Raw genomic sequence first — 115,343 nt, forward strand, 5'->3', positions numbered from 1 at the left:
AGGCCCGGCGTTGACGCCGGTCGCTGCGGCGCCAGTACCGACGGCTCAAATTCCGTCTGCCGCGCGCACTCCTAGGACGACATACGACGGAATCGGATGTGCGCGCGGTTTCGATCGAGATTTTTGGGCCTATAAAGAACTACGGGTAGCGCGCTCGCTAAGATTTCACGCTGGATGCGCGATGAGGCAAAACTGTTCGTGCACAGATGCGAATGGGTGAGGCGTGGGACACTATCGGTTGGCGTCCTGTTTTACCCACCACAATCTGAATCCTGATCCGCGCCATGGTATGACCGTAAGGAAACCCATCTTACTGAACACGTTATTGCGTGACATTCGCGCCTGCACGGTGTGTGCGGCGGTGCTGCCGCATGCGCCGCGCCCGGTCGTTGTGGCATCCACTGATTCGCGCGTTCTGATCATCGGCCAGGCGCCCGGTGCGCGTGTGCATGCTTCGGGTATTCCATGGAGCGATGCGAGTGGTGCACGTTTGCGCAACTGGCTAGCGGTCTCCGACGAGACCTTCTACGACGCCTCGAAATTTGCGCTCGTGCCGATGGGATTTTGCTTTCCGGGCAGAGGGGCGAGTGGCGACTTGCCACCGAGGCCCGAATGCGCCGCGCATTGGCATCAGGCCTTGCTGGCCCAGTTGCGCGAAGTGCGGCTTACCTTACTGATCGGTCAATACGCACAGCGTTTTGGCCTCGGCGACGCGTTCGGGCCGACGCTAACCGATACACTGCTGCGCTGGCGGGAATTTGGCCCCAACGTGGTGCCGCTTCCGCATCCTTCGCCGCGCAATATTGCCTGGTTCAAGCGCAACCCCTGGTTCGAAGCGGAGGTGTTGCCGACGCTGCGGACTCGGGTCGCCGCGGCGCTTCAGGCATGACTCGCCGCGCGCGGTCGAAATAATCTGAAACACATCGCTAAGCGCCTGGTGGAATAAAACGTCACACTTATGCGTTTGCCTAATGCCGACGGCGGCAGACGGCGCGACCAGACCTCCCCCGGTATGGCCGAATTTTCAAACAGCTTTCGCAAGAACACCATTTGCAGACGGAACGACCTATGAACACCCACGCCGATCCCCTGACCGATTCGACCCGCACGCCGCTGCCGTCGCGCTACACCCGCACGGCGATGACGCTGCACTGGCTGATCGCGCTGCTGATGATCGGCAATGTCGTGCTCGGCCTGACCGCCGAATCGTGGCCCGACGACTGGGTGCGTCCGGTCGTCGATACTCATAAGTCGATCGGTATCACAGTGCTCGGTCTCGCGCTGCTGCGTATCTTGTGGCGCGTGTCGCACAGACCGCCGCCGTTGCCGCGCGAGTTTCCGTCGTGGGAGAAGATCGCCGCGCATGTCGCCCATTTCCTGCTGTATTTCCTGATGATTGCGCTGCCGCTGTCCGGCTGGCTGCACGATTCCGCGTGGAAAGATGCGGCCACCCATCCGCTGCGCCTGTTCAACCTGTTCCCCTGGCCGCGCATCGGCTATGTGATGCATCTCGACCCGGCGCTCAAGGAGACCTTGCACGACCGCTTCGGCGCCTTGCATACGTGGCTCGGCTACGCGCTGTATGCGCTGCTGGCGATGCATATCGGCGGCGCGCTGAAGCATCAATGGATCGATCGCAAGTCGGTTCTGAAACGCATGGTGCCGTAAGCACTGTCACGCTACTTGCTATCTAACAACCGCACCAACGACGGACTCAGTAGTCATTTTGAAGAAAACTCTGGAACAGGCGCTCGCCCTTGCCTCCCCGCGCATTCTGCCGCGTCCCACTACGCTGCTGAGCACGCTGATTCATTTCAGCGTCGTCGTGTTGTGGCTGCTGTTGTTCGCGCGCGCGTTCTTTCTGCAAGGCGTGGTGGCGTGGTCGACGGGGATTGCGTACGTCGTGTACGACACGCTGCTGCTCGCGTTCGTCACATGGAAAACGCTGCCGCTCATGCGACCCATGCCGCCGCTCGAGCCTGATTTCGACGCGCGCAACTTGCCGAGCATGGGGGTGATCGTCGCGTCGCATAACGAGGCGACGGTGTTGCCGGTCACGCTCGCTGCGCTGCTGCGCCAGACGCATGGCCCGGCGCAGATCGTGATCGCCGACGACGGTTCCACCGATGCCACCCAGGCGCTGCTCACCGAACGCTTCGGCCTGGCTGCGGTAGCCGACGGTGTACTGAGCGCACCGAGTTCGCTTTACCCGAATCTTTACTGGCTGCGCGTGCCGCACGGCGGCAAGGCCCGTGCGCTGAACGCCGCTATCACGCTCATGACTACCGACACCGTCATGACCGTCGACGCTGACACGCTGCTCGACGACGACGCCACCTACGCGATGCGCGTCGCTTTTGCGAGCGAGCCGAAGCTGGTCGCGGCGGCCGGCATTCTGGTGCCGGTCTGCGGCAAATCGGTTTCGGGCCGGGTGTTCCAGTGGTTCCAGACCTATGAGTACATGCGCAACTTCATCGCCCGCTTTGCGTGGATGCGCGCCGACAGTCTGCTGCTGATTTCAGGCGCCTTCGCGTCGTTCAAGCGCGACGCGCTGGTCGACGTGGGTGGCTTCGATCCGCAGTGCCTGGTCGAAGACTACGAACTGATTCATCGGCTGCGCCGCTACTCCGTGGATCATGGTCTTGGCTGGGACGTGCGCGTGGTCGGCGACGCCCATGCGCATACCGATGCCCCGGACAACCTCGGCAGTTTCCTGCGGCAGCGCCGGCGCTGGTTTGCGGGTTTCCTCCAAACGCAATACTGGAACCGCGATATGACCGGCAACCCGCGCTACGGCACGATGGGCATGCTGATGCTGCCGGTCAAGGCCATCGATACGATGCAGCCGATCTACGGGCTGACCGCCTTCGCGCTGCTGCTCGGCTTTCTGTTCGGCGGGCATGGCGCGATCGTCGTGTCGATTTTCAGCGTGATCGGCCTCAAAACGGCAATCGATCTCGCGTTCTATCTGTGGTGTATCCATCTGTACCGCGGCTGGACCGGCAAGCGCAGCAGCTCCAGTCTGTGGATGGCGGTACTCGCGGCGATCGCCGAGCCGTTCACGTTCCAGTTGGTGCGGCATGTCGGCGCACTGCTGGGCTGGCTGCATTTCCTGCGTGGCGGCCGCTCGTGGGGCGTGCAGCGCCGCTCCGGCCTCGTGACGCACGACGAAAGTTAGCAGCCGATCGCCTGATTTGACGCATGTAGGGTGGCGGACCAGCGCGGTTAGGCCGATGCGCAGCGCGGCGGGGCATGGCGTGCCAACGGCGGAACCATGTGGGTCCGGGTTCGAGTAGACTGTACGACGATGTCGGCCCGCGAATTGCAGGGCGACCACCTTCTATCCGCTCGTGCACGGAGGCTCCACCTATGCATGCTGTTCCCCCGCTCGAACAAGACACCGTCGATGCGCCGGTCGATGCGTCGCCTGCTCAGGCAGCCGCGCAGACCCATGTCCCAACCGCCGCGAATGCACACACGCCAGATCAGGCCGCCAACGGCGCGCCGGTGCGCGATCTGCGCCGCGTCGGCATTCATCCCGACTACTGGTATCCGCTCGCGTGGTCGCATGAAGTGAAGCGGGGCAAGACGCATGGTGTGACGTTCGCGGGTGAGCCAATCGTGCTGGCGCGTACGGAGTCAGGCAAGGTGTTCGCGCTCGAAGATCGTTGCGCGCATCGTCAGGTGCCGTTGCATCAGGGCGTGGTGGACGGCGAATCGATCCGCTGCGGCTATCACGGCTGGACCTACGACTGTTCGGGCAAGTGTATCGATGTGCCGTATCTGGGCCGGGATCGTCTGCCGAATGGCGTGCGGTCTTATCCGTGCCGCGAAGTCGAAGGCCTGATTTTCGTGTTTCCCGGCAATGCCGCTTTGGCCGAAGAACGGCCGCTACCCGCGTTCGGCTCCGTCTCCGACAAGAAGTACAAGACGCGCCGTTTTGGCCGTCCGGTGAATTGCCACTATTCGTTCATGCACGAGAACCTGATGGACATGAACCATCAGTTCCTGCATCGCCGTCAGATGGGTCAGATGCGCGCGCGTTCGCTGGGCCGGCGGCGCGGCGAAGGCTGGGTCGAAGTCGATTACACGTTTGCGCGCATGGCCGGCCAGCAGCCGATCGGCGAAGCGATCGTGTTCGGCCAGAGCCGCAAGGCAGGCGGCGACAACGACAAGGACGTGATGACGATCCGCACCGAGTATCCGTATCAGACGCTGCAGATCCGCACGTCCGAACAGACGCTGGTGATGGATTTGTGGATCGTCTACGTGCCGCTCGATCGCGAGCAACGCACGAACCGCACGTTCGGGCTGCTGTCGATTCGCAAACCGGGTATTCCCGGCGTGCTCAATCTCGCGTGGCCGCTCCTCGTGTGGTTCACCGAGCGCATCTTCAAGGAAGACCGCGAAATCGTGGAAGCCGAACAACGCGCGCACGACTCGCAGGGCGCGGACTGGAATCACGAGGTGTTTCCGGTTATCAATGAACTACGTGCGTTGCTGCGTGAGAGTGGTGCGCCGGATCAGGTGGTGGGCGCGGGTACCGGCGACGGCCAGGTGATCCGTTTCTGGGATTCACGTCACGGCAACCCGTTGTCGAATACCTGATATTCGAGTTTTTTGGCGCCGCGCAGGACCGTAAAATCGTCGGCGACGATGAGCGGCGAGCCGGCGGCGCCGGCTATAACAAGACGCATAAAACGCATAAGCGGCACCAGGCGCAGGCTCATCGATCGGGAAGTCCAAAACCACAACGAATCGCGTGAGGGGTCCAGTCGATGAGTACCGAACTGCATGCAGTGATGCCGGTTGTCGTGTTCCTTGTGGGCCTCGCCATCATGGCGGTGGCGCTTGTGAAGGGCGGCCCCAAACAGCCGCCGCCGCTCGCGTCGATCAACGAGCCTTTCAAGTCGGTCGATACTTCCGATTTACCTCCCATTGAACGCTACACCGCACGCGACAAGGCGGCGCTCGCGTATCGGCGCTATGCGAGCCGACTACCGGGGGGGCGCGGCAGCGCAGTGCTGATTCACGGTTCGTCGGCGAGTGGCGTGAGCCTGCATACCCTCGCGAAGGCGCTTGCCGCGGCCGGATACGACGTCTACGTGCCCGACATGCGCGGGCATGGCGACTCAGGCAAGAAAGGCACGATCGCGTATATCGGCCAGCTCGAAGACGATCTGAGCGACTTTCTCGACGCGGTACAACCGGCCGGACCGCGCACGCTGGTCGGCTTCTCGGCGGGTGGCGGCTTCGCGCTGCGGTTCGCGGGGGATGCGCGTCAACTGGCATTCGATCGCTATGTGCTGCTCGCGCCGTTCATTCATCAGAGCGCGCCGACTACGCGGGCTTCCGTCGGCGGGTGGGTGAGTATCGGGCTGCCACGCATGTTCGTGCTGGTGTTCCTCAACAAGCTGCGCATCACGCTGTTCAATCACCTGCCGACCGTGGCCTACGCCCTGTCGCCTGAGGCGGCGGCCATGCTTACGCCGCAGTACTCGTACAACCTGATGCTGAACTTTCGTCCGCACGAGGATTACCGCGCGGATATCCGCGCGATGCGGCAGCCGGTTGAAGCGCTGGTTGGCGCGGATGACGAGGCGTTTCACGCCGGGAAATATGCCGGGGTCTTTGCGGAAGCGGGGCGCGTGGTGCCGGTCACGATTGTGCCTGGCGTGGGGCATATCGCGTTGACGCTCGATGCTGCTGCCGTCGCCGCGATTGTGGCGGCGGTGTCTGAGCATGCCGGCGAGGTGGCTTTGTCGTAGGCTGGTTTTCCGCCCGGTGGGGAATGAGTCCATCTCCACCCGGTAGGGAATCCAGGCCGGTCGAGCAGCGATAATGGCATCTAACACACACAGGTTTGCGCCATTCGAGATGCGCCGGCCTCCGACCCGTGTACCATTTCGCTTTTTCCGATATTTAAGAACGCCCCGTGACTACGCAACAAATCCCCACCGCATCCCGTAAATCCCTCACCCTGCTGCAACTGCTGGGCCTCATCGGCGCCGCTGGACTGATCGCAGCCATCGTGCTGAATCAGTTCGTCTAACCCCCCGCCACGAAGCCCTCGCTTCAAGCATCCGACCCTATTCCGGCGCTCGCCGCCGGCTTCATCGACATTCCGATTTGCCATGTACAAGAAGGGCGTAGCCGTAGAAATCCAGTTTTCCCCCGAACGGCTCAACGACGGCGCCGGCGATCCGTACTGGATCGATTTGACGCAGGTTGAAGCGCAACGGCTGCTGGAAAGTCTGCAGGCACGGCTGGCTGAAAGCAGCGCAGGCACCGCCGCGCCCTTGGTGGTGAGCCTCGACGAGACGCCGGTGTCGCAAGCGGTTGCTGCGCCGCGGGCGGCCGTAGAAAGCGCAGCGTCTGCGGACGACTTCAAACAATGGGTCTGCGTGATCTGCGGCTGGATCTACGATGAAGCCGCCGGCTTGCCGGAAGAGGGTATTGCGCCGGGCACCTGCTGGGCAGATGTCCCGGCCGACTGGCGTTGCCCACTGTGCGATGTGGGCAAGGAAGATTTTGCGCTGGTCGAGTTTTAAGCCCGGCTGAACGCCGGATTACTTGCCGGTCTTAGCCCGCCCCTTCCGGGAAATCCGCGCCGACCGTGGTGGCCTCCCAGGCATCGAAGTCGCCGCGCATGAAGTCCAGCTTCTTGCGCGCCAGCTCGAGCGCCACTTTGCCGAGCAGCAAACGCAGCGGCGGTTTGTCCGATAGAGCGGCGTCGATGATGGCTTGAGCGGCGCGCACCGGATCGCCCGCCTGTTTGCCACTACGCGCTTCGGTCTGTTTGCGGCGCTCGCCGGCCGTGGCCGCGTAGTCGTCGATCACCGTCGCCGATTGCTTGATCGACGGACCTGCCCAGTTCGTGCGGAACGGACCGGGCTCGACGATCAATACGTCGATGCCGAGCGGTTTGACCTCTGCCGCGAGCGATTCGGACAGACCTTCCACCGCATATTTGGTGGCGTGGTAATAGCCGGTCGCGGCAAAACTCGCGATGCCGCCAATCGACGAGACATTCACGATCAGGCCGCTGTGCTGCTCACGCATGATCGGCAGCACCGCTTTCGTCATATCGACCAGACCGAACACGTTGGTCTCGAACATCGCGCGGACTTCGTCGTCTTCGCCTTCTTCGATCGCGGCCAGATAGCCGTAACCCGCGTTATTGACGAGCGCGTCAATGCGCCCGAAACGCTGCCTGGCTTGCGTGACCACGTCGTCGATCTGTTGACGGTTCGTCACGTCGAGCGGCAGAACCAGCGCGCGATCGCCATGTGCTTCGGCAATATCTTTCACTTTCGACGCGTCGCGTGCCGTGACCACCGCGCGCCAGCCGCGCTCCAGCACCAGCTTCGCCAACTCCCGGCCGAAGCCGGTGGAACAGCCTGTAATTAGCCAGACGGGATCGTCTCGATTCATCATTTGGGAAACTCCGGTTGATGGGCCAACGTGGCGCGCTTGATCGTCGAACAGCGCCCGTATTGCTGCTTACCTCTTGTGTGGGTTTTTAATTGTAGTCGTAGCGCGGCGGCCTCGCTTTGCAGCGCTTCGACGAACACGCCGGCCAGCGGATGGCTCGGGCGATGCTCCGGATGAACCACGCTCACGCGAAACGGCAACGACACGGCGAGCGGCCGGATATGCATACTGTGGCCCGCGAAATCCAATGCGGTAAGCGGATTGACGATGGCCACGCCGAGCCCTTGTCGCACGAAGCTGCAAACGGAGACGGCGGTTGGCGTCTCGATCATCTGGCGGCGCGCGATACCCGCTTGCGCGAAGGCTTCGTCGATCTGAATCCGATACGGATCGTTTGACGACAGGCTGATGAACGGCTGATTCGCGAAGTCCTTCCACTCGATCACACGCTTTGCGAGCAATGGATGCCCATCCGGCAGCACGCAGACTTCGTCCACTTCGAGCAACGGCGTCAGGCGTGTTCCAGCGGGCGGCGCGCCGTGTTCGGTCAAGCCGAGGTCGTAGCGCTGCGCGGTCAACCATTCTTCGAGGAACGGCGATTCCTGCGTCGCGATCGAGAGGCTTACACCGGGCTGGGCATCGTGGAAACGTTTTGATGCACCGGGCAGGATCGAGTGCGAAAACGCGGGCAACGCAATGATGGCAAGCTGGCCGCCCTGAAATTCGCGCAGGCTTGCTGCTGTGGACGCTACCCGTTCGAGTCCGACATATGCGCGCTTGATTTCATCGAACAGCGTCAACGCGGACATCGTTGGACGCAATCGGCCGTGCACGCGTTCGAACAAGGTAAAGCCGATGCTCTTTTCCATACGTGCGAGTTCGCGGCTGACCGTGGGCTGCGAGGTGAAGAGCATCTCGGCCGCTTTGGTGACGCTGCCTGCCGTCATCAACGCACGGAAGACTTCGATATGTCGATGAGTGAGTGCCATGGTGGCTATATCAGGAATGAATGGGATGGAGATATATAGGTATTTTACTGAATGATCGATTCTCAGCATTATGTGGCTCACACCCATGCTTCGACATCGAGAGCCGAAACCCGTGACCACTTTCAATCCACCGCAACTCGTTGAACTCGCGCGTCAGTACGGCACGCCTCTGTGGGTCTACGACGCCGACGTGATCCGCCAACGCATCGCCGAATTGCGCAGCTTCGACGTGATCCGTTATGCGCAGAAGGCGTGTTCCAACGTACATATCCTGAAGCTGATGCGAGACGAAGGGACGATGGTCGATGCGGTGTCTCTGGGCGAAATCACGCGCAGTCTCGCGGCGGGCTTTACACCGGATGGCGATCCTGAGGGCGTAGTTTTTACCGCCGATCTCGTCGACCACGCGACGCTGGCCACCGTGATCGAGCACCGCATCACGGTCAACGCCGGGTCGCTCGATATGCTTGAACGTGTTGGACAGCAGGCGCCTGAAGACCACCGTGTGTGGCTGCGGATCAATCCCGGTTTCGGGCACGGACACAGCAACAAGACCAACACGGGCGGCGAGCATAGCAAGCACGGTATCTGGCTCGACGACGTGCCGCTCGCGATTGCCATGGTGCGCCGTTACGGTCTGAAGCTGGTCGGATTGCACATGCATATTGGCTCCGGCGTCGACTACACGCATTTATCGCGCGTGTGCGATGCGATGGTCGAAGCGGTGCAAAGCTTGGGGCACGATATCGAAGCGATTTCGGCGGGGGGCGGTTTGTCGGTGCCGTATAGCGAAGGCGAACCGCGGATCGACGTCGAACATTATTACCGTCTCTGGGACGCGGCGCGGGGGCAGATCGAAGCGCATCTCGGGCATCGTGTGAGACTGGAAATCGAGCCAGGGCGCTTTCTGGTCGCCGAAGCGGGTGTGCTGGTCGCCGAGGTGCACGCGCTGAACCGGCGGCCGAACCGGCAATTCGCCTTGGTCGATGCGGGCTTCAACGATCTGGTGAGGCCGTCGTTTTACGGCAGCCATCATGAGATGACGGTGGTGAAAGGCAATGGCTTGCCGAGCGAGGCGTCGGTTGGCGCTTTCGCGGTGGCGGGGCCGTTGTGCGAAGCGGGCGATGTATTCACGCAGGAGGCGGGTGGTGTCGTCACGAGCCGCTCCATGCAGACGCCGGACGTGGGGGACTTCATCGTGTTTCATGACGCCGGGGCATATGGTGCGTCGATGTCATCGAACTACAACAGCCGACCGCTGGCTGCTGAAGTGTTGATCGACAATGGCGTGCCGCGTTTGATCCGGCGTCGACAAACCATCGAGGAGTTGATCGCGCTCGAAACGCTGGGTTGAGCACGCCGATAGCCATGTAGCTGGAATGACGGGATCAAGCTGACAGTTGCATCAACTCGATCGTCACGCCATCCGGCCCTTCCGCGCACATGACCAGGGCGCTTACGCGCGGGCGCGCGCTCATGGTCTGCGGGGAGCTTTGCGCATGTCAGCGCGTACCGCGCCACATGGGGTAGTGCGGCGTGTGGTTCGCAGCCGTGCAGTCCGATATGCATCGAACTGGAGACCTACGTTCGCCACGCGGCGTGAACCCGGTTTCATCGTGCCCGCACCGTACGCGTGTACGACGCAATCATCGTCGCGAGCTCCTGCGCGGCGGGCGTGACGGGAATCGCCGCGCGCTGCAACAGGCACACGTTCTGTTCGACCGCTCGCTCGCCCACATTGACCGTCGTCAGTGTGCTCGCAAAGGGCCCGCGTTTGACGACGACCGACGACTCCAGCGACAGGCAGTCCGTTGCGCCGACCAGATGCAGCGTCTCGTATAGACCTTCCACCGTTGCAATGATTTTCGGCGGCGGCAAACCGTGGCGCTCGAACAGATCGCTCAGGCGGTTGATTTGCGGATCGTCGGTGAGATTCGGCGAAGGCGTCGCCACCCATTTGCAATCGACGAGCTCGGCGAGCGAGGTCGCGCCTGCTTTCGGATGGCCGCGTCGGCAGACGACCACGGGATCGGACGGATAGAGCGGCGTCACGGACAGATCGGCCGTATCGGTATGCTTCGACACCAGCGCGACGGCGAAATCGAGCCTGCCTTCACGAATCCACGAAATCATCATCCGTGACGTGCCGGTGCGCAAATGCACCGCGACCCGCTCGAAGCGCGCACGGAATTCCATCAGCACTGGCGCGAAGGCGTCGACGAGCGGCTCGGTCGTCATGCCGAACGTGACCTCGCCCGCGTAGTCGCCGCGCAATTGCTGCACTTCCTGCTCGGCCCGCTCGCATTCCCCGAGAATCGCGCCGGCGCGCTGCAACAGCCGCTGGCCAAGTGCGGTCAGCGCAATCCCGCGGTTCGTGCGGGTGAACAAGGTCGCGCCCAGCATCGACTCGAGGTTCTGCAACTGCTGCGTGATGCCGCTCTGGGCCATGCCCAGCGCCCGCGACGCCGCGCGGATGCTGCCGTGCTCGGCCACGGCGGTGAACGCGCGCAACTGGGAGATCGTCAACGCCATGAAGAATCTCAGTGATCGGTAAAAGTGATCATGATATTACTTTCGGGACTTCTTTGAGGCGCGCCAGCGGCATAGGATGGGCCTGTACCCTGTAGCAATCCGCCCACCTCACACCCGCCTCCCATGAAAATCTCGCTGATGATCTTGAGCGCCGCGCTGGCTTTCAGCAGCGGTGCGTTTGCCGCCGACTCCACCACGCTGCGCCTCGGTATCGATCCGACCTATCCGCCGATGGACGCCAAGGCGCCCGACGGCAGTTTTAAGGGTTTCGACGTCGATCTTGGCAACGAAATCTGCAAGCGCATTCATGCGCGTTGCCAATGGGTCGAACTCGAGTTTTCGGGGATGATTCCCGCGCTGCAGGCGCGCAAGATCGACGCGATCATGTCGTCAATGGCGATCACGGAGAAACGCGAGCAACAGATTCTGTTTTCGTCGAAGCTGTTCCAGTTCAAGTCGCGGCTGATCGCGCGGCAAGGTTCGCCGCTCGCGGGTGGCACGAACGCGTTGGCTGGTAAGCAGATCGGCGTGCAGTCGGGGACGCAGTTCGAAGGCTATGCGTTGAAGAATTGGGCGCCGCTTGGCGTGCATGTGGTTGCGTACAAGAGTCAGGATGAAGTGTTCGCCGACCTCGAGAACGGTCGTCTCGATGGAGCGCTGCTCGGTACGGTCGAAGCCGACTACGGCTTTTTGCGCACGCCGGCGGGCAAGGGCTTTGCGTTTGTCGGCGAGCCGCTTTCGATGGGTGATCGTGGTGTAGGCATCGGCCTGCGCAAGGACGAGACGGCGGTGCAGGCGTCCATCAATGCGGCGATTGCCTCGATGCTCAAGGACGGTACGTACGCGCAGATCGCGAAGAAGTACTTCGACTTCGATCCGTACGGCAACTGATTCTTTTATTTCCCATTTTTCGTATCCAAACCTTCCGCTCATGAACAAGCAATCGATTCCGCTTCTATCGCCGGCTATCGGCACGCACCGCGAACTGGTGTCGTTTCACTTTGGTCCCGCGGATAGCGGACAGAAGATTTACATCCAGTCGTCCCTGCATGCCGATGAAACCCCGGCGATGCTGACGACGGCTTTACTGAAGCGTCGTTTGCTCGAACTGGAGAAGCAGGGCGCGTTGAGTGCGGAAATCGTGCTGGTGCCGGTGGCGAATCCGGTTGGGCTCGGGCAGTACGTGCTGGGGCAGTTTATTGGGCGCTTCGATCTGGGCAATGGTAAGAACTTCAATCGACACTTCCTGCAGTTTTCGAAGCTGGTGGCGCGGGCGAAGGAGGCGTTGGGTTCGGATGCTTCGGAGAATCGGCGGATTGTTCGCGAACTGATCGCTGCGGAGTTGGCTGAACAGAAACCGTTGACTGAATTCGAGTCGCTGCAATTGGCGCTGCTGAAGCTTTCCTTCGATGCGGATGTGGTGATCGATTTGCACTGCTCGTTGGAAGCGGCGATGCATCTCTACACCAGTGAGGCGGCGTGGCCTGAGTTTGAGCCTCTGTCACGGTATCTGGGGGCGCAGGCTTCGTTGCTGGCGACTAACTCGGGCGGTGAGTCGTTTGATGAGACGCATAGCTTGTTGTGGTGGAAGTTGCAGCAGGAAATGCCTGCTGATAAGCCGGTGCCCAATGGGGCGATTGCTGTGACGGTGGAGTGCCGGGGGCAGCGGGATGTGTCTTATGAGGTCGCGCAGGAGGATGCTGACGCGTTGATCGATTATCTGGTCTGGCGCAAGGCTATCAAGCTTGATGTGAAGCCTTTGCCTGAGTTGCTGTCGCCCGCGACGCCGCTTGCTGGCAGCGAGCAGTTCTACGCACCTGTGAGCGGGATTCTGATTCATCGCGCGGAGATCGGGGACACGATTCGTGTCGGGCAGCCGTTGTTCGATATCGTCGATCCGTTGACTGATGAGACGACTACGCTGTCTAGTAACACCGAGGGTGTGTTTTATATGCGGCGCGCGATTCGGTTTGTGACGGCTGGGGCGCCGCTGGGGCGGGTCACTGGCACGCGGGCCTTTAGGACTGGGGTTTTGTTGGGGGCTTGACGGTTTTTGATTGCCGGCGTAGTGCCGAAGCATGCCAAGCCTCCGGCTGCATAGACTCGTTGGTCCAAGGTGCCCGCTCTGCAGTTAGCACCGCGGCGCGCCTCGACGACCGACAACTTGAACCTGCTTGGCCCTGACGTTCGAGCCAATATTCTGCGTCGCGTCGAGGACAACGAACCGTCGCCCGTGACGTATGCCAAAGCCCGCGTGCGACCGACGATCGCGCGGCATTAACGGTCATTAGCGGCTGCCACGCCGTGGCAATGAGAAAGGCACGAGAGGTTTCGTGCCTTTCTCATTTCAGGTTTGAGACGATTCCGGATCTCTCGCAATCATCGCCAGTTCAATTAGCTTTTGATCCCGTCGAGCGTCTCCCCTTCGGGTATCAGGTCCGGGTGTTGTCTGCAAATAGGAACGATCGCTTTCTCAAAGAGCTCATAGATGACGTCCGCCATTCCGCGCCGGAAAGTGGCGAAAACCTCTGGCGAGCAGTTCGCTTGCACGATCTTGATTGCATCATTGACGGACTTGTTTGCATCGTACAGTCGCGCAATTACTTCAGTAGCTGTTTCCTTATTTTCGATCATTTTGTTCGACTCCTTATGGTCTGTATCTGGCATTAAATCCGGGGGCATCCGTGCAATTCTGCGCAATTGTTCACACAATTCCAGTATTTGAATCTGACGTCTACACCTGTCGGTAATACAGCATCACACTTTTGACGACACATGGTTCGCACCTGCACGCAATCTCCAGTGTCCTTGCATTTGACAAATCCTGATGAATTATTTGTATCGCTTGCGAATATCTTCGCATAGAGCATTGTCCGCTTTGACAGGTCCGGAGTAAGCACGGGAAATGGCAACTGGTTCTGCGCCGCAACCTGAATTTCAACAGGATTGTCTTCGATCGGTTTGCCTGTCTGCGCATCGAAATAGATGTCGTGAAGGAACAACGGCCAAGCAAGACGTGCTTGAATGAACCCGCAGTCCACGCACACTGCGCTGATGACTGGTGATGTGTCGGACGTGAGCGACCGCAACCAGCCAAGACGGGTGGCAGGGGGGGCCTACGGGATCAAGACCAGCCTGGTAGTTATCTAACCATTTGTCGGTATCGTCGCTACTGATTGCTACAGCAGCCCCGCCGCTGGTTGCGATCGTACCGTTTCGGGACACCACGCGACCATCGGGTGAGTAACCATAATCTACGGTCAGTAGACGACGAACCCGGCCGATTTGAGCTATCGGTTGCTCATCGTATGTGAACCGGGTAACCCGCCCTCTGAGGTCGTATGCGATACGGGCCCCGCGATAGTTGCCAGTTTGCCAGGTAACGCGGTGGGCCGCATCGCGATCCTGATTGCCAAAGAGCCACTTTGAGACGATGTTTTGCGCGGTGTTGAGATTGCCGGTTTCGTCGTAGAAGTAGAACCAGTCGGCAACCTTGACATTGTTTACGTAAGTGATCGCCTCGATCAACCGGTTGAACTGGTCGTGATGCGCTCGCTATATCCTGTGACATTGCCATTGGCGTCATAGGCGAATGACGTCAACTTTCCCGGCATGGCGACGGACGACGGACGAAGACTCGTTGCGTCGGCATACTGCACCGAAGTAACCGAGACGCCAGAGGATGTCCTCACTGTTGCTTTCACGGGGCGACCGGAGCCGTCGCATGTGTAGACAGCATTGCGTGCTGGTGTAGAAGTTGCCAGAAGAGACTGCCCGCCGCCTCCCACGTCAATCCGCTCGACATTGAACCGGTGCTACCGGTTGGGCGAACCGTGCCAGCTACGGTCGAAAAAGAAAGTGTCCTTGCGCCATTGCTATCCGTGACAGTGGTTGCCCCCGATCCATAGGCAAACTGCACGTTCCTGGTTGTGTCGGGATGGCTAACAGCAGTCGCTCTGCCCTGTGCGTCGTATGTCCACGTTGCGGTGCGCGAGCCGGTTTCGTCAATGATTCCAGTCAGCGCGCGTTCCGAGTAGGGATCAGCATAGACATACTGGCGCGCGTTCCCATCAGGCCAGGTGACGGAAATTAGATTGCCCCACAGACCGTACTTATATTGTGTGATACCACCCGCAGGATCTGTCAGTCGTGCGAGGTGGCCACTCTGGTCATATTCGAGTCGCAGGACCAGGTCGTAGGCAGCTTGGGTTCCGGGGCCGTGTTGGGTGATCGTAGAAAGCCGCCCCAATCCATCGTAAGTCAACGTCCTGACGAACCCGGTCTTGGTTTTTTCTGATAGAAAAACGCCTTGTGCGGAATAGGTTTCCACCATCTCGGTGACAAGATCAGTAAGCGACCAGCCCGCGCCATTTCGGGCAAGTGTCAAGCCGCTAAAGGTCGCGGTTCGCCATGTGCCGTTCGCCAGGGTAAATGTTATTGGTTCGCCGTTTTCGCGGTACGCATTGACCTTTTCGGCGCTGTCTCCAATACCAACGATTCCCAGTTTTCGCTGCCAGTTGTGAACCCAGTTTGCTCCGACAGCATTCGTGTTTAATGGATACGGTACAGAGCGGTAAGTGCGTGTGAACGCGACGGGAATCTCATCGCCGCTCACAAAGTCATTCTCCGCTGTCGTGACAATACCGCTAGTGGCGAATACAGGATCGTTTACCGGACAGGTATCGTCTGTCGGAGAACCTCCTGTCGCACCAGCACAGTAGTCCGATATATAGTGTCCGCAGTTGTAGTAATTTATTGGGTTGTAGATATCGTCTGGTCCGTCGGATGGCGGCATAGTGCCCGCGACCTGCGCCGCGCAGTCCGGGGTGCCTGGAACCCCAGAGGACTTTAAAAATAGGCGCATGCATTGATCTTCTGTCGCCGCATTGGTATAGGCAACGGACATCAGCAAGCCAGACGCAACAATCAGGCGGGCAAGTGTGCCTGCTAACCCGCTACGGAGTTTCCACGCTTTCATGTTTCTCCTTTAAGTTTCTGCCAGCCAAGGGCGGCGTAACAACTCTTAAGGAGATGGAAATATTTTGAAATGCGACAATTCCGAAAAATCCGATTGCGTTGAGGCAGGTCATGCTATCCATGTGCTGACATAGGTAATGCGATCAATGAGCAGATTCCGAAGCCTTGCGGGCGCAACGGTCGAACTCGATGCGCTAGGGGCATCATCGATCCGCGCGAACTGGAGGCGGGCGCGGGCGAAGGCACGTAGTGCGGTCGCAAAAAAACACCCGCTCGACGGCGGGTTTCCTTTGATGCACGAAACGGTGAGCCTTACTTGTATTTGTCAGAACCGGACCTGACAGGTAGTCGGAGAGGAGAGGTAAGAAAGGCGATCTGGTGGTGAATCAGCCTCTCGCTGGCGGACTCGAGTGAATCGCGGGTGGTATGCATAGGCGTTTTGTCATAGCACTATCGCCCTCGATGTTCACGCTCATTGTTGTACTGGCCAATCTATGCTTCCAGATCGGTCTGCAGGGTTGCGATCGGGTCGTAGATCTTCCTGCGGCAATCCGCACGGGGCGCCCACGCGCCTACTTCCGCCCTACCAGATACGTCACACCATTCGAACCATAACGCTCTGAATGCGGTTTGTTCGCAGGCAAGTGGAAGACGTCGCCGGCTTTATACGTCTGCTCCGTCTCGCCCACTCGGATGTGCAACTCGCCGTCCAGAATCAGGGCCTTCGCTTCGAACGGATGCTCGTGAACGTCCATCGAGGTGTTCGCCTCGCGCGTTACGACGACAGTCTCAGCGAAACCTTCTTTCGTCAGGTTTTCAGTAAATGTTTCGCGGTCCATGGCGTCTCCATCGTCAAGCAGTGGGGGACATTTAATGTAACCCCAGCCGCCGGTTCGTGCAGAGCGCAGTCGTGTTTTGCGCCGATGCAGTGACGCCTGAGTCGACCTTCCTGCGGGCTCGCGCGCGCGGCGCTGCCGATTCGCCCAGCCCTTTCCTGCGGCGCGCAGCGTTCGATTCCGTTTCCTCCGCGTCGTCCATCACAACCAACATCTTTCCCCGCTCGATGTTCGCCTCGGTTTCGTACTGATGAGCCGTGCGTTCCAAAAGCTCCGCTAGCATCATCTGATCGCGGCGGTCGCAATGGTTCATTGCAATACCTTTGCGCAACGTCCTGGCGAGCATGGCCAGCGACGAGAGCCGCTCGACGTAAATGCGGGTTGCCTCCACTGCCTCAGCCGCAAGACGCTTGTACTCAGCGGGCTTTACGGATAGGCGAGGGTACATGTAAGTAGCTTCAGCGGGTTTGCTCATGGCGCGATTTCCGGTTGATTCTCGAAATCGCCCGACACTCGCTGAAAACGGGTGGGCGGGCACGTAGCGAGGTTGACAGGCCGGTGCCAGCCCAAACCGGCGAGCCTTGCGGCTCCCTCGCCGCGGCCCGCCCGTTGAACGGACGCGCAGAGGCAAACGACCTGCGTGGCAGGTTGATTAGGCAATGGCATTCGAGCTCTCACACCCGGTCATCATTGTTTTGACGACCGCCAAATTATAAGTGCGCCCTTCTCTTAAAATTCACTTTGCTAAGCTAACTATCTAACTTTGGCCAATCGGCCTAAGACAGTCTCAAACCTTCCCTCAGCGCAACGACATCGCACTGCTGAGCGTCGGTCAAGCGCCCCCAACCAAGCGGCCGCTCAACCGAAGCCCATCCACCTTCACCCGCCCTTAGCTCACCACCAACACCGGCGCCACCGCCGCCGGATCGCTAATACTCGGTCGCCCATTCTCAACGTGCCCAGCCACGCGACGCGCGAAGCTCGCGTCATCGTTGCTCGTCACCGTCAAGTCATACCAGTGATGGCTCGACGCCAGCACCCACGCCTCTTCGATATGCGCCCCTGCCGGCACCAGCACCGGACGCGTCCGCGCACCATATGCATTGTCGGTCACCGTCAAGCGCGCAATCCCGCCGCCCTTGTTGCTGAACTTGATAAACACATTCCCGTTCGCCACATCGTATTGCACCTTGATCTCTGGCTCTGCCGGCTTGCCGTTGCCCCGCAGTCCCGATGCCACCGCCGCCGTCTGCGCCGCCTGCTGCGTATTACCCGCAAACTTACGCACGAAGCCATTCGGCCCAAACACCTCGAACGTGTACACACCGTTCGTCGTCATCAGATCGAAGGTCTCGCTGAGCGACTTGCCGGCCTCGACCGTATAACGCCACGGACCATCCGTGCGATTCGTCGAGTACACGTAGAAATGCGCACCTTGATGGCCGGTGTTAGCCAGCACGATTTCGAACGTGTTCTTCTTCACATCCGCATGCCCATTCACATGCAACTCATACGGCAACGCGCGGGCAAAACGGATGCCCGATTCCTGCGGATCGAAGGCGACTGGCGTGGCCGGCACCGTGGGTTTCGGCTGTGACGTGCACTCGTTGGCGATCTGCTGGTAGTTGCTCGTATCCGGGAGCGGGGGCACCGTGGCGTCCGGCGTGCGGAAGTCAAACGCTGTCGTCAGATCGCCGCACACCGCACGGCGCCAGGCCGTGATATTCGGCTCAACCACGCCAAAGCGCGTTTCGATGAAACGAATCACCGAGGTGTGATCGAACACCTGCGAGCACACAAACCCACCCTTGCTCCACGGCGACACGATCGTCATCGGCACGCGCGGGCCGAGGCCGTACGGCAAGCCGTCTGCGGTGTACTTGCCGCCGCGCAGCGGGTTCACGACGTTGTGGATTTCGCCATCCACGCTGACCGTCGACTGCCCTTGTGCCGGCGTCGTCGCCGGTTGCGGCGGCACCAGGTGATCGAAGAAGCCGTCGTTCTCGTCGTACATGATGAACAGCACGGTCTTGCTCCACACTTCGGGATTCGACGTCAGCGCATCGAGAATCTGCGACGTGTATTCCGCGCCGTAGGCGGGCGTATAGCTCGGGTGCTCGGAGTACGCAGCCGGCGGGCACAGCCACGACACCTGCGGCAGATTACCCGCGAGCACGTCGTTCTTCAGGTCCGCGATCGTGCGCACCGTCTGCGCGCGCTCGTACAACGGTGAACCCGGCTGCGCGTTGATGTAGTTCGCGAAGTTCTGCAGCACATTGGTGCCGTAGTTGCCGTTCAACGGGTCCGCGCCGGTGAGACCTTGCTGGTAGACCTGCCACGTGATGCCCGCGGCTTGCAGACGTTCCGGGTACGTGGTCCACGAGAGCAATTGATAACTCGGCGGTCCGTCGCCGTCGACGTAATCGTTGTTGTCGAGCAGCGGGCCCCCCATCGTGCCGGTCGGATCGACCATGCCCGTCATCAGATACGAACGGTTCGGGTGCGTCGGTCCCGCCAGCGAACAGAAGTAAGCGTCGCAAACCGTGAAGGCGTCGGCCAGTGCGTAGTGGAACGGGATGTCGCTACGCAAGTAGTAGCCCATCGTCATGTCGGTCTTGTACTGGGGCCACTGGTTGTACGCGCCGTTGTTGATCGCGTAGTGCGTCGGGTACCACGAGTGGTCGAGATCGCCGATGCATTGCGCGCTGGTCGTCTGCGTGTTCAGATGGAACGGCAGTACCGGTTGCGCCGCGTTTTCCTTCGACGGCTGGTACCACACGGGTTGCTGGCCGCCCGGCAGCGGAATCGGGAAGCGGTCGTTGTAGCCCCGTACGCCGCGCAGATGGCCGAAGTAGTGGTCGAACGAACGGTTCTCCTGCATGAACACGACGATGTGCTCGACATCGCGGATCGTGCCGGTGCGCGAAAACGCGGGCACGGCGAGCGCATTGCGAATGGACTCGGGCAGCGCGGTCAGCGCGGCAGCAGCGCCGGCGGATGAAGCCACGGTCTGCAGGAAACGGCGACGGCTATTTGATGTCATCGAATATCACCTTCTGCGGGTGGGGAAGAATAGCGCGCCTCGCGCGCCGGTGGAATCAGGTCAGTTGCTGTTGGTGTTATCGCCCGGTGCGTAATGCATCACGGGCGCGACTTGCTGGCTGTCAGCGGCGAGACTGGCTTGCATGTTCTGTGTGATCGCGTCGGACGCAGCGGCACGGTCGGCTGCAAGGGGTGCCGATGCGTTGGGCATGCCGGTTGCTGAATTGAAGGCTGGGCTTTGCGCGGCATCGTTGCTGGCAACGCTCGGCGATGACGGCGCTGGCGCGGAGTCGTCCGCGCCACAGCCGCTCAACGCGAAAGTTGCGAGCGCAACAAAGACGGTGGTAGCAAGGCGTGTGTTTCTTTTCATGTCTGCATCCAGCTTCGTGATGGCGGATGCAGTCTCCAATCCTTTCGAGAAATAATTGTGAAACGTTTGCGAGTGGATGAAACTCTTGTCGATCGTCAGTTATTCGAAAGGTGGTGGAAAGCCGTAGGCAGGAGAATAGTCACGTTAGCGCCACACGGCTGAAGCCCTGGCACACCGAACGATTTGCGCTTTGCATACTTTGGTCAGTCCATGACACGTATCGAAAGACCTTTCGACATCACGCGTCTCGAAGACGAATGGCTCGAAGCAGATGGCTTCGGCGGCTTCGCGTCCGGAACCGTCGGCACGCTGCGCACGCGCCGCTATCAGGCGCTGCTGCTCACCGCCACACGCCCGCCTGGTGGGCGCGTCGTACTCGTCAACGGTGTGGAAGCCTGGATCGAAGCGAACGGGCAGCGTTATCCATTGAGCATGCAACGGTATATGCCGGACGTGATCTACCCCGATCTGACTGCGAGTCTCTTCGAATTCGACACCGAGCCGTGGCCGAGATGGCGTTTGCAACTCGATGCACACATCGCGCTGATCGCGGAAGTGTTCGTGAGCAAGGCGACGCGCGAAACGGTTTTGCGTTGGCGGCTGGATGGTCCATCAGAAGCAGCCTCCGGCATGGGTGCGTTCAAGTTGAAAGTCAGGCCCTTGCTTTCCGGCCGCGATTACCATGCACTGCACCACGAAAACCCCGCGTTCAATTTCAACGCGCAGACAAGCAGCGATCAGGCATGCGTGAGTTGGCAACCCTACGGCGACTTGCCGGTCATCAATGCGGTGACCAATGGCGTCTACACGCACGCACCTGATTGGTACCGGAACTTCTGCTATTTACGCGAGCGCGAGCGCGGCCTCGATTTCAGCGAAGACCTCGCCACGCCCGGCGTGTTCAGCTTCAATCTCGGAGATGGCGAAGCGGTGATGATCCTCAGTGCGTCGATCGCATCCTCGGGGTCCTCAGTGTCGGCAGCGTCCTCCGCGTTGGCGGCAGGGCTGGCAGGCACGAAATCGATCCTCGCCTATGCAGCGGAGACGGCCGGCAACGCCGCCGTTGCAACGGACCCGGCAGGCGCAAAGACAGCCGCCGCTAACCCAACGGCATCGGCAGACGCAAAGACAGCCGCCGCTAACCCAACGGCATCGGCAGACGCGAAGACGGGCGCCGCCTACCCAACGGCACCGGCAGACGCGAAGACAGGCGTTGCCTACCCAACGGCATCGGCAAGCACCAAACCGGCCGCCGCCCACGCAGCCCAACTAGCGCGCATCGAACAGCAGCGGCGCAGTGCACTCGGCTCGCGTCTGCAGCGTTCCGCCGATGCCTACGTCGTAGCGCGTAACGAAGGCCGCACGATCCTCGCCGGCTTTCCATGGTTCACCGATTGGGGCCGCGACACGTTCATCGCCATGCGCGGCTTGTTGATCTCAGCGGGCCGCCTCGCCGAGGCCGAAGCGATCCTGCTCGAATGGTCGGGTACGTTGTCCGAAGGCATGCTGCCGAATCGTTTCCCCGACTATGGCGACACGCCGGAATACAACTCCGTCGACGCCTCGCTATGGTTCGTCATCGCCGTCCATGACTATCTGGCGACGAACCACGCCAACGCCGACGCCCGAACGCGCCTGCAGCAGGCCGTCGAAACCATCCTCACGGGCTACACGAACGGCACGCGCTTCAACATCAAGGCATCCCCCGACGACGGCCTCCTGAGCGCCGGCGTCCCCGGCGTACAACTCACGTGGATGGATGCAAAGGTCGGCGACTGGGTCGTCACGCCACGCATCGGCAAACCTGTGGAAGTGCAGGCGCTCTGGATCAACGCATTGCGCATTGCAGCAACGTGGAATCCGCAGTGGCAGCAGCCCGCGGCGCGAGCGTTGCAAGCGTTTCACGAACGCTTTACCGATCCGTCGACACAAGCGCTTGTCGACAACGTCGACGTGGATTTTGTGAACGGCGCGGTCGATCGCTCAATCCGCCCGAACCAGATCTTTGCGGTAGGCGGCCTGCCGTTTCCGTTACTCGAAGGCGCAGCGGCGCGCGCGGTCGTCGACCAGGTCGAAGCCCAGTTGCTTACGCCGCTTGGCCTCAGAACGCTCGCGCCGTCCGATCCTGCCTACCGCGGGCACTACGGCGGTCCTCCGCTAGCGCGCGATGGCGCCTATCATCAAGGGACGGTCTGGCCATGGCTGTTAGGCCCGTTCGTCGAAGCATGGCTGCGGGTTCACGGCGCCGAGCCGGACGCCCGAGCACAAGTGAAAGCACGCTTTCTCGACCCGCTGTACGCGCATCTCGATCACGCCGGCCTCGACCATCTGTGCGAAATCGCCGACGGCGACGCACCGCACACGCCCGCCGGCACGCCGTTTCAGGCGTGGTCGCTGGGAGAGTTGCTGCGCATCGAAAACCTGCTTGCCCGGTTGGAGCCCATCGCCTCGTAAACCGCGCTACGATGTGAGTCCCACCGCCAGGCCCGACGCAAGGACGTAGTCATGCCACCGCTGCGCGCTGCCAATCTGCTCGACACAATCGAAGGTTCCCGCCTGCACTCCGCGGATTGTGCCCATTGGCAGCGCTGGGGGCCGTATCTCAGTGAGCGTCAGTGGGGCACGGTACGCGAGGACTACAGCCCGGACGGCACCGCCTGGGACCACTTTCCGCACGACCACGCGCGCAGCCGCGCCTACCGCTGGGGCGAAGACGGCATTGCCGGGTTTGGCGACGACAAACTCAGCTGGTGCGTGTCGCTGGCGCTGTGGAACCGTAAAGATCCGATCCTGAAGGAACGCCTGTTCGGCCTCACCAACGAGCAGGGCAATCACGGCGAGGACGTGAAGGAGTTGTACTTCTACGTCGATGGCACGCCGACGCATTCGTATATGCGGATGCTCTACAAGTACCCGCAGGCCGCCTTTCCGTACGACGACCTGGTGCAGGAAAACGCGCGACGTGGCGGCGACATGCCGGAATACGAGATCCTCGACACCGGCGTGTTCGACGATTTGCGTTACTTCGACGTGCAGGTCGAATACGCGAAACATGGGCCCGACGATATCCTGATGCGCGTGACAATCGAGAATCGCGCGGACGAGGCGGCGTCGCTCGATGTGCTGCCGCAGATCTGGGCGCGCAATTCGTGGTCGTGGAAGGAGAACAAGGACAAGCCGTCGCTCGTTGCAGGCAAGGACCACGACGGTGAAGCCCGGGTGGTCGGCAAGCAGCATGGTCATGAGCCGATCGTCGTGACAGCGTGGTCGAAAGACGCGCCGGAAATGACGTGGCTGTTCTGCGAGAACGACACCAACGTCAAGCGCCTGTTCAACATGGAGGCGACCGGCCCGTTCAAGGACGGCTTCAATGATTACCTGGTCCACGGCGACGAACAGGCGGTACGCCGTGACGCCGGCACCAAGGCAGGCGCGCACGCGTCGATTGAACTCGGCCCGCATGGCCGCGCCGTGGTGTACATGCGCTGGCGTCCGCAGTCGGCGCCCGATGACGCGCAACTCGATGCCGATGCAGTGTTCGCGCACCGCATCGCGGAGGCCGATGAGTTCTATGGCGCGCTGCAACACGAGATCGACGATCCCGACGCACGCCTCGTGCAGCGTCAGGCGCTCGCCGGGATGTTGTGGTCCAAGCAGTACTACCAGTACGACGTGCAGCGCTGGCTCGAAGGCGATCCACTGCAACCCAAGCCGCCCGAGTCGCGCAAACGTGGCCGCAATGCGGAATGGCGGCATCTGTGCAACGCGGACATCGTGTCGATGCCCGACAAGTGGGAATACCCGTGGTACGCGTCGTGGGACCTGGCGTTTCATGCGGCCGCGTTCGCGCTGATCGATCCCGAGTTTGCCAAGCGTCAATTGCTGCTGCTGGTGAAGGACCGCTATCAGCATCCGAACGGCCAACTGCCCGCCTACGAGTGGGCGCTAGGCGATGCGAATCCGCCGGTGCATGCCTGGGCCGCGTGGCGCGTCTATGAAATCGACCGCGCGCTGACGGGCAAGGCGGATCGCGATTTTCTGGAACTGGTATTTCACAAGCTTCTGCTGAATTTCACTTGGTGGGTGAACCGCAAGGATGCGGACGGCCGCAACGTTTTTCAGGGCGGCTTTCTCGGGCTGGACAACGTCGGTATCTTCGATCGCTCCTCGCCGCTGCCGACCGGCGGTCACATCGATCAGGCTGACGGCACCGCGTGGATGGCGGCGTACGCGCTCGACCTGATGCGTATCGCGCTCGAACTGGCGTATGCGAACCACGTGTTCGTCGATATCGGCGTGAAGTTTTTCGAGCACTTTCTGTATATCGCCGAGGCGGTGAGTTGCGACGACGGTTGCGATACCGGTCTGTGGGACAGCGAAGACGAGTTCTTCTACGACAAACTGCGCCTGCCCGACGGCAGCAATATTCCGATGCGCCTGCGCTCGATCGTCGGCCTGATTCCGCTTTTCGCGGTGCACGTGCTCGAAGAACGTTTGCATGGACATTTGCCGGGTCTGCGCGAGCGGCTCGTCTGGTTCCTCGAACATCGTCCCGATCTGGCGAAGCTGGTCTCACGCTGGAACGAGCCCGGCAAGGGCAATGCGTTGCTGCTCTCGCTGTTGCGCGGGCATCGGATGAAAGCGCTGCTGCGCCGTGCGCTCGACGAAAGCGAATTTCTTTCCGATCACGGCGTGCGGGCGCTGTCGCGATTCCACCGCGACCATCCGTTCGAGTTCAACCACAACGGCACCAGCGTCACCGTGAAGTATCTGCCGGCCGAATCCGACACACGGGTGTTCGGCGGCAATTCGAACTGGCGTGGGCCGGTGTGGATGCCGATGAACTATCTGCTGATTGAATCGCTATACGAATTTCATCGCTATTACGGCGACGATTTCCGCGTCGAGTATCCGACCGGTTCCGGGCAGAAGTTCTCGCTTGGCGAAATTGGCGACGAACTGGCGCGCCGGGCGACCACGCTGTTTCTCAAAGACAAGAACGGCGAGCGTCCGGTAATGGGCACGTATCCACTCTTGCAGGCTGACCCGCGGTCGCGCGATCTCGTTCTGTTCCATGAGTATTTCCATGGCGACAACGGGCGTGGCGTGGGCGCGTCGCATCAAACCGGCTGGACCGGTTTGGTGGCGTTGCTCCTGCAACCGAGGGCGATGGCCGCATCCGGTAATGTGCCGCTAGCGGGCGAGCCGGACCGGGCGCCGATGCCAACGTCGACTTCGGCGCCTGCCCCGGCATGCCCACCCGAGTCTGCGCCTGCGCTGGCAACGGCCGTGACCAAGTAACGAGTGGCGAGCGACAACCCGGCCGCGCGCGAGGTTACATAAGCCATACAGCGCGCGGGGTGGGCAGGTTGAGTCGTTGTTTTTGAACTGTGTGGGTTCAAGCGTGGTCTTTCATATACCGCCACGTCCGTTCCATTGGCTTCCTTAAGTGAATCCCATGTCGACTACTCCGAACACCCCAACTTCCGCCAGTCCCGAACGCAGTTGCAAAGTCAGCGCGGGTCCGCATGAGGCGCCGTCGTCGCCGGCCGGCAAGCGGCCCGCACCGCCTTGCACGCTGGTGATCTTCGGCGCGGGCGGCGACCTGACCAAGCGGCTCTTGATGCCCGCGCTGTACAACCTAGCGGTGGACGGCCTGCTCGACGATGGCATGAAGATCATCGGCGTGAATCACGGCGAGCGCGAGACGAGCGAATGGCGCGAAGACTTGCACAAGTCGCTGCAGCAGTTCGCGGCCGACAAAGCCAGCACTTTCCATGCCGGCAAGCTCGACGACAAAGCATGGGACTGGGTCGCGCAACGGCTCGAATTCATGGCCGGCGAGTTCGAAACCGACGACACGTTCACGAAGCTCAAGCAAAAGCTCGATCAATCGCCGGGCGGCAACGTGATTTTTTACCTGGCGGTCAGTGCGCGCTTTTTCAAACCGATCGTCGAGCATCTGGGCAAAGCGGGGTTGCTGAAAGAAGGCGAGGGCGACGCGGGCGGATTCCGTCGCATCGTGATCGAGAAACCGTTCGGTACCGATCTCGCTTCGGCGCGCGATCTGAACGCGCACATCCTGTCGTACGCGAACGAATCGCAGGTGTATCGCATCGATCACTTTCTCGGTAAGGACACCGTGCAGAGCATTCTCGCGGTGCGCTTTGCGAACGCCTTGTTCGAACCGATCTGGCGGCGCGAATATATCGATAGCGTGCAGATTACCGCCGCCGAAACGATCGGCGTGGAGGGGCGCGGCAAGTTTTACGAGCAGACCGGCGCGTTCCGCGACATGCTGCCGAACCATCTGTTCCAGTTGCTCGGCATGGTCGCAATGGAGCCGCCCAATTCGTTCGATGCCGAAGCCGTGCGCGACAAGAAGGCTGAAATTTCCGACGCGATCCAGCCGCTGACTGCTGATGATGTCGTCTTCGGTCAATACGAAAAGGGTCCGGCGGGCGTGGGCTACCGTGAGGAACCGGACGTCGCGCCGGGCAGCACGACGGAAACCTACGCCGCCGCACGCGTGTACGTCGAGAACTGGCGTTGGGCGGGCGTGCCGTTCTATCTACGCACCGGAAAGCGGCTTGCCGCGCGCCGCACGGAGATTTCCGTGCAACTGAAGCCGGTACCGTTCCGTCTGTTCCGCGACACGCCGGTCGACGCGCTAACGCCGAACGTGCTCACCCTGCGTATCGATCCCGCGCACGGCACGAGTTTCGACTTCAATGTGAAGACGCCGGGGCCGGTGATGCAGGTGGGCGCGGTGCAATCCTCTTTCGACTATTCAGACTTCTTTGCGGAACATGCCAACGTCGGCTACGAGACCTTGCTGTACGACTGCATGCTTGGCGACGAGACGCTGTTCCAGCGTGCCGACAGCATTGAGACATGCTGGGCCGCGGTAGACGACGTGCTGCATCCGAAGACCGGCGGCGCGATGCCGGTGCACGGCTACGCCGCAGGCAGCGAAGGCCCCGCGGAGGCGGATGCGCTGCTCGCACGCGATGGCCGTGCATGGCGGCCTTTGAAGCAGGATGCGGTTGAAAAGAAGTAACTCCATGAGACGCACCAACACCATCGGGGGACACCGTGGCCACACGTAAAACGAAAGTAAAAAGCAGTACCGAGCGGATTCTGGCGATCGACGTCGGCGGCACGGGCTTGAAAGCCGCGATCATCGATGCGGACGGACAGATGAAAACCGAGCGTTTGCGCGTGGCGACGCCGCATCCGTGCACGCCGGATCAACTCGTGGATGCGTTGGCGAAGCTGGTCGAGCCGCTCGTCAAAGAAGAGCCACCCACGCTGATGTCGATCGGCTTCCCTGGCGTGGTGCGCAACAACCGCATTCTGACGGCGCCGCACTTTGGCGTTGAAGGCTGGCACGATATTCCGCTGGCGGACTCGTTGGCGCAGCGCCTCGGTGGTCTACCGGTGCGCATGATCAACGACGCCGAGATGCAGGGTTTTGCCGCGATCGAAGGCCATGGTCTCGAGTTTGTGCTGACGCTCGGCACGGGCGCGGGCACGGCGCTGTTCCGCGATGGCGAGTTGATGCCTCACCTCGAGCTCGCGCATCATCCGGTGAGTAAGAAGGGTGTGGCGTACGACGAGTACATCGGCGACGCGGCACGTGAGAAGGCGGGAAATAAGCGCTGGAATCGCCGGGTGCAGAAAGTAATCGGGATTCTCGATTCGCTGGTGAACTACGACAAGCTGTGGATTGGCGGTGGCAACGCGGCACGGCTGACGTTCAAGCTGCCCGCGAACGTCGCGACAGTATCGAACGATGCAGGGATTGAAGGCGGCGCGCGCTTGTGGCATCCGAGGTCGCTGCGTGAGACGCGGCAGTTGCCGGAGGCTAATGAGCGGACCGGCCGGTTCAAGTGATACCCAATGTGCTGATGGACTTGTCGCTTGTCAGGGTCGTCATCGCCGAAACATCGTTCGTCCCGGGACGCTCACCGTAGCAGACTGGCTTAATACGCCATGTATGGAACGGGCCTCACCCGGAAAGGCACGCCCATGGCCCCTCAAAAATAGATCGCGACAGTATCCTTAAATGGGTCCAAGATGCGCGACACGGCGGTCGCTTTCGCGGCCGGCGAATCGAGGGGAACATGATTCACCCTGCCAGGCACGCTGTCTGGCACTGCGCCACGCGAAAGCGGCGCGACAGTAGTGCGAAAGCGCCCCGCCCCCCATTCATCATTCACGACCGGACCGGTCGCGCAAGCGCCGCGCAGACCGGATAACCCGCACCGGTCCAGGCGACGTTCGTCCGACATAGTTTGCGTCCGCCGATAGTCGACCCTCAGCGGTCGGCGCCTATTGCGGCGCTTTGGTGCGGCTCCGCCCACACTCATTCCTCACCGCGCCCGGCACATGCCGCGCACGTCTTTTTTCGTCCTGACGGGACTGCGCGCGTTCGCCCGCACCCGAGGATCCCGTCACAGCCCGGGGGGCCGCACACGCGTGACACGCGTGGTCTGGCCTCCTTGAAGGAAGAACCGATCATGTCCCAGCTCGATGAACTGTACGGCGACGCAACGATTGCGCTGGCACTACGCGGCGCGAACATCGCCTGCCACGGCAACCCGCCGACGTCACCGATGTCGCAGGACGTGCACCTGTGAACGCGATCCTTCGATTTGTCGTGAAGCATCGCTCGCTGTCGCCGCCGTGGAGTGACATCGCGCCGGTGCGCGAAGAGCTGTTCGGCGTCGAACGGCTCGAGCAACACGCGCAGAGCCTCGCCGCCGCGCAATCGGTGACGAAGACGCCGCCCGCCGTTCTATCTCTGCATACGCGGCTCAACGACAACGCCGCCGTCCTGCTCGCGGCCTATCGTGCGAGCGCCGCGGAACTGGAGAGCGGCCGGGGCGTGGTGCCCGCGGCCGAATGGCTGCTCGACAATTATCACCTCGTCGAAGAACAGATCCGCGAGATCCGCGACGATCTGCCGCCTGGCTACTACCGTCAGTTGCCCAAGCTTGCCGCCGGCCCGTTCGCCGGCTATCCGCGCGTGTTTGGTCTCGCGTGGGCGTTCGTGGCGCATACCGACAGTCACTTCGACCCGCAGATCCTGCGGCGTTTCATCGACGCGTATCAGCGGGTTCAGCCGCTGACGATCGGCGAATTGTGGGCGGTGGCGATCACGCTGCGCATCGTGCTGATCGAGAACCTGCGACGTCTTACCGACCAGATCACCGCGGGCCGTAGTGCACGCGCGGACGCCGATGCACTCACCGACCGTCTGCTCGTATCGGGTAGCGCTCGCTCGGCGCTTGAAGCGGATATTTCGACGCGCTCGTCAGGCCTGTTGTCGGAGCTGTTCGCGGCACAACTCGCTAAACGGTTGCGCGACCAGGATCCACGCACCACGCCTGCACTTGGCTGGTTGGAAGAGCGGCTCAAGCTGCAGGGCGCGTCGGTCGATGCGGTCGTGCAGCATGCGCAGCAGCGGCAGGGTGCGTCGAACGTCACCGTGCGCAATGTGATCACCAGCATGCGGCTGATTTCCGACATCGACTGGGCAGACCTGTTCGAGAGCGTGAGTCTCGTCGACGCCCAGTTGCGTGCGGGCAGCGGCTTCGCCGAGATGGATTTTTCGACGCGCAATCTGTATCGCAGCGCGATCGAGCAATTGGCGCGCGGCTCGTCCTTCAGCGAACTCGAAGTCGCCGGTCTGGCGCTGCAATCGGCGCAGGCGGCGGTGCTGGAAGCCGGCGATGCCGCGCACGCAGAGCGCGCGGGCGACCCCGGCTATCACCTGATCGCCGAAGGCCGGCTCGCGCTGGAGCAGGCGATCGAATTCCGTCCGCCGCCGCGTTTGAGGATCACGCGGTTCAACGTCCGCCTCGGCATCGGCGGCTACGTCGGCACGATCCTGACGCTCGCCGCGACGTTACTGGCGCTGGGGCTGTGGGCGCTGTCGACACTGGCGCCGCGCGGTCTCGACGCCGGGGTATTCGTGCTGTTTGTCGTATGCGCATTCCTGCCCATCACTGAGATCGCGACCGCGCTCATCAACCGTGCGGTGACATGGAGTTTCGGCGCGGTCACGTTGCCGGGGCTCGAACTGACTGCTGGCGTGCCGTCGTCGCTGCGCACGCTGGTTGCCGTGCCGACGCTCCTGACGAGCGAAGCCGATCTGCGTGAGCAGGTCGAACGTCTTGAGGTACACCACCTCGCGGGCGCCGGCGGCGACCTGTCTTTCGCGCTGCTGGCGGACGGGCCCGATGCGGATCAGGAGGTGCTGGCCGGCGATGCGCATCTGCTCGCCGTGGCCGCTGACGCCATCGAAGCACTGAACCGACGTTACGAGCCGGGCCCCGGCGGCAACCGTTTCCTGCTGCTCCACCGCCGCCGCGTGTTTAACGCGAGCGAGAACACATGGATGGGCTGGGAACGCAAACGCGGCAAGCTGCATGAGCTCAACCGCCTGCTGCGCGGCGCGACGGATACGACTTTCGTGCCGATCGCGGGATGCGCGCCGCAGGTGCCGCCCGACGTGCGTTACGTCATCACGCTCGATGCCGATACGCGTTTGCCACGAGACGCTGCGTTGCGGCTGATCGGCAAGATGGCGCATCCCCTGAACCGGCCGACCTTCAGCGATGCCGAACAACGCGTCGTCAACGGTTACGCGATTCTGCAGCCGCGCGTCACGCCTTCGCTGCCCGTCGGCCAGGAAGGATCGCTGCATCAGCGCGTCTTCTCCGGCCCTGGCGGGATGGACCCGTATGCGGCGGCCGTGTCCGACGTCTATCAGGACCTGTTCGGCGAAGGGTCGTATACCGGCAAGGGCATCTACGACGTCGATGCGTTTGAAGCGGCTTTACAGGGACGCGTACCGGAAAACGCGCTGCTCAGTCACGATCTGTTCGAAGGGATTTTTGCGCGCGCCGGGCTGGCGTCGGATGTCGAAGTGGTCGAGGAAGTGCCGTCGCGTTACGACGTGATCGGCAAGCGGCAGCATCGCTGGACGCGTGGCGACTGGCAGTTGCTACCGTGGATCGTCGGCCATCGTGGCCGGGACCGCCACGCGATGCCGTCGATTGGCCGCTTCAAGATGCTCGACAATTTGCGCCGTTCGCTGCTCGCCCCCTTCATGATCGCCGCGCTCGGCCTATGCTGGCTGATGCCGATCCGCGCCGGTATGGCGGGCGTGTTGCTGATGCTAGGCGCGCTCGCGATTCCCGCATTCCTGCCGACGCTGTTCGCGATCCTGCCGCGCCGCAGTGGCATCCATCTGCGCAATCATCTGGACGTGCTGGCCGCTGACGTGCGGCTCGCCGCCTTGCAAATTTTTCTGTCGACCGCGTTTCTCGCTGACCAGGCGTGGCGCATGGGCGATGCGATCGTCCGGACGCTGATACGGCTGTTCGTGACGCATCGCCGGCTGCTCGAATGGACGACGGCGGCGCAGTCGAAGGGCAGCCCTCGCCTCGATCTGCGCGGCTTTTATCGGCAGATGAGAGGCGGTGTCGCTCTCGGCCTCGTGCTGCCGGCTGGTGCGCTTGCGTACGCACCGTCGCACTGGCCGCTCGTGCTGCCGTTTGCGTTGCTATGGCTGGCCGCGCCGGCGCTCGCGTTGTGGTCGAGCCGTTCGCCGAGCGTTGCCGGGCGTTTCGCGATGGCGGACACGGACGCAGGCAGCCTTCGTCTCATCGCGCGACGCACGTGGCGTTTCTTCGAGACCTTCGTTACACCGGCAGAAAACATGCTGCCGCCCGACAACTTCCAGGAAGATCCGAAGCCGGTCGTCGCGCACCGCACCTCGCCGACCAACCTCGGGCTCTATCTGCTGTCGGCGATTGCCTCGCGCGATTTTGGCTGGGCGGGGACGACGGAAACCGTTGAACGGCTCGAAGCGGTGTTCGCTTCGATGCACAAGCTCACACGTTTCAAGGGGCATTTCTATAACTGGTACGGGACGCTCGATCTCCAGGTGCTGGCGCCGGCATATGTTTCGTCGGTCGATAGCGGCAATCTCGCCGGTCATCTGATCGTCCTCGCCAACGCGTGCGAAGAGTGGCCGTATGCGTTGCTCGCGCCCGCAGCGCGGTCCGGCATGATGGACAACCTGCAACTCGCGCGCGAAGCCGTCGACGCGTTGTCCGCCGCAGGGGGTGAACGTGGCAAGCAACTGGTCGGGATCCTTGAAGAAATCAGCACGCAGTTGCAGGGCCCACAGACGCTCGAAGCGCTATCACCGTCGCTTACGCGGCTGACGGAAAAGGCGGCGAAGGTGACGCGTGAAATCGTGCCCGCCGGCGGCGACGACAGTTCTGCCGATCTGATGTTCTGGATCGAGGCCTTGAGCAAAAGCGTCGTTGAACATGCCCGCGACCGGCAACACCTGGCCCAAGCGCCGCATCTTCTGCAAGCGCGCCTGAAGTCGCTCGCCGATACGTCGCGCGCGATGGCGCTCGACATGGACTTCGCGTTTCTGCTCGATCCGGAACGCAAGCTGCTGTCGATCGGCTATTCGCAATCCGACAATAGCCTCGACGTGAACTGCTACGACTTGCTGGCGTCTGAAGCGCGCCTTGCGAGCCTGTTCGCGATCGCGAAGGGTGACGTGACGACGCGCCACTGGTTCCGCCTTGGCCGTGCCGCGACGCCGGTTGGTAACGGCTCGGCGCTGATCTCGTGGTCGGGGTCGATGTTCGAATACCTGATGCCGTCGCTGGTGATGCGCGCGCCGGTCGGCAGCCTGCTCGAACAGACGAGCCGTCTGGTGGTGGAGCGGCAGGCCGCGTATGGACGCTCGCTTGGCATTCCGTGGGGCATTTCGGAATCGGCGTACAACGCTCGTGACATCGAATTCACCTACCAGTATTCGAATTTCGGCGTGCCCGGTCTCGGTCTCAAGCGCGGGCTTTCAGAGAACCGCGTGATCGCACCGTATGCGACGGGGCTAGCCGCGATGGTCGACCCGCAAGCCGCGCGAGAGAACTACGCACAACTCGCCGCGCTGGGCGCACTGGGCCGCTACGGTTTCTACGAAGCACTCGATTTCACCCGTTCGCGGCTGCCTGATAACGAGGACGTTGCGATTGTCCGCAATTTCATGGCGCATCACCAGGGCATGACGATTGTTTCGATTGCGAATACGTTACTCGACGCGCAGATGCGCGCGCGCTTCCATCGCGAACCCATGATCCAGGCGAGCGAACTGCTGTTGCAGGAACGCATGCCGCGTAACGTCGCCGTTGCGCATCCGCGTGCAGAAGAAGTGAGTACGTCCGCCGTTGAAGCTGGGGCCGTGCCGCCGACTGTACGGCGCATCGCGGCGCCGGCAGACGTTGGCGGCGCGCCGGTCACGCACCTGTTGTCGAATGGGCGTTACGCGGTGATGCTCACGGCGACTGGCGCCGGCTACAGCCGCTGGCGCGATACGGCCGTGACGCGTTGGCGCGAAGACGCGACCCGCGACAACTGGGGCTCGTTCATCTTCCTGCGCGATACGCAGAGCGGCCACGTGTGGTCGGCAGGCGCGCAGCCGGTAGGCAGCGAAGCCGAGTACGAAGAGGTCGTGTTCGGCGAGGATCACGCGGAGTTTATCCGGCGCGACGGCTCGCTGACGACCACCATGGACGTGCTGGTTTCAGGCGAGGCGGACGGCGAAGTGCGCCGCGTGTCGCTGGCGAATAGCGGACGCCGGGCGCGCGAGATCGAGCTGACGTCGTACGCCGAAATCGTCCTCACGACGGGCGCCGCCGACGACGCGCATCCGGCCTTCTCGCGCATGTTTGTCCAGACCGAACACCTCGCCGAATTCGGCGCGCTGGTGGCCACGCGCCGCCCGCGTTCGAACGACGAGAAGCAGGTGTGGGCCGCGCATTTCGCGGTGGTCGAAGGCGAGATCGTGGCCGATCCGCAATACGAATCAGATCGCCTGCGCTTTCTGGGACGAGGGCGCAATGTGGGAACGGCGGCGGCGATTGTCGACGATCAGCCGCTGACCAACACCACCGGCACCGTGCTCGATCCGGTCTTCGCGCTCCGGTATCGCGTGCTGGTGCCGCCGGGCAAGGTCGCGCGCGTCACGTTCTGGACGGTGGTAGCTGCGTCGCGCGCACTGTTGCTCGATCTGATCGACCAGCACCATGACCGCAACGCGTTCGACCGCGCCAAAACGCTCGCGTGGACGCAGGCTCAGGTGCAGTTGCGCCATCTCGACGTCGCGGCCGAAGAGGCGGCGGATTTTCAACGCCTCGCCGCGCCGATCATCTATGCCGATCAGCGTTTCAGGGCGCCGTCGGACGCGATCATTCGCGGGGCCGGCGTGCAGTCCGGGCTGTGGCCGCATGCGATCTCCGGCGACCTGCCGATCGTACTGCTGCATATCGACGACGTCGAAGATATCGCGCAGGTGCGGCAACTGTTGAGGGCCCACGAGTACTGGCGGATGAAACGGCTGGGCGTCGATCTCGTGATCGTCAACGAACGGGCTTCGTCGTACATCCAGGAATTGCAGGGGGCGATCGAAACGGCCGTGCGCAGCAGCCAGTCGCGGCCACGGTTCGGTGAAGAACTCGCGCAAGGGACGGTCTATACGCTGCGCGCCGATCTGATGAGCGTGGAGGCGCGGGCGTTGCTGAAATCGGTTGCGCGCGTCGCGCTGATCGCGCGCCGCGGCTCAATCGCCGACCAACTCGCGCGCTTGCCGCAGTCGCCGCGTCAGCCGTCGGCGCTGCGCCGGCCGAAGCTGCCGATGTCGTCGCCGTGGCCCGCTGTGCCTCATCCGCCGCGCGTACTTTCCTCCGTTCCGTCGAGGCTCGAGTTTTTCAACGGTCTCGGCGGCTTCGACAAGAACGGCCGGGAATACGTGACGGTTCTCACGGCGGGCGCCACCACGCCCGCACCGTGGATCAACGTGATCGCCAATCCTCGTTTCGGCTTTCAGGTTGCGGCGCAAGGCAGCGGCTACACGTGGGCCGAAAACAGCCGCGAGAATCAGCTCACGCCGTGGTCGAACGATCCGGTCGAAGACCCGGCCGGCGAAGCCCTCTACGTGCGCGACGAAATGACCGGTGACTTGTGGGGCGCTACCGCACAGCCGATCCGCGACGACGGGACTTACGTCGCACGTCACGGATTCGGCTACAGCCGCTTCGAACACGAGGCGAATGGCATCGCACTCGACTTGCTGCAATACGTGCCGCTCACTGATCCGCTGAAGATTTCCCGGCTGACGTTGCGCAATCTGTCCGGTGTGCCGCGCCGTCTGTCCGTGACGGCGTGGATGGAGTGGGTGCTCGGCACCTCGCGCGGCGCGTCGGGGCCGTTCATCACGACGGAAATTGACCTGGTCACCGGCGCGATGCTGGCGCGCAATCCATGGAGCGTCGGGTTCGCGGGGCGCGTCGCGTTCGCCGACCTCGGCGGCCGGCAGACGGCATGGACGGCAGATCGCACCGAATTCCTCGGCCGCAGCGGCGGCACGGCCGCGCCCGCCGCGCTCACCGGCAACGCGCCGCTGTCCGGCACGACCGGCGCGGGCCTCGATCCGTGCGCGGCGTTGCAGGACGTCATCGAACTGGGTGTGGACGAGATCGTCGAGGTGGTGTCGTTCGTCGGGCAATGCGCGTCTGTCGACGAGGTGCGCGCGTTGATCGAGCGCTATCGCAAGGCCGATCTTGACGCCGTGCTCGCCGAGGTGACGAACCACTGGCAGACCGTGCTCGGCGCGGTCCAGGTGAAGACGCCCGACCGCGCGATGGACCTGATGCTGAACGGCTGGCTCCTCTATCAGACGCTCGCCTGCCGTGTCTGGGCGCGCTCGGCGTTCTATCAGGCGAGCGGCGCGTACGGGTTTCGCGATCAGTTGCAGGACGGCATGGCGCTGACACATGCGCAGCCCGACGAGACGCGGCAGCACTTGCTGCGCGCTGCGTCGCGACAATTCGTCGAAGGCGATTTTCAGCATTGGTGGTTGCCGCAGTCGGGGCAAGGCGTGCGCACGCGGATTTCCGACGATCGCGTGTGGCTCGCCTTCGCGACCGCGACGTATATCGGCTGCGCGGGCGACGTCGCGATTCTTGACGAGATCGTGCCGTTCCTCAGCGGTCCCCTGCTACGTCCCGGCGAACATGATGCGTTCTTCCAGCCGATGATCGCGGATCAATCGGCGTCACTGTTCGAACATTGCGCGCGCGGCCTGGACCAATGCATCGAACTGACCGGCGAGCATGGCTTGCCGCTGATCGGCACGGGCGACTGGAACGACGGCATGAACCGCGTCGGTGCGGACGGCAAGGGTGAAAGCGTCTGGCTCGGCTGGCTGCTGCTGCGGACCATCGCGTTGTTCGCCCCGCTGGCCGAACCGCGCGACAGTCAGCGCGCTGCACGCTGGCGCGCTCATGCAGCGTCGGTAGGCGAGGCACTGGAGCGCGAGGCGTGGGATGGCGAGTGGTATCGCCGCGCGACTTTCGACGACGGCACGTGGCTTGGCTCGAAGGACAGCGATGAGTGTCAGATTGATTCGATCGCGCAATCATGGGCCGTGCTGTCGGGCGCGGCTGATCCGGCGCGCGCCGCGCTGGCGTTGGCGTCGCTGGACAAGCACCTGATCCGTCGTGGCGACGGTCTCGCTTTGCTGTTCACGCCGCCCTTCGATAAAACGGCTCACGATCCCGGCTACATCAAGGGGTATCCGCCGGGACTGCGTGAAAACGGCGGACAGTATAGCCACGCGGCGATGTGGGCGATCCTCGCGTTCGCGAAACTGGGTGAGGGCGACAAGGCTGCCGAGCTGTTTTCGCTGCTCAATCCGGTCAATCATGCGCGCACGCCGATGGAAGTCGAGCGCTACAAGGTCGAGCCTTATGTGATTGCCGCCGATGTCTATTCAGTGGCGCCCCATACCGGACGCGGTGGCTGGACCTGGTACACGGGGTCCGCTGGATGGATGTACAGGGCGGGTGTCGAAGGCATTCTCGGAATGTGCCGGGAGGGAGATGTCCTCGCGATTGATCCGTGTATTCCGGACGCGTGGCCAGGGTTTGAGGCGACCGTCAATGTGCATTCGACGCGGGTTGAAATCCGCGTCGACTCCTTGGGCGAGCATCGTTCGACGCAGGCCATGCTCAACGGCACGCGTATTGATTGCGAGGATGGGCGCGTGCGTGTGCCGTTGGATGCGGGGTCGCATAGCCTCGTCATTTCGCTTGGCCGGGGCGTGAATGAGGATGTCGACCCCGAACGCCGCTGCGAGCAAGGTGCTTAAGCGACTGCGCCAGGAGCATCCCGCTACCTGGCCGCATCACCCCATCGATATTCCTGGCTCACCTCATCAAGCTGCGCCTTAACCTGTGCATCGAGCACAAGCTCCGAAGCCGCCAGCGTATCGCTCAACTGCTCAGCGCGACTGGCGCCAATAATCGCCGACGTAATCAGCGGATTAGCCAACACCCACGCCAGCGACACCCGAGTCAAAGACTCGCCCGTTGGCGTGGCGATCGCCTTCAGTTTCTCGATCGTGTCGAACTCGCGCTGATGCCAGTACCGCTCCTGATACATGGCCCCTGCCTTTCCGACGGTTTCGGTGAATCGTCCGGACGTGGGCGCAGCATCTACCCGATGCTTACCCGTCAGCAAGCCACCCGCCAGTGGGTTATAGGGCATCACGGCTAACTGCTCTTCGGCCGCCAAAGGCAACAACTCCCGTTCGATCTGCCGGAACAACAGGTTATAGCGGGGTTGTACCGATACAAATCGCGCCACGCGCAATACATCAGCGCGCCCCAGCGCCCGTGCCAACCGATACGCCAGGAAATTCGACACGCCGATATACCGCGCCTTCCCGGATCGGACGATTACGTCGAGCGCTTCGAGCGTCTCATCGAGCGGCGTGTTTGCGTCGTCGGAATGGAGCTGGTACAAGTCCACGTAGTCCGTGCCGAGCCGCTGCAGCGATGCGTCGATCGCGTCAAGCAGATGTTTGCGCGACGCGCCTTGATCCCACGCCGACGGCCCCATCTTGCCGACCGCCTTCGTTGCCAGAATGAAGCGATCGCGTTTGCCCTTCAGCCACCGTCCGACGATCTCCTCCGTGCGCCCGGCAATGTTGTCGCCGCCGCCGAGCGGATAAACGTTGGCGGTATCGATGAAGTTCACGCCGGCGTCCGCGGCCGTGTCGAGAATCCGCCGTGAAACATCCTCTTCAGTCTGCAGGCCAAAGGTCATCGTCCCGAGACACAGGCGCGAAACGGTCAGGCCGGTGCGGCCGAATTTGCGGTATTGCATGGTCAACTCCGAAGATGGACGGAACAGCTGCAGTAGGCGTTGTTGTAAAAAGGATAAACGGTGTGGCGATTTCGCGTTCGGCCGTCGGCACACGCAAGCGTGATGAATCGTTAGTGTTTAGAAAGCTTTCCGTGCCGCTCGACTGATTCGCGTGAATGCCACGTGCTTTCATCGCCGAGCTGCGCCATCCGGGTCGGGTAGATCGACTCCGCTCAGAATTGAGAGAAGTTGATGGGTTGATCGAGGACATAAATAGGTCCGTCTATTTGTCTGGCAAATACTCGTAGTTGCCATGTATCGGGATGCCTGACATTACAAACGCGTAATGTTATTCCGATTGCGGAAACGTGAGAATTACGTTCTCCATACATTCGTAAAAATCCGAAACAATTCCATTACACCAAGTAACCTTCAGCGCGATTGCTGCGGGTTTATGCATGTGGAATGATATCGATTCTCATTTAACCACTAGCCAGCCATCCCGCCGTCTTCGCGCCAAGCAGGAGACAGGCAGCCAGCCAAATTGCGGTTTTGTCATTGATTCCGAGTCGAACGTGCGGATCTGGCAAGCGCACATCCGACGGGATTTCCCATGTTCAATCACACGCCGCTTGCGACTGCGTTAGCGCTAGCTTTTGCCGTTCCATTCGCCACGCCTGCCATCGCGCAGACCGCGCCGCAAACCACGTCGCAAACCACGTCGCAGCCGTCGGCTCCAAACGCACCGGCCGCACCGGCGAATACGACGGCCGATAAGACGACCTTGCCGACCATCGGCATCGCGGCGCAAGCCGAACATCAGGACTTCCAGGCAGAACGCTCGACGATCGGCGCAAAGACGCCCACCGCACTGCGCGACATTCCGCAGACCGTGACGGTGATCAACAAGTCGGTGCTCGCCTCTCAAGGCGCCACGTCGTTTCAGGACGCGCTGCGCAATGCACCGGGCGTCACCATTGGCGGGGCCGAAGGTGGTCAGATCGGCAACAACATCAACTTGCGCGGTTTCACCGCGCAGAACGACATCTATCTGGATGGGTTCCGCGATCGTAACCAGTACTATCGCGACACCTTCGACCTCGAAGAACTCGAAGTGCTGTACGGTCCGTCGTCGATGTTGTTCGGCCGTGGCTCCACCGGCGGCGTGATTAACCAGGTCAGGAAGAAGGCGAACCTGCAGGACTCGGCGGAAGTCTCGGGCACGGTCGGTACCGACGATCGCTATCGCAGCACCGTCGACGTCAACCATCAGTTGACGGACACCTCGGCAATTCGCCTGAATGCATTCGGCCAAAGCCTCGGTTCGACGCGCGACGAGATGAAGAACAAGGACTACGGCGTTGCCCCGGAAGTGCGCTTCGGCATCGGCACGCCGACCGAAGTGACGATATCGGCGCTGATCCAGCACAACTACGACATGCCAGACTACGGCGTGCAGGCGTTGAACGGGCATCCTGCGCCTGTGCCGAAGAACACCTTCTACGGGCTGACCTCCGACCGTACGATCCAGGATGTCCAGACCTTCACGGCCGGCATCAAGCACAAGTTCTCGGACGACCTCACGCTGCAAAACCAGACGCAGTTCTCGCACTCGCTGACCGATGCGCGCGAAACCGCGGCGCAATCGGTGCTAACCGGGCCGCTTGCGAGCAGCACCGCGCTGACCAACGGTAATTACACGACGTTGTCGCCGTCGCAACTGTTCATCAAGTTGCAAAGCCACGACCGTGTGATCGAGAACCACGCGCTGTACAACGATACGTCGCTCGAATACAAATTCAACACCGGTCCGATCAAGCACGACCTGATCGCCGGCATCGAACTCGACCACGACAGCTATTCGAACCAGGCGTACACGCGCAATAACTTGCCGGTCGTCTCGATGGTGGATCCGGCGTATCTGTCAACGCCCGCGGGCGTCACCACGACGGTCGGCAACTACGCCAATTCCGGCTCAAATGAGATCGCCGGCTACGTCAACGACACGGTGTCGCTCGGCCAGCACTGGAAGGTGATCGGCGGCCTGCGCTGGGATCGCTTCCAGGCGCAGATCCACAACACGATCAGCCTGCCGGCCTATGCGAGTCAGACCAACTTCTTCACCAGTGTTCGCGCCGGGGTGATTTATCAGCCGGACGACTGGCAGTCGTACTACGTGTCGTATGGCACGTCGTTCGATCCGTCGCTCGAAGCCTTGACGGTGACCAACCTGACGCAGAACCTTGCGCCGGAGACGACCAAGTCGTATGAAGTCGGCAGCAAGTGGGATCTGCTGGGCGGCAATCTGTCGGTGACTTCCGCGTTCTTCCACGAGGAGATGACCAACGCTCGCACGCAAGTTTCGCCGACCGAATACGAACTCGACGGCGATATTCGCGTCCAGGGGTTCCAGGCCGGCGTGACCGGTCACATCACCGACAAGTTGCAGATTTTCGGCGGCTACACGTACATGGACGCCATCGTCCTGCAGGCGCTCGACGGAACGCAAGGGCATGTACCGGCCAACACGCCGCGCAACACGCTGACGCTCTGGAGCACTTACGCGATCACGCCGCACTGGGAAATCGGCGGCGGCCCGACCTATATGTCGCCGCGCTATGCGTCGAACACGAATTACGTGCAGGTTCCGGGTTACACCCGCTGGGATGCGACCGCGGCCTACCACGCGAAGAAATACGACGTTCGGCTGAATCTGCTGAACCTGACCAACAAGATGTACTACGACGCGCTGATCCAGTCGGACGGCGGCCGCTCCGTGCCGGGTATCGGACGCACGCTGCTGGCGACGGTCGACTACCGGTTCTGAAGCGTGCCTCACTGATGCGGTAGGCTTGCCGCTCTCGCAAACGGCAGGCCCACTCAACGGGGCCAAGGAAACTCAAGATGCTGCTGCACATTCCTAATGTACTGAACGCGGAGCAATTGCGCTTTGTGCGCGAGCGGCTCGACAGCGCTGGCGACGCCTGGGTCGACGGCCGCGCGACCGCCGGCTATCAGGGCGCGCCGGTCAAACGCAATCAGCAGATCGCGGAGCATTCACCGCTCGCGCGTGAACTCGGCGATGTGATTCTCGCGTCGATCGAGCGCAATCCGCTGTTTATCAGCGCGGCGTTGCCGAACCAGGTTTATCCGCCGCTCTTCAATCGTTACGAAGGCGGCATGCAATTCGGCAGCCATGTGGACGGTGCGGTGCGGGTGCTGCCCAACGGCGTGAAGCTGCGCACGGACGTCTCGGTGACGCTGTTCCTCTCCGAACCCGGCGAATACGACGGCGGCGAACTCGTGGTCGAAGACACCTACGGCGTGCAGCAGGTCAAGCTGCCAGCGGGCGACATGATCGTGTATCCAGCCACCAGTCTGCATCAGGTCACGCCGGTCACGCGCGGTGCGCGCCTCGCCAGCTTCTTCTGGGTGCAAAGCCTCGTGCGCAGCGACGCGCAGCGCGCCTTGCTATTCGATATGGACACGGCGATTCAACGTCTGAATGCCACCCATGCGGACGATGCCGCGCGCCGTAGCCTGGTCGGCTGCTATCACAATCTGTTGCGTACCTGGAGCGAAACGTGAGCGTCCCCGAGACTATTGAATTCCAACCGGCTGAAGTCATCGACGTTGCGGCGAGCGAACCGCAGCGGCTCGACCGCGGCGAACTGAAAGGACGGCAGCAGCGCTCGCGCCGCGCGACCTTCGTTAAATGGTTGCGTAAAGTGCATGGCTGGATCGGTTTGTGGGGCGCGGCGCTGGGCTTGCTGTTTGGCACCACCGGTTTTCTGCTGAACCATCGTGGTGGTCCGCTCAGGGTGTCGACCGGGGAGCCGCAGGTGTCGGTCGTGCAGGTGCCGTTGCCGCAACCGGCGCCGCAAACGCCACGGGAACTCGGCAAGTGGCTCAAGCAGGAACTGAAACTGGCCGGCAGCCCGGGGCGCGCGCAGAAAGAACCGGCGCATCCGGTCGCGTGGGGTGACCGCAGCATGATCCAGCCCGAGCACTGGCAGCTCAATTTCGCGTCGCCGCACGAGAACACGGCCGCTGAGTATTGGGTCGGCAACGGTTACGTGACGGTCAAGCGCAGCGAGAATTCGTTTCTCGCGACGCTCACGAATCTGCACAAGGGCGTCGGCTTGAGCGTTGGCTGGGTGCTGCTGATCGATACGCTGGCGGGCAGCATCATTCTGCTGTCGCTCACAGGCGTCCTGCTTTGGACGGAGTTGAACAAACGCAAAACCGTCGGCGCGGTGCTGGTGGTGGGGTCGATCGTCGCTGCTGTATGCGTGGGGCTGATTTAAAGAACGCGGCGGGCGAGGCGTGTTCAAAGCAGCGCGCGCCGCGTTAGACGTCGCCTACGCCAGGCGCAACGCAGACATCACGCCAGAGGCCAGTACGTGATGCGCGTAATCACGGATACGGGCTCGCATGCCCGGCGCCCTGCACGCCCGCCAGCGGGAAACCGGGCGCTCGCGCTAGAATCTTCGCAGACCGCCAAAACCGTTGGCCCTGCCGGAATTCCGCCGATGACCACATCCCCCAATCAGGTCGACGCCGCGCTGATGTCGCGGCGTTCGATCCGTGCCTTTCTGCCCACGCCAGTTGCGCGCGCCGATATCGAAGCGATACTCGAAGCCGCCAGCCGAGCGCCCTCGGGCACCAATACCCAGCCGTGGAAAGTGTATGTGGTGACGGGCGAGTCGCTCGTGCGCCTCTCGCAGGCATTGGTCGCGGCTTATGACGACCCGCGGCGCGATGCGCTCTATCAGGAAGAGTATCGTTACTACCCGCATCAATGGGTGTCGCCGTACATCGACCGCCGCCGCAAGATCGGCTGGGATCTGTACGGCCTGCTGGGCATCGAAAAGGGCGACAAGGCGCGCATGCATGAGCAGCATGCGCAGAACTACCGGTTCTTCGGCGCGCCGGTCGGCCTGTTCTTCACGATCGAGCGGGTGATGGAACGCGGTAGCTGGCTCGACTACGGCATGTTCCTGCAAGCGATCATGACGGCGGCGCGCGGGCGTGGTCTTGATACCTGTCCGCAGGCCGCATTTACACCGTTTCACCGGGTGATCGCCGAGCATCTCGGTCTGCCGGCCGAAGAGCAACTGGTGTGCGGCATGTCGCTCGGTTTCGCCGACGAAAGCGCGCTCGTCAATACGCTACGCACCCATCGCGAACCGGTTGAACGGTTCACGCAATTCCTCGATTGACCGGCATCCCCACTTCCCATCGGACCATGATGAAAACTTCACGCCGCGATTTTCTGATGCTGGGTGTGGGCTTGAGCTCATCGCTCGTGCTAACCCGCGTCGCGTTCGCCGATTCCGCGAACACACTGAGCGAAGCCGATCCGAAGGCGCAAGCCGTCGGCTATAAGGAGGACGCATCAAAGGTCGACAAGGCGAAATTCCCTGGCTACGCTGCTGGACAGACCTGCGCCAATTGCTCGCTATTCCAGGGTAAAACCACCGACGCCTACGGGGGCTGCACGCTGTTCGGTGACAAGCAGGTCGCCGCGCGCGGCTGGTGCAGTTCGTATTCGAATATGTGATCGCACAAGCGGCCCGCGCGCCGGTATGTGTGATCCAAGAACGCCTTGGTCTTAGTTCAGGGCGCTCAGTACCAGCTCATGCGAATGGCCGATCCATATCGCCGCGTCGCGGTGGTCGCGCAAGGCGTCGCCCGTATTCGGGTGCAGAAAAATATCGAACGCGCCGTGATTCAGCGTGAGCCAGCCGACGAGTTCGGCGAACTGCTCCGGCGCGAATGCAAGCTGATACGACCACATCGGATGCGGCCCGACCGGGCGTTCGTGAAAGCGGCCCATTTGCAGTTTGCCGTTCCAGTGCGCTTCGATTTGCTCGCGAAAGGTCCACGCGGCGTCGCGGCTGCCTGAATCGAAGTAAACGTGAGCGTGCCAGCTCTCGATGGTTGAGGTGTCGCGAAGGGTCATGGCAGGGTCTATTGCGGTTCCGTTTTTATCAGACAGTCATTCTGCTTGAGTTTTCGCCGACGCGTGCGGCGCGCGTCTCATGTGAAACTGTATTTCGTCTTCATTGACAATGTCGAAGCCGAGGCGTTGGTAGAGACGCCTCGCGGGATTGTCTTTGAGCACCTTGAGGGTGACCGGCAATGCGTCGGCCTGTGTGGCCTGCAAGACGGTTTGCAGCACGCGCTCGCCGATCCCACGGCTCTGATGCTCGGGCGCAATTTGCACTTGCATGACGAACCACTCGGTCTCGGTGCGATACGCCTTCAGCAAACCGGCCGGCTCGCCGTCGACGCAAATCACCTGTGCCGCATCGTAGCGATAGCGCAGACGCGCGCGATGCTGGGTATCGTCGGTAGGTTCACCGGCGCGCGCCAGATGCTCCGTCATGGTGGCTTTGCGAAGGTCGAAAAGAAAGCGTTCGTCGGCTTCTAGCGCCGGGCGCAGGGTGAGGGCAGGTTCTTGAGCGGACATGTCGGTAACGTTTTCGGCGTTCGGGTGGCTAGTAAGGACTGTCGTGAAGTGTCGTGTCCGGCGTGCTTTTTTTGCCATGCGGTAGCGTTCGGTCACTCATTTTCTCGTTTGCGCCGTGGTCGTGGCGACAGGCTCCGCGCGCATTTCACATCTGACGAAATAGGCACGTTACACCGATTCAGCAAACTGGCCTGCCAATTCCCCTCGCTTCGCCCAATTGCATTCGGGCACGCGCAGATAGACTGTTTTCCATGGAGCGACAAGTCACCGAGCCCATCGACGCGGTCTTCCCCCGCGTTGTTTTGAACCGTACCGTTGATGGCAGTTTGCCGCGGTTTTCTAACGTGGCAGGGCAGTAAAGCAGTAGGAAGTCGAAGCAATGCAAACAGTGCGCGATCGAAGCAAAAACGAAGCAACAACGCGCGCGAATCAGCAGGGGGGTGCAGCGAGGCGATGTTGAAGGCGAGGGACCACGCTGTAACGCGATAGCAGTTGCAGTTGCAGTACAAGTAGCAACGTAGCAGCAGCGTAAGTAGCAACAGCTTTGGTAGTCTTTGCTAGTTGGTGGTGGTTATAGGTCGGCAAGCATCCACGCGCCTGTACGACTCTTCCCCATCCTGTCAGGCCCTGTTCCCTCGCGGGAATAGGGCTTTTTTTCTTCAATGCGGCAGGTGAGACTTGTATTTGGCGGGTCCGAACCTATATGGCAGCGTTGCATGCCGGGCTAGCTGCTGCGGAAAGTTTGCTCGCACGCGGCGAGATGCCGCGCACAATCGAGACTTTTGGTTATTTAAGTCTGTCTTAATAGTTGCTTGCCATGATGGCTACACAGACTCACATTAAGGGCCTGTCAAGCCGCCGGCGCACGGCGGCGTTTGCCACCGGAGAGCACAGCATTCGGTGGTAGAGCCGAGAGTTAGCGAAGGAGGTTGAATCGATATGTCCAGTAAATCGCGAGTCCGCAAGCACACCCAGCCGGCCATGTCCCCGCTGTTGCGTGCGCTGACCTATAGCCGTACGGCCCACGAGCCGATCACCACGGCGATGCTCCTGCAGTGCTACACCGCCCTTGATGCATTCCGGCGCGGGCAAGGCTCGCGGGATCTGCACCTGACCTTGAGCCGGCATTTGCTGGTCTCGCAGGAGTTGGCGCGTCTTGGTCTCGGCGAAGACGTAATTGCCGATATCGAAAGCGCACATGCGGCGATGGTGCAGCTCGATGCGCGTGAGCATCACGACGGCGCCTGGTTGCTCGAGGACAGCGAATACGCCCGCCTTTGCACGGCACTGGCGATTCTGGATGGGCAACTGGTCCACGCATCGTTGAGCGAGATCGCGAACGCGGAAGCGAAGATGATCGAGGGACTGATGAGATCCGCTCGTACGCAGGCGATTGTCGAAGCGGTGGTCTAAGCCGCGTCGCGGCTCTGCGGCGACTCACGCACAAATAAGAAGCGCCCCACATGGGGCGTTTTTTTACATCAACGCAAATCCTGTCGTTAGCCAATCCGACTCACCCGGTTAACACACCGCGGCTATAATCCCGGTCATGAAATTTCTGCGGACTTTGCTCCTGTTGCTGCTGTGCGCTGCGCTGCCCATTAGCGGGCTGGCGGCTAGCGGCTTGACTGGAGAATGTCCGATGCAGATGAGCATGAGCGCCGACGAGGGCAATTCGATGTCGGCTGACATGCCCGGCTGCGAGTCCATGCCTTCATCGCAGACCGAAAAGGCCAAAGGCTTTTTCTGCAAAGTGACGGCGCAATGCCAGCTCGGCAGTCTGTATCACCCGGTCTCTCTAACCGGAATAACCCGGCCTGCCGGGTTATCGAGCACCGTTGTTTTCCACTACACGCAGTCACTGCCGGTCCGTGAGCCGACCGGCTTGTGGCGACCTCCTCGCGCCATCTAATCCCTTGCTGACAGGTTCACCGCATTTGCGGTGAGGTCGTCCTGCGTCCAGGACGTGAACTCCCTTTGGGAGTTCGCCGTTGGGGTTAGAACATGCCATTTATTCTTCGCACGCCGTCAAGCCGGCGTGCACCACTGCGCGCGCGCTCGCTTTTCGCCGCGCTGATTTTCGCGAGCGGCGCGGCACACGCTCAGGAAGCAAGCTATACGCTCGATGCGGCACTTCAGGCCGCGACCGACCGCTCTTCTGCTATGGGCGCCGCACAGGCATCCGTGCGCGCCAGTGCCGATGCCGCGGTCCGGGCCGGGCAGTTGCCCGACCCGATGCTCAAAGCCGGTATCGACAACCTGCCGGTGAACGGAGCGCAACGGTTCACCATCGGTCAGGACTTCATGACGATGCGCCGTATCGGCATCGAACAGGAATGGGTATCCGCTGACAAACGCCGCCTGAGCGCCGCCCGGGCGGACGATGTGGTAGACCGCGAGCGAGCCGGATATCTCGCGCAGCTCGTGAATACACGGCAGCAAACGGCGGCTGCATGGCTGAACGCCGTCTATGCAAAGCAGGCGCTCGCGTTGCAGCAGGACCTCGTGCGTCATATGGGCCACGAACTGGATGCGACACAAGCGTCTTACCGAGGAGCCAAGGCAACGGCAGCCGATGTCGTGCAAGCCCAGGCGATGCTCGCGCAGACGCAGGATCAGCTGCTCAAAGCACAACAGACGTTTCAAACCGCACTGATCGGCCTGTCCCGCTGGACTGCCACGCCCGTTGTCGATGTGAGCGGCGATCCGCCCGCGCCGCAATCGTATGTTGCGTCCCTGCCACTCGACGAGCTTCGTGACGTTCAACCGGTTCTCGTTGCCGCTTCGCGGGACATCGCAGTCGCCGACGCCGATACGGCCGTCGCCAACAGCAACCGCAGTCCCAACTGGACGTGGGAAGTCTCTTATCAGCAGCGCGGTGGGCAGTACTCGAACATGGTTTCGGTCGGCGTCAGCATTCCGTTGCCAATCAATCGCAAGAATCGCCAGGACCGCGACGCCGCAGAGAAGGCGGAACTCGGCACCAAAGCGCGCCTGATGTACGAAGACGCGCAGCGGCAAGTCGAAGCGGATATCCGCACGCAGTCGGCAACGCTTGCCAGCGGCCGCGAGCGCATCACCCATCTCACCGACTTCCTGCTGCCCGCTGCGGATCGCCGCGTCCAGCTTGCTGCCGCGGCCTATCAGGCGGGTAGCGGGTCGCTCGCGGACGCGTTTGCTGCTCGACGGGCATTGCTCGACGCTCAGCTACAGGTGCTTGATCTTCGGCGCGAGGTGTCCCAGACATGGGCCCAGCTCGAATACCAGGTTGTACCCGCGTCGATGTCCGTCAGCCAGTGAAGGAGAACACCATGCAAAAGAAACAACTGGCGCGCGCGGCCCTTGTTACGTTCGCCGCCGCGGCGCTATTAGGCGCAGGCTACCTGTCCGGCGTGCGTCATGCCGTGCAGGCGGCCTCAGCGTCTGCCGCCGCGACGCCTGCCACGGGCGGCAAGATCGACCCGAAGACGGGGCGCGAGGTGCTGTACTGGCACGACCCGATGGTTCCGAATCAGCATTTCGACAAACCGGGCAAGTCGCCTTTCATGGACATGCAACTTGAACCCGTCTTCGCCGATGACGCGGGCACGAGCGGCATCAAAATCGACCCAGGCTTGCAGCAGAACCTCGGTATCCGCTACGCAACGGCGCGCCGGCAGGACATCGCCGAAGGGTTCGATGCCGTCGGGACCACGCAATTCGACGAATCGCGCACTGACGTCGTGCAGTCGCGCGTCACGGGCTACATCGACCACCTGTATGCGGGCGCACCGCTGCAGCGGATCGCGAAAGGTGCGCCGATCGCGTCGCTCTTTGTGCCGGACTGGCTGGCGCCGCAGGAGGAGTATCTGGCACTGAAACGCAGCGGGATGGACAGCAGCATGCTCGACGCGGCTCGCGCGCGCATGCGGGCGATGTCGATTCCCGACGGTGTCGTCGCGAATCTCGACCGGACCGGCAAGGCGCAGACGCATGTCGTGCTGACCTCACCCGAAACGGGCGTTGTCAGCGGGCTGAACGTCCGCGACGGCGCCATGGTGACGCCCGGGCAGACGCTCGCCAAGGTCGCAGGCCTCTCGACGCTGTGGCTCATCGTCGAGATACCGGAATCCCTGGCGCTCAGTGTGCAGCCTGGTATGACGGTGGATGCGGCATTTGCCGGAGATCCGACCCAGCGCTTCAAAGGCCAGATCCGTGAAATTCTGCCGGGCATCAGCACCAGCAGCCGCACGTTGCAGGCACGCCTCGAGATCGACAACGCCGCGCTCAGGCTGACGCCCGGCATGTTGATGCGCGTGCGGGTCGGCGCGCAGAAGCCTGCCTCGCGTCTGCTCGTCCCGTCCGAGGCGGTCATCACGACCGGCAGGCGCAGCGTGGTCATCGTCAGGAACGGGGATGGCCGTTTGCAGCCGGTGAATATCACTGTCGGTAAAGATGCCGGCGACGAAACCGAAGTGTTGAGCGGCCTGACAGATGGCGACCAGGTGGTGGCGTCTGGTCAGTTTCTGATTGATTCGGAAGCCAGCCTGAAATCGGTTCTTCCTCGCATGGAGGGGAGCGCAGACGCAGACCCGGGTGCGCCTGCGTCTGCTCCCACTGCGAACGGCGTGTCGCAAACTTACGAGAGCACCGGCCGGGTCGAAAAGGTGACCGCCGAAGACATCACCTTCTCCCACCAACCGGTCCCAGCCTTGGGCTGGGGCAAGATGACGATGGCATTCGGTAAACCATCGCCAACGGCTTTTCCGGACGCAAAACCCGGTGATGTGGTGCACTTCGGATTCCGGCAGACGGACAGCGGCTACCAGTTGACGACAGTCGATCCGGTAGGAGGCGCCCAATGATCGCGCGTCTTATCAGGTGGTCTATCCACAACCGCTTTCTGGTGCTGCTTGCCACCGTGCTCGTTACGGCATGGGGCGTCTACTCGGTGACTCAAACGCCGCTTGATGCGCTGCCCGATCTGTCCGACACGCAGGTCATCATCAAGGCCTCGTATCCTGGCAAAGCGCCGCAGGTCGTCGAAGACCAGGTGACATATCCCCTCACCACGACGCTGCTGGGCGTACCGGGGGCGAAGACCATTCGCGCCTATTCGTCATTCGGCGACGCGTTCGTCTATGTCCTGTTCGACGACAAAACCGATCAGTATTGGGCGCGTTCCCGTGTGCTCGAGTATCTGAACCAGGTCCAGAGCAGGCTGCCGCGAGGCGCGACGGTATCGCTCGGGCCCGATGCCACCGGGGTCGGCTGGGTCTACGAATATGCACTCGTCGACAGGACCGGACAGCACGACCTGGGACAGCTTCGCGCCTTGAACGACTGGTTCCTGAAGTTCGAGCTGAAGTCAGTACCGGATGTGTCCGAGGTCGCGAGCATTGGCGGCATGGTGCGCCAGTATCAGGTTGTTCTCGACCCGGACAAACTGCGCGCATACGGCATCACGCAAGCGATGGTCGCCGACGCACTAGGCAAGGCGAATCAGGAGTCGGGTGGCTCAGTCGTCGAGATGGCGGAGTCCGAATACATGGTGCGTTCGTCCGGTTATCTGCGCACGCTCGATGACTTCCGCGATGTCGTCCTGCGCACGAACGAAGCCGGTACGCCGGTGCTTCTTGGCGACGTCGCGCGCATTCAGATCGGACCCGAGATGCGACGCGGCATCGCGGAGCTGAACGGCCAGGGCGAAGTCGCAGGCGGCGTTGTCGTGATGCGCTCCGGCAAGAACGCGCTGACGACCATCGACGCGGTGAAGGCCAAGCTCGCCGAGCTGAAGCGTTCGCTGCCTGCGGGCGTCGAAGTCGTGACGACGTACGACCGCTCGCAGCTTATCGAACGCGCGGTGGACAACCTGAAAGACAAGCTCGTCGAGGAATTCATCATCGTCGGGCTCGTCTGCGCGGTCTTTCTATTCCATCTGCGCAGCGCGTTCGTCGCCATTCTGTCGCTGCCATTGGGCGTGCTGACCGCCTTTATCGTGATGCGGTATCAAGGCGTGAACGCGAATCTGATGTCGCTGGGCGGCATTGCGATTGCCATCGGCGCGATGATCGACGCGGCCATCGTGATGATCGAGAACGCGCACAAACATCTCGAAGCGTTTGAGCCTGAGCATCCCGGCAGGGCGATCACTTCGGCTGAACGTTGGGAACTCATTGCCACGTCGGCTGCCGAGGTCGGGCCGGCGCTGTTCTTCTCGTTGCTCGTCATCACGCTGTCGTTTATCCCGGTGTTCTCGCTCGAAGGCCAGGAAGGCAAGCTGTTCTCTCCGCTGGCGTTCACGAAGACCTACACGATCGCAGCAGCGGCGGGGCTGTCGGTGACATTGGTGCCGGTGTTGATGGGTTTGCTGATCCGTGGCCGCATTCCGCACGAGAACGCGAATCCCATCAACCGGGTGCTGATCAGGCTGTACCGGCCGCTTCTGGAGGCCACGTTGCGCCGTCCGTGGCGCGCCATCGGTCTGGCGGTAGTTGCGCTCGCCGCGTCGGTGATTCCGCTTTCGCAACTCGGCGGCGAGTTCATGCCGCCGCTCGACGAAGGCGATCTGCTGTATATGCCGACGGCACTGCCAGGCATCTCGGCGGAGAAAGCGAGTGAACTGCTGCAGCAGACTGACCGGCTCATCAAGACCATCCCGGAGGTGCAAACCGTGTTCGGCAAGTCCGGCCGCGCTGACACGGCGACCGACCCCGCACCGCTCGAGATGTTCGAGACCACGATCCGGTTCAAGCCGCGCAAGGAATGGCGGTCCGGCATGACGCCGGAGAAGCTGGTCGATGAACTGGACCGCACCGTCAAAGTGCCGGGGCTCTCGAACGTGTGGGTTCCCCCTATCCGCAATCGCCTGGACATGCTGTCGACGGGTATCAAGACGCCGGTCGGCATCAAGATTTCGGGCCCCGACCTCGGGCAAATCGATAAGGTCGAAACGCAGGTCGAAGCGGCGGTCAAGGCCGTGCCGGGCGTGACCTCGGCGCTGGCCGAACGGTTGAACGGCGGCAGATACATCGACGTCGATATCGACCGGCTGGCAGCGGCACGCTACGGCCTCGCGGTTGCCGACATCCAGTCGATCGTGTCCACCGCGGTCGGCGGCGAAAACGTCGGCGAGGTCATTGACGGCCGGGAGCGCTTTCCGATCAACATCCGCTATCCACGCGAGATCCGCGATTCGCTCGAGAAGCTGCGCGAGTTGCCGGTCGTGACAGACCGTGGCGCGCAAATCCGGCTGGATGACGTGGCGCACATCACGATTGCCGATGGTCCGCCGATGATTCGCAGTGAGAATGCGCGGCTCGCCGGCTATGTGTACGTCGATATCCGCGACACGGACCTGCATTCGGCCGTGCAGGCGATGCAGCGTGCGGTCGCTGAGAAGGTGACGCTTCCCGCGGGGTATTCCATTGCGTGGTCCGGCCAGTTCGAATATCTGGAGCGAGCGGCGGCGAAGCTGCGCACCGTTATTCCCGTGACGCTGGTGGTCATTTTCGTGCTGCTCTTCCGGACGTTCAACTCCGTTGCCGACGCTCTGCTGCTGATGTCGACAGTGCCTTTCGCGCTGGTCGGCGGCTTCTGGTTCATCTGGATGCTGGGGCATGCCGTCTCGGTCGCGACGGCGGTGGGATTCATTGCGCTCGCGGGCGTGGCTGCGGAGTTTGGCGTGGTGATGCTGCTCTACCTGAAGGGCGCGTTGAATCGCAGGCTCGACGCAGGCGAGCCGCTGACCGAAGCGCTGCTTCTCGATGCAATCCGAGAGGGGGCAGTGCAGCGTGTGCGTCCGAAAGCGATGACGGTCGCCGTTGTGCTGGCCGGTCTCATCCCCATCATGGTCGGACACGGCGCAGGCTCGGAAGTCATGCAGCGCATCGCTGCACCGATGGTCGGCGGGATGATCACGGCCCCCATCCTTTCGATGCTGGTTATTCCGGCAGCGTGGTTTCTGCTGCAGCGCCGCCGCGCGAAGCGTCTGTCCGACGCGCGGCTTTCTCATGCAGTACCTTCCGGCACAACCGTGCCGGCTACTCAAACTGGAGAGATTTGATGAAGAAATGGATTGTTGCGTTTGCTGCTCTTGGTGCCATTGCTGCGGCACCTGCGTTTGCGGGCGATGATATGGCGGGGATGAACATGTCCACGAAGCCGGCGGCTTCAACGGAGTCGGCGAATGCGGCGCTCACTGACGCGGAGGTGCGAAAGGTCGACCTGGCCTCCGGCATGGTCACGTTGAAACACGGCGCGCTGCGCAACGTTGGGATGCCGGCGATGACGATGGCCTTCAAGGCGAAAGATGCCTCGATGGTCAAACAGATTCACGAAGGCGACAAGGTCAAGGTCCGTATTGAAGACGTCGACGGCACGCTGACCATCGTGAAACTGGAAAAGGCGTCGTGACGCGTTGTTGATGCAAACTCGCGGGCTTGTTACTTTGGCCTGCGAGTTTGCAGGGCTGCGGTTAAGTCAACACGCAATGTGCTGCAAGACTTCGACGTTATTTTCGCAGCGCCGCGACCATCTTGATTTCGATTAACAACTCGGGACGCGCCAGTGATGCCACACCGAGAATCGTCCATGCAGGGAAGTCGGAACGGATATAGCGCTCCTTGACGGCCCGGAAATCACCGAGTTGTGACGCTACGTCCACGTGATACGAAACCAGTTCAACGAGATCGGTAAAGTCGAGACCGAGGTTGCGAAGAATGACTTCGGCACGCTTGAACGCCAGATCAATTTGCTCTTCAACCGACACCGGAATGGTCCCGTCCGCTCGCACCCCTACCTGCCCTGCAATGAAGACCAGACCGTTCGCCGACACAGCAGGCGAATATTGGAAAAGGTCGAAGATCTTGTTGCCGCCGAACGTCTCATCGTTTTCGGGCAATCGCAGGCGCTCAATCTTGCTCATTTTTTACCTCTACGAAGTTCGTGTTCTGGTACTGCCAATTTTGCCTGACGGGCAGCATCACAAGTCAAGACGTAACCGTGGTCCAACCTCGGCAAAACCCGCGCACAGGTAGAACGCAAGTGTCCGGGCCCAACGGGGCTGGTCAGGAGCGCCAACGTCGAGTCGTTTCCATCCTCCCACCTACGTCACGCAACTGTGGCAAACCTGTTGATTCACCGGCACGGCGCGAGCTGCGACGCCCACCAGGGGGCGGGGTATTACTTCCGGAACGGATAGGGGGAGGATTTTTGGATTGCGAAAATACCTGTATGAATGTACAGTGTTTCGCATCGATTTTCGCACCGGCGAGCAGGCACTTTTTTCGGGAGAGGCTTCATGGATATGCACGTTCGCAAGCCTGTCAGCCACCCGATGCCGGAAATTGCCGCGTTTGTCGCCGACCTGAAGTCGGCGTTTGGCGAACGGGAAATTGATGAGGCCATCCGTCGCGGCAAGGCGGGCGAGCCGACGTTTTATGCATGTGAGAACGGCCTTTCGGTGGGAACCGCTAGCCTGACGGAAACGGATGTCTGGCGTGTTGACGGCGCCGTGCGCGACCGCCACTACTGTGACGGTTGCGACAGTTCGTGCGTCGGAGGGGATGTATCCTGCGGCGACAGATTGAAGCGCGTCACCAAGGAGAAAGAATAGTGAAACGGGTTGGATTCGGGTTGCTTCTCCTGGTATGCATGTCGTCCGCATTCGCGGGCGAGCACTACATAGAAATCTGGAACCCGCCCGAAGCACGCGGTGGGTTGCATCAAGGAACAGGCGTGCCGAAGGTGCCAACGCAGAGGCGGCGCGTGCCGCATCTGGTCAAGACACGGGCACATCGCGCTCCCACCGCAGTCGCGAAGACGATCGCAAAGCAACCGCCGTCCGGCGAAGCAACGAGAACGCTTGCTCCTGATGTACTTGATATCCCCCGGCAGATCACGCCAGAGGGGAATATCCTTCGCGTCGATGCACGCAATGCTCGTGTCGAGGTATCACGCTGATGGAAGCTGAGCGCTACAAGGGGTATGCGATATGGGGCCACGCCATACTTCAGCAAGAAGACATTCTTCAGCTGGAGCGCTATGCGTCAAGCGGCACTATCACTCAAAACAATGCCTTTATTGAGGCGTCAGGCGTCCTTGGCCATTTCGATACCGAAGATGAAGCGCAACAAGCCGGGCTGTCTTGGGCGCGGGCCTGGATAGATAACCACGGTTAGTGGGAAGCTGCCAGACCCGGGTCCTGCCTCTAATTGTTGTACTGCGTCATATCGTAGTACGTGATCCCATTCTGCCCACCCCCCAACTGCACGACTCGCGAACCACCGGACGTCAACGGCGGGAACGGGCAATTCGTGCAAGTCTGCACGCCCGCGGCATTGACGCTCGCGAAGACGGTAGTTTGATACTGAGCGACCGTCGTGTTGTTCGGTGCGCCGATCGAGAAGCCGTCGATTGCAGTCGTCGAACCGTAGTCCGTTCCAGGGTAAGCCTGGATCTGGACGGACGTCACCGGATAGGTGGGACTCGGTCCTGTCACAACGCTCGACCACGTCACGCTCATCGCGTACTGCACGCCGGCCAGCGACCCGCTCGGCGTGAGGAACTGGGTCGCGAAGCTCGGCAGCAGCGTCGGCCACGCGACCGCGCTGCCCGCTGCCGCGTTCAACGGACTGCCCGGATTGATGATCGACGACTGGCCGAGCTGCGCGCCGTTCTGGTCGTAGAACGTGACGGTGTAGGTCGCATAGAGCGGCACGGTGCTTGCGTCGATCGATTGCGCCGAATAGGAGCCGCTCGAGGCCGGCGGCGTGAAGTTCGCGGTTGACGACAGCGACTGCCATGACCAGCGATACAGCTCCGTATTGCTGTTGGTCAGCGCCGGTGCAACCGGCGCCGCGTTCAACGGCAGATCCGACAGACCCAGCGAGCTGATGCCGACCGCATTGCGCAGCATCAGCCAGACCGGCGCAGCAAGGCCGGGTCCCGTAACGGAAGCCGAATACACCGTCGGATTCAAGGTGGTCGGAATCGAAATCTTGAGACCCGACTCGTAACGGTTCACGTCATTCAGCTTCGTATCGAGGAAGGTGCGACGCTGGATTTGCGACATGATCGACACAGCGAATTGCGACTGATTGCCGATCAGATCCCAGCCGAGTTGCGTACCGTTGCCGAGCGCGACGGGCGTGGGGAGCTGTTGCACGATGGTGTAGAGCACACCGGCTGCCGCGCCGCTCGCCAGCGTGAACGGCAACTGCACGAACGCAAGCTGCTTGCCGTTGCGCGTGAAGAAGGCGAGCGTCTTCGGCGAACCGAACACCGCACCAGTCAAGACCGCATCGGTCAGACCGTGGGCTACGGCCAGATCGGTCGAGCCGCTTTCGAGGTAGGCGGAGTCGATTGCCGGCGAGCACAACGTGTTGAGCGTGCCGTTCGCCGCGCAGGAAGTCAGCAGGGACGCAAGCGGCTCCAGATAGTTCGCTGCTGCGGGGGGCGCTGCCAGCGTGGCCGACTGGGCAGTCTGGTTGTTCAGCACGACAGTCGTGCCTGGCGCCGCATTCGACAGCAGCAACAAGCCGCCGTTAGCCGCCGACACCACCGACACCGTGTCGATCACCGCATCGGCGCCGGTGTGGTTCGGCGTAAAGGCCGCGCCAATCGGATCGAAGCCCGCCGTCGGGATGCCGTTCTGCGCGAGGATTTTCGCGAGTATCGTGTCGAGCGTGATGGTGGCGATCTGCACGGACGGCAGCGTCACCTTGGCCAGCGCCGTGGCGGACGCGAGGTCGAGCGGGTTGCCCGAGGCCGTCAGCATGGCGGCAATCGCGGTGGTCAGCGTGGTGACGTTGGCGACAGCCGGCGCGGTGCCCGTCGGCAGCTTGGCGAGCACGGAGACGAGCGGGGCGGAGATGCCGGCGGCGTCGGCGGCAACGATCAGGAACGGCGCGGTCATGCCCTTGACCGAGATCGTGTACGCGCCCTGGGTGTTGGTGGTTGTCGTCGCCTGAGCGCCGGTCGCATCGGTCAGCGTGACGGTCGCGCCGACTAAAGCGGTGCCGGCGGCGACCGTGCCGCCCACCGACGTGGCCGTAACCGCCGCCGGCGCGCTCGAAGACGTCGAGCTACTGGAACCGCCGCCGCCGCAACCGCCGAGCTGGAACAAGACAAAGGCCACGGCGGCCGCGACGCCGGTGCGCACTAACGATCGATGCATGAATTTCCCCGATGCTCTGCTTATATGTTTCGTTTGTTCTTTCGGCAGATTATGCCGATGAGTGCGGCTGTGATTGCCGCGCGCTAGCGCCGGATTGAATGCGGATTATCTGCAGCCATTAATCGATAAATCGATAAACGGCACATTCATGACGGGCTTTAGCGAGTTCGGAGAATACTTCAAAGCGGCGCGCTTGTGTCGCGCGCCGGGGAAGAGCCGTTTAGCGTTTCAATTATTTGCCCAACTCGTGTCCGATAACCCCGCCGACTACCGCGCCGCCGACCGTGCCGACCGCGCTGTGATCGGTCGCCTCGTTGCCGATGACACCGCCCGCCGCCGCACCGCCAAGGGTGCAGCCGGTCGTGACTGTGAGCAGCGCCAATATCGTTGCAAGCATGCCCAGACCAGATAGGTTCCGCATGATGTCACCTCGGATGTGTGTCGATACAACGGGGCAGCAATCCCCATGCCCGCGTCTGTATTACGAGTGTCCGTAGGGTTCACGGTCCATTGCCGCTGGGGCGCTGAAACGGGTTTGCTGGACCCATCCGCGCTTGCTAGACTGCCCTTCGCAACCCAACTGCAAGCGCGTTTTTGCCGTGGTACGCCCGCCTGGCGTTCACGTCCGCGGCGCGATCAATCGGAGACGCCATGTCGTACATGCTGCTTATCGTCGAACCCCCGAATCAACGCATCGAACGCGGCGAGCAGGCCGGGCGGGAGGTTTACGACCAGATGGTGCGTTTTGCCGCCGACCTCAAAGAGCGTGGCAAGCTGGTCGCAGTCGAATCGCTGACCTCCGCCAGTGACGCCGTGCGCGTGCAGGTGCGCGATGGAAAGCCCAAACTGCTCGATGGCCCGTTCGCCGAAGCCAAGGAAATGATCGGCGGTTTCTTCCTGCTCAATTGTGAGAGCCGGGAAGAAGCGTTGGAGATTGCGCAAGCCTGCCCGGCGGCCTCATGGTGCACCGTCGAAGTCCGCAAGCTCGGACCTTGTTTCATGTAAGCGGGCTCGCCCATTCGCGGCTATTTTCCAGGGTTTTCCCTGAACCGACGACAAATATGTCGATCCGGTCGCGCATCGCTCGTCGTGTGAGTAAGGAGCCAGCAAACAGATAACGGCTCGCCACTTACCACTCGTCACTCAAGGAGCGATTGCGATGCGATTCATGATCATAGTGAAGGCGACTGCCGCCAGCGAAGCCGGCGTGATGCCTGAAGCGGCCCTGATGGGCGCGATGGGCACCTACCACGAAGAACTTGCCAAGGCCGGTGTGCTACTCGACGCAACCGGCTTGCAACCGAGTTCGAAAGGCTGGCGCATCCGCTACAACGCGGGCAAGCGCACGCTGATTGACGGTCCGTTCGTGGAAACCAAGGAACTGATCGCCGGCTACACGCTGATTCAGGTTCGCTCCCGCGACGAAGCCATGGAATGGGCGCGGCGGTTTCCGGCGCCGTTCGGCGAGCAGGCCGACGGTGAAATCGAAGTGCGGCAGTTGATGGAACTCGAAGACTTCGAGCCGAGCCCGGAACTGGAGCGTTTCCAAAAGCTGGACGCGGCCAAACATTGATCCCGACGCCGATCCGAGCGCCGAACGCGGCGCCGATCCGGCCACATCGAAAGGATTCATCATGCTCAAAGCCATTCTGATCGCCGTCGTCGCGGCGGTGGGTCTAGTGCTCATCTACGCGGCGACGCGGCCCGACAACTTTCGCATTGAACGCAGCGTGCGCATCGAGGCGCCGCCTGAGCGGATCTACGCGCTGATCGACGACCTGCATCAATTCAATCGCTGGAATCCATTCCTGCGGCAGGATCCCGCGACGCAAGGCACCTACAGCGGCACGCCAAGCGGCAAGGGGGCGCGTTACGCGTGGCAAAGCGACAAAGTCGGCGTGGGGCAGATGGAAATCGTCGATACGGCGGCGCCGTCGAGCGTGACGCTGAACCTCGATTTCATCAAGCCGTACGAAGCGCATAACATCGCTGATTTCACGTTGAAACCGGAGGGCGGCGCGACTCAGGTCACCTGGGCGATGCATGGACCTTCGCCGTTTCTGTCGAAGCTGATCGAGGTGTTCGTTAGCATGGACCGGATGGTCGGCAAGGATTTCGAAGACGGCCTGGGCAACCTGAAAACGCTGGCCGAGGCAAGCTGAATACGCGGGATCGTTGCATAGGCGGCGCATTGTGACGCAATGGGCTGCCTCAGCGAGCACACAACCGGATCAATGGATTCCATCATGCATAAGCAGATCTACGTCAATCTCGCCGTCGACAACCTCGAACGGTCGAAGGCGTTTTTCAGCGCGATCGGCTTCAGCTTCGATGCGCAATTCACCAACGAGCAGGCCGCATGTCTGGTCCTCGGCGAGAACCTGTACGCGATGCTGCTGGTCAAGGACCTGTTCAAGTCTTTCACGCGCAAGTCGCTTTGCAATCCGAAGGAAAGCACCGAGGCGTTGGTGGGCCTGTCATGTGAGAGCCGGGGCGACGTGGATGCGCTGGTCGCGAAGGCGCTTGCCGCCGGCGGCGCGGTGCCGCGCGCGCCGCAGGACTACGGCTTCATGTACGGGCACGGCTTTGAAGATATCGACGGACACATCTGGGAGCTGATCTACATGGACCCGAACGCCAAGGCAGCGGGCTGATCCCGTGACGAAGCCGGCCACCCATCGTGCCATCGAGGCAGTCTGGCGGATCGAGTCCGCCAAGGTCATCGCCCACGTCGCGCGGATCGTGCGCGACGTGGGGCTCGCCGAAGAGCTGGCGCAGGACGCGCTGGTGGCGGCGCTCGAACATTGGCCTGACGCGGGCGTACCCGACAATCCGGGAGCGTGGCTGATGGCGACTGCGAAGAACCGCGCCCTCGACCGCTTGCGCCAGGAAGCGCTGCATGCCCGCAAGCGCGAAGAGCTGGGCCATGATCTCGACGCACTGGAGGCGCACCTCGTGCCGGATTTCGTCGATAGCCTCGATGCCGCACGCGCCGACGATATCGGCGACGACCTGCTGCGGCTGGTATTCACGGCGTGCCACCCGGTGCTATCCACCGACGCACGTGTCGCGCTGACGCTGCGTCTGCTCGGTGGCCTCACCACGGACGAAATCGCGCGCGCGTTCCTCGTGCCCGAGCCGACGATCGCGCAGCGCATCGTGCGGGCCAAGCGCACGCTGTCTGCCGCCAAGGTGCCATTCGAGGTGCCGCAAGCGGATGCGCGTGCGCCGCGACTCGCGTCGGTACTGCAGGTGATCTATCTGATTTTCAACGAAGGCTATTCGGCCACGGCCGGCGACGACTGGATGCGTCCGGCGTTGTGCGAGGAAGCGCTGCGGCTTGGGCGCGTGCTGAGCGGGCTCGTGCCTGACGAAAGCGAAGTGCATGGCCTCGTCGCGTTGATGGAAATCCAGGCCTCACGCACGCATGCGCGCACCGATGCCGAGGGCCGGCCGGTGCTCCTGCTCGACCAGGATCGCAGCCGCTGGGACCCGCTGCTGATCCGTCGCGGGCTGGCTGCGCTCGCCACCTCGCACGCGTTGGGCGGCGCGAGCGGCCCGTATGCGTTGCAGGCGGCGCTGGCGGCGTGTCATGCGCGCGCCCGCCGTGCCGAAGACACCGACTGGGCGCAGATCGTCGCGCTGTACGACGCGCTGGCGCAGGTGGCGCCTTCGCCGGTAGTCGAATTGAATCGGGCGGTGGCAGTGGGCATGGCGTTCGGGCCGGCTGCCGGTCTGGAAATCGTCGATGCGCTTGCCGCCGATGCGGCGCTCGCGAACTATCACTGGCTGCCGAGCGTGCGCGGCGATCTGCTGGAGAAACTCGGCCGCGTGGAGGAGGCGCGCGCCGAATTCGAACGCGCCGCGGCCATGACGCGCAATGCGCGCGAGCGTGAGCTGTTGCTCGAGCGTGCCGCGCGCGGCATCGCGCATTGAACCGTAGGCAACTAACTTACCGGATCAACTGGCGCACGCCCAACGCGACGATCAGGCCGCCGCACACGCGATCGATCCACGCCTTACAGCGCCGGTAAGCCGACGCAATCCGCGCGTGCGACAACGTGAGCGCGACGAACCCATACCAACTGCTCGCGACCACGCACACCATGCCGAGCATCGCGGCAAATGTCCCCACGCTCACATGCGGCGGTGCGGCGGATGAGAACACCGCGGCAAAGAACGCCATCGACTTTGGATTCGCAATGTTGGTCGCGAAGCCCTGCGCGAATGCTTGCCGGAAGCCGCCTGCCGAAGCCTGCACGCTTTGCACAGGCTTGCCCTTGGAGGCGTTCGCGATGAGGCGTCCGCCGAACCAGATCAGGTAACCGGCGCCGGCGATCTTCACCGCCAGCGCGAGCCACGGAAACGCGGTGAACACGATGCCGACGCCAAGAATCGCGCAACTTGCCCAGAACAGATTGACGAGCACGATGCCGGCGACCATCGCGAGCGCCTCGATGCGCGTTGCCGACGCTGCTTTGTGCGCGACCGCAACGAAGTTCGGGCCGGGGATCACCACGCCGGCCACATACACGGAGAAGACGCCTAGTACTGCGGACCCATCAATCACACACCCCTCCTTCATTCATCCATCCAGCAAAGCGCAGCGCAGTCCGTCCCCGCACTCGCCGCGCCGTTCGCCCAATCAAGCCGAAAAGAACGCCATCGCGCCCGTGATCACGCCCGCCGCCGCAATACCGAATGACAGATTGCGCAGCCATTTCTTGCGGGTCAGCAACGTGATCGCGCACAGCGCGATCGCGACCTGAATCAAGGTGGTGGCCTGCGCCCAGCGATGATGGCCGTGCAGCAGCACTTCACTTTTGGCGTCATTGTCCACCACCTCTTTTTCGATCGCTTCAGCCTTCACGCGAATCGGCTCCTTCTGTTCCTTGTACTTGTCGACGTCGGCGACGAACTTTGCATGTGCGTCGGCATTGCCAAGCGACAGCGCCGCGCCGAGTTCAGCAAGATTCTCTTTCTCGCCCTTGGCCTGGTAGTAGTTCCATTGATTCGACGCTTCGGTCTTTTTAATCGCGGCTTCGTTCTTGTAGTACAACGCCAGATTTTCGCTGTTGCCACTCTGGTAGGCGCACAGTGCGCCGATCGTCGCGAGGATCGCCGTCATCACGGCCATGCGGCTCGCAAAGGGGTCCTCGTCGTGGTGGCCGGCGTGTTCAACCGCATGGTCATGCGGACCATGCACTTCATATTCTTCAGACATCTGATTCTCCGAGCCAGGCTTTTCTTGTGATCGCCGGGCGGCGCGCATGGCGGTGGCACATGCGCGGGCAACGCAGCAAGCGCTGCGTGGCCGCCCGGCGGCCTCAATCTTAGCGTGAGGCGCTCGGAGATGGACAAGGTATCAGCCGTCGGCTTGCCTCAATGAACGCCGATGGCCAGCCACGTCCGTACGAGGGGGATGACGTGCTCGCCAGCCAGCATGCCGAGCAGGCCGACCAGAGCGACCGTCGGCGGCGCGGGCGATTTCACCTGCATCACGCTGTAGAGCAAACCGACCACCACACCGGCAGCGAGTGAGATCAAATACGCTTTCATTTTCGTTGCATCCATCTGAAATGCGGGCAGCCACGCCCGCCGGTTGCTTCGGCCATCACATCGTGATGACGACCCGGCCGCGCGTGCCGGCGGCCACCGCGTCGTAGGCCTCGCGTGCGCGTTCGAGCGGAAATTCCTGCGCGATGGCTGGCGCTTGCAGCTTGCCGCTTTCGAAACCCTCCACCAGCGCCGTCATCAGCGGCGCCGATTCGGCGACGCCCAGTTTGGCGCTATCCACGCCGAGCAGTTGCGTTTCGTTGTGGTAGAAATCAATCAGGTCCAATTCCACACGGCGCTGACCCGTGGCGCTGATTTCCAGCACCCGGCCGCGGCGCTTGACGAGACTCAGTGCGGTCGCAAACGCGACACCGCCGACCGTGTCGTACACCACGTCCGCACCGGCGCCGCCGGTCAGCGCCTTCAGGCGCGCGGTCACGTTTTCGTCGAACGGAACGTAGTCGTCGATCAGGCGGCCCGCAGGCGTATCGGCGGAAAGCGGATGGCGGTCCGTGGCAATCACGCGCGCGCCCCGCGCTTTCGCGATCTGCACCACCGCGCCGCCGACGCCGCCACCCGCACCGATCACGACAATCGTCTCGCCCGCTTGCAGGTGGGCGTACTCGACCGTGCCGAGCCATGCGACCACGAAGTTCACGCCGATCGCGGAGGCCGCCGAGTGGCTGAGTGTGGTGGGCTTGCGCGACAGGGCGGCGAGCGGGATCTTGATGAACTGGGCGTGCGTGCCGTCACGCGTGAAGCCGATATCGCCGCCGGTGCCCCACACTTCGGCGCCGAGCCATGCCTGCGGGCCGTCCACCACGACGCCGCTGAAGTCGCGGCCGGGCGTGCGCGGCAAGACGGTGTGTTCGAAATGGCCAGACACATTCTTGACGTCGCTCGGATTCACCGAGGCCGCCTTGATCTGCACGACGGCGCTGTCCGCGTCGGCTTGGGGCGTCGGCAGATCGACGTATTCGAGCACCTCGGGGCTGCCAAACGTCTTGAACTGAATCGCTTTCATTGCGTGTCACTCCTGTCGGGTCTTGTGCTGCGGTGTGCAGCCGATGAGCGTAGTCTAGGTGACCGGCACAAAGGCGTCGAGACAAAGACTTTCGAATTTCGGACAAGGCGTGCCGCGGGCCCAAGGACGAGCAACACGCGGCGCTGCCAGGCCGATAGCGTGAGTGGCTCGTCCGTCAGCGCGAGTCGTTTAGCTGACGGCTAGTGGCTCGGCGGGCAGCGCGAACGGGTGAGTCAACGGCACGAATGGCTTACCCGTCAGCGCGCTGCTCAGCCGGCAGGAAGTGGCCCGGTCCCCCGCGCGAAGCGCTCACCTGTCAGCAGGCTGCTTGTCTCGACCTTACTCTGGCGACGCTTCAGGAGCCGCCTCGCTCAGCGTGCTACTCGCATCGAAACCTGTGGGCGGCGCACCGAGTTCACGCCGGAACATGTCGCTGAAGCTGCTCGGCTGGAAGCCCAGCGAGCGCGCGATGCTGCTGACCGAGCGTCCTTCGGCCAGGCCTGACACGGCCACCGCCAGTTGCACCTGACGCCGCCATTCGGCAAAGCCCACTCCCAGCTCACGCGTGAAGAGGCGCGCCAGCGTGCGCACGCTCGCACCGACCGATGCCGCATGCTGTTCGAAGCTGATCGCGATCGACGGGTTCTCGATCACCGCCCGGCACAACGCATCGAGCCGCCGGTCCGACGCATCGGGCAGCGCGATGCGCAGCGACGAGCGCGGCGCGTGCCCCAACTCCAGCATCGCGAGACGATAGGCGGCTTCGAGATAGGTTTCGTCCCGAGCATGGGTGCGCTCGTATTCCGCAATCGACGTGATGAGTTCGCGCAGCAGGCCGTTGATCTCGAATACGTCGCTGCGCTTGCTCAGGTGGCCGACGTTGCGCTCGTGCAGATAGAGATTGCGCATCTCTACCTCGCTCATCATGTGAATGGAGTGGACCGTGCCGGCGGGCAGCCAGACCGCGCGCTGCGGCGGCACGACCAGCGCTTCGCGGCCGACTTCCACCCACATCACGCCCGACACCGCGTACAGCACCTGCGCCCACGTGTGCGAATGCGGGTCGATGCGCAGCCCACGCGGATAGCGCCGTGCGAGCGAGCGGGCGTCGGCGTCGTCGTGGAGTTCGGGTGGGCGGGCTTGGGACACGGCGGCTCGGTTCGCTGTTTGCGGTTCGCGCACAAAGATTGCGGACCTTGGCGATCCGTGTGCGAAGCATAGCGTGAGGCGCGAAACGGTGCAAAAACCGTGCATTCTCCCGGCGCGCCTACGGCCGATGTCCCATCAGCAGCAGCAACAACGACAGGGTGACGACCGATCCCACCGTCGACAGCAAGATCGTGCGCGAGGTGATGTGCGCTTCGCGCCGGTAGAACTCGGCCAGCATGAATGGGCCGGTGCCGGTGGGCAACGCGGCCAGCACGACAGCCATCTCGACCAGCGTGGCTGAGAGGCCGAATACGCGCGCCGCGAGCCACCAGGTCAGTGCCGGCTGCCCGAGCAGCTTGAAGCCGGTCAGCAGCAGCGAGATGCCGCGCGAGCCGGGCTCGGACGGACGCTTTTCCGCAAGGAACAGGCCGAGACTCACCAGCGCGCACGGACTGGCGGCGCCGCTCAGCAGCTTCAGAAACGTCTCCGCGCTTTGCGGCAATGCGACGTGAGTGCTCGCGAACAGCACACCCGCAATCGGCGACACGATCAGCGGATTGCGCGCCAGCGAACCCAGCACTTTCAACCCCAGCTTGTGCGGCGTGCGTTCGGTCTGCAAGCCCACTTCGATTAGCACGATCGCGAGCGCGAACAGCACGCACGCGACCAGGATCGTGGCGATCGTGGTCGGCGTGAGGCTGGCTGAGCCGAACGCGATCATGCCGAGCGGAAAACCGATGTAGCCGGTGTTCGGATACGACGCGGCAATCGCGTCGACGCTTGCATCCGCCAGATGCCGGCCGCTCATCAAGCGCATGACGAGAATCAGCAGAAACACGCTGACGCAACCGATCGAAAACGTCGCGACGAAAGCCGGTTGATAGAGCTGCTGCCAGGTGGCGTGCGCCATCGTGTCGAACAGCAGAGCCGGCAGCGCCAGCCAGACCACGAAGCGATTCAGCTCGGACGCGGAGTTCGGTCCAAGCACGCCGCGCCGGCGACAGGCAAAGCCCGCGAAAATCAAACCAAACACGGGAAGCAGAATCTCGAGAGTAGCTAACATCGATGCAAAAGGCGTGGACGGACAGAGCGATGCGCCAGCGTAGTGGCTTGCGTTGATACAATCCAATACTGTTTTTTGTCTTCAACAATACCTTTTTTGCATCGTCATCCAGCCCGAGGGCGTCGTGATCGATATCAAGCCGCTACGCTACTTTGTGACACTCGCCGAGACGCGCCATTTTGGCCGGGCGGCGGCACGCCTGAATCTGTCGCAGCCGCCTTTGAGCCGGCAGTTGGCAGCACTGGAGGCGAGCCTGGGCGTGACGCTGCTCGAACGCAGTCCGCGCAGCGTCACGCTCACTGCGGCCGGCGAGCGCTTTTACGCCGATGCGAAGGCGATCCTCGCGTCCGTGGAACAGGCGGTCAGCAACGCGCAAGCCGCGGCGCACGGCGACGCCGGCAAGCTCGCCATCGGCTTCACGATGTGCTCCGCGTACAACGTCGTGCCCGGCTATGCGCGTGCGTTCGGCGCGGCGTTTCCCGGGGTCGCACTGAATCTGCGCGAGGTCGTCTCGAACGATCTGGCCGCGCAAGTGCTGGCCGGACAGATCGACGCGGCGATCATGTTTCCGGGCGTGCCCGACAAGGGCATCGCGACCCGGACGATCCTCCGCGAGCCTTTGTGCGTTGCGCTGTCGCGCAGCCATCCGCGAGCCCGCGCGCGGCGTCTGAAAATCGGGCAACTGGCGGGCGAGCCGTTCGTGCTGGCGTCCGAGGAAGTCGCGCCGATCTTGCGCGCGACCATCCTCGAGCATTGCCGCTCGGGCGGCTTCGAACCGGATATCCGCTTTGAAGTGCAGTTGCAGCAGACCGTGCTCAGCCTCGTCGATGAAGGCGTGGGGGTGGCGCTGGTGCCCGCTTCGATGCGCAAGATGCAACTCGCGGGCGTGGTGTTCCGGCCGCTGGTCGATGCGCCGTTGATCGAGCAGGTGCTGGCGTGGTCGCCGGCTAATCGCAATCCGTGTCTGGCGCGGTTTCTCGAACTGGCGTGAGGGGCTGCTTCACGAATTCGCCAGACGGTCCGTGGCGTCGGCCGGGTCTGCCGGGTCGGCTGGATAGCGCTTGGCGTCCTGCCTGAGGCGCCGCCGGCACCAGAACGTCCAGATCGTTAAGCCAGAATAGACGCCGTAACGCAGCACCTCGGAGGCGAGCGCCGAGCGCGGATCGTTTGGCCATTGCCAGACGATCAGGGTGCGCAAAAGATTCTCGCCCGTCATGCCGAGGCCCCAGACGAGTGTCATAAACCGGATATAGGCGACGAGCGTAGGGCGCTCGCGCCAATGCTTTTCGTATCTTTCGACGCTGCGATGATCTTCGCGCGCCATCGTCGAGCGGCCGAGGTAGAACACCAGTGGCCTTGGGAAGGCCAGTGAGACGAGGAACGATACGCCGATCATCCCCGAGACCATTGGATCTTCTAGCGCTCGTATGCGCGAGCCGCCGCCTGCAGCCATCGCGATCAGCGACAGCACGATGCCGGCCAGCACGATTGCGCTGAGCGCGTCGAAATGGCTGTGGCGCACCAGGTCCCAGATCATCCACGCGATCAAGGGCAGCGCCGATGCCACCAGCGCGCCAAGTTGGCCATAGTGCGGGAAAGCAAGCCGGTAGGCGAGCCACGGCAAGGCGAGGTTCACGATCAGCGCGGAGACGTAACGCAAGCGGGCTTTCATGGACGGAACGGCGGTGAGCGTGGCAATGACGCGCGAGTCGCGCACGCCGGTCTTCGCCGTGCTTGTCGCGCTGGCGTGGCTGCGCATGCGTATCCAGGGAGTGTAGGGCGAAGCCCCCTCGCATGCCAGCGTTTGCAGCGCGCCGCGAGCGCCGCCAGGATGGTGGCAGCGCACCTGGCGCGCAAAAAATCTGCGATCATCCCAGCCACGTTTCAGCGCTTCCCAGCCAGAAGCGTCCATGCCAACCACCCGCCCATCTATGTCGACCCGCCCCACGCTCCTCACCACCGACCGCCTGATCATGCGTCCGCACACGCGCGACGATTTCCTCGATAGCTATGCGATGTGGTCCGATCCCGAAGTGATCCGCTATATCGGCGGCAAGCCGTTCACGCGCGAAGAAGTCTGGGCGCGCCTGCTGCGCTACGCCGGACATTGGGCGATGCTGGGATACGGCTATTGGGTGGTGCGGGAAAAGGACGGCGGCCGGTTCCTCGGCGAAGTCGGGTTTGCCGACTACCACCGCGAGATCGAGCCTTCGTTGATGGAGACGCCTGAAGTGGGCTGGGCACTGGACCCGGCCGTGCACAATCGCGGCTACGCGACCGAAGCGGTGCGCGCCGCACTCGCCTGGGCCGACGCACATTGGCCGGGCGGCGACACGGCCTGCATCATCGCGCCGGAAAACCAGCCGTCGCTGAACGTCGCGCGCAAGTGCGGCTATCGCGAACAGCTTCGCACGACGTACAAAGGCCAGCCGACCATCATGCTGCGGAGAGCGGCAGGGATGGTGTGACCCGCCGCACGAGACATCGTCTGAAATCTCGTTAGTTTCTTCAGGCTGTGAAGTCTCGGAATCGCGGAGCCGGCGCATGCCGGGCCCGCGAACCGGTACGCCTGCTCGCCTTATTGACCGCCTTTGCTCGCCGCTGCCCGCTGCTGCGCGATCAGGTCAACCAGCCGCTCAACCTGCTTGCCCTGTGCATCGAAGTTGCCGGCATCGAGCCAGCGCGCGTAGCTCGGACGCAGCGCAGGCCATTCGCTGTCGATGATCGAAAACCACGCGGTATCGCGATTGCGTTCGTGATACACGATCGCCTGCCGAAAGATCCCTTCGAACGTAAAGCCATAGCGCAGCGCTGCCGTGCGCGACGGTCCATTCAGCGAATCGCACTTCCATTCGAAGCGGCGATAGCCGAGGTCGTCGAACACGTGGTTCAGCAGCAGGAACATCGCTTCGGTGGCGATGCGCGTGCGCTTCAGGCGCGGCGAATAGGTGACGTGCCCGACTTCGATCACGCCGTTCGCGCGGTCGATCCGCATCAGCGCGAGCGTGCCGACTGCCTTGCCGGTTGCCAGATCGATCACCGCGTGGTGCAGCGGATCGGGGGAGGCGGCCATACGCGTCAGATGCTCGCGATACGCGGCGAGGCTCTCGAACGGCCCGACCGCCAGATAGGTCCAGTCGCGGCCATCGGGCGCGGAACTGTAGGCCTCGTACAGATCCGCAGCATGGCGGTCCACATCCACCGGCTCGATCCGGCAATAGCTGCCCACCAGCGGCGCGCGGCCAGGCGCCTGGGCGCCGCTCCAGCCCGGCACGGGCGCGCCGATCGGCTGCTCGAAGGCGTTACGTCTGGGTTCCATGTCTGCTCTCCTGTCGAAGGTGGGTGATCGCTGCTTATGGAGAACGATACGGCAAACGTGGTATGTTAAAAAGATCCAGCCGAACAGTATTTGATAGGTCCAGCCAAAATGATCGAGATCATTGGCCCGCTCGCCAACCCGGCCGCTGCGGCCACCGCGGGCGGTAGCGAAAAGCCCGCGCCGCTGCAAAAGCAGTTGATCGAACGTTTGCAGCAGGCCATCCTCGCGGGGCGTTTGCCGGCGGGGTCGCTGCTGCCGTCGTCACGCTTGCTGGCGGCGGAGATGGGCGTGTCGCGCAACACGGTAGTGATCGCCTTCGAGCATCTGGCCGCGGTCGGCTATGTCGTGGCCAACAAAAAGGGCACGCGCGTGAGTCCGCTCTTCAACCCTTCTGCACGCGGTGAGCCGCGGACACCGCCGGTCGCGCCGGAGGTCACCTACGCGGCGCGCGTCGAGCAATTCGCGGCGACGCGCACCCATGCCGACAACACCCTGCCGCTGACGCCGGGCACGCCCGCGCTTGACCATTTTCCGGTCGCTGCCTGGCGGCGCGCGCTTGAACGTTCAATGGAGCGTGCGTTGCCGCTCGCGCTCGGCTACGGCGACCCGGCGGGCGAACCGGCGCTGCGCGACGCGATCGCCGCGCATTTGCGGATGGCGCGGGGTGTCCGCTGTGACGGCGCGCAGGTGGTGATCACCGAAGGTGCGCAGGAGGCGCTTAACCTGTGCGTGCGGCTGTTCACCAATCCGGGCGACATCGCGTGGGTGGAAGATCCGGGCTATCGCGGCGCCAAGGCCGCCTTCAATCTCGGCGATCTGACCATACTGCCGATGCCGGTCGACCCCGAAGGTATCGCGGTTCCACCCGACGCCTGGCGTGCGCAGGCTCCCAAGCTGATTTACACGTCGCCTGCGCATCAGTATCCGACCGGTGCGGTGTTGTCGGTGGCGCGCCGGCTGGAGCTGATTGCGCAGGCGCGCCGCTGCGGCGCGTGGCTGATCGAAGACGACTACGACGGCGAATTCCGCCATACCGGCGAGCCAATCGCCAGCATGCAAGGGCTGGTCGAGGACGCGCCGGTTTTGTACGTCGGCTCGTTCAGCAAAACGATGTTTCCGGCGCTGCGCATCGGCTTCGTGGTGCTGCCGCGCCCAATCGCCGCGCACACGGCGGTTGCGTTGCAGGAGATGCTGCGCGGCGGGCATCGTCTGGAGCAACTGGCGCTGGCGCATTTCATCGACAGCGGCGAATTCGGGCGGCATCTGGGCCGCATGCGGCGTTTGTACCGCGAGCGCCAGCAGGCGCTGCGCGACGCGCTCACCGCGCATTTCGCGCCGTCGCAGATTCTGGGGGGCAATTGCGGGATGCATCTGACGCTTCGCTTGCCGCCGCACATTTCCGATCGGACCCTCGCCGAACGTGCGCTCGCCGCGCGGCTCAATCCGCGCGCGCTGTCGGGTTTTGCATTGCAGCAGCGCGAGGAGACGAATGGGCTGGTGATCGGGTACGGCAGCACGCCAGCCGGGCAACTGGCGCCCGTCGTCCGCGTCCTGGTTGAGCTGGTGCGCGAGATGGCGGGTGAATCGAGCGGCGAGTCGGAAAATGGGGCAGCAAGCGGGTCGGTAAGCGAGTCGATCACCACGCGCGCTGTGTAAGTTTTTACGTTTGTCCGCGTGGCCCATGTCGCGCTATCGTGTCGTTTATGCGTGGCGATTTCGACGTGCGCGACGTCGACAAATCGCCCGCAGGTCATGCCCAGCGCACTGTCATGCAACATCGCGTGACATGCGGCGCGAGCCTGCCGGGCCGCCGCCGGGTTCGGGCATGAAGCATGCCTTTGTTGTGGTTATCTATGACGATCTATTCGACCGGAGACGACATGAAGGAAATCGAACCGACCGCTTGGTTTGAGCTTGCCGCCCATACGCCCGTGCATGAAGGCTGGTATGAGGTGCAGTTGACGAGCGGGGACACGGCATTTGCGAAATACGGCGACGGCGTTTGGACCGAGAAACCGTTGCTGGTGTTTACGCACTGGCGCGGCCTTTCCGCCGATCCGTCGAAAGCTGCCGACGGCGAGGCAGAATCGATCGGCGCGGAGGCCACCGCGGCTCAGGGCGTGCGCGCCGCATGGAACGCGTTCTTCCCTGGAGTCGGCGAAGAACAGCACAAACCGCTGGACGCCCTGCCCAACGGCAAAGCCCCGCATTGAGTGACGGGATGCCTAGGTGGCTGGGCCGCGTAACAGATCGCGCCGCCTGGCCACCTTCATCAATCCAGTCTCGCACCATCGCGATTGAGCAGAATGCGAATGTCCTCTCCGGCAACGCGCCGGGTGTCAATGCGCTCCTGGGCGGCCAGTGCGGCTGCGTGGCCAATCGCATGACCATAGGAAAAGCACTGCGCCGTCACACGCGCGGACGCTACCGCTTCATGCTGCGCAGACAGGCAGCGCCCGGCGACCAGCAGCGATTCACCCTGGCTCGGCACAAAGCAGCCGAATGGTACTTCGTAGTAGTCGTTGAGGAGCCACTCGACGCGAGGGCGGTTTCCGCTATGCAACTCGATCGGCCACGGTGATCGGGCAATGCCGTCCGCAAACTTGGCACCAGACAGGATGTCGCTGTTACGCAAGGTCTTGACGCCACTTGCCTGACGCGTCTGCCGTACCCCCACCTGCACGGCGGTGTCGTTCATCCAGCTCGCCTCGCATCCCGCCAGATGCTCGCGGAAGAAGCGCGCATATTCGCGTGCCTGAATGCGTCCTTCGAATTCCGCCTCCGAGAAATCGCGATACAGCACGGCGTTGAGTTCGCGGCCATCGGCCCCGGTCACCCGCGTGCAATTGCAGAGCAATTCGCCCGGCCGCGTCGTCGGAAACAGCCATATCTTGGCGCGTGGCAGGTGATAACCGCTCGCGTTCGCCGTGGCGATCTGCGCTGAAACCTCGGTGGGCATGATCGTATCGCTGCCATAGGCCGCCAGGAAGCGCTCGACGTCGACTCCCATCAACCGAAAAATCATCGTGGGATTCTGTACGTGACCGTCGTGCCCCATGGAGGTCGGGAACCCGGCCATCGAGACCAGGTCCGCGTCGCCGGTGGCGTCGATCGTGACGGCAGCGTGCACCCGCACCTTGCCTTCCTTCGTGTAAAGCTGCGCACCTGCCACCCGCTCGCCGTCGAGCAGTACTTCAGTGACCATTGAATGGTAGAGCGTCGTCACGCCAGCTTCCGTGAGCAATGCGTCCGCCGTTTCGCGCCAGGCGAGCGGCTCGTGGACACGCGTATAGGTCTTGCCGTACTTGAGGGGGGCGCTCAACCCATCGCGACCCTCCATCTGCGTGATGAACTCATCGACAAAACCATGCACCAGTTGGCGCGGTGGTGCATTGCCTTCGCTTGCCTCATACAGGCCGCAGATCGTGCCGGAAAGTCCGGCGACCGCGCCGCCGCCACAGAAACCATATCGCTCTACCAGAACGACCTTGCAACCTTGCCGGGCGGCCGTCACCGCAGCAGCCAATCCTGATGCACCGCCGCCGGCCACCAGTACATCGGCGTGCACATCCTGTACCGGTCGCCTATCAACGCCGGGTGCCACATGGGTCGTTGTCATGAATGTATTTCTCGCAAGGGGATACCTCGAGTACGCCGCCAACCCGCCCCCCGGCTACAGCCGGGCGGCAAGTCGGAGCGCGTTTGACAGGATCGTCAAGCCTTGAACAGATCAGACTCCATCGTCTTGAGCTCTTCCGCGATTCGCTTAGGACGAAACTCCATCTGCTCGAGCACGTCTTTGCGGACATCGACACCTTGGGCGATTTCCGTCAGTACGAGGCCATCGGGCTCGACCTGAAACACCGCGCGCTCGGTGATGATCTTGGCAGTCTGCCCACGCTCCCTGACGTTCTTCATCACGGGGTAAGTGATCTGCTCGGCGTTGTTCACAAACTTCTGCACTCGCCCTTCGTTAGCAATGCTCAGGCCTTGGGAAGAAATATCGGTGACCAGTCCGCCGGTGGTAAAGGTGCCGGTGAAAATCAGATCGCGCGCGTTGTGGGCGATGTCGATGAACCCGCCGGCCCCCGGATTGAAGGTCCCGAACCGGCTGACATTCACATTGCCATGCGAATCGAACTGCGCGAAGGCGAGCGCCGCGAATTTGCAATTGCCACCGTTGATGAAATCGAATTGCGACAGGCCGTCGAGCAAGGCTTCCGGATGCAGGTTGGCCGAGAACTGCCAGCCGCTCATGACCAGACCGCCAAAGGTGCCGTGCTCGGTCGTCATCCAGTAGTCGTTGATCTTGTCGCCTTCGAAAAGGCCGTCTTCCCACATCGTCAACGGTGCATCCGACGACGCACCGAAACCGAAAATGCTGACGGTTTTGCGCGGCACCTCGCGTGCGGCGCGGCGGGCCACCACCTTGTCGGGGCCCATGGGCAACGGTGCCAGCCGGCTGAAATCCAGCGATTGGCCGCCGAGATACGCGCTATCGAAATGGGTATCCGTCACCATCATCTGCTCGGAATCGACAACAATGTGGTCGACCAGCACCCCAGGGATCTTGACCTCCTGGACGGCCCGCGTGCGTCGCCCGGTCACACTCCCGACCTGCGCGATGACCTTCCCCCCGCAAGCCTTGACCGCGAGCGCGATGGCCAGCGATGACGACATCAGCGCCTCGCCCTCGAACGACAGGTTCCCGAACTCGTCGGCACTGGTTGCCCGGATGATGCCGACGTCGAGCTTGCGGGTCGGATAGTACAGGTACTCTTCGCCATCGAACTCAACCAGCCGGATGAGATCCTCCTCGCTCCGGTCGGTCAGCTTGCCACCTTGCTGGCGCGGATCGACGTAGGTGCCAAGGCCGATTTTTGTCATGTAGCCGGGGCTGTTGCGCGCCACCTCGCGCAACCAGTGCATGCTCGCGCCGATGGGCCAGCTGTACGCCTCAATCTGGTTCTCGCGGATCAGGCGCATCAATTCCGGGCGGCGGCCGGTTTGCGGGTTGACCGGATTAACATACGAGCCGGAGACGATGCGCTTCATGAGTCCAGGCGCTGCGACCCAGTCCATCCCCCTGATTCCCATCGAGTCCCCGGTGCCGCACGGGAAGTAGAACGACAGGTTACCCGGGGAGCCGTCGGCATCGTAGCGTTCGCGAATCGCCTTGAGGATACTGTCGGGCGTGATCCAACCGATCACGCCGACACTGGCGACGTTGCTTCCGTCGCGAATCATTGAAACGGCCTCGCTGGCCGAGCAGACCTTACTCATACTTTCACCCCGAATTTGGCGAGTGTCGCCTTGGCGACCGGATGGCCGCAGTTTTCAGCAAACAGGAGATTGGCTTCCGCGTCGCGGATTTCACCTTGCACCGCGAAGCTGTCACGGAAATAGCGCTTGGTTGCAACGACTGCAGGTAGCGGCATATCCGCGAGCGAGTGCGCGACGGCCATGGCCATCGGAAGTGCGTCGTCTCCGATAGTCACGTAGTCCGCAAGCCCCAGGCGACACGCCTCGGCGCCGTCGATTTCCTCGATGCCCCAGGCGAGGCGCCGCGCGGTTGCCGGCGTGCAGCGCCCCAACAGGAATTGCAGACCCCAGGGAGGAATCCAGCCAATCCGGACTTCCGGCATGTGCCAACGGCAGCTTGCGTCGGTCACGACGAGATCGCATGCCGCGGCCAGCGCAAACCCGCCGCCCAGACAGAAGCCCGAAACGGCGCACACGACAGGCTTGCTCAGCATGGAGATCGAGCGGGCTACCGCGGCAGTGACTGCCTCGTGCTCGCGCATCTCCGTCAGATTCATCGTGCCGAGTTCTTTAAGATCGCTCCCCGCACAGAAGCCCGGAGTGCTTCCGGTCAGCACAATCGCGTGCACTTGCGGATCGGCGTCGAGTTCGCTTAGCGCGGCGCGCAGCGACTGTACGAGTTCGGTGCCCAACGCATTTCGGCGCTGTGGTCGGTCAATGGTTAGGACGACGACTTTATCGTCACGCTTGGTGATGAGCATGGATGCCTCCTACGTGAATTATTGAATTGCGGCCGGTTCGGTTACCGACGCCGCTTCGCTGTTTGTGCTGCTCCGAGGTGTGGTCTGAATGAACCAGGACGCGACGATGCCGACCACGATGCAGCAGGCGAGGAAAATCCAGCCTTGCGTGTAGTCCTTGCCACTGCTGGTCGTCACGATCAGACTCGCAAAGATCTTGGCGCTGAAGGCGGCCACGACGTAGCCCACGCCATTCACGAATCCCATCGCCTTGCCGTAGACTTCCGGCGTGAAGATTTCGGCAGGTACCGTCAGGAATGGGCCCCAGGCCATATTGGCGGAGAAGCCCATGCCGCAAAGCACGACGGCAAGCAAGGCGTGATTGCCGGATTGCATGGTGGCAATGGTCAGCACGAAGGGGATCAAGCCGGCGAAACACGTCGCGATCATGATCCGGCGGTTGCCGCGGAACACTTTGTCCGAGAGGTAGGCGGACACGAAGCTACCGATCGCTCCCGCACCAAAATAGAGCGCGCTCCAATAGCCCATTGTCGTGAGCTTGAAACCGAATTTGTCAGCGAGATACAGCGGAATCCAGATCGACGCGCCCCAATACGTCACCTGCATCACGACGTCGACGACCACGACTGCGATATAGGAACGGCTCTTGAAAAGGTCGAGGAACGAGAAATTCTTGAGCTTCAGGATCTGACTCTGCACATTCTCGAATTTGTCGCCTTTCAGAATGCCGGCTTCGATCTCCTCCTTGTAGCTGTACTGAAGATCCTCGTGGGTAATGCCGCGATATTGCTCAGGCCGGTCGAAGACGAAGAACACGATCAGAAGCAACGGAAATATGCCGAGTGCACCGGTGATGAAAAACACAGTACGCCAGCTTCCGGTATGGGCCGCCATTTGCGTCGCAAGGATGCTCGCCCACGCCGGCGTGAGAATCCATGCCCACGAGAGAAGCGCCTGCGCCTGGGCACGCCCTTCCTTATTGAACCAGCGCATCAGAATCCGGGCGGACGGTACGTACTCCGTACCGATCAACATGCCGAACAGTGCCATCCGGAAGAAATACTCATATTTGGTGTGAAGAAAGCCCATCCACCAGGTCATGATCGACCACGAGATCACCGAGAAGATCAACATCTTCTTGGCGCCGTACTTGTCGGTCAGTACCCCGGAAATGTATTGAGACGGCCCGTAAAAAATGAGCATGAGAAAGGTGCCGGTACCGATGTCCCCCATGGTCAGCCCGAGGTCCGCTGCGATAAACGGATTGAGCAGGTTGGTTTTCACACGGTCCAGGAACTGGATGCTGTACGCGACCAATAGCGCGATCGCCACTATCCATCGGTAACTGATTTTCATGCGCATAGGTGTCTCCTTAAATTCGCGAGCAAGTACGTCTCGCGTGCACTCGTCTCACGATGATGTTTTTGTGATATGTCAGTAACATGTTGGTACGATATTTAACGGTCACCGATGCGTCAACTGGTGTTTACGCTGCGGCGCTGGTGGTGTTGAACGTCATGAGAATGCGTACGCCGGGGCGATAGGCGGCAAATACGCCGTGACGCTGCGGGCGCCGCCGGATGCGGGTGGCGAGGTCACAATTAGGGACGGGGCCGCGCAGAGCCAGGTGCCGGCGAGGGGGCGGAGGACAGCGTGGAGGAGGCGGCAATCGACAGCCAAGCCCGTTGGACAGGATGTCCGTACGGGGCTAACATGTTAGCAATGTATTTCTGACACTCGCACAATGCCGACGAATGGTGAAGCAGTAGAAACTGGCACGCTCGCCGAGCAGGCCCATCAAAGACTGGAAGAGTTAATCGTTACGCTTGCTTTGGCCCCAGGCAGCGTGTGGTCGGAAGTATCGCTGGCCGAGCGACTCGAAATTGGTAGAACGCCGGTGCGTGAAGCGGCGCAAAGGCTCGAGGCAGCGCATCTCCTGGAGATCGTCCCGCGCCACGGGATCATGATCACCACGCCCAATATTCACGAGCAGTTACTTGTGCTGGAAACGCGCCGCGAACTGGAGCGGCTAATCGCCCAGCGGGCAGCCCGCCGGGCCCTCCCGAACGAACGGGAACAGATGCGCGCGGCCGCCGCTACGCTGGAGGCCGCGGGTGAATCCGGGGACGTTCTAGCGTATTTGCGCAGTTTGTACGTCGCCAACCAGCTCATGGCGCAACTGGCGCGCAACACGTTCGCCGCCGAGGCCATTGCCCCCCTGCATGCGCTATCTCGCCGGTTTTACTACATGCAACACCAGTACCTCAACGACTTGAAAACGGCGAGCCGGTTGCACAGCGACGTCTCAAATGCGATCGCCGCTGGCGACGAGCGAGCAGCCGGCCTCGCGGCCGACGCCATGATGGATTACATTGATGCGTATACGAAAGCGTGTCTGACGCGGGATTTCGAACCACTTCGGGAACCCGCACGAGCGTAGGGCGGACCACTTCGCCAATAGCCAGAATCGATGCTGGCCTCGGTAACTGGTGCTCACGCACTGGCGTGGCCTCTCCACCTACCCGTGGTTTCCTCTCCAGTTCCCTGCGGTCACTTCCGCTTCAGCGCTTCTGCCGCCATTCCGCCGATGTCGATATCCACGTCCGGCGTCTCGCCTGTTTCGAGAATCCACGCCGCGGATAAACCTGACCACGCGAGAATCCATTGCAGTAAGCGCTGCCTTTCGAGTCCGGCGATTTGCGCCACGCGTTCGACGCGCCGCTCGAACCGTCCGGGTATTAGCGCGGACGCCTGGTCCGGATTGCAGAAGATGTTTGCGTAGTCGAAGCCGCGCTCGCCATACAGACCCTTCGGGTCGATCGCCAGCCAGCCACGCGCGCCGAAATCGAGCACGTTCCCATGATGAATATCGCCGTGCAGCACGACCAGGTCTTGTGGTGTAGAGAGCAGGGCGTGTGCGGCGGCGGCACTGTCTGCGAGCCAGCCACCGTATTGCGCTGCCGCGGGCCAGAGGCTCTGGAACCAGCGCGGCAAGCCGATCAGTTCAGGCGGGAGTTTGTTTCTCGGTGCGTGGAGTCGTGCAGCGGCGGCGCAGAGAATGTCGATGGCGTGGTCGTCCGCCTCACTGTTGCCCATGCGGGCCTGGTCCACTAACGCGTGATTGCTTTCGGCGCGCTCCAGCAGCAGGGCGTCGGCATCATGGGCGAGCACGCGGGCCGCGCCGTCGCCGTCCCACCACACCATCAACCGCGCGCCGAATTTCTCTTCGGGTTCCTGCGCAACTTTCAGCATCGCGGCGACGCCATGCTGGCGAACCGGCAACAGGCGGCTGCTGTGCGTGCGGACCGGTTCGCCGTCCGGCAGCAGGTCCCACTTGACGATGTATTCGGCAAACATCGCGCTTCAGGCTGCGAGTGTGGCTGCGTGGACTGCGGCGGCGAGCAAGTCGGCGCGAACCACATGGGCCAACACGAGCGCCTCGAATCCGGCGGCGCGGGCGGCCGTGTCGAACAGGGCGATATTGCTGTCAACGGTATGCAAGCAGACGACGCGCACGGTCTCTCCAACGGTTTGATTGTTTTGCATTTTCGCCTGGAACCGGCGCAGTTGACGGCTTGCCTCACCCGTTTCGCGTGTCCCCGCTACAATCTGTCTGATCCATTTGACGCGGAAGAGCACGTATGAAAGTCACCCGGGAACCCGTGGCATTGTCGCGCGCCACGCAGTTACTGAATCATGGACCCGTCACCATCATTACCAGCGCGCACGGCGGCCGCTCGAACGTGATGGCGGCATCGTGGGCGATGCCGCTCGATTTCACCGCGCCGAAGGTCGTCGTGGTGGTCGATAGCCGCACGCTCACGCGGCAACTGATCGAAGCGAGCGGCGTGTTTGGGCTGCAGTTGCCGAGCCGCGGATTCGCCGCGCAGACGCTGGCAGTCGGCACGAACGCGGGTGCTGAACTCGACAAGTTCTCGGCCTTCGATCTCGAAACCTTCCCTGCGCAAGAAATCGATGTGCCGATGCTGGCCGGCTGTATCACGTGGATGGAATGCAAGGTCATCCCCGACGATAGCCAGCGGCACGATCTGATCATTGGTGAGGTGGTCGCCGCCTACGCGGACAGCCGCGTGTATTCGAACAACCGCTGGCATTTCGGCGACGACCCCGATCTGCGTACGTGCCATTACGTGGCGGGCGGGACCTTCTTCGCTACGGGCGACGCGTTTGAAGTCGCGCCGGTAGCGAGCGGGGCCGCGGGTTAATCGGTTAGCGGCGGCGCGCCCACGCCGCTATTTCTGCCTTAGGAATCTGCCCGCCTTCTGCTCCAGTAGCGCGACGAGCTCGGGCTGCATGAACACATAGTCGTCGGGGATGTCGAGGCAAATCACTTTTTTGCCGCTTAAACACGCGCGGAATTTTGCCGATAGCCTCGCTCGGTGCGCTTTCTCCATGACGAAGACGATGTCGGCCCAGCGAAGCTGCTCGGGCGAAAGCTGCACGTCGGCATCCGCACCAAGTCCGGCCGAATCGGTTTCGACGTTAGGCCACGCAGCGAACACCTGCTCGGCCGTCGGGCTGCGCAGGCGGTTCTTGCTGCAGATAAACAAGGCGCGTGTCACTGACTATCGGCGATGTTTTTGTTCGAAGGCCAGGCGTGTTTCAACTATTGCCCCCGGCAAACGCCGTGAGCGCATCGCCTGCCAGCCGGTAGCGAACCCATTCGCTTTGCGCGCTCGCGCCGATCGATTCATAGAAACCGATTGCCGGCTCGTTCCAGTCGAGCACGCTCCATTCGAAGCGCCCACAGCCTGTTTCGCATGCAATTTGCGCGAGGTGGCGCAGCATCTGTTTGCCCGCGCCACTGCCACGCGATGCCGGCGATATGTACAGGTCTTCCAGATAGAGCCCCTGTTTGCCGAGCCACGTCGAATAGGAAAAGAAATAGACGCAAAAGCCGATCGGCTCGCCGTTCATTTCGCAGATCAAAGCCTTCGCCGTGGATGTGGCGGAAAACAGGCTTGTTTCGATGTCTTGAACGGTCGCGACAACTTCGTGCTCTGCTTTTTCATACACCGCGAGTCCGGTGATGAAGCGGAGAATCAAGGCGGCGTCGGGCGCGTGGGCGTGGCGGATGTGAATGGTCAAGGTGAAGGGCTCGGTCGGTCTGGATGGTGGATCGAAAGGGCTGCCGTGCGCGGCGGCCAATCTCCTGTCCCGCTATAGTACGTGGGACTGAGGCCGCCGGGTAGTGACGCCGGCTCGCTCACGATATCCATTCGCGATGGAGTTTCTCGCTGTCGCCGAGATAATCGAGCACCCATTCCAGCACCGGTGGCGTCTTGCCGCCATACCAGGCGACGCAACATGGTGCGGGCGCCTTCGGATGCTCGACCGTCTTTTCCACCAGTGCGCCGGACTCGACATAGGGCCTTGCAAGATGTACCGGCATGTAGCCGATCCCTAAACCTTCGGTGAAGCAATTGATCGCGCGCTGCCAGTCGGGCACGACCAGCCTGCGTTGATTCGGCAGCAGCCAGGTCGTGCGTTTCGGAATATCCCGCGACGTGTCTTCAAGACAGATCGACGGAAACACCGCCAGGACTTCATTGCTCAAGGGCGTTGTGACCGCGGCGAGCGGATGATGCCTGCTCACCAGAAACGCCCATTCGATCGAACCCATGTCCCTGAACTGAAATTCTCCGCCGACCGGCACGGCCGTGGTCGCGCCAATTGCGATATCGCTGCGACCGGTGGCCAGCGCTTCCCATACGCCGTTGAACACTTCGATGCTCACGATGAGCTCTACATTGTCGAAATGCCGGTAGAAGTCCGCCATCAACGCGCTGATCCTGTCCGCGCAGACGATGTTGTCGAGCGCAATAGACAGGCTCGGCTGCCAGCCGTTGGCCACGCGTAGCGTCTCGCGTTTTATTTCGTCGATCTTGTTGAGCATGCCGCGCGCTTCGTTGACAAAATGGCGGCCGGCCTCGGTCAATACAACCGTGCGATGCAGGCGCCGGAACAGCTCGACGCCGAGTTCCTCTTCGATGTTCCGGACCGCATAACTGACCGCCGACGGCACCCGATGCAATGCCTTCGCCGCAGCGGTAAAGCTGCCGGTTCGGGCAATCAGGTCGACCAGTTGCAGCGATTCTATCGACAGCACAAGACGCTCCTCACTGTGAAACGATTTAACAGCAGAAGTGAAAATATAGCGTTTCAGGTTTTAACCGGACAAGTAGATACTGTGCCGAGTTCGCTTATACGACAGGCATTCGGGCCTGGCAATCGATAAATCGCGCGTCATCTGCGGAAGAATAAAAATTCCGTCCTGTCAACTTATGCTGATGATTTGAATGTGGATATTATGTCCGGCAATGTGATTGGATTAACTGCGGTTGCTGTACTGGGCGGATGCGCCGTGGCATTACAGGGCCAGTTTATGGGCGTCATGGAAAAGAGCATCGGTACCACCGGTGGTATTTTCGTCAATTACGCAAGCGGTGCCTTACTGGCAATCGTTCTGCTTTTCACGCTTCGCGACGGCAGCACGAGAGCATGGATGGACGTGCCCTGGTACGCGCTGACCGCCGGTGTGCTGGGACTCGTGATCGCCGGCTCGATCGGCTACACAGCTTCGCGGCTCGGCCTGACCACGGCATTCACCATCATTGTCGGCACGCAGTTCATCGTGTCGCTGTTGCTCGACCAGTTTGGCTGGCTGGGCGCGACCGCGCGCCCAGCGGACCTTACGCGGCTGGCTGGCGTGGGCGCGATTATCTTCGGTGTCTGGCTCACGTCGAAGTAGCGGCTAGTCTGATAACGGGTGTATCGCCCGCTCGCCGATAGCGCGTCTCGCAGCGGACGCGGTTACCCACCCGATCTTTCATGAACTCCAAGACGTGCCGCACGGCGGATTGCCGGGGCACGCGCGCGGCGTCGCGCCGGTCATAGGCAAACATGACCGGGTACGACGACTTCAACTTTAAAAGAAAGCAGGAGGCCAAATGTCCCCCAGCGATGTCGCTATCGACCTGATTCTCAACACGGAAGACGTCATTGCGTATCGTGCCGAGCGTTATATCGAAGTAAAACCCGGCCGACGTTCACCCATTCACATCAATTTCAAAAATACGCTGCCGCATAAGCCAGTCAGGGAGACACTGGCTAATCTGTTGTCCGAACAGATGGAGAAAGACGGCATTACGTATGTATGCGGGCTGGAAAGCGGAGGCAGTTATTTTGCGTCGCGTTGTTCGGACAATCTGGCAGCCCCGTTGTCGCTCTATCGGAAGGACGAAAAGCGGCATGCGGAAGGCGGCCGGCTCGTGGGCAGCGATCCTAAACACGGCAGCAAGATCGCAATTGTCGACGATACGCTGGTGTCGGGCCGGACGGTCGAACCGGTGGTCGACTACCTGCGCCAGTTTGCGGGCGAAATTCATTTGTACACGATCCTGAGTTACGGCCTCGACGCCCTCATCAAGCACCGCTTGCGGGTAACCAAAATCACGTCGATTGCGCAGATCGGCTGCCTTGTACGAGCCGCTGTCGAGAACGGCAAGTTCGGCCTGCGGGATGCTGAAGAGATCGAACGATTTATTGAAAAACAGGTAAAGGAAAGCGGAGTCAATTGATATGAGCCAGGACATGATTGTTGTACTCGATTTCGGTAGCCAGTACACCCATTTGATCAAGGTTGCGTTCGACTCGATCGGTGTTCCCACTGAGATCGTGCCTGCGGATCTGAAGTATCGCGACTATGTTCGCGACGGTGGACGGCAGTTAAAGGGCGTTGTGTTCTCGGGCGGCGCGTCTTCCGTGAAGTTGAACGAGATTGCGTTCGACCGTGATTGGCTCGAAACGGGTCTGCCGGTGCTGGGACTCTGTTATGGTCATCAGTTGCTTGCGAGTTTGTATGGCGGCAGCGTCGGCAAGGAACAGTCGGAGTTCGGCGACACCAAAGTGGACGTGCTCGAAGCTGGTGAGTTGTTCGCGGGCGTGCAACAACGGCAGATTACCGTGTGGATGAGCCACAACGATTCCGTGTTGTCCGTACCCGAAGCGTTCTGCGTCATTGCGCGCAGCGCGAGCGGCGCGATTGCCGCGCTCGAAGATCCAAAGCGGCGCTTGTATAGCTTGCAGTTCCACCCGGAGGTGTCGCACACCGAATCCGGTACGGCGATGCTCACTAACTTTGCATTTCGCATCTGTGGCGCGCAGCCGGCACAGAAGTGGACTCCGCAGGCGTTCGTTGAACAGAAGATTCCGGAGATCAAGGCGTTCGTCAAGGATCGCCGCATCATTGTCGGCTTGTCGGGCGGCGTCGATTCTTATGTGATGACGAAGCTGATCCGGCAGAGCGTCGCTAAAGACCAACTGGTCGCAATCTATGTTGATAGCGGCCTGATGCCCACTCAGACTGAATTCGAAGTCGAGCGGTTTTGCGCCGATAACGATATCCATCTGCAGATCATTCGTGAGGCCGATCGATTCTTCGGTGACTTAACCGGTGTGACGGAATCGTTCCAGAAGTGCAAGGTGATCGGCAAGGCATTTATCGACGCATTTGAAGTCGTCGCGAAGCAGCAGCATGCCGAAGTATTCGCGCAAGGCACGATCTGGTCGGACGTAGTGGAAAGCGGCGTGACGAAGTTCTCTTCGCAGATCAAGCCGCACCACAATGTCGGCGGATTGCCAGAGCGACTGAACTTCGACATGCTGGAACCGCTCCGCTATCTGTTCAAGGATCAGGTGCGCAAGATCGGTACTTACTTTGAATTGCCCGACTACGTCGTGCATAAGAAAGTGTTTCCAGGTCCGGGCTTTGCAATTCGCGTACAAGGAGAGGTGACGCGTGAGCGGGTCGCACTCGTTCGCCAGTCCACCGAGATTGTCGAGGACGTGATCAACAACTCGCCCGTGTCGCGCGACGTGTGGATGGCATTCAGCATTCTTGTCGACGTGCCGAGCCTCGGCGTGAAGGGCGACAAACACGTGAAGAACGAACAGGCCATTGTGATTCGCGCGGTGGAGTCGACTAACTCGATGACCGCGAATTTCTCGCGCAAGGTGTTTCCATACCTGGCGGAAATATCAAAGAAGATTACCGATCAAATGGACATTGGCCGGGTTGTCTACGACATCACCGATAAGCCGCCTGCAACGATCGAGTGGCAATAAGAATTGCGCGCTGACGAGGCGCGCGATGGAGACCCGACGCTCCGCTGCAAATCGCGGAGTGTCGTTAGAAGAACATTCGGGAGTAAACATGGTGAGCCTGTTGAAACGGATCGTTTCCGGCGGACAAACCGGCGTCGACCGCGGCGCGCTGGACGCCGCGTTGGAGATGCAATTTCCCTGCGGTGGATGGTGCCCGGCGGGAAGACTGGCAGAGGATGGCGCGATACCGGAGCGGTATCCGCTGACCGAACTTCCCAACGCAGGCTATGAAGAGCGGACGCTGCGGAATCTGCTCGATACCGATGGCACGGTGGTGATCCACTCTGGCAGTTTGAGCGGCGGCACGCTCGAAACTTATGAGTGGTGCGTGGCGCGAGGCAAGCCGGTGAAGACCATAGACTCCGCTGTGACGCCGCAAGCCACGGCGGCTGAAGAGATCGGACGGTTCATGGAGCGGCATAACATCGAAACGCTGAACGTGGCAGGTCCGCGGGCCAGCAAGGCACCGCAGGCCCAGCAATACACTCGCGAAGCTGTCACGCTGATGCTGGAGCGCTACGTCAAGCCGTTTCTAAAGTGACTCGCATGGGCGGCGACAGCCATCGCGGCGTTCTATATGCATGCTCCGGTGTGCTGATTCTGAGTGTGGACACCTTGCTGGTCCGTCTCGTCGGTCCGGTCGATCCGCTGCAGATTGCCTTCTGGCGCGGCGTATTCATGTTCGCCACCAGCGTGGCCGCATGTATTTGCTTTACGCGTGGAAGAACCCTGTTGGCGTGCTCGATCAAGCAACGTCTGTTCTGGTTGGCGTCGCTTTGCTACGGGAGCGCTTCGTTATCTTTCGTGTACGCGCTGCGCTGTACCGATGCCGCAGGTGTGCTGTTCATTATTTCCGCGACGCCACTGTTTGCGGCGCTGCTTTCTCGTCTGGCGCTGAGCGAACGGACACCCGCGCCGACCTGGCTGGCGATGCTGGTGGCGCTCGGCGGCATCGGCCTGGTTCAGCATGGCAGCATCGGTGACCTACAGACCTCGGGGAACGCCATGGCAGTGGCGAGCGCATTGGCGATGAGCGCTGCCTTTGTGGTTTCCCGCAAGAGTGCCGCAAACATGGCGCTGGCGCCCGCCGCCGGTGGTCTGCTGAGCGCGTGTGCCGTGCTACCGTTGCTTGATCGCGTGGGCTTCGTCGACAACCTGCAATGGCACTGGATGGGCATTGAGGCTGGCGTAGTGGTGCCGATCGCATTCGGCCTGATCGGTTTGAGCACGCGCTTTCTTGCAGGGCCACAGCTCAGCCTGATTCTGTTGCTCGAAACACTGCTCGGACCGGTTTGGATCTGGCTGATTTTAGGCGAGCGTCCTTCGGCGTTCGGCCTGATCGGCGGCGCGGTTATCCTGATTGCCCTCACGTTTAACATCGGGATGTTGACGTCGCGTTCGCGGCTCGCGCTGCGACGCCGTCGCGCGGACTGAGACGTGCCGCATGGCGCAGTGGTTTATGCTGTCGTCGCTCAAGTCCGGAGACCGCATATGAAGCGACTATTCATTCTTGCCACGCCTTTTCTGTTTGTTGGCATCCGCGCCCACGCCGAGACCATCGATTGCAAGAACGCATCCGATCAGGCCACACTCAACCAGTGCGCCGACCTCGACTATCAGGCGGCCGACAAGAAACTGAACGAGACCTACAGCAAGTTGCTGAAGAAGGTCAGCCCGCAAGGCAAACCGCGATTGCAGAGGGCCGAGCGCGCATGGGTCGCCTATCGCGACGCGCAATGCGAGTTCCAGACTTCGTCGCCGACATCCTACAGCGCCCAGCCGATGATTCACTTGTATTGCCTGAGCCGCCTCACAGAAGCGCAAACCAAGCTGCTCGACGAGCAATTGCACTGCGCAGAAGGCGACATCGGCTGCGGCCAGCAGTGACCGCGAGAGCACGTGCTCGTCGAGATTGCGATTGACGTGTCCTCACAAAATCGTTTACTGTCGATCCATGGACTTCCACTCGATTCCCTTCGCTGCCGTCACCACCACGACGACCACCTTCACCGGCGGGTCGTCTGGAGGTTGCGCACGCTAGAAGCAAGAAGCTGTGGCAGACCACCAAAGGCCCCGCCGGAAACGGACGGGGCCTTTGGCGTTTCTGGACCTCCGTTTGCGGCATCCATCTACAGGATTTGCAACATCCAACCAAACGGAGCATGACTGTGAACGACATCGATCATCGTGTACTGGGCAATAAACTCGACCTCTTCCATCAGCAGGAAGAAGGCCCCGGCATGGTTTTCTGGCACCCACGTGGCTGGGAGCTGTACCGCGTGCTGGAAGACTATATTCGCGCTCGCATGCGGTGCGCGGGCTTTCGGGAGATCCGTACGCCACAATTGCTGGCGCGCTCGTTGTGGGAGAAAAGCGGCCATTGGGAGAAGTTTGGCGCGGCGATGTATTCGTTTGCCGAAGCGGAGCAAGGCCCTGTGGAACGGGGTGGCGCTGAAGCACGCGATGCGGAACAAGGGCGCGCGCTGTGTCTGAAGCCGATGAGTTGTCCGTGTCACGTGCAGGTGTTCAACCAGCGCGTGCGGTCGTATCGTGAGTTACCGGTTCGTTATAGCGAATTCGGCGCGTGTCATCGTGACGAGCCCTCGGGGTCGCTTGAAGGGCTCAAGCGTACGCGTGCATTCGTGCAGGACGATGCGCATGTGTTCTGCACGGAGGCACACATCGAAGCCGAAGTCGTCAGCTTCTGTTCGCTGTTGCGGACGGTCTACGCGGACCTCGGCTTCCCAGCCTTCAAAGTAGCGCTCGCCACGCGGCCCGCGATGCGCGCGGGCAACGATCAAACGTGGGATCACGCGGAAGATGCGCTCGCAAATGCGGCGCGTGCAGCGGGTCTCGAGTTCGACATCCTCGAAGGCGAGGGCGCATTTTACGGCCCGAAACTCGAGTTTCATCTGACGGACAGCCGTGAACGCAGTTGGCAATGCGGCACGATTCAGCTCGATTTTGTGCTGCCCGAGCGGCTCGATGCGGAGTACGTCAACGAGCGCAATGAACGCGAGCGGCCGGTGATGATTCATCACGCGGTGCTTGGCAGCATGGAGCGTTTCATCGCGATGCTGCTCGAACATCACGAAGGATGGCTGCCGGTGTGGCTCGCGCCGGAGCAGGTCGTGGTCGCGACGATCAGCGATGCGAACGCGGCCTACGCGCAGGAAGTGATGCAGGCGCTCGACGAAGCCGGTATCAGGGCGCTGCTCGACAACCGACCCGAGCGGTTGGAGAAGAAGATCGTCGATGCAAGGGAAAAGCAGGTGCCGATTTTCGTCGCAGTTGGTTCGCGCGATGAGCGCGACCGGACGATCAGTATTCGCCTGCGCGACGGGCAGCAGTCGACGCTTGCGCTCGCGGAGGGTGTCGAAAATTTGCGGTTGGCTGCGCTGCCGCCGCCATTGCGATCCACTCTGTGACGGGTAGTCCATCACCGGTCGGCGTGTGCTCGCCGCCGGTGATGGCGTCCCCCTAAATCTCCAGCACACCCGCCGCCATGAAACCGCCGTCCACCGGTACTGTCTGGCCGTTCACATACGACGCCTGCTCGGAGCACAGGAAGCCGACCACGGCGGCGATTTCCGCCGGGACGCCGTAGCGCTTCGCCGGCACCGCACGCGTGTAATTGTCGCGCGCGACTTGCGAATGCAGATCGAGTGTCATCGGCGTGTCGATCGGCCCTGGCGCGACGCCGTTGGTCGTGATGCCGTATTCAGCGAGCTCAATCGCCATCTGCCGGGTGAGCCCGACCACTGCGGCCTTCGACGTGCCGTAGGCGGTGCGTCCCGAACTCGCGCGCAATCCGCTGACGGAGGCGATATTCACGATTCGTCCCCAGCCGGTCTTGCGCATTAGCCGGGCGGCGTGCTGGCCGCAGAGCATCGGCCCAGTCACGTTCACGTCGAAGACTTTGCGCCAGTGTTCGACCGGATAGTCGAGAAACGGAAACGTCTTGGCGATGCCGGCGTTGTTCACGAGAATGTCGCAGCGGCCGAACTGGTTCTCGATGGCGTTGAACGCGGCGTCGATCGAGGCCGGTGCGGACACGTCGAGTTGTACTGCATACGCTTCGTGACCCGCCGCGCAGAGAGAACCCGCGAGATCGTTCGCTGCATGCGCGTTGATGTCGCCGATGAAGACGATGTGCCCGGCTTCAGCAAGCTGTTGCGAAATGGCCGCGCCGATCCCGTTACCGCCGCCCGTGACGAGCGCGACGCGCGGATGGTTGAGGGAAGACCGGCCACGACGGGAAGTTTCAGTATTCAGGTTCACTGCGAACTCTCGAATGATGGGAAACAGTGGAAAGAAATCGGCTTCAAAACAGAGATCAAAAAGCAGCTATCAAAAAGCGCAGGTCGAAAAACAGGCGCTAAAGGGCAATCACGTCGTCAAAAACCCAATCGACAACCACGGCACGAAAGCGACCACCAGCAGCGCGATGAACAGCGCGCCGAGATAACCCCACACGCGGCTCACGACCCGATCCGGCGACACCTTGCCGATTGCGCACGCGGCATAGAAGCCGACGCCCATCGGCGGCGCGAACAGACCGAGTCCCATCGAGAGGATCACGACCATCGCGTAGTGAACGTCGTGAATACCGAGCGCCCGCGCCACCGGAAACAGCAGCGGCCCGAACAGCACGATCGCGGGGATGCCTTCGAGCACGCTGCCGAGCACCACGAACAACACAATCGAGACGCACAGAAACGCGCGCGGACCGCCCGGTATCTGTTCCATCGCCGCCACCAGCGACGCGGAGAAGCCCGATTGCGTCAGCGCCCAGGCCATCGCGGTGGCCAAACCGATGATCAGCAGAATGGCGCCGGACAGACTCGCGGTATCGAGCAGCAGCGAATAGAGGCGGCGCCATTCGATCCGGCGTCCGCACAGATGCAGGAGCACGCCCGCAATCAGCGTGTACGCGATACCGATGGTCGACACTTCAGTGGCAGTGGCCGCGCCTTCGATCACCACCACGCGAATCAGCATCGGTAGCGCGAGCGCGGGCAGTGCAATCACAAAGGTGCGCAGAATCGTGCGCCATGGCGCGCGCGTGCTGTTGCTCGGTGGTTCGTGCCGCGCGCGCCGCCAGCAGACGAAGCCGATTGCGATCGTCGCGACCACGGCCGGCATGATCCCGCCAACGAACAGCGCGGTGATCGACACGCCGCACACCGCGCCGATCGTGATCAGCACGAGGCTTGGCGGAATCGTTTCGGTCATTGCGCCGGTCGACGACAGCAGCGCGACCAGTTCCTCGGGCTTGGCGCCGCGTCGTTGCATTTCCGGGAAGAGCGCGGGCGCAATCGCTGCCATGTCCGCGGCTTTCGCACCGGAGATGCCGGAAACCAGAAACATCGCACCGAGCAGCACATACTGCAGGCCGCCGCGCACATGACCGAGCAACGCAGCCATGAAGTCGATCAGACAACGCGCGAGCCCGCTCAATTCCAGCAAGGCGCCGAGCAGCACGAACAGCGGCACCGCCAGCAGCACCAGATTCGCCATCCCTTCATCCATCCGGCTCACGACGATGCCGAGCGGCGCATGCGTCATCAGCACCAGATAGGCGAGCGTCGCGGTGCCGAAGCTGAATGCGATCGGCACGCCGCCCGCCACGCACAGTCCCACTAGCACGACGAAGAATACGATCAGGTTCAGGTTGCCGAGCGCGAGCAGATAAGGTTGCGCGATCCACAACCCGGCGCCGATTGCCCCCGCAGTGAGCAAGGCGCCGGCGAACTGTCCCGGACTCACTTCACGTGCGATGCGGGCGAGTGCCGCCAACAGCATCAATACCGCGCCGACCGGCAACGCGGCGCAACGCCAGCCGTCCGGCAACTGCAAAGCGGGCGTGCTGACCGGCATCTGCAGGTTCATGTGCTCGATGGCCGGCGTGATGATCAGCGCGACGAAGGTGCAGACCGTCAGCGCGCTGACCGCTTCGAGCCAGCCGCGCCATTTCTCCGGCAGGCGCGTGACGATCGCAGTGAGTCGCATATGCGCGCCGCGGTGCAAGGCGAGCACGGCGCCGAGCATGGCCAGCCAGCTAAACAGGATCGACGCGAGTTCGTCGGACCAGATCAGCGGCTGGTTTAGCCCATAACGAAAGATCACGCCGCACAGCAGAATCACCGTCTCGGCGACGACGAGGCAGGCCGCCACCGCGCCTACGCCGTGCATCACCCAATCGACGGCCGTCGTCAGGCCGCGCGCGAGCCAGCCGTCGTTTTCCAGTTTCTTCGTCAAGGTCAGATGCATGGTGCGTCAGGCGAGTTTGCCGGTGTATGTTTCGAGGGCAGTCCACGCGTCGTCGCCGAACTTCCTGTGCCAGTCGGCGTAGAAGCCCGTCGTGGTCAACTGGCGGCGGAATGCATTGATATCGACATCGTTGAACTGCAGGCCCTTCGCTTTCAGCTCGGGCATCAGTGACGCGTTCAACTTCGCGACGTCGCCACGCTCCTGCATGGCCGCGTCGTTGACGGCGTTCTGCACGATGACCTGGAGGTCTTTCGGCAGGCGCGCGAACGACTGCTTGTTCACGAGGAACCAGAAGCCGTCCCACATGTGATTGGTCATCGAGCAATACTTCTGCACTTCGTAAAGCTTGGCCGCGGTGATGGTGGCGAGCGGATTCTCCTGGCCCTCGACCACGCGCGTTTGCAGCGACGAATACACCTCGGAGAAATTGATGCTTGCCGGCGACGCACCGAGTGCCTGGAACATCGACGTCCAGATCGGACTCATCGGCACGCGCAGCTTGATGCCCTTCAGGTCGCCCGGCAGGTGGATCGGCTTGGTGCTGGTGGTGGTTTGGCGATAACCGTTGTCCCAGATCTTTTCGAACGCGAACACCGACGTCTTCGCAATCTCCTGGCGCACGCGCGCACCGAGTGCGCCGTCGAGCGCGGGCCACACCTGGCCGTAGTCCTTGAACGCGAAGCCGACGCCCGTGATCTGCGCAGCCGGCACGAGGGTGCCGAGAATCAGCGGCGACAGCGTGAAGTAGTCGATCGCGCCCGAGCGGACTTGCGACAGCATGTCGGTGTCGCTGCCCAACTGGTTGTTGGAATACACCTGGAAATCGACGCGTCCTTTGCTTTCCGACGCGATGCGCGCGGCGGCTTCTTTCGCGCGGATATTCATCGGATGGGTGGCCGGCAGGTTGTTCGCGTACTTGAGAGTGAACTCCGCAGCGTGCACGTTGCGGCCGTGCAGGCCGGCAAACGAAGCGGCGGCGGCAAGAGAGGCGCATTTGAGAAAGTCGCGCCGGGTGGTAACGCTCATCGTCTGTCTCCTGGGTTTTATGTTTGCCGCGTCGAAAGCGGGTGCCCAACTAAAAGCAAATTGGATGCCATTTGGCGCAAGCGGCGCGGGTGTTGGCGTCGACGCCGCACACGAGGGTTATTGCCAGGCTGAAGAGAGGGTCCAGGTGTCGAGCGGATGCGACACCTGTCGCACGCTTTGTGTCGCACGCATACGGCGAATTGAACGGCGGGTTCACGCGCCGTGCAGGGGCGGGATCGGCTGCCGTTGCTTGGCCTGGCGAGCGTTGGCGCGGCGGGCGCTGCCCACGCGTCGTGCCGTCCGCATCGTGGCCGGGACCGATTGGCCTGGGTCTTGCATGGAGATCGGCCATGTCGCAGCCAACTCAGTCAAGGAGTCGTTCGCAATGCAACCGACCATCATCGGATGGAGCCACATCCCGTTCGGCAAACTCGATGCACTCGATATCGAGCGCATGATTGCCGATACCGCGCTCGGCGCGCTCGATCACGCCGGCATCGACGCCGATCAGATAGATTCGATTCACGTGGGCACCTTCAACGGCGGCTTCGTCTACCAGGACTTTCCGTCGGCGCTGGTCTTCAACGCGATTCCTGAGTTGCGCTTCACCTCGACCGTGCGCTGTGAAAACGCGTGCTCGACCGGCTCGGCTGCGGTGTATTCCGCGCTCGATGCGGTCCGCTCGGGACGCTCGACCTGCGCGCTGGTGATCGGATACGAAAAAATGACGAGCCTGCCGACCGCCGAAGTTGGGAAGGTGCTGCAAAAGTGCTCGTATGCGAGCGAAGAGGCGGACGTGCCGGGCGGCTTCGCGGGTATTTTCGGCCAGCTCGCGCAAACGTACTTCGATCGCTATGGCGATCAGTCGGACGCACTCGCTGCGATTGCCGCGAAGAACCATCACAACGGTGTGTCGAATCCGTATGCCCATATGCGCCGCGATTTCGGCTATGACTTCTGCCGCACGCCGTCGGAGAAGAATCCGTTCGTCGCTGGGCCGCTGAAGCGTACCGACTGCTCGATGATCTCGGACGGCGCGGCGGCATTGATCATTGCTTCACCGGACATCGCGCGGCGCGCGCGTCATGCGGTCGAGTTTCGCGCGACGGTCCAGGTGAGCGACTATCTTCCGCTCTCGCGGCGCGATCCGATCGCCTTCGAAGGGGCGCGGCTCGCGTGGAAACAAGGCTTGGCGCAAGCCGGCATGACGCTCGACGATCTGTCGCTGGTTGAAACGCACGACTGTTTCACGATTGCCGAGTTGATCGAATACGAAGCCATGGGTCTTGCAGAGCCGGGCCAGGGCGCGCGCGTGATTCTCGACGGCGTGACGACGAAAGAAGGACGCCTGCCGGTCAACGCCTCGGGCGGGTTGAAGGCGAAGGGGCATCCGGTCGGCGCGACGGGTGTGTCGATGCACGTGATGGCGGCCATGCAGGTGACCGGCCAGGCCGGTGCGATGCAGATTCCGAATGCGCGCACGGCCGGCGTCTTCAACATGGGCGGCGCGGCGGTGACCAACTATTTGAGCATCCTCGAAGCACGCCGCTGAACGGCATCCAATAACCTGGACCCCCGATGTGGGGTCTCTCCACTTCTCATTCTTCAAAGCACCTGCTTATGCTGACCACCGTCATGAACCTCGGGAATCTGCTGACCGATGCAGCCCGACGCCACGCCGATCAACCCGGCTTCATCCACGCCGGGCGCAGCACGAGCTGGCAGGACCTCAACGCGCGCGTTGACGCCGTCGCACACGGGTTGAGCCGGCTCGGCATCGGCAAGGGCGACAAGATTCTCGTGCACTCGCGCAACAACCTGCCGCTGTTCGAAAGCGCGTGGGTCGCGTTCAAGCTCGGCGCCGTGTGGGTGCCGACCAACTGCCGGATTACCGCCGCGGAAGCGGCGTATCTCGGCGAATCGAGCGGTGCGAGGGCGATGATCTACGAAGCCGGCTTCGACGCTCACGTCGATGCGGTGCGCGCTGCGTCACCCGCCTTGCAGCACGTGATCGCGATCGGCCCGCCGCGTGTGGGCGAACTCGCCTACGAAACACTCGCCCAGCAGATGGACGCACCGCCGTTCACCGCTGTCGACGTGGATCGCGACGATCCGTTGTGGTTCTTCTATACGTCCGGCACGACGGGACGTCCGAAAGCCGGTGTGCTCACACATGGGCAGATGGCTTTCGTATTGACCAATCACATTGCCGATCTGATGCCCGGTTTAACGCACCGGTCGCGCTCGCTCGTGGTCGCGCCGCTGTCGCACGGCGCGGGCATTCACGCGATGGTCAATGTTGCGCGCGCGGCGGCTAGCGTCCTGCCGGCGTCGGAGAAGCTTGATGCGGAAGAAGCGTGGGCACTCGTGCAGGAACATCGCGTCGACAATATGTTCACCGTGCCGACCATCGTCAAGATGATGACTGAGCATGAATCGGTGGATCGTTACGATCACAGTTCACTGAAGTATGTGATTTACGCCGGCGCGCCGATGTATCGCGGCGATCAGAAGCATGCGCTGGGCAAACTCGGCAAGGTGCTTGTGCAGTATTACGGCCTCGGCGAAGTAACCGGCAACATCACCGTGCTGCCGCCTTCGCTGCACACCGCCGACGATCATGCCGCCGACAGTCGCGTGGGCACCTGCGGCTACGCGCGCACCGGCATCGAAATCGGCATTCTCGACGACGAAGGCCATCGCCTCGCGGCGGGCGCGAGCGGCGAAATTTGCGTGCGCGGGCCGGCGGTGTTCATCGGCTATTACAACAACAACGAGGCGAACGATAAGGCCTTCCGTCACGGCTGGTTCCATACCGGCGATCTGGGTCATCTCGACGAACAGGGCTTCCTGTACATCACCGGACGCTCGTCGGACATGTACATCTCCGGTGGCTCGAACGTCTATCCACGTGAAGTCGAAGAAGCGATTCTCACGCACAAGGCCGTGCAGGAAGTCGCGGTGGTCGGCATGCCGGATCCGAAGTGGGGGGAAGTCGGCGTCGCGGTGGTGGTGCGACGCGAAGGCTGGGCGCTGGAAGAGGAAGCGTTGCTCACGCATCTGGAACCGCATCTCGCGCGCTACAAGTGGCCGAAACGCTGCGTGTTCTGGGACGCGTTGCCCAAGTCGGCTTACGGCAAGATCGTCAAGAAGGATATCAAGGCTTTGCTGGCTGCGCCGCAAGAGGCTGTCGCCGACGAAGTCCACCGCATGTAGAACAAAGAGTTGCTGAGTTGCAGAGGTTTCAAGTTGGGTGTAACTGTTCGCTGACTGCGCGTCGAATCCGGAAGTCGACCTACGCGTAGAACGCGGACGGCACCACGCCGAAATGCCGCTTGAACATCGCCGCGAAAGCGCTTTGGCTGGTGTAGCCATGATCCATCGCGACCGCGATGATCTTTTCGCCATGCGCGAGGCGTTTGAGCGCCAGCAGAAGACGGGCCTGCTGGCGCCAGCGGCCGAACGTAAGGCCGGTTTCGCGCTGGAACCAGCGGTGGAATGTCTTCTCCGATACATCCAGCGTGCCCGCCCACGCGCCGATGGTGCGATTGTCGTCCGGTGCGGCCAGCAGGCTGTTGCACACCTCGCGTAACCGGTGATCGCTCGGCCACGGCAGATACAGCGGCAACAACGGTACCGCATTCAACTCTGCCAGTAGCAACTGCATCAGATGATCGTCGCGCGAACCGACGGTGTAATCGAGCGGCACGCTGATCGCCGCGAGTATCAGTTCGCGTAGCAGCGGATGGACTTCGACCACGCAACTGCGGGTGGGCAAATGTGCGGTCGCGCCGGGTTCGACGAATACCGTACGCATCTTCACGTCGCCGCTCATCTGCACCGAATGATCGACGCCCGGTTCGAGCCACACGCCACGCGTGGGCGGCACGACCCACGAACCGGTCGCCGATTCGATCTGCATCACCCCTTCGATTGCGTACAGCAATTGCGCGCGCCGATGACGGTGCGGCGCAATCACGGTGCCGTGCGGATACCACACGGCCATCGCCGACACCGGCATGGGTGTGCTCTCGAACGGCACATGCGCGCCGGGTGCGGTCGGCGTTTCGGTGTGGTGTGCCGCGGGCATTGGGGTTCGCGCGTTCATTCGAGGTATTGCCCTTCATCGGGTGTTTGACCGTTTTGCGACAGGTAAAGACCTTTTGGCGTGAGACGGACCTTACGTGCGAGCGCAAGATTTCATGTCACTTCGGAGCCCCCGAATCCCATCGATAACCAGCCAGAGCGTGATATGAAGAAATCGTATTTCCTGTTTCCCTTTGTGGCAATCCTGTTGTGGGCCGGCAATGTTGTCGTGTCGAAGTTATCCGCCCGCACGATCGACCCGTCGGCGATCACGTTCTACCGTCTATTGCTGGCTGTCGCGCTCATGAGCCTGTTCACGCTGAAGCCGGCCTGGCGCAATCGCGCGGCGATCGTGCCGCAACTCCCGAAGCTCGCCGTGCTCGGCTTTCTCGCGATGGCGCTGTTCCAGAGCCTCTCGTATGAGGCGGCCAAGACCACCACGGCGACCAACATGTCGATCATCACAGCGCTGGTGCCGTTGATGACGATGGTGGCGAGCACGCTGCTGCTCGGCGAAGCGCCGACCACCGGGATGGTGGGCGGCGGGATCCTGTCGCTGGCCGGTGTCGTGTATCTGATCACGCAAGGCAACCCCGCGATGCTGCTCGCCAACGGCGCGCATCTTGGCGATCTGCTGATGATCTTCGCCGCGCTTGCGTATGCGCTGTACGGTGTGTTGCTCAAACGCTGGCATGTAGGGCTGCCGTCGTGGCAATCCACTTACCTGCAGGCCCTGTTCGCGCTGGTGTTCATGCTGCCGATGCTGCTGCGTCTGCCGGCGGCGGAAGCCGTGCCAACGCGCGCGAGTCTGCCATTGATCCTGTACGCCGGTGTATTAGCCTCAGTGGTGCTGCCGTTTCTATGGATGCAGGGCGTCAAGCATCTCGGCCCGAATCGCTGTGCGCTATTCATGAATGTGCTGCCGATCGCGACCGCGCTCATTGCCATCGCGATGCTCGGCGAAACCTTGCATATGTATCACGTGCTCGGTGGCGGTACCGCGCTCGTCGGCGTGATCGTCGCGCAAATGTTCAAGCGGCCCGCAGAGCGAGCGGCCACAGTGCAGGAATAAGCAACCCTACGTGGGTATCGATACAGACGGGGCGCGTGTCTCGGCAAACACGTCGCCGCGTTGAGGTATGCGCCTAGCCGCGATCCGCCATCAGCATATCGCTGCCAAGGTCACGTACGTGCGGAATGCGAAACTGCCTGAGTTTGCGATACAACGACGCGCGGCAAATGCCGAGTTCACGCGACGCGGCCGAGATATTCCAGCGGCTAGCGGACAGCGCGCGCAAAATGTTGTCGCGTTCACTCGGCGGCGCGACCGGCATGCGAGGTGCTTCAGCATGACGCGCAGTGTGCGCTATGCCGTTCATTGCGGCGTAGCCGATGTCATGTGATGCAGCGTACGGACGTGGCGTCGCCTCCAATGCCACGTGAAGTGTAGAACGCGCGCCGATGCGAACCCCGAGACCTTTACCCGGTTGCACATTGGCAGGCAGATCGCCCGCGCGGATCAGCTCACCGTTCCTCACCGCGCAGGCGTACTGGATTGCCGCACGCATCTGTCGCAGATTGCCCGGCCATGTGCAGTGCAGCAGAATCTCGCGGGCTTCGCTGTCGACGTTGGCGTCGAGCGTCATGCCCGGTGCTTCAGATTCAAGGATCGATTGCAGCAGCCATGCGCGGTCCTGCCGTTCGCGTACTGGCGGCAGATTCACAATCCCCACGGCGATCCGGTAATAGAGATCTTCGCGGAAGGTCCCCGCTTCGACGTGCGATTCGATGTTCTGATGCGTCGCACAGATCAATTGCAAATCGACCGCGATTGGTTCGGCCGAGCCGATCGGCGTCACTTCGCGCTCGGATAGCGCGCGCAGTAAGCGGGTTTGCTGCGCAGCGGGCATATCGCCGATTTCATCGAGGAACAGCGTGCCGCGGTGCGCGAGCACCACCTTGCCCTTCATGCCGGTGGACAGCGCGCCGGAGAATGCGCCGCGTGCGTAGCCGAACAGTTCACTTTCAATCAGATTTTCGGGAATCGAGCCGCAATTCACTGACACCATCGCCGCCTGCCGGCGGTTGCTGTAGTCGTGCAGCGCACGGGCGAGATATTCCTTACCGGTGCCGGTTTCACCGAGAATCAGAATGGGAAGCTGCCGGTCGATGAGCAGGCGGGCACGCGTTAGCGTGGCCAGCATCGTAGGATCGTCGCCACATAGTCGGCTAAGCGGTAGCCCGGATGAGCGAGATGAGTCTGCACGGGCGCGGTCCAACGGGTCGTGGGCGGTCATGGCATCTCTCTGTATGTATCTGATTGGCAGGATCGGCCCGGCTTGTGGCCCGGCGGATCGAAAAAACTGCCAGCGGTTTGTCTCCGAAACCAAGCATAGTGCGATTCATTAATAGTCTCCAATACATTATGATGCGACGACTGATACCGATTAGGTATAAGTCGGATTCCTATTTGCACACTTGGGGCAGGCATGGAGCTGAGGCAACTACGCTATTTCGTCGTACTTGCGGAGACCCTGCACTTTGGACGGGCGGCGGCGCTGCTCAATATCTCGCAGCCGCCGCTGTCGCGGCAGATCGCCTTGCTCGAAGCGGAACTGGGCGTCGTGCTGCTGGATCGCACGCGCCGCAGCGTGCGGCTCTCGGCAGCGGGGCATCGCTTCTATCGCGACGCCAAGACGGTGATGGCCACCGTCGATCAGGCGCGTGGTCATGCGCGTGCGGCCGACCTTGGCGAGGAGGGCACGCTCATGGCGGGCTTCATGTTCGCCGCCGCGTACAGCATCGTGCCGGTGCTGACGCGTGCGTATGCGTCGGCATTTCCGCGCGTCGAGTTGAAGTTGAGCGAAAGCATCCCCACGCAATTGGTGGCTGATATCCGTGCCGGTAAGGCGGACGTCGGCATCATGTATCCATCTGATTCAGCGGTTGAACTGGAAACCCGCACGATCTTCAGTGAGCAACTGGTCGCCGTGCTGCCCGAAGGACACCGGCTCGCCACGCGGGCGGAGATTTCCATTGCCGAGTTGCGCGACGAATGGTTCATCATCTCGCCGCATGCGGCCTCGCCCTTCATCTACAACACGATCGTCGAACACTGCCGGCGCTCGGGGTTTACGCCACGCATTCGCTTGGAGACCAATTTCCAGCAGACTATCGTGAACCTCGTCGCACAGGGGCTTGGTGTTGCCCTCGTGCATAGCTCGATGCGTGCCACCCATGCGGATAACGTCAAGTTCATACCGCTGTCGCATGCACCGTATGTCGACGTGGCGCTGGTTTGGAGTCCCGATACGTTGAATCCCTGCGTTGCGCGCTTTGTCGATATCGCCGCGCAATTGGGGCTTGTTGGGTCGCGGTCAGGCAGTTAGGGCACACATAAGCACGACACCTGTAGCACCGCGCGCGACAGATGTCGTGGATGCGGTGGTGGCGTCATGCGCGCGGAGGCGTGCTGCGCCTTGCACCCGGTGTCTCGCGCTAAAATGGCATTGAAGTTGCTAAAGAGGGGTGTCGAAAATTACCTGACTGACCCTCCTATGACGTCAAAGACAGAAGCATTCCGTCATCCGGGCGCAGCCGCTTACCCGCGGGTGCTGGCCACGGTGGTGCGGGAGCCGCGCGAACTGCGCGTTGAAATACCCAGTGGACACAATGCCGGCACAGTGCTGCGCGACTTGATGATGCGCCACGGTTTCTGCGGCGCCACCGGCCGGATCTGCAGCGGCACGGCGCGCGCGCTGCAGTACCACGTCGTCATCAAGGCGGCGCAAGGCGAGCGTCCTTATATCTACGGCACCCCAACCCTGGAGAATGACGAAGTCGCGTTGCTGCACGGTGCGGTAACGATCGGCAAGGACCGGGCGGGCAGCGTCGCGCTGCATTGCCACGGTGCGTTCGTTGGTGGCGATGGACGGCTGCACGGCGGACATGTGATCCTTGATCGTCTTGAAGTGGGTGGCGAACCGTTGGTGTTGCGGCTGTGCGCGTTTGCGCACGGTGGCTTTACGCAATACATCGACGAGGAAACCCGCTACACGCTATTTGGACCCACGGTGGAGGACGCAGCATGACTTCGTTATCCAACCCATCCGAGGTCAAGCTCGAGGCCGGCCACTACGGACGCACGGTGATCGCGCGGTTGAAGCCGAATGAGGACATTGTCGAATCGCTAGAGCGGCTGTGCGCGCAATACGGTATCGGGCGTGCCGTCGTGCGCAGCGCGGTCGGCAGTCTGATCGACGGCGCTCTGTCGAGCGGCGTGGGCGCTGCGCAGGCCACGCAGATCGTGAAGGGGCCGGGCGTGGAGATCGTCGGGCTGTTCGGTGAAGTGGAGGGCGCCGTGGCGGGTCGCGACCATGCGGGTACGACGGAGCTCACTGCGATTCTCTCCGGCACCGATAGCCAGGTGTTTGCCGGGCGCGTGGTGCGCGGCATGAATCTGACGTTTATCACTGTGGAGGTGACGCTGCAGGAGTGGCTCGCGGATGCGGAACGGCCAGGCGGGGTGTGCTTGACGAGCCGCTGTGACGCCTGATCTCGCGACGTTACGCCACGTCGATGAACAACCTGCCCCAACTCGCGAGTGGCTTCGTATCCACATCCAACATTCTTAACGACTTCCACACCACGGTTGCCACTGTGTCATAAGCGGGAATATCCGTAGCCATCTCAAACGCTCGCACCAGATGAGCGGCATGCAGATTCGTGCAGAACGTCGTCACCGCATCCGGTCTCGCAAACGCCGCCTCACGCATCATGATTGCCAATTGTGTATCCGGCACCTCGGCAAAACTGAAATTGTCCTGCAAGCCGAGGTGCCGTTCCGCCACGCATTCCATGCCGAGCTTCTCGTAGTTGCGCACGATCCGCTGCTGAACATCGTCGATATATGGCGACACCAAACCGAACCGCCGTACCCCCGTTTTATCGAAGATTTCGTTGAGCGCCAGCACGGAGGTCGTCGCGGGAATACCCGTCGCCTCGGTGATATGGCGGCACAACGCTCGATCGCGGTCGAATCCCAGCCATCCCGCCGACGTGCCGCTCCAGCCGATCACGTCGACCCGTGCATCGGCCAGTTGACGCGCGGCCGCCAGAATCCGGCTCGCGTCGAACTGACCGAGCGCCTGCTCCGATAATGCGATCTCCGTGACCGTGAAGCGCGCAAAGTGCGCGCTGACGTGCGGCAGCTCGCTTAGCATCGCCGCGGTGATGGGTTCTAGCGCCGTGTTCGACGAAGGCGTGAGAATGCCGAGCCGGATTCTTCTGTGTTGCATGGCGACGTGTCCCGTTGGTGCTGGCTTGCGTGCGTGAGTGGTTTAGTCGGCAAGCAATAGCTTCACACCTTCGGCCGCTTCATAACGAAGCTGCTCGAGGTCGAGGCCCGGAATCACACCGTTGTCCACCACCACGCGGCCGTTCACCACGTTGTAGCGCACACGAGCCGGTTCGCCCGCTGTCACCGGCGCCACCGCCGCATCATGGAAACCGTTGAAGCGCAGATCGCTGACGTCGTACAGCACGAAATCCGCAGCTTTGCCGACTTCGAGCGTGCCGACCGCATTGAGACCGAGCACGCCGGCACCGCCCGCGCTGCCCCAATGAACGATCTCTTCGACAGTGGTCGCCGACGCCCCTTGCGCCGCACGATGTACTAACCACGCGAAGTTCGCCTCGTTGGTCATGCTGCCGGATTCGTTCGAGGCGACGCCGTCTACTGCCAGCGACATCGGCACGCCCGCTGCTGCCATCTGCGGTGCAGGCGCAATGCCGCTGCCGAGGCGCGCGTTGCTCACCGGACAGTGCGAGCAGCCGCTGCCGGTTTCCGCGAGCATCGCGATTTCGCTCGGTTGCAGATGTACCAGGTGGGCAAACCAGACATCCGGCCCGAGCCATTCGTGATCAGCGACGAACTCGACCGGCAGTTTGTTGAAGCGCTCCTTGCAGAAGTCGACGTAACGCGTCGTTTCGGAAAGGTGCGTGTGCAGCCTTAAACCCATGCGACGCGCCGCTCGCGCGACTTCAGGCAGCAGTTCCGGCGGCAACGAGAACGTCGGCGTGGTCGGCGCAACCACCACGCGACGCATCGAAGCATCGCCCGCATCGTGATAGCGCGACTTCAGGCGTTCGATGTCGGCGAGCATCTGATCGAGCGTTTCCGGCTTGAGCGCAACTTTGGAGAAACCCGGGTGATCGCCCGCCGCCTGCAATGCGCCGCCACGGCACAGCACGAAGCGCATGCCGAACGATGCTGCTTCGTCGAACAGCAGATCGCCGGTTTCGGTGGTGCCTTCGGCGTGATACAGGTAGTGATGATCGGCACAGGTCGTCACGCCGGACAGCAGCAGTTCGGCAAGACCCAAACGTGCGGCGACACGCGCCAGGTCCGGCGTAAAGCGCGCCAGACGCGGATACGGCACGGCGGCCAGCCATTCCTGCAAATCGGCGTTGATGCCGGACGGCACCGCCTTCAGCAGGTTCTGGAACAGATGGTGATGCGTGTTCACCCAACCCGGATAAACGACGCATGAACGCGCGTCGATCACGCGTTCATCGGCGCGCGGTTCGAGGTTGGGGGCGATGGTCTCAATACGGCCATTGCGAATCCGCAGATCGACCTGACCCAGGCGGGCTTTATCGCCGCTTCGGCCGCTCATCACCGCGACAGGGTTCTTGATCAGCAACGCTTCAGTTTGCATGCTCACGATTCAATGTCCTTTCAGTTGCCGCGAAGCGGCCGCGTGTCCAGTCAGATGTGGCGACCGCGCTCCCTATGCTGCATCGGGTGCTATTGGCTGCTATTTTTTTCTAACGGGCGCCTACCGGTTCCCCGGCGGCCGCTTATTACCCGCCTATTCGCGGACCAGGTTATGCGTCTCGACAATCTTTTTTTCTTCTTCATGCGCGCCATTCAGCACCGCGTTCAACACGACCGACACCAGGCACGCCAGCACGACGCCGCTATGGAGGAACGGCTGTGTCCAGTCGGGCATATGCTTGAAGACTTGCGGCGCCATCACGGGAATTAGCGCGGTGGCGATCGTGAAGCCGACGATCAGCACGTTGTAGCGATTGCGCTCGAAGTCCACTTTTGCCAACGTCTGAATACCGGCTGCCACCACCACACCGAACATCGCGATGCCTGCGCCGCCGAGCGCCGCAGCGGGCGTTGATGCGACTACCGCACCAATCTTCGGCACCAGCGCCACCACGCACATCAGCAGGCCGCTGATCGCCACCACCCAGCGACTGCGCACGCCGGTCAGGATCACGAGGCCGACGTTTTCCATGAAGGCGATGAACGGGAACGCCGCGAACATACCGGCGATCGCGCTCGCCAGACCATTCGCACGCATGCCACGCACCACGTCTTCCTCGCTCACGTCCTTGTCGACGATGCCACCGATAGCGACGAACAGTCCCATCGATTCGACCATCTGCACCACCATCACAACAATCATTGTCAGTACCGGCACCACCGAAAACACCGGTGTGCCAAAGTGGAACGGCATCGGCATCGTGAACCACGGCGCGGCGCTCACGCTCGTGAAGTTGCCCATGCCGAGCGAGCAGGCGAGAATGCCGCCCGCGATCAAACCGATCAGCACGGACAGATTGCGCAGGAACGGACCGGCAAAACGGTTGATCGCGAGAATCACCACCGCGACGAACAGCGTGACGCTCAGGAAGGGCAACGCACCGAACTGCTGCTGCGCGGCCTCGCCACCACCGGCCCATTGATATGCAACGGGGAACAGTTGCAAACCGATCACGGTCACGATGCAGCCAGTCACCACAGGTGGGAAGAACCTTCGTAAGCGTCCGACCAGCGGCGCGGCGAACATCGTGAAGAGACCCGCGCCAATCACCGCGCCGCACACGCCGGCAAACCCGACACCGGGGCTCAGACCGATCGCGATCACCGGCCCGACGCTGCTGAAGGCGACGCCTTGCAGAATCGGCAGACGCACGCCGAACTTCCAGACGCCGACGGTCTGCAAGATCGTCGAGATGCCTGAGCAAAACAGGGCGGTGCTGATGAGCACGGTCGTGTCGGCCGGCGACATCTTCAGTGCCGACGCGACGATCAGCGGAACAGCAATCGCGCCGATATAAGCCACTAGCATGTGCTGCAAACCGAGCGTGATCATCTGGCGCTTCGGCAGAATCCGATCGACGGGGTGTATGGCGGTGTTCATGACGTGTCTCCAATGTCGGCCGGAGTTGGCGCTTTGGCGCTTGCTCCGGTCCTACGCACAGCAATTGTCGTTGTCGATCGGAGCGCGCCGCACGGACTCGCCGTGCAGCATCACTTCACGCGCCGACCGGAGCTCCCGTCAGGCCGCAACCGGCACGGCTAGACAGGCATGGAAGCGGTCGGTCAGCGCGGCGCGATCGAGATCGCGTCCGATGAATACAATGCGGCATGAGCGTGGTTCAGTGCCCCACACTTGCGCCGCGCGAAATTCGATGACGTTGTGCACGCCTTGCAGCACATAGCGGTGCGACTGGCCTTGCACGGCGAGAATGCCTTTCATACGGAACAGGTTGGTGGCATCGGAATCGCGCAGTTCGGCGAGCCAGGCTTGCAGCGCGTCGAGATCGATATCGGCATCCACTTCGATGCCGACCGAGGACACGCTTTCGTCGTGCTGGTGGTCAGCGTGATCTTCATCATGATGGGCGTGTTCATGATCGTGGTGCGCTTCATGTTCTTCGTGGTGATGCTCTTCGTCATGCAAGCCGTCCGCCTCCACAAGAATCTGCGAGAACTCGTTCGCACCGACGCCGAGTATCTTGTCCAGGTCGATCTGTGCATAGCTTGATTCGACGATCTCCGCCGTGGCATTCAACCCGCGAATGCGCTGCGTCAGCGACGTGATATCTTCCGCAGTCACGAGATCCACCTTGTTAATCACGATACGGTCCGCACAGACGATCTGATCGACCGCCTGGTTGTCGCTGCCGTCGAGTACCAGATCGTCGAGATGCGCGGCGATATGCTTCGCGTCCACCATCGTGACGACCGCATCCAATGTCACCTGTTTCGCGATCGGATCGTCGAGGAAGAACGTCTGTGCGACCGGATACGGATCGGCGAGCCCGCTCGTTTCGACGATGATGTGATCGAGCCGGTCTGGCCTTTCCACCAGCATGCGCACGATTCGCACCAGATCTTCGCGCACTGCGCCGACGCAGCACACGCAACCGTTCGTCATCTCGTAGATTTCTTCGGTCGATTCGAGCACGAGGCCACCGTCGATGCCGATCTCGCCGAACTCGTTTTCGATCACCGCGATCTTGCGGCCGTGCTTCTCGCGCAGGATGTAGTTGAGCAGCGTCGTTTTGCCGGCGCCGAGAAAGCCGGTCAGCACCGTGACGGGGATTTTCTCGATTTCGTTGTGGGTGGTGTGAATGTGATTCATGGCTCGTCTCCGTTTCTTCGTTCGTACTGCGGTTCGTGCGATTCAGCTATCAGGCGATATGCGCTGCTTGGGCTGCTTCCTGTGAGGCGGTTTCTATGTCAGCCTCTCGCCAGCGTTTGACGGTGCCCGCTTCGAGACCGAACAGATCGAGTACGCGGCCTAGCGTGTGGTCGATCATCTGGTCGAGCGAAACAGGGCGCGCGTAAAACGCCGGGACAGGTGGGGCGACGATCGCGCCCATTTCAGTGACGGCGATCATGTTGCGCAGATGCGCCAGCGTGTAAGGGGTTTCACGCGCCAGCAGCACTAACGGGCGGCGCTCTTTCAACGTGACGTCGGCGGCGCGTGAGATCAGGGTTGACGACATGCCGCTGGCAATTTCGGCAAGCGTCTTCATCGAACAGGGCGCGACGATCATGCCCAGCGAGCGGAACGAGCCGCTGGAAATGGCCGCTGCCATGTCGTCGCAACGATAGGTGAAGCTGGCGAGCGCGCTGACGTCGGCGAACTTGTAGTCGGTTTCGTGCGTCATCGTCAGCAAAGCGCTGCGCGAGACGGTCAGATGCGTTTCGATATCCAGTTGACGCAGCAGTTGCAGCAGGCGCACACCGTACGTGAAGCCGGACGCGCCGCTGATGCCGACCACGAGTCGCCGCGGGGTCATCGTTGCGCTCCGATGGCAGCGCGAGCCAGAATATCAACCGCTTGCTGTGACGCCCGTTCGCTGATCTTCGCGCGAATGCCGTCGAAGTGAGAGCCGCGTGTCGCGTCGATGCCCATGCGCGACGTCGTGCCCGTAGCGGATGACGACGGATCGAGCGGGCTACCTGGCAAACCATCGACGATGAACACGTCCTGATGCGGCTGGAAATGCGTGGCGATGGCCCACAGCACCTGCGAATCGTTGGTGATGTCGATATCGCTATCCACCGCCACCACGTTCTTCAGATAGGGGTCCCAGCCGAGCAAGGCGAGCATGATCTGGCGCGCTTCGCCATCGCGTGTCTGGTTCAACGCGACGTAGCAGTGAAAATGCGTACCCGAGTTTGGATAGTGCAGCGCGGTAACGGAAGGAAAGCGCGCCTTCAGCTTCTCGCTCATTTCCGCTTCGCGCGGCAAGCGCGCCAGCGTCAGATGCTCCGCGTACGGGCCGCCAACGACATCGACGAGCCATGCATCGTTACGCCGCATCATCGTGTCGACGCGCAGCACGTTGTTGGTGGAGCGGTCCGATGAATAGCCGGTGAATTCGCCGAACGGGCCTTCTTCTGCATGAGCGTCGGGATCGATCGTGCCTTCAAGGACAAACTCAGCGGCAGCGGGAACGCCGATGCCGTAACGCGGCGTACGCACCAGTTGCAGCGGCGCACCAAACAATCCGCCTGCGATTGTGCGTTCATCTGTGCCGAAGGGCACACGCGCCGCGGCGGCCAGCATGAACAACGGATGCGCACCGATCACCATGGCGACCTTCAACGTGTCGCCGCGTGCTTGAGCGGTTTGCAGCATGCGCCAGAGGTGGCCGCGTGAATGCAGGCTGGTGGCGAGCGCATTGCGGGCGTGCCGCATTGAACGGTGGTAGCTGAGATTGGCGACGCCTGTCACCGGGTCTTCCGCAATGATCACCGCGTTGGTGATGTACGGACCTCGGTCGGTGTCGAAGTGGCGGATCATCGGCAGTTGCGCGAGATCGACGGCGTCGCCTTCGATAACCTGATCGAGAACGGGACCGGTCGGAACGAAAACCGGCGCGATGGGAGCGTTCGCACGTTGCTGGTAAGCGTCGAACAGGCCGGACGCTTCGACGTCGAATAAACGGCCAATGCGGGTACGTGAAGCGAAGAAATTGGTGACCAGTGGTGTCGCAATGCCGTCGACCTTTTCGCAGATCAACATGTCATGCCGTCCGCGCGCGGCCAATTCGGCCACGATAGCGGTGACGTCCTGATCTGCGGCCACGGGTTGCTTGATGGTCAGTACATCATCGGGAAACTGCTCGCGATACGCTTGTGCGAAGCGGTGAAAATCCTGCGTGGCGCGGAAGAGGTTATCCGCCATAGTGAACTCCGTCGAAAGCGATAGCGAAAGCGGACTGTGGGGAGAGGCAGGTGCGGTGTGACCCGCACCTGCCTTACAGCAAGCGTTAAACGCGTTAGGCCGGCTGCGTTACGTCATTCACGTAAGTTGCCTTCAAACGCTTCTCCGCTTCGGCCAGATCTTTCGGCGGCTTGGTCGGCTCGATGCCGACCAGACGGGCGATGTTATTGCCCATATAGTCTTCGAGACCGTCTTCATCCAGATCCATGCCTTGCGGCGCCGGTCCGCACAACATTTCGAGTTCGCGCAGCCACATGCCCGGTTCGTTCGGCGGTGAGTCGGTACCGAACACGATTTTGTTACGCGGCAACTCACGAGCGAATTCGACGATGCGCGACTGATAGCACCAGCCCGATTCGCAATACACGTTCGGCGTGTCCATCGCCATCCAGAACGATTCAAACGAGTAGTTGCCACCCGTTTGAATCCCGAAGTGACCGATGATGAAATTCACCATCGGGAATTCGCGGATGATTGGATAGAACTGCGTCGGAATCGTGTACGGTCCGTCGCCGGTGTGAATCAGCACCACCACGCCGAGTTCGGCACACTTCTTCATCGCCGGACGCAGCCAGTCGAGCGCGCGATCAGGACGATAGCCGTGCATGTTCGCGTGAAGCTTGAGCATCTTGAAGCCATACTCTTTCACGTGGAATTCGAGTTCGGCTGCGCCGTTCTCCGGGCCCCAACGCGGGTTGTACGTGAAGTTGCCGATAAAGCGATCTGGGTATTTCTGCGTGAGCTCGGCGATATACGCCATGTAATCGCGAATGCCTTCACGGCCGCGGCGATTGCCGTCGCGATAGCCGGTGTTGCCCGGCGGCGGCTGGATGAAGCCCATGTCGATACGGCGCGGCTTGCCGTTGATGATGTACGGACCGTCCATCATCTTCAGCAGGCGTTCGCCGGTGAACGGCTCGCCGGTGTGGCGCCACGCTTCGTCGACGAGATTGGTCGGGTGCAGATGGGTATCGATGATCATCAGCGGGCTCCTGCGTAGGCTGCTTGCGTTACATTCGCGGCGTGCTTTTGCGACGCGCTGGCGTGGTGTTTCAGATAGGCCTGTGCTTCTTCGACGCTTTTCGGCCGCGCGGTAGGCTCGATGCCGATCATGCGGGCGAGGTTGTTGCCCAGGTAATCCTCGAGCGTGTCTTCGTCGAGATTCAGACCTTGCGGCGGCTCGTGGCACAACACTTCGAGCAAACGCAGCCACATGCCGGGTTCGTTCGGCGGCGTGTCCGAGCCGTAGAGAATCTTGTGCGTCGGCAGCACCTTCGCGAATTCGACGATCCGCGATTGCAGACACCAGCTCGATTCGCAATACACATTTGGCGTATCGAGCGCCATCTGATACGGCTCAAAGCAGTACACGCCGCCCGTCTGCACACCGAAGTGCGCCATGATGAAATTCACTGACGGGAATTCGCGGATCAGCGGATACCATTCGCTCGGAATGCTGTATGGGCCGTCGCCGGTATGCAGCTTCACGAGTAGGCCGAGGTCCGCGCATTTACGCAATGCAGGACGCAGCCAGTCGAGTGCGCGATCGGGGCGATACGCATGCATGTTGGCCTGCAACTGCACCATCTTGAAGCCGTGTTCCTTCGCATAGAACTCGATGGCGTCGGCGCCGTTCTCAGGACCGCAACGCGGGTTGTACACGAAGCAACCGATCAGACGGTCCGGGTACTTCTGCGTCATTTCGACGGTGTACGCCATGTAGTCGTCAATCGATTCGCGGCCCGAACGATTGCCGTCGGTCCACGTATAGATGGTGTTGCCTTGCGGCGGCTGAATGAATGCCTTGTCGATGCGGCGCGGCTTGCCGTTGATGATGTAGGGGCCGTCCATCGTTGCGATCAGACGCTCGCCGGTAAATGGCTCGCCGTCGTGGCGCCAGGCGAGGTCGACCAGATTGGTCGGGTAACAGCTAGTGTCGATGATCATGTACTCGATCTCCTTGAGAGGAACTGGTGTATCCAGTTGCCGGATCGCGGGCAGGCGCATCGATGGAACGGAGCCCAGACAGGCTTGCCCATGCGGCCCTTTGCAAGACGCAGTGTTTGTGCGCCTTCCCCTCGCCGGCATCGAGTGTCACACTGATGTGCACTGCTGCTTGCGATGCAGTCTCACAAGATAAAAACGCTCTGTACAATATTTTTTAACCACGATCTTGATACGTTTGCGATATGGACATCCGGCTGTTGCGTTACTTCGCGGTACTTGCCGACGAACTGCATTTCGGCCGGGCAGCCGCACGGCTGCACATTTCGCAGCCACCGCTGAGTCAGCAGATTCGCATCCTCGAAGAGGAGATGGGCACCGCGTTGTTCATGCGCTCGCAACACCGTGTCGAACTCACCGATGCAGGGAAAACACTTAAGGAGCAGGTGCCGCTGATCTTCGCGCAGTTCGAGCGCGCGATCGATCTGACGCGTTGCGCCGGACGTGGCGAAGTGGGAAGTCTCGAGATCGGCATCATCAGCTCGGCGATGGTCGAACCGATTCCGCGCGCACTACGGGTATTTGCGGAGAAGCATCCGCAAGTGCAGTGGACGCTGCATGAGATGACTCCCGCTGCGCAGATTCTCGCGCTCAAGGAGCGGCGCCTGGATGTGTGCTTCTTCCGGGTGTCGCATGAGGACCCGGAGATTTGTAGTGAAGTGATGATGCGGGAATCGGCCGTGGTGGCACTGCCGTTAGGGCATCGGCTTGCCGCGCGTGAGGAGATTGCGTTGCGTGAGTTGGAGACGGAGCGTTTTGTGTCGTTCGGTTTGCAGCAGTCGCAGCTTGCGCGCTTTCTACAGGACTGTTGCGTCGAGGCAGGGTTTACACCGCAGATCGAGCAGGAGGTGGTCGAGGTGCATACGCTGCTGTGTCTGGTGCGTGAAGGCTTGGGCGTGGCGTTGCTGCCTTCGTCGGCGCGGCAGTTGACGACCGGGGGCGTTGCGTTCGTGCCGCTGGCGGCGCCCTGTCCCGAGGTGTCGCTGCACGCACGCTATCGCGCTGAGGATCCGTCGCCGGTGCTTTCGCTGTTTCTCGACACCGTGCGCGAGGTGGCCGCTAGCGTGAGCACAAAAGAGAGGGGCGCTGAACAGTCACGCCAGCGCGCTGCCAGTTTGCGTGGCGCGCGATAGTGAGCTTGCATGCAAAGGGCGGCGAGCGGTCAAGCTAACGCAGGCTGCCTGTTTGTGCGACCAGCTCGCGAATCACTTCGATTAACGGCGCAACGCGCGCCGCCTTCTCCCGAGGCCACACTGCATACAAGTTGTAATGCGTTGGAATTTCCACTTGTGTGAGTTCGACCAACCGTCCTTCGCGTTGCGCGTCGGCAGCGAGCAAGCCGCGCGCCAAACCAGCACCCACGCCTGCGCTGGCCGCCGCAATCAGCCCGGCGGCATTGTCGAACACGGCGACCGCATCCGGCTCGACTGCAGGCATGCCTGCCGCGGTGAGCCACGGAATCCACGAGCGTTTCGTATAGCCGAGCAATGGTAAATCGAGCACCTGTTCAGGCGTGAGCGGCAGGCTCAGCCCGCGCGCCTCAAGAAGCGCGGGCGAACCCACGGCAGTCAATCGATCCCCGCAGATCAGTGCGTTCTCGAAGCCTTCCCATTCTCCATACCCATACCGCAACGCAATATCCACGCGCTCGAACGCGCTGCGCTCATAGCGCGGTGTGGACAGTACCGTCAACGATGTGCCGGCTAACGCACCGAGCAACGCAGGCAAGCGGGCCACCAGCCAGCTCTGCGCGAGCTCGGGATCGACGTCGAGCGTGATCGATTGCTTGACCGTGCGCTCTTTGACCGACGACAGCGCGCGATCAATCTGCTCGAAGCCATCCGCCAACTGATTGGCGAACAGTACGCCGGCATCGGTCAGCACCACGCGGCCGCTTTCGCGCACGAACAACGGCTGCCCGACGAACTCTTCCAGCGTGCGGATCTGCTGGCTGATCGCGCTATGCGTGAGGGACAGCTGGCGTGCCGCGCTCGAAAAGCTGCCGACGCGTGCCGCCTGCAGAAAGGCCTGCATCGACTGGATGGAAGGGTAGCGCTTCAACATGGGTGTTAGCCGGACTTACGGATGATGGAAGAAATCGTCGCTGGCGTTGCGCTTAACGGCTTTCAATAATGGCCGCAAGCACGCGGCCTGTGTGGCATGTACCTCACGCCGCGCTGCACAACACCATTCAGGAGACACGCATGATCGAGATCGTGGTCAACGACACGCGGCACTCGCTCGACAATGTACCGGAAGACATGCCCCTGTTGTGGGTGTTGCGCGACCGGCTCAAATTGACCGGAACGAAATTCGGTTGCGGCGGCGGCTTTTGCGGCGCGTGTACGGTGCATCTGGAGGGCGAGGCGGTGCGCTCCTGTTTGTTGCCGATTGCGGCCGTGGCTGGAAAAAATATCACGACAATCGAAGGGTTGTCGAAAGACGGCACGCATCCGCTGCAACTCGCATGGGTCGCCGAGGACGTGCCGCAGTGCGGCTACTGCCAGTCCGGTCAGTTGATGCAGGCGGCGTCGTTTCTGAAGGACAAGCCGACGGTCAACGATGAAACCATCGCGACGGCCATGGCGGGCAACATCTGCCGCTGTGGCACCTATTCGCGCATTCGCAAGGCGATCAAACGCGCGGCTTCTGGCGATCCGGCGCTTGCAGCGGTCACGTGGGTCGAGCCGATGTGCGCTTCTGCCTGCACCTCTGCGAAAGAGGAGGCTTGAATGCGCAACGATAAGCAAGCGCTAAACAGCGCGCACGGTGCAGCCCGCAGACGTTTCATCAAACAGAGTTCGGCACTGTTGGCGTCGGGCCTCGCGATCGGCTTTCAACTGCCTGAGGCATTCGCGAAAGACGCCAACGTAAGCGGCGATCCGAAACCGCAGGCCGGCGAGTTCGAACCGAACGCATGGGTGCGCGTGCTGCCTGACGACACGATCAAGCTGGTGGTCCATAAGCACGACTCGGGCACGGGAACGCGTACTGCATTGGCTGCGGTTGTCGCTGAAGAACTCGATGTCGACCCGTTTCGCGTGGATGTGATTACGCCGGAGAATCCGTTCTTCGGGGATTACATCCATCCGCTGTGGAAAGTGTTCTCGACAGGTGGCAGTACCAGCGTCTCGCTCGAATACGATCGCTTGCGGCGTGCGGGCGCAACCGCACGTGCCATGTTGATCGAAGCCGCCGCGAAACAATGGAACGTGGAGCCGTCCGCTTGCACGACGGAGAACGGCTTCGTTGTTGACAAGACGAGTGGCAAGCGCGCGAACTATGGATCATTGGCGAGCGTAGCGGCGCAATTACCCGCGCCGAAAGACGTCGCGTTGAAAGACCCGTCGCAGTTCGAATACATCGGCAAGCTGCAGAAAAAACGCGGTGCCGATCTGAAAGCGAGAGGCGCGTTTCCGTACAGCATCGACGTGTCGTTGCCGGACATGCTGGTAGCGGTCGTCACCCGCGCGCCGGTGATCGATGCGCGCTTGCGTAGCGTGGACGCCAAAGCCGCGTTGGCGGTGCCAGGTGTGCGGCAGGTGTTGCAGATTCCAGGCCGGCCCGATCTTCTTGGCGGCAATCAGGCGGGCGTCGCCGTGCTGGCCGACGATTATTGGTCGGCGCATCAAGGCCAGGCGGCGCTAAAGGTCGAGTGGGAAGACAGTCCGCTGGAAACCTTCGACAGCAGTACGCTCGCCGCACGTCAGGCCGCATGGCTCGACGATCCGGCCGCGCGTGTCGTGCCGACGATCCAAACCGGTGACGCGAAAACTGCGTGGCCACACGGCGCGCGCATGGTCGAGGCGTCGTATGCGATGCCCTACAAGGCGCAAAATGCGCTCGAGCCGATCAATGTCACAGCGTGGGCGAAAGACGGCCACATCGAGTACTGGGGCGGTTTGCAAGTGCCATCCACTGTGCAGGAGGCGGCCGAGGTGATCGGCGGTATTCCCGCTGACCGCGTTGTTCTGCATGAACTCGTCTCGGGCGGCAGCTTTGGCTCGCGCGAATCGAAGTACTGGCTATTCGAAGTGACATGGCTCGCATTGAAAGCTGGCAAACCGGTCAAGCTGATGAACAGCCGCGAAGACGAAATGCGCGCGCTCTTCTACCATTCGGCAAGTTACCACCGCGCCAAAGCCGCACTCGATGCACACGGCAATCTCACCACGTTTCAATTGCGTGCCGTGATGCCGGCCTCGCCGGAACAATGGGAGCCGGGTTATTTCGACCGTCCGGACCGGATGGACTACAGCACAACCGAAGCGATCAGCAAATACGAGTTCGCTTACGACGCACCACATGTCGATATTGGTTGGGTGCGTCATGAGACCGGCGTGCCGACCGGCTGGTATCGCGCGGTGAGTTATATCCCGAACGTGTTCGCGGTGGAGTCGTTTATGGATGAGGCCGCGCATGCCGCACAGCGCGATCCGGTTGATTTCCGGCTCGCGCATATGAAGGACCCGCGGCATAAGGCCGTGCTGCGCGAGGCGGCGGAGCGGGCTGGGTGGGGCAAGCCGTTGCCTGCCGGCACTGCATTGGGTGTCGCGACGAATCAGGCGTATAGCAGCTATGTGGCGGTGGTGGCGCAGGTGGTTCGTAAGGGCGATGCGGTTGCGGTCGAGAAGCTGACGTGTGTGGCGGATTGCGGGTTGGCTGTATCGCCGGGTGGGGTTGAGGAGCAACTGTATGGCGGGCTGATGTGGGGGTTAGGGCACGCGACGGCAGATCGTATCGATATTCGCCATGGGCAGATTGAGCAGAAGAACTTCGACACGTATCGCGTGATGCGGATGAGCGATATGCCGGAGGTCGATATTCAGATCGTGCAAGGGGATCCGGCTAAGCCTGGTGGGGTCGGGGAGTTGTCGAGTCCTTCCGTTGCACCGGCGGTGGCGAATGCGGTGTTCAAGCTGACGGGACGGCGGTTGCGGGATACGCCGTTTGATCTGGAGAAGGTGGGCGCTCATGGGAAGGTTAGCGAGAAAGCGAAGGCTTGAACGGGCGGTGACTGCTCGATCACGCTGCAGCATCCCGGGTCGCGATAGCCTTCGCGACCCGGGATTATAGGCGGTAGTTTCAGGCTCGTTGAGAACCTGCCCCCGTCAGAAGAAGTGTCGCAAACCGATTCCTACCACTGACTGAACGTCACCCGAGGCAGGCGAAAGTGTATTGATCTGCGCGTGTGCGAACGGTGATCCGTCACCGGTGGCGTGTTGATAAACACCTTGTGCATAGACGCTGGTGCGATGCGACAGCGCATATTCCGCCACCAGACCGAACTGGTTCCAGTGTGGTGCGCTACCGTTCACTTTGGCCGACGTGTACGTGTATGCACCTTCAACGCTAAATGTAGGCGTCACATGATAGACCGCATTGAGCTCGACATTGTCGAAGCTCATCGAGCTTGCGCCGTTAAAGCTCGTGCTCTGGTATTCGCTCGTGGGTTCCGATAATGTCGTGCGCGTGATGTTGGCATGCAACTCCGCGCGCTGGAATGCATAGCCGACACCGATGCCGTAAATGCGCTGCCCGTTCGCGGTGAAATTGGCATCGGCAACATCGACTGCACCAAAGGTGCCGGGGCCGTCGTCGCCGGGATGGCTGAGCTCTTCATAGACAAGCGCAGCACTGAACGGTCCTGTGTGATAGCGCGCGGCCGCCTCCCACACGCGGTTGTCGGCGAAACCTGAGCCGACTCCCGAGGTCGACGTGGCCTTGTTGCTGAACGCGTAAGTGGCGCCGACGTCGAAGCCGGAAAAACTGATGCTCTCGTATCGCACTGCATTGTTCAGCAGGAAGGAGTCCCACAGATTGTCGTTGTCGAACGGGTGCGCAAAGAATGTTCCGCCCCAGCTTCCGACTGCTGAGAAGTCACCTAGATAAGCGATCATCGAATCGGACTGGCGGCCGAGTTTGAGTGTGCCGAGGTGGTCGTTCGCGAGACCGACCCATGCGTAGTCGCCGAACATCCGGCCGCTCGGCCAGGAGGTGCCGTTGTTGGCGGAGAACGTGGTGGACAGCATGAAC

102 protein-coding genes (1 of these 102 running past the window's edge) are annotated in these 115,343 nt (G+C 61.9%); 54 read left to right on the plus strand and 48 right to left on the minus strand.

Going from position 1 to position 115,343, the window contains the following annotated elements:
- Positions 1-289: 289 nt before the first annotated feature.
- The 4 genes from PQQ96_RS06850 (at position 290) to PQQ96_RS06865 (ending at position 4,608) form a co-directional block, all read left to right on the plus strand.
- On the plus strand, positions 290-889 hold the full coding sequence (locus tag PQQ96_RS06850; protein WP_408290259.1) for a uracil-DNA glycosylase family protein: 600 nt from the start codon (positions 290-292) through the stop codon (positions 887-889).
- A gap of 179 nt (positions 890-1,068) precedes the next feature.
- Complete coding sequence (locus PQQ96_RS06855; RefSeq protein ID WP_408290261.1) at positions 1,069-1,668, plus strand: cytochrome b; 600 nt, start codon at positions 1,069-1,071, stop codon at positions 1,666-1,668.
- Positions 1,669-1,726: 58 nt separating this feature from the next.
- Complete coding sequence (locus PQQ96_RS06860) at positions 1,727-3,178, plus strand: glycosyltransferase family 2 protein (RefSeq protein WP_408290263.1); 1,452 nt, start codon at positions 1,727-1,729, stop codon at positions 3,176-3,178.
- A 191-nt stretch (positions 3,179-3,369) separates the two neighbouring features.
- The gene (locus PQQ96_RS06865; protein ID WP_408290265.1) at positions 3,370-4,608 is read left to right on the plus strand and encodes a Rieske 2Fe-2S domain-containing protein; all 1,239 of its coding nucleotides are present in this window, start codon (positions 3,370-3,372) and stop codon (positions 4,606-4,608) included.
- On the opposite strand, the gene PQQ96_RS06870 is transcribed toward PQQ96_RS06865, so the two are convergent.
- The gene (locus PQQ96_RS06870; protein WP_408290267.1) at positions 4,581-4,730 is read right to left on the minus strand and encodes a hypothetical protein; all 150 of its coding nucleotides are present in this window, start codon (positions 4,728-4,730) and stop codon (positions 4,581-4,583) included. The genes PQQ96_RS06865 and PQQ96_RS06870 overlap by 28 nt on opposite strands.
- A 48-nt stretch (positions 4,731-4,778) precedes the next feature.
- Here PQQ96_RS06870 and PQQ96_RS06875 point away from each other — a divergent pair, with 48 nt between their 5' ends.
- Together PQQ96_RS06875 and PQQ96_RS06880 are read left to right on the plus strand one after the other, a co-directional pair.
- A complete protein-coding gene (locus PQQ96_RS06875) occupies positions 4,779-5,768 on the plus strand; it encodes an alpha/beta hydrolase (RefSeq protein WP_408290268.1) in 990 nt (329 codons plus the stop codon).
- Between the two features lie 366 nt (positions 5,769-6,134).
- The gene (locus tag PQQ96_RS06880; RefSeq protein WP_408290270.1) at positions 6,135-6,551 is read left to right on the plus strand and encodes a rubredoxin; all 417 of its coding nucleotides are present in this window, start codon (positions 6,135-6,137) and stop codon (positions 6,549-6,551) included.
- A gap of 31 nt (positions 6,552-6,582) precedes the next feature.
- On the opposite strand, the gene PQQ96_RS06885 is transcribed toward PQQ96_RS06880, so the two are convergent.
- Both PQQ96_RS06885 and PQQ96_RS06890 read right to left on the minus strand, forming a co-directional pair.
- Positions 6,583-7,437 (minus strand): oxidoreductase, encoded by an 855-nt coding sequence (locus PQQ96_RS06885; RefSeq protein WP_408290272.1) that lies wholly within the window; start codon positions 7,435-7,437, stop codon positions 6,583-6,585.
- Complete coding sequence (locus tag PQQ96_RS06890; protein WP_408290274.1) at positions 7,434-8,423, minus strand: LysR family transcriptional regulator; 990 nt, start codon at positions 8,421-8,423, stop codon at positions 7,434-7,436. The genes PQQ96_RS06885 and PQQ96_RS06890 overlap by 4 nt, the downstream gene beginning before the upstream one ends.
- 85 nt (positions 8,424-8,508) lie before the next feature.
- Here PQQ96_RS06890 and lysA point away from each other — a divergent pair, with 85 nt between their 5' ends.
- On the plus strand, positions 8,509-9,777 hold the full coding sequence (lysA, locus tag PQQ96_RS06895; protein WP_408290275.1) for a diaminopimelate decarboxylase: 1,269 nt from the start codon (positions 8,509-8,511) through the stop codon (positions 9,775-9,777).
- A 257-nt stretch (positions 9,778-10,034) separates the two neighbouring features.
- Here lysA and PQQ96_RS06900 read toward each other — a convergent pair whose 3' ends face one another.
- Entirely contained in the window at positions 10,035-10,955 is a 921-nt protein-coding gene (locus PQQ96_RS06900) for a LysR substrate-binding domain-containing protein (RefSeq protein WP_408290277.1), read from the minus strand.
- Positions 10,956-11,078: 123 nt separating this feature from the next.
- On the opposite strand from PQQ96_RS06900, the gene PQQ96_RS06905 reads away from it, so the two are divergent.
- Together PQQ96_RS06905 and PQQ96_RS06910 are read left to right on the plus strand one after the other, a co-directional pair.
- Positions 11,079-11,846, plus strand: coding sequence for a transporter substrate-binding domain-containing protein (locus PQQ96_RS06905; protein ID WP_408290279.1), 768 nt, complete (start codon positions 11,079-11,081; stop codon positions 11,844-11,846).
- A 40-nt stretch (positions 11,847-11,886) separates the two neighbouring features.
- Entirely contained in the window at positions 11,887-13,002 is a 1,116-nt protein-coding gene (locus PQQ96_RS06910; RefSeq protein ID WP_408290280.1) for a succinylglutamate desuccinylase/aspartoacylase family protein, read from the plus strand.
- 347 nt (positions 13,003-13,349) lie between these two features.
- Here the strand turns inward: PQQ96_RS06910 and PQQ96_RS06915 are convergent, their stop codons facing one another.
- The 6 genes from PQQ96_RS06915 to PQQ96_RS06940 all read right to left on the minus strand — a co-directional run bounded on the left by PQQ96_RS06915 (position 13,350) and on the right by PQQ96_RS06940 (position 20,180).
- Positions 13,350-13,589 (minus strand): hypothetical protein, encoded by a 240-nt coding sequence (locus PQQ96_RS06915; protein ID WP_408290282.1) that lies wholly within the window; start codon positions 13,587-13,589, stop codon positions 13,350-13,352.
- Positions 13,590-14,655: 1,066 nt separating this feature from the next.
- Positions 14,656-15,933: a DUF6531 domain-containing protein gene (locus tag PQQ96_RS06920; protein ID WP_408290283.1), complete on the minus strand. Its 1,278-nt coding sequence runs from the start codon at positions 15,931-15,933 to the stop codon at positions 14,656-14,658.
- A gap of 571 nt (positions 15,934-16,504) precedes the next feature.
- Positions 16,505-16,771 (minus strand): cupin domain-containing protein, encoded by a 267-nt coding sequence (locus PQQ96_RS06925; RefSeq protein WP_408290285.1) that lies wholly within the window; start codon positions 16,769-16,771, stop codon positions 16,505-16,507.
- 31 nt (positions 16,772-16,802) lie between these two features.
- The gene (locus PQQ96_RS06930) at positions 16,803-17,243 is read right to left on the minus strand and encodes a hypothetical protein (RefSeq protein ID WP_408290287.1); all 441 of its coding nucleotides are present in this window, start codon (positions 17,241-17,243) and stop codon (positions 16,803-16,805) included.
- A gap of 414 nt (positions 17,244-17,657) precedes the next feature.
- The gene (locus PQQ96_RS06935; protein WP_408290288.1) at positions 17,658-19,811 is read right to left on the minus strand and encodes a phosphocholine-specific phospholipase C; all 2,154 of its coding nucleotides are present in this window, start codon (positions 19,809-19,811) and stop codon (positions 17,658-17,660) included.
- Positions 19,812-19,871: 60 nt separating this feature from the next.
- Positions 19,872-20,180 carry a hypothetical protein gene (locus tag PQQ96_RS06940; RefSeq protein ID WP_408290290.1) on the minus strand — a complete coding sequence of 103 codons (309 nt, stop codon included), beginning with the start codon at positions 20,178-20,180 and terminating at the stop codon, positions 19,872-19,874.
- Positions 20,181-20,390: 210 nt separating this feature from the next.
- On the opposite strand from PQQ96_RS06940, the gene PQQ96_RS06945 reads away from it, so the two are divergent.
- From PQQ96_RS06945 to PQQ96_RS06965, 5 genes are all read left to right on the plus strand, one after another.
- On the plus strand, positions 20,391-22,634 hold the full coding sequence (locus PQQ96_RS06945) for an amylo-alpha-1,6-glucosidase (protein ID WP_408290291.1): 2,244 nt from the start codon (positions 20,391-20,393) through the stop codon (positions 22,632-22,634).
- 51 nt (positions 22,635-22,685) lie between these two features.
- Positions 22,686-25,481, plus strand: a complete 2,796-nt coding sequence (locus tag PQQ96_RS06950; RefSeq protein WP_408290292.1) for an MGH1-like glycoside hydrolase domain-containing protein — start codon at positions 22,686-22,688, stop codon at positions 25,479-25,481.
- A gap of 157 nt (positions 25,482-25,638) precedes the next feature.
- Positions 25,639-27,240 (plus strand): glucose-6-phosphate dehydrogenase, encoded by a 1,602-nt coding sequence (gene zwf / locus PQQ96_RS06955; RefSeq protein ID WP_408290294.1) that lies wholly within the window; start codon positions 25,639-25,641, stop codon positions 27,238-27,240.
- Positions 27,241-27,275: 35 nt separating this feature from the next.
- Positions 27,276-28,076: an ROK family protein gene (locus PQQ96_RS06960; RefSeq protein ID WP_408290296.1), complete on the plus strand. Its 801-nt coding sequence runs from the start codon at positions 27,276-27,278 to the stop codon at positions 28,074-28,076.
- A gap of 742 nt (positions 28,077-28,818) precedes the next feature.
- Positions 28,819-37,425, plus strand: a complete 8,607-nt coding sequence (locus PQQ96_RS06965; protein ID WP_408290297.1) for a GH36-type glycosyl hydrolase domain-containing protein — start codon at positions 28,819-28,821, stop codon at positions 37,423-37,425.
- 23 nt (positions 37,426-37,448) lie between these two features.
- Here PQQ96_RS06965 and PQQ96_RS06970 read toward each other — a convergent pair whose 3' ends face one another.
- Positions 37,449-38,444 carry an aldo/keto reductase gene (locus PQQ96_RS06970; protein ID WP_408290298.1) on the minus strand — a complete coding sequence of 332 codons (996 nt, stop codon included), beginning with the start codon at positions 38,442-38,444 and terminating at the stop codon, positions 37,449-37,451.
- Between the two features lie 592 nt (positions 38,445-39,036).
- On the opposite strand from PQQ96_RS06970, the gene PQQ96_RS06975 reads away from it, so the two are divergent.
- The 5 genes from PQQ96_RS06975 to PQQ96_RS06995 all read left to right on the plus strand — a co-directional run bounded on the left by PQQ96_RS06975 (position 39,037) and on the right by PQQ96_RS06995 (position 43,986).
- On the plus strand, positions 39,037-41,250 hold the full coding sequence (locus PQQ96_RS06975; protein ID WP_408290300.1) for a TonB-dependent receptor: 2,214 nt from the start codon (positions 39,037-39,039) through the stop codon (positions 41,248-41,250).
- 77 nt (positions 41,251-41,327) lie between these two features.
- Entirely contained in the window at positions 41,328-42,011 is a 684-nt protein-coding gene (locus PQQ96_RS06980) for a Fe2+-dependent dioxygenase (RefSeq protein ID WP_408290302.1), read from the plus strand.
- Positions 42,008-42,730, plus strand: coding sequence for a PepSY-associated TM helix domain-containing protein (locus PQQ96_RS06985; protein ID WP_408290304.1), 723 nt, complete (start codon positions 42,008-42,010; stop codon positions 42,728-42,730). The genes PQQ96_RS06980 and PQQ96_RS06985 overlap by 4 nt, the downstream gene beginning before the upstream one ends.
- A 225-nt stretch (positions 42,731-42,955) precedes the next feature.
- A complete protein-coding gene (locus tag PQQ96_RS06990) occupies positions 42,956-43,645 on the plus strand; it encodes a nitroreductase (protein ID WP_408290306.1) in 690 nt (229 codons plus the stop codon).
- A 29-nt stretch (positions 43,646-43,674) separates the two neighbouring features.
- Positions 43,675-43,986 (plus strand): high-potential iron-sulfur protein, encoded by a 312-nt coding sequence (locus PQQ96_RS06995; RefSeq protein WP_408290466.1) that lies wholly within the window; start codon positions 43,675-43,677, stop codon positions 43,984-43,986.
- Between the two features lie 51 nt (positions 43,987-44,037).
- Here the strand turns inward: PQQ96_RS06995 and PQQ96_RS07000 are convergent, their stop codons facing one another.
- Both PQQ96_RS07000 and PQQ96_RS07005 read right to left on the minus strand, forming a co-directional pair.
- On the minus strand, positions 44,038-44,388 hold the full coding sequence (locus PQQ96_RS07000; protein ID WP_408290307.1) for a DOPA 4,5-dioxygenase family protein: 351 nt from the start codon (positions 44,386-44,388) through the stop codon (positions 44,038-44,040).
- Positions 44,389-44,424: 36 nt separating this feature from the next.
- Positions 44,425-44,898 carry a GNAT family N-acetyltransferase gene (locus PQQ96_RS07005; RefSeq protein WP_408290309.1) on the minus strand — a complete coding sequence of 158 codons (474 nt, stop codon included), beginning with the start codon at positions 44,896-44,898 and terminating at the stop codon, positions 44,425-44,427.
- A 939-nt stretch (positions 44,899-45,837) separates the two neighbouring features.
- Here PQQ96_RS07005 and PQQ96_RS07010 point away from each other — a divergent pair.
- The 6 genes from PQQ96_RS07010 to PQQ96_RS07035 all read left to right on the plus strand — a co-directional run bounded on the left by PQQ96_RS07010 (position 45,838) and on the right by PQQ96_RS07035 (position 53,292).
- Positions 45,838-46,311 (plus strand): hypothetical protein, encoded by a 474-nt coding sequence (locus PQQ96_RS07010; RefSeq protein ID WP_408290310.1) that lies wholly within the window; start codon positions 45,838-45,840, stop codon positions 46,309-46,311.
- A 136-nt stretch (positions 46,312-46,447) separates the two neighbouring features.
- Positions 46,448-46,810, plus strand: a complete 363-nt coding sequence (locus tag PQQ96_RS07015; RefSeq protein ID WP_408290312.1) for a hypothetical protein — start codon at positions 46,448-46,450, stop codon at positions 46,808-46,810.
- A 92-nt stretch (positions 46,811-46,902) separates the two neighbouring features.
- On the plus strand, positions 46,903-48,198 hold the full coding sequence (locus PQQ96_RS07020) for a TolC family protein (protein ID WP_408290313.1): 1,296 nt from the start codon (positions 46,903-46,905) through the stop codon (positions 48,196-48,198).
- Between the two features lie 11 nt (positions 48,199-48,209).
- Positions 48,210-49,742: an efflux RND transporter periplasmic adaptor subunit gene (locus PQQ96_RS07025; RefSeq protein WP_408290314.1), complete on the plus strand. Its 1,533-nt coding sequence runs from the start codon at positions 48,210-48,212 to the stop codon at positions 49,740-49,742.
- Positions 49,739-52,942, plus strand: coding sequence for an efflux RND transporter permease subunit (locus tag PQQ96_RS07030; RefSeq protein ID WP_408290316.1), 3,204 nt, complete (start codon positions 49,739-49,741; stop codon positions 52,940-52,942). Before PQQ96_RS07025 ends, PQQ96_RS07030 begins: the two co-directional genes overlap by 4 nt.
- Positions 52,942-53,292, plus strand: coding sequence for a copper-binding protein (locus PQQ96_RS07035; RefSeq protein ID WP_408290317.1), 351 nt, complete (start codon positions 52,942-52,944; stop codon positions 53,290-53,292). Before PQQ96_RS07030 ends, PQQ96_RS07035 begins: the two co-directional genes overlap by 1 nt.
- Positions 53,293-53,389: 97 nt before the next feature.
- On the opposite strand, the gene PQQ96_RS07040 is transcribed toward PQQ96_RS07035, so the two are convergent.
- A complete protein-coding gene (locus PQQ96_RS07040) occupies positions 53,390-53,803 on the minus strand; it encodes a RidA family protein (protein ID WP_408290319.1) in 414 nt (137 codons plus the stop codon).
- Between the two features lie 375 nt (positions 53,804-54,178).
- Here PQQ96_RS07040 and PQQ96_RS07045 point away from each other — a divergent pair, with 375 nt between their 5' ends.
- On the plus strand, positions 54,179-54,493 hold the full coding sequence (locus PQQ96_RS07045) for a hypothetical protein (protein WP_408290321.1): 315 nt from the start codon (positions 54,179-54,181) through the stop codon (positions 54,491-54,493).
- A gap of 346 nt (positions 54,494-54,839) precedes the next feature.
- Positions 54,840-55,058, plus strand: a complete 219-nt coding sequence (locus PQQ96_RS07050; protein WP_408290323.1) for a hypothetical protein — start codon at positions 54,840-54,842, stop codon at positions 55,056-55,058.
- A 29-nt stretch (positions 55,059-55,087) separates the two neighbouring features.
- Here PQQ96_RS07050 and PQQ96_RS07055 read toward each other — a convergent pair whose 3' ends face one another.
- Both PQQ96_RS07055 and PQQ96_RS07060 read right to left on the minus strand, forming a co-directional pair.
- Positions 55,088-57,055 carry a hypothetical protein gene (locus PQQ96_RS07055; protein WP_408290324.1) on the minus strand — a complete coding sequence of 656 codons (1,968 nt, stop codon included), beginning with the start codon at positions 57,053-57,055 and terminating at the stop codon, positions 55,088-55,090.
- A gap of 232 nt (positions 57,056-57,287) precedes the next feature.
- On the minus strand, positions 57,288-57,452 hold the full coding sequence (locus PQQ96_RS07060) for a glycine zipper 2TM domain-containing protein (RefSeq protein ID WP_408290468.1): 165 nt from the start codon (positions 57,450-57,452) through the stop codon (positions 57,288-57,290).
- Positions 57,453-57,706: 254 nt separating this feature from the next.
- Between PQQ96_RS07060 and PQQ96_RS07065 the strand changes: the two genes are divergently transcribed.
- The 5 genes from PQQ96_RS07065 to PQQ96_RS07085 all read left to right on the plus strand — a co-directional run bounded on the left by PQQ96_RS07065 (position 57,707) and on the right by PQQ96_RS07085 (position 60,991).
- Positions 57,707-58,060: a YciI family protein gene (locus PQQ96_RS07065; protein ID WP_408290325.1), complete on the plus strand. Its 354-nt coding sequence runs from the start codon at positions 57,707-57,709 to the stop codon at positions 58,058-58,060.
- Positions 58,061-58,214: 154 nt separating this feature from the next.
- Positions 58,215-58,628 carry a YciI family protein gene (locus PQQ96_RS07070; protein ID WP_408290327.1) on the plus strand — a complete coding sequence of 138 codons (414 nt, stop codon included), beginning with the start codon at positions 58,215-58,217 and terminating at the stop codon, positions 58,626-58,628.
- A gap of 61 nt (positions 58,629-58,689) precedes the next feature.
- Positions 58,690-59,217, plus strand: a complete 528-nt coding sequence (locus PQQ96_RS07075) for an SRPBCC family protein (RefSeq protein WP_408290328.1) — start codon at positions 58,690-58,692, stop codon at positions 59,215-59,217.
- An 84-nt stretch (positions 59,218-59,301) separates the two neighbouring features.
- Positions 59,302-59,709, plus strand: coding sequence for a VOC family protein (locus tag PQQ96_RS07080; protein WP_408290329.1), 408 nt, complete (start codon positions 59,302-59,304; stop codon positions 59,707-59,709).
- Between the two features lie 4 nt (positions 59,710-59,713).
- A complete protein-coding gene (locus tag PQQ96_RS07085; protein ID WP_408290331.1) occupies positions 59,714-60,991 on the plus strand; it encodes an RNA polymerase sigma factor in 1,278 nt (425 codons plus the stop codon).
- A 16-nt stretch (positions 60,992-61,007) separates the two neighbouring features.
- Here PQQ96_RS07085 and PQQ96_RS07090 read toward each other — a convergent pair whose 3' ends face one another.
- The 6 genes from PQQ96_RS07090 to PQQ96_RS07115 form a co-directional block, all read right to left on the minus strand.
- On the minus strand, positions 61,008-61,625 hold the full coding sequence (locus PQQ96_RS07090) for a LysE family translocator (protein ID WP_408290333.1): 618 nt from the start codon (positions 61,623-61,625) through the stop codon (positions 61,008-61,010).
- Between the two features lie 75 nt (positions 61,626-61,700).
- Complete coding sequence (locus tag PQQ96_RS07095; protein WP_408290335.1) at positions 61,701-62,279, minus strand: DUF4337 domain-containing protein; 579 nt, start codon at positions 62,277-62,279, stop codon at positions 61,701-61,703.
- 158 nt (positions 62,280-62,437) lie between these two features.
- Entirely contained in the window at positions 62,438-62,614 is a 177-nt protein-coding gene (locus tag PQQ96_RS07100) for a DUF1427 family protein (RefSeq protein WP_074290155.1), read from the minus strand.
- Between the two features lie 55 nt (positions 62,615-62,669).
- Positions 62,670-63,635 (minus strand): quinone oxidoreductase family protein, encoded by a 966-nt coding sequence (locus PQQ96_RS07105; RefSeq protein ID WP_408290336.1) that lies wholly within the window; start codon positions 63,633-63,635, stop codon positions 62,670-62,672.
- Between the two features lie 339 nt (positions 63,636-63,974).
- Entirely contained in the window at positions 63,975-64,784 is an 810-nt protein-coding gene (locus tag PQQ96_RS07110; RefSeq protein WP_408290338.1) for an AraC family transcriptional regulator, read from the minus strand.
- 118 nt (positions 64,785-64,902) lie between these two features.
- Entirely contained in the window at positions 64,903-65,847 is a 945-nt protein-coding gene (locus PQQ96_RS07115; protein WP_408290340.1) for an AEC family transporter, read from the minus strand.
- Positions 65,848-65,971: 124 nt separating this feature from the next.
- Here PQQ96_RS07115 and PQQ96_RS07120 point away from each other — a divergent pair, with 124 nt between their 5' ends.
- The gene (locus PQQ96_RS07120) at positions 65,972-66,838 is read left to right on the plus strand and encodes a LysR family transcriptional regulator (RefSeq protein WP_408290342.1); all 867 of its coding nucleotides are present in this window, start codon (positions 65,972-65,974) and stop codon (positions 66,836-66,838) included.
- Between the two features lie 9 nt (positions 66,839-66,847).
- On the opposite strand, the gene PQQ96_RS07125 is transcribed toward PQQ96_RS07120, so the two are convergent.
- Complete coding sequence (locus PQQ96_RS07125) at positions 66,848-67,519, minus strand: VC0807 family protein (RefSeq protein ID WP_408290470.1); 672 nt, start codon at positions 67,517-67,519, stop codon at positions 66,848-66,850.
- Positions 67,520-67,778: 259 nt separating this feature from the next.
- On the opposite strand from PQQ96_RS07125, the gene PQQ96_RS07130 reads away from it, so the two are divergent.
- Complete coding sequence (locus tag PQQ96_RS07130; protein WP_408290471.1) at positions 67,779-68,315, plus strand: GNAT family N-acetyltransferase; 537 nt, start codon at positions 67,779-67,781, stop codon at positions 68,313-68,315.
- 110 nt (positions 68,316-68,425) lie between these two features.
- Here the strand turns inward: PQQ96_RS07130 and PQQ96_RS07135 are convergent, their stop codons facing one another.
- Positions 68,426-69,166, minus strand: a complete 741-nt coding sequence (locus PQQ96_RS07135) for a GNAT family N-acetyltransferase (RefSeq protein ID WP_408290344.1) — start codon at positions 69,164-69,166, stop codon at positions 68,426-68,428.
- Positions 69,167-69,274: 108 nt separating this feature from the next.
- Between PQQ96_RS07135 and pdxR the strand changes: the two genes are divergently transcribed.
- Complete coding sequence (pdxR, locus tag PQQ96_RS07140; protein ID WP_408290346.1) at positions 69,275-70,822, plus strand: MocR-like pyridoxine biosynthesis transcription factor PdxR; 1,548 nt, start codon at positions 69,275-69,277, stop codon at positions 70,820-70,822.
- A gap of 224 nt (positions 70,823-71,046) precedes the next feature.
- Positions 71,047-71,379 carry a hypothetical protein gene (locus tag PQQ96_RS07145; protein ID WP_408290348.1) on the plus strand — a complete coding sequence of 111 codons (333 nt, stop codon included), beginning with the start codon at positions 71,047-71,049 and terminating at the stop codon, positions 71,377-71,379.
- A gap of 59 nt (positions 71,380-71,438) precedes the next feature.
- Here the strand turns inward: PQQ96_RS07145 and PQQ96_RS07150 are convergent, their stop codons facing one another.
- From PQQ96_RS07150 to PQQ96_RS07165, 4 genes are all read right to left on the minus strand, one after another.
- Positions 71,439-72,785: an FAD-dependent oxidoreductase gene (locus tag PQQ96_RS07150; RefSeq protein ID WP_408290350.1), complete on the minus strand. Its 1,347-nt coding sequence runs from the start codon at positions 72,783-72,785 to the stop codon at positions 71,439-71,441.
- Between the two features lie 95 nt (positions 72,786-72,880).
- Positions 72,881-74,449 carry an acyl CoA:acetate/3-ketoacid CoA transferase gene (locus tag PQQ96_RS07155; protein WP_408290351.1) on the minus strand — a complete coding sequence of 523 codons (1,569 nt, stop codon included), beginning with the start codon at positions 74,447-74,449 and terminating at the stop codon, positions 72,881-72,883.
- Positions 74,446-75,189, minus strand: coding sequence for an enoyl-CoA hydratase/isomerase family protein (locus PQQ96_RS07160; RefSeq protein ID WP_408290353.1), 744 nt, complete (start codon positions 75,187-75,189; stop codon positions 74,446-74,448). Before PQQ96_RS07160 ends, PQQ96_RS07155 begins: the two co-directional genes overlap by 4 nt.
- An 18-nt stretch (positions 75,190-75,207) precedes the next feature.
- Complete coding sequence (locus tag PQQ96_RS07165) at positions 75,208-76,545, minus strand: MFS transporter (RefSeq protein WP_408290355.1); 1,338 nt, start codon at positions 76,543-76,545, stop codon at positions 75,208-75,210.
- 388 nt (positions 76,546-76,933) lie between these two features.
- Here PQQ96_RS07165 and PQQ96_RS07170 point away from each other — a divergent pair, with 388 nt between their 5' ends.
- Positions 76,934-77,629 (plus strand): GntR family transcriptional regulator, encoded by a 696-nt coding sequence (locus PQQ96_RS07170; protein WP_408290356.1) that lies wholly within the window; start codon positions 76,934-76,936, stop codon positions 77,627-77,629.
- Positions 77,630-77,739: 110 nt separating this feature from the next.
- Here PQQ96_RS07170 and PQQ96_RS07175 read toward each other — a convergent pair whose 3' ends face one another.
- Together PQQ96_RS07175 and PQQ96_RS07180 are read right to left on the minus strand one after the other, a co-directional pair.
- The gene (locus PQQ96_RS07175) at positions 77,740-78,546 is read right to left on the minus strand and encodes an aminoglycoside phosphotransferase family protein (RefSeq protein ID WP_408290358.1); all 807 of its coding nucleotides are present in this window, start codon (positions 78,544-78,546) and stop codon (positions 77,740-77,742) included.
- 6 nt (positions 78,547-78,552) lie between these two features.
- Positions 78,553-78,735, minus strand: coding sequence for a hypothetical protein (locus PQQ96_RS07180; protein WP_408290359.1), 183 nt, complete (start codon positions 78,733-78,735; stop codon positions 78,553-78,555).
- A 95-nt stretch (positions 78,736-78,830) separates the two neighbouring features.
- Between PQQ96_RS07180 and PQQ96_RS07185 the strand changes: the two genes are divergently transcribed.
- The gene (locus PQQ96_RS07185; protein ID WP_408290361.1) at positions 78,831-79,415 is read left to right on the plus strand and encodes a flavin reductase family protein; all 585 of its coding nucleotides are present in this window, start codon (positions 78,831-78,833) and stop codon (positions 79,413-79,415) included.
- 27 nt (positions 79,416-79,442) lie between these two features.
- Here the strand turns inward: PQQ96_RS07185 and PQQ96_RS07190 are convergent, their stop codons facing one another.
- The 3 genes from PQQ96_RS07190 to punR all read right to left on the minus strand — a co-directional run bounded on the left by PQQ96_RS07190 (position 79,443) and on the right by punR (position 81,319).
- Positions 79,443-79,772 (minus strand): low molecular weight protein tyrosine phosphatase family protein, encoded by a 330-nt coding sequence (locus PQQ96_RS07190; protein ID WP_408290362.1) that lies wholly within the window; start codon positions 79,770-79,772, stop codon positions 79,443-79,445.
- 40 nt (positions 79,773-79,812) lie between these two features.
- Positions 79,813-80,298, minus strand: coding sequence for a GNAT family N-acetyltransferase (locus PQQ96_RS07195; RefSeq protein ID WP_408290364.1), 486 nt, complete (start codon positions 80,296-80,298; stop codon positions 79,813-79,815).
- A gap of 118 nt (positions 80,299-80,416) precedes the next feature.
- The gene (gene punR, locus PQQ96_RS07200; RefSeq protein WP_408290366.1) at positions 80,417-81,319 is read right to left on the minus strand and encodes a DNA-binding transcriptional activator PunR; all 903 of its coding nucleotides are present in this window, start codon (positions 81,317-81,319) and stop codon (positions 80,417-80,419) included.
- 201 nt (positions 81,320-81,520) lie between these two features.
- Between punR and PQQ96_RS07205 the strand changes: the two genes are divergently transcribed.
- The 7 genes from PQQ96_RS07205 to thrS all read left to right on the plus strand — a co-directional run bounded on the left by PQQ96_RS07205 (position 81,521) and on the right by thrS (position 87,803).
- A complete protein-coding gene (locus PQQ96_RS07205) occupies positions 81,521-81,961 on the plus strand; it encodes a DMT family transporter (protein WP_408290473.1) in 441 nt (146 codons plus the stop codon).
- A 199-nt stretch (positions 81,962-82,160) separates the two neighbouring features.
- On the plus strand, positions 82,161-82,790 hold the full coding sequence (locus PQQ96_RS07210; RefSeq protein ID WP_408290368.1) for a phosphoribosyltransferase family protein: 630 nt from the start codon (positions 82,161-82,163) through the stop codon (positions 82,788-82,790).
- A gap of 1 nt (position 82,791) precedes the next feature.
- Positions 82,792-84,336, plus strand: a complete 1,545-nt coding sequence (gene guaA / locus PQQ96_RS07215) for a glutamine-hydrolyzing GMP synthase (RefSeq protein WP_408290370.1) — start codon at positions 82,792-82,794, stop codon at positions 84,334-84,336.
- Positions 84,337-84,424: 88 nt separating this feature from the next.
- Positions 84,425-84,916, plus strand: coding sequence for a putative molybdenum carrier protein (locus PQQ96_RS07220; RefSeq protein ID WP_408290372.1), 492 nt, complete (start codon positions 84,425-84,427; stop codon positions 84,914-84,916).
- 5 nt (positions 84,917-84,921) lie between these two features.
- Positions 84,922-85,809, plus strand: coding sequence for a DMT family transporter (locus tag PQQ96_RS07225; protein WP_408290374.1), 888 nt, complete (start codon positions 84,922-84,924; stop codon positions 85,807-85,809).
- A gap of 57 nt (positions 85,810-85,866) precedes the next feature.
- Entirely contained in the window at positions 85,867-86,262 is a 396-nt protein-coding gene (locus PQQ96_RS07230) for a lysozyme inhibitor LprI family protein (protein WP_408290375.1), read from the plus strand.
- 251 nt (positions 86,263-86,513) lie between these two features.
- Positions 86,514-87,803 (plus strand): threonine--tRNA ligase, encoded by a 1,290-nt coding sequence (gene thrS / locus PQQ96_RS07235; RefSeq protein WP_408290377.1) that lies wholly within the window; start codon positions 86,514-86,516, stop codon positions 87,801-87,803.
- Positions 87,804-87,855: 52 nt separating this feature from the next.
- On the opposite strand, the gene PQQ96_RS07240 is transcribed toward thrS, so the two are convergent.
- From PQQ96_RS07240 to PQQ96_RS07250, 3 genes are all read right to left on the minus strand, one after another.
- Positions 87,856-88,656 carry an SDR family NAD(P)-dependent oxidoreductase gene (locus tag PQQ96_RS07240; RefSeq protein WP_408290379.1) on the minus strand — a complete coding sequence of 267 codons (801 nt, stop codon included), beginning with the start codon at positions 88,654-88,656 and terminating at the stop codon, positions 87,856-87,858.
- A gap of 108 nt (positions 88,657-88,764) precedes the next feature.
- On the minus strand, positions 88,765-90,648 hold the full coding sequence (locus tag PQQ96_RS07245) for a TRAP transporter large permease (protein WP_408290381.1): 1,884 nt from the start codon (positions 90,646-90,648) through the stop codon (positions 88,765-88,767).
- Positions 90,649-90,654: 6 nt separating this feature from the next.
- Positions 90,655-91,674, minus strand: coding sequence for a TRAP transporter substrate-binding protein (locus tag PQQ96_RS07250; protein ID WP_408290382.1), 1,020 nt, complete (start codon positions 91,672-91,674; stop codon positions 90,655-90,657).
- 385 nt (positions 91,675-92,059) lie between these two features.
- On the opposite strand from PQQ96_RS07250, the gene PQQ96_RS07255 reads away from it, so the two are divergent.
- Both PQQ96_RS07255 and PQQ96_RS07260 read left to right on the plus strand, forming a co-directional pair.
- Positions 92,060-93,226 carry an acetyl-CoA acetyltransferase gene (locus PQQ96_RS07255; RefSeq protein ID WP_408290384.1) on the plus strand — a complete coding sequence of 389 codons (1,167 nt, stop codon included), beginning with the start codon at positions 92,060-92,062 and terminating at the stop codon, positions 93,224-93,226.
- Positions 93,227-93,294: 68 nt separating this feature from the next.
- On the plus strand, positions 93,295-94,890 hold the full coding sequence (locus PQQ96_RS07260) for an acyl-CoA synthetase (RefSeq protein ID WP_408290386.1): 1,596 nt from the start codon (positions 93,295-93,297) through the stop codon (positions 94,888-94,890).
- Between the two features lie 79 nt (positions 94,891-94,969).
- Here PQQ96_RS07260 and PQQ96_RS07265 read toward each other — a convergent pair whose 3' ends face one another.
- Positions 94,970-95,782 carry an AraC family transcriptional regulator gene (locus PQQ96_RS07265; protein ID WP_408290388.1) on the minus strand — a complete coding sequence of 271 codons (813 nt, stop codon included), beginning with the start codon at positions 95,780-95,782 and terminating at the stop codon, positions 94,970-94,972.
- 144 nt (positions 95,783-95,926) lie between these two features.
- Here PQQ96_RS07265 and PQQ96_RS07270 point away from each other — a divergent pair, with 144 nt between their 5' ends.
- The gene (locus tag PQQ96_RS07270) at positions 95,927-96,832 is read left to right on the plus strand and encodes a DMT family transporter (RefSeq protein WP_408290390.1); all 906 of its coding nucleotides are present in this window, start codon (positions 95,927-95,929) and stop codon (positions 96,830-96,832) included.
- 73 nt (positions 96,833-96,905) lie between these two features.
- Here the strand turns inward: PQQ96_RS07270 and PQQ96_RS07275 are convergent, their stop codons facing one another.
- Positions 96,906-98,057: a sigma-54-dependent Fis family transcriptional regulator gene (locus tag PQQ96_RS07275; RefSeq protein ID WP_408290391.1), complete on the minus strand. Its 1,152-nt coding sequence runs from the start codon at positions 98,055-98,057 to the stop codon at positions 96,906-96,908.
- Between the two features lie 192 nt (positions 98,058-98,249).
- On the opposite strand from PQQ96_RS07275, the gene PQQ96_RS07280 reads away from it, so the two are divergent.
- From PQQ96_RS07280 to PQQ96_RS07290, 3 genes are all read left to right on the plus strand, one after another.
- Positions 98,250-99,149, plus strand: a complete 900-nt coding sequence (locus PQQ96_RS07280; RefSeq protein WP_408290393.1) for a LysR family transcriptional regulator — start codon at positions 98,250-98,252, stop codon at positions 99,147-99,149.
- A gap of 168 nt (positions 99,150-99,317) precedes the next feature.
- Positions 99,318-99,851 (plus strand): PPC domain-containing DNA-binding protein, encoded by a 534-nt coding sequence (locus PQQ96_RS07285; RefSeq protein WP_408290395.1) that lies wholly within the window; start codon positions 99,318-99,320, stop codon positions 99,849-99,851.
- Entirely contained in the window at positions 99,848-100,315 is a 468-nt protein-coding gene (locus PQQ96_RS07290; protein WP_408290397.1) for a PPC domain-containing DNA-binding protein, read from the plus strand. The genes PQQ96_RS07285 and PQQ96_RS07290 overlap by 4 nt, the downstream gene beginning before the upstream one ends.
- Positions 100,316-100,325: 10 nt before the next feature.
- Here PQQ96_RS07290 and PQQ96_RS07295 read toward each other — a convergent pair whose 3' ends face one another.
- From PQQ96_RS07295 to PQQ96_RS07330, 8 genes are all read right to left on the minus strand, one after another.
- Complete coding sequence (locus tag PQQ96_RS07295) at positions 100,326-101,057, minus strand: maleate cis-trans isomerase family protein (RefSeq protein ID WP_408290399.1); 732 nt, start codon at positions 101,055-101,057, stop codon at positions 100,326-100,328.
- 42 nt (positions 101,058-101,099) lie between these two features.
- Positions 101,100-102,479 (minus strand): isoxanthopterin deaminase, encoded by a 1,380-nt coding sequence (locus PQQ96_RS07300; RefSeq protein WP_408290475.1) that lies wholly within the window; start codon positions 102,477-102,479, stop codon positions 101,100-101,102.
- Between the two features lie 153 nt (positions 102,480-102,632).
- Positions 102,633-103,979 carry a nucleobase:cation symporter-2 family protein gene (locus PQQ96_RS07305; protein ID WP_408290401.1) on the minus strand — a complete coding sequence of 449 codons (1,347 nt, stop codon included), beginning with the start codon at positions 103,977-103,979 and terminating at the stop codon, positions 102,633-102,635.
- A gap of 138 nt (positions 103,980-104,117) precedes the next feature.
- The gene (locus PQQ96_RS07310) at positions 104,118-105,206 is read right to left on the minus strand and encodes a CobW family GTP-binding protein (protein WP_408290402.1); all 1,089 of its coding nucleotides are present in this window, start codon (positions 105,204-105,206) and stop codon (positions 104,118-104,120) included.
- A 49-nt stretch (positions 105,207-105,255) separates the two neighbouring features.
- Entirely contained in the window at positions 105,256-105,870 is a 615-nt protein-coding gene (locus tag PQQ96_RS07315) for a UbiX family flavin prenyltransferase (protein ID WP_408290404.1), read from the minus strand.
- Positions 105,867-107,264: a UbiD family decarboxylase gene (locus PQQ96_RS07320; RefSeq protein WP_408290406.1), complete on the minus strand. Its 1,398-nt coding sequence runs from the start codon at positions 107,262-107,264 to the stop codon at positions 105,867-105,869. The genes PQQ96_RS07315 and PQQ96_RS07320 overlap by 4 nt, the downstream gene beginning before the upstream one ends.
- A gap of 94 nt (positions 107,265-107,358) precedes the next feature.
- Positions 107,359-108,285 carry an amidohydrolase family protein gene (locus tag PQQ96_RS07325; RefSeq protein WP_074289307.1) on the minus strand — a complete coding sequence of 309 codons (927 nt, stop codon included), beginning with the start codon at positions 108,283-108,285 and terminating at the stop codon, positions 107,359-107,361.
- Positions 108,285-109,250, minus strand: coding sequence for an amidohydrolase family protein (locus PQQ96_RS07330; protein ID WP_408290408.1), 966 nt, complete (start codon positions 109,248-109,250; stop codon positions 108,285-108,287). Before PQQ96_RS07330 ends, PQQ96_RS07325 begins: the two co-directional genes overlap by 1 nt.
- A 242-nt stretch (positions 109,251-109,492) precedes the next feature.
- Here PQQ96_RS07330 and PQQ96_RS07335 point away from each other — a divergent pair, with 242 nt between their 5' ends.
- Positions 109,493-110,440 carry a LysR substrate-binding domain-containing protein gene (locus PQQ96_RS07335; RefSeq protein ID WP_408290409.1) on the plus strand — a complete coding sequence of 316 codons (948 nt, stop codon included), beginning with the start codon at positions 109,493-109,495 and terminating at the stop codon, positions 110,438-110,440.
- Positions 110,441-110,474: 34 nt separating this feature from the next.
- Here PQQ96_RS07335 and PQQ96_RS07340 read toward each other — a convergent pair whose 3' ends face one another.
- Positions 110,475-111,371, minus strand: a complete 897-nt coding sequence (locus PQQ96_RS07340) for a LysR substrate-binding domain-containing protein (RefSeq protein WP_408290410.1) — start codon at positions 111,369-111,371, stop codon at positions 110,475-110,477.
- 140 nt (positions 111,372-111,511) lie between these two features.
- Here PQQ96_RS07340 and PQQ96_RS07345 point away from each other — a divergent pair, with 140 nt between their 5' ends.
- Positions 111,512-112,039 carry a (2Fe-2S)-binding protein gene (locus PQQ96_RS07345; protein WP_408290412.1) on the plus strand — a complete coding sequence of 176 codons (528 nt, stop codon included), beginning with the start codon at positions 111,512-111,514 and terminating at the stop codon, positions 112,037-112,039.
- Entirely contained in the window at positions 112,040-114,313 is a 2,274-nt protein-coding gene (locus PQQ96_RS07350; protein WP_408290414.1) for a xanthine dehydrogenase family protein molybdopterin-binding subunit, read from the plus strand.
- 105 nt (positions 114,314-114,418) lie between these two features.
- Here PQQ96_RS07350 and PQQ96_RS07355 read toward each other — a convergent pair whose 3' ends face one another.
- Positions 114,419-115,343, minus strand: the 3' portion of a protein-coding gene (locus tag PQQ96_RS07355) for a porin (protein ID WP_408290415.1). The gene runs 224 nt beyond the window's last position; only the last 925 of its 1,149 coding nucleotides appear in the window; its start codon lies off the right edge, out of view; the stop codon is at positions 114,419-114,421.

The sequence above is a fragment of the Paraburkholderia sediminicola genome, assembly GCF_046027825.1.
GTDB classification, from domain to species: Bacteria; Pseudomonadota; Gammaproteobacteria; order Burkholderiales; family Burkholderiaceae; genus Paraburkholderia; species Paraburkholderia sediminicola_D.

Bases quoted from the DNA above. Each gene is read 5' to 3' on its own strand.
- PQQ96_RS06850 (WP_408290259.1), top strand. From the start codon at position 290: ATGACCGTAAGGAAACCCATCTTACTGAACACGTTATTGCGTGACATT.
- PQQ96_RS06855 (WP_408290261.1), top strand. From the start codon at position 1,069: ATGAACACCCACGCCGATCCCCTGACCGATTCGACCCGCACGCCGCTG.
- PQQ96_RS06865 (WP_408290265.1), top strand. From the start codon at position 3,370: ATGCATGCTGTTCCCCCGCTCGAACAAGACACCGTCGATGCGCCGGTC.
- PQQ96_RS06870 (WP_408290267.1), bottom strand. From the start codon at position 4,730: ATGAGCCTGCGCCTGGTGCCGCTTATGCGTTTTATGCGTCTTGTTATA.
- PQQ96_RS06875 (WP_408290268.1), top strand. From the start codon at position 4,779: ATGAGTACCGAACTGCATGCAGTGATGCCGGTTGTCGTGTTCCTTGTG.
- PQQ96_RS06880 (WP_408290270.1), top strand. From the start codon at position 6,135: ATGTACAAGAAGGGCGTAGCCGTAGAAATCCAGTTTTCCCCCGAACGG.
- PQQ96_RS06885 (WP_408290272.1), bottom strand. From the start codon at position 7,437: ATGATGAATCGAGACGATCCCGTCTGGCTAATTACAGGCTGTTCCACC.
- PQQ96_RS06890 (WP_408290274.1), bottom strand. From the start codon at position 8,423: ATGGCACTCACTCATCGACATATCGAAGTCTTCCGTGCGTTGATGACG.
- lysA (WP_408290275.1), top strand. From the start codon at position 8,509: ATGCTTCGACATCGAGAGCCGAAACCCGTGACCACTTTCAATCCACCG.
- PQQ96_RS06900 (WP_408290277.1), bottom strand. From the start codon at position 10,955: ATGGCGTTGACGATCTCCCAGTTGCGCGCGTTCACCGCCGTGGCCGAG.
- PQQ96_RS06905 (WP_408290279.1), top strand. From the start codon at position 11,079: ATGAAAATCTCGCTGATGATCTTGAGCGCCGCGCTGGCTTTCAGCAGC.
- PQQ96_RS06910 (WP_408290280.1), top strand. From the start codon at position 11,887: ATGAACAAGCAATCGATTCCGCTTCTATCGCCGGCTATCGGCACGCAC.
- PQQ96_RS06915 (WP_408290282.1), bottom strand. From the start codon at position 13,589: ATGATCGAAAATAAGGAAACAGCTACTGAAGTAATTGCGCGACTGTAC.
- PQQ96_RS06920 (WP_408290283.1), bottom strand. From the start codon at position 15,933: ATGAAAGCGTGGAAACTCCGTAGCGGGTTAGCAGGCACACTTGCCCGC.
- PQQ96_RS06925 (WP_408290285.1), bottom strand. From the start codon at position 16,771: ATGGACCGCGAAACATTTACTGAAAACCTGACGAAAGAAGGTTTCGCT.
- PQQ96_RS06930 (WP_408290287.1), bottom strand. From the start codon at position 17,243: ATGAGCAAACCCGCTGAAGCTACTTACATGTACCCTCGCCTATCCGTA.
- PQQ96_RS06935 (WP_408290288.1), bottom strand. From the start codon at position 19,811: ATGACATCAAATAGCCGTCGCCGTTTCCTGCAGACCGTGGCTTCATCC.
- PQQ96_RS06940 (WP_408290290.1), bottom strand. From the start codon at position 20,180: ATGAAAAGAAACACACGCCTTGCTACCACCGTCTTTGTTGCGCTCGCA.
- PQQ96_RS06945 (WP_408290291.1), top strand. From the start codon at position 20,391: ATGACACGTATCGAAAGACCTTTCGACATCACGCGTCTCGAAGACGAA.
- PQQ96_RS06950 (WP_408290292.1), top strand. From the start codon at position 22,686: ATGCCACCGCTGCGCGCTGCCAATCTGCTCGACACAATCGAAGGTTCC.
- zwf (WP_408290294.1), top strand. From the start codon at position 25,639: ATGTCGACTACTCCGAACACCCCAACTTCCGCCAGTCCCGAACGCAGT.
- PQQ96_RS06970 (WP_408290298.1), bottom strand. From the start codon at position 38,444: ATGCAATACCGCAAATTCGGCCGCACCGGCCTGACCGTTTCGCGCCTG.
- PQQ96_RS06975 (WP_408290300.1), top strand. From the start codon at position 39,037: ATGTTCAATCACACGCCGCTTGCGACTGCGTTAGCGCTAGCTTTTGCC.
- PQQ96_RS06980 (WP_408290302.1), top strand. From the start codon at position 41,328: ATGCTGCTGCACATTCCTAATGTACTGAACGCGGAGCAATTGCGCTTT.
- PQQ96_RS06990 (WP_408290306.1), top strand. From the start codon at position 42,956: ATGACCACATCCCCCAATCAGGTCGACGCCGCGCTGATGTCGCGGCGT.
- PQQ96_RS06995 (WP_408290466.1), top strand. From the start codon at position 43,675: ATGAAAACTTCACGCCGCGATTTTCTGATGCTGGGTGTGGGCTTGAGC.
- PQQ96_RS07000 (WP_408290307.1), bottom strand. From the start codon at position 44,388: ATGACCCTTCGCGACACCTCAACCATCGAGAGCTGGCACGCTCACGTT.
- PQQ96_RS07005 (WP_408290309.1), bottom strand. From the start codon at position 44,898: ATGTCCGCTCAAGAACCTGCCCTCACCCTGCGCCCGGCGCTAGAAGCC.
- PQQ96_RS07010 (WP_408290310.1), top strand. From the start codon at position 45,838: ATGTCCAGTAAATCGCGAGTCCGCAAGCACACCCAGCCGGCCATGTCC.
- PQQ96_RS07015 (WP_408290312.1), top strand. From the start codon at position 46,448: ATGAAATTTCTGCGGACTTTGCTCCTGTTGCTGCTGTGCGCTGCGCTG.
- PQQ96_RS07020 (WP_408290313.1), top strand. From the start codon at position 46,903: ATGCCATTTATTCTTCGCACGCCGTCAAGCCGGCGTGCACCACTGCGC.
- PQQ96_RS07025 (WP_408290314.1), top strand. From the start codon at position 48,210: ATGCAAAAGAAACAACTGGCGCGCGCGGCCCTTGTTACGTTCGCCGCC.
- PQQ96_RS07030 (WP_408290316.1), top strand. From the start codon at position 49,739: ATGATCGCGCGTCTTATCAGGTGGTCTATCCACAACCGCTTTCTGGTG.
- PQQ96_RS07035 (WP_408290317.1), top strand. From the start codon at position 52,942: ATGAAGAAATGGATTGTTGCGTTTGCTGCTCTTGGTGCCATTGCTGCG.
- PQQ96_RS07040 (WP_408290319.1), bottom strand. From the start codon at position 53,803: ATGAGCAAGATTGAGCGCCTGCGATTGCCCGAAAACGATGAGACGTTC.
- PQQ96_RS07045 (WP_408290321.1), top strand. From the start codon at position 54,179: ATGGATATGCACGTTCGCAAGCCTGTCAGCCACCCGATGCCGGAAATT.
- PQQ96_RS07050 (WP_408290323.1), top strand. From the start codon at position 54,840: ATGGAAGCTGAGCGCTACAAGGGGTATGCGATATGGGGCCACGCCATA.
- PQQ96_RS07055 (WP_408290324.1), bottom strand. From the start codon at position 57,055: ATGCATCGATCGTTAGTGCGCACCGGCGTCGCGGCCGCCGTGGCCTTT.
- PQQ96_RS07060 (WP_408290468.1), bottom strand. From the start codon at position 57,452: ATGCTTGCAACGATATTGGCGCTGCTCACAGTCACGACCGGCTGCACC.
- PQQ96_RS07065 (WP_408290325.1), top strand. From the start codon at position 57,707: ATGTCGTACATGCTGCTTATCGTCGAACCCCCGAATCAACGCATCGAA.
- PQQ96_RS07070 (WP_408290327.1), top strand. From the start codon at position 58,215: ATGCGATTCATGATCATAGTGAAGGCGACTGCCGCCAGCGAAGCCGGC.
- PQQ96_RS07075 (WP_408290328.1), top strand. From the start codon at position 58,690: ATGCTCAAAGCCATTCTGATCGCCGTCGTCGCGGCGGTGGGTCTAGTG.
- PQQ96_RS07080 (WP_408290329.1), top strand. From the start codon at position 59,302: ATGCATAAGCAGATCTACGTCAATCTCGCCGTCGACAACCTCGAACGG.
- PQQ96_RS07095 (WP_408290335.1), bottom strand. From the start codon at position 62,279: ATGTCTGAAGAATATGAAGTGCATGGTCCGCATGACCATGCGGTTGAA.
- PQQ96_RS07100 (WP_074290155.1), bottom strand. From the start codon at position 62,614: ATGAAAGCGTATTTGATCTCACTCGCTGCCGGTGTGGTGGTCGGTTTG.
- PQQ96_RS07105 (WP_408290336.1), bottom strand. From the start codon at position 63,635: ATGAAAGCGATTCAGTTCAAGACGTTTGGCAGCCCCGAGGTGCTCGAA.
- PQQ96_RS07115 (WP_408290340.1), bottom strand. From the start codon at position 65,847: ATGTTAGCTACTCTCGAGATTCTGCTTCCCGTGTTTGGTTTGATTTTC.
- PQQ96_RS07125 (WP_408290470.1), bottom strand. From the start codon at position 67,519: ATGAAAGCCCGCTTGCGTTACGTCTCCGCGCTGATCGTGAACCTCGCC.
- PQQ96_RS07130 (WP_408290471.1), top strand. From the start codon at position 67,779: ATGTCGACCCGCCCCACGCTCCTCACCACCGACCGCCTGATCATGCGT.
- PQQ96_RS07135 (WP_408290344.1), bottom strand. From the start codon at position 69,166: ATGGAACCCAGACGTAACGCCTTCGAGCAGCCGATCGGCGCGCCCGTG.
- pdxR (WP_408290346.1), top strand. From the start codon at position 69,275: ATGATCGAGATCATTGGCCCGCTCGCCAACCCGGCCGCTGCGGCCACC.
- PQQ96_RS07145 (WP_408290348.1), top strand. From the start codon at position 71,047: ATGAAGGAAATCGAACCGACCGCTTGGTTTGAGCTTGCCGCCCATACG.
- PQQ96_RS07150 (WP_408290350.1), bottom strand. From the start codon at position 72,785: ATGACAACGACCCATGTGGCACCCGGCGTTGATAGGCGACCGGTACAG.
- PQQ96_RS07155 (WP_408290351.1), bottom strand. From the start codon at position 74,449: ATGAGTAAGGTCTGCTCGGCCAGCGAGGCCGTTTCAATGATTCGCGAC.
- PQQ96_RS07160 (WP_408290353.1), bottom strand. From the start codon at position 75,189: ATGCTCATCACCAAGCGTGACGATAAAGTCGTCGTCCTAACCATTGAC.
- PQQ96_RS07165 (WP_408290355.1), bottom strand. From the start codon at position 76,545: ATGAAAATCAGTTACCGATGGATAGTGGCGATCGCGCTATTGGTCGCG.
- PQQ96_RS07170 (WP_408290356.1), top strand. From the start codon at position 76,934: ATGCCGACGAATGGTGAAGCAGTAGAAACTGGCACGCTCGCCGAGCAG.
- PQQ96_RS07175 (WP_408290358.1), bottom strand. From the start codon at position 78,546: ATGTTTGCCGAATACATCGTCAAGTGGGACCTGCTGCCGGACGGCGAA.
- PQQ96_RS07180 (WP_408290359.1), bottom strand. From the start codon at position 78,735: ATGCAAAACAATCAAACCGTTGGAGAGACCGTGCGCGTCGTCTGCTTG.
- PQQ96_RS07185 (WP_408290361.1), top strand. From the start codon at position 78,831: ATGAAAGTCACCCGGGAACCCGTGGCATTGTCGCGCGCCACGCAGTTA.
- PQQ96_RS07205 (WP_408290473.1), top strand. From the start codon at position 81,521: ATGTCCGGCAATGTGATTGGATTAACTGCGGTTGCTGTACTGGGCGGA.
- PQQ96_RS07210 (WP_408290368.1), top strand. From the start codon at position 82,161: ATGTCCCCCAGCGATGTCGCTATCGACCTGATTCTCAACACGGAAGAC.
- guaA (WP_408290370.1), top strand. From the start codon at position 82,792: ATGAGCCAGGACATGATTGTTGTACTCGATTTCGGTAGCCAGTACACC.
- PQQ96_RS07220 (WP_408290372.1), top strand. From the start codon at position 84,425: ATGGTGAGCCTGTTGAAACGGATCGTTTCCGGCGGACAAACCGGCGTC.
- PQQ96_RS07225 (WP_408290374.1), top strand. From the start codon at position 84,922: ATGGGCGGCGACAGCCATCGCGGCGTTCTATATGCATGCTCCGGTGTG.
- PQQ96_RS07230 (WP_408290375.1), top strand. From the start codon at position 85,867: ATGAAGCGACTATTCATTCTTGCCACGCCTTTTCTGTTTGTTGGCATC.
- PQQ96_RS07245 (WP_408290381.1), bottom strand. From the start codon at position 90,648: ATGCATCTGACCTTGACGAAGAAACTGGAAAACGACGGCTGGCTCGCG.
- PQQ96_RS07250 (WP_408290382.1), bottom strand. From the start codon at position 91,674: ATGAGCGTTACCACCCGGCGCGACTTTCTCAAATGCGCCTCTCTTGCC.
- PQQ96_RS07255 (WP_408290384.1), top strand. From the start codon at position 92,060: ATGCAACCGACCATCATCGGATGGAGCCACATCCCGTTCGGCAAACTC.
- PQQ96_RS07260 (WP_408290386.1), top strand. From the start codon at position 93,295: ATGCTGACCACCGTCATGAACCTCGGGAATCTGCTGACCGATGCAGCC.
- PQQ96_RS07265 (WP_408290388.1), bottom strand. From the start codon at position 95,782: ATGAACGCGCGAACCCCAATGCCCGCGGCACACCACACCGAAACGCCG.
- PQQ96_RS07270 (WP_408290390.1), top strand. From the start codon at position 95,927: ATGAAGAAATCGTATTTCCTGTTTCCCTTTGTGGCAATCCTGTTGTGG.
- PQQ96_RS07275 (WP_408290391.1), bottom strand. From the start codon at position 98,057: ATGACCGCCCACGACCCGTTGGACCGCGCCCGTGCAGACTCATCTCGC.
- PQQ96_RS07280 (WP_408290393.1), top strand. From the start codon at position 98,250: ATGGAGCTGAGGCAACTACGCTATTTCGTCGTACTTGCGGAGACCCTG.
- PQQ96_RS07285 (WP_408290395.1), top strand. From the start codon at position 99,318: ATGACGTCAAAGACAGAAGCATTCCGTCATCCGGGCGCAGCCGCTTAC.
- PQQ96_RS07290 (WP_408290397.1), top strand. From the start codon at position 99,848: ATGACTTCGTTATCCAACCCATCCGAGGTCAAGCTCGAGGCCGGCCAC.
- PQQ96_RS07295 (WP_408290399.1), bottom strand. From the start codon at position 101,057: ATGCAACACAGAAGAATCCGGCTCGGCATTCTCACGCCTTCGTCGAAC.
- PQQ96_RS07300 (WP_408290475.1), bottom strand. From the start codon at position 102,479: ATGCAAACTGAAGCGTTGCTGATCAAGAACCCTGTCGCGGTGATGAGC.
- PQQ96_RS07305 (WP_408290401.1), bottom strand. From the start codon at position 103,979: ATGAACACCGCCATACACCCCGTCGATCGGATTCTGCCGAAGCGCCAG.
- PQQ96_RS07310 (WP_408290402.1), bottom strand. From the start codon at position 105,206: ATGAATCACATTCACACCACCCACAACGAAATCGAGAAAATCCCCGTC.
- PQQ96_RS07315 (WP_408290404.1), bottom strand. From the start codon at position 105,870: ATGACCCCGCGGCGACTCGTGGTCGGCATCAGCGGCGCGTCCGGCTTC.
- PQQ96_RS07320 (WP_408290406.1), bottom strand. From the start codon at position 107,264: ATGGCGGATAACCTCTTCCGCGCCACGCAGGATTTTCACCGCTTCGCA.
- PQQ96_RS07325 (WP_074289307.1), bottom strand. From the start codon at position 108,285: ATGATCATCGATACCCATCTGCACCCGACCAATCTCGTCGACGAAGCG.
- PQQ96_RS07330 (WP_408290408.1), bottom strand. From the start codon at position 109,250: ATGATCATCGACACTAGCTGTTACCCGACCAATCTGGTCGACCTCGCC.
- PQQ96_RS07335 (WP_408290409.1), top strand. From the start codon at position 109,493: ATGGACATCCGGCTGTTGCGTTACTTCGCGGTACTTGCCGACGAACTG.
- PQQ96_RS07340 (WP_408290410.1), bottom strand. From the start codon at position 111,371: ATGTTGAAGCGCTACCCTTCCATCCAGTCGATGCAGGCCTTTCTGCAG.
- PQQ96_RS07345 (WP_408290412.1), top strand. From the start codon at position 111,512: ATGATCGAGATCGTGGTCAACGACACGCGGCACTCGCTCGACAATGTA.
- PQQ96_RS07350 (WP_408290414.1), top strand. From the start codon at position 112,040: ATGCGCAACGATAAGCAAGCGCTAAACAGCGCGCACGGTGCAGCCCGC.